We start from the raw sequence: 110087 nt of genomic DNA, 5'->3' as shown, positions 1-110087 counted from the left end.
CGGGCTTAGGCAGTTGTCCAGCTCGGGGTGCAGTCGTCTGGTGTCGGCGTCGACGGCCTCGTCCAGAAAGGCGCGGATCGGCTCACCGAGCGGCACGGTGTCGAGCAAGCTGCGCCGATGAGCCACGTCGGTGGCCACCAGCGAGAGGTCGGCGACGTGGCGCAGGTTGGCCGGGCACGGGTTGGGCTCCCACACGTCGGCCGAGATCTCCCACGGCTCGGGGTCCTCGTCCTGCGGTTCGATGTGCCACCACAGCCGCCGATGGCTCAGCGACAGTTCGATCGACAACGGGTTGGCTGGCAGATCCGGGATCATGGCGGCCCCCTGTTGCGTCGGCATACCGAACCAGTTTCGCACAAATATGAAACTACAGTTTCAATTTTGTGTCATCGCGTCGAGGGTGTCTTGTCCGGAGAGCTGGGGTACCTGGACGTGTGCCGGGAGCGATTGACACACTGCGGGTACAGGTGAAGGCCCCGCGTGCACCGCACCTCGCACGGCGCACGCGGGGCCGTTCTCGGCCGTGGGCTGACTTCAGGCTGGCTGGCACCGTAGGTCGTACAACCGCCAGGCATCGTTGAGCATGAGCAGGGAGGCTGCGGCAGCAGCACCGACGTCCACGGCTGTGGTGGTGGCCTTACCGAAGAGGGTGCCGTCGTCGTGCGCGGTCACCTCGGTGCGCTCCACCTGCATGATCCGCATGGACGGCGTGCCGTGTGCGTGCCCGCTCTGCAGCCGCCACAGCAGCGAGGTTCCGTAGCGGGTGGCCTCATCGCCCTGACCGTTGCCGTGGACGAGCTCGCTGGCCGTCTTGATCACCTGAGTCATGTTCAGGCGCCAGCCGTTCACGGCCTTGGCGTTGAATCCCAGATGCGCGGCGGCTGCCTGCACCTCGCGAAGCTGCCGTTGAAGGCGCTCACGCTCTTCCTCGATGCGCTCCCCCAGTCCGAGCGCTTCTGGCACGTCGACCGTGAGCAGGCCATGGCGTTGTTTGATGTCGTCGCGCACGATCCGCAGCGCGTTCTCCTGTCGCTGCGGGCGCGGTCCTTTGAGGACCCAGATTGCCTGCGCGGCGCCCATCAGCGCCGTGCGCAGCAGCGTGAAGTAGCCCGAGGGAAACAGGGCTCGGCTGGCTTGGAAGGCGACGCGGAAGAGGTCCAGGTGTTCGGTGGCGGTGACGATCGCGGCGTAGGCGACGTGCGAGGCGGGCTGGGGCGGGAACAACTCGTCGTCGCGGGCGAGGCTGCTTCCGGGGACCGGTGTGGAGGGTGCAGATCTGGTCCTCTCCGCCCATTTGGCAATGGTCGGGAGCATGGAGTTCAGCCGCTGCAGCCAATCGGTCTCGTCGTCGGCAGGCTGGGCGCCGGAGTAGTCCACGAGAGCATCCTTTCGGTCAGCCGACAGCGGTAGACACGGCAGCGCAACACCAATGCTCAGGCACGGCCCGCCTTACGCCCTGCACGACCCCATCTGTGCAAAAACGCTCGTTTTTGATAGTCAGGTGCCCCAGAAGCCGCTCGGGGCAGGCTCGACCGGCAGAGGTTCGTCCTCGCCGACATGCCCCCGCTCCTCCGAGCACTGCTTGAAGGGACTGCGGTCTTGGTCGGTGAGGGCGGCCAGGTGGGGGTCGCAGTGGTCGCGCCACCACACGCTCATGCCGGTGGTGCCGTCCAGGCGCAGGGCTTCCCAGGCCCGCCAGAGCGCTTCGAGCCGGTCGATGGCCTCGGGGTGTTGCCACCATTGGGGGCACCAGCGCCAGCCTTTGATGCGGGGGCGTCGGATGATCTGGGCGAACCAGTCGGTGACCCAGGCCTCGACGTCGGGATACACCGGCTGCGGCTGATCCGGTTGTCCCGCGGGTGCACCGCCGCCGCTGGTCGTGGCCGGTGGGGGCGCTGCGCTGCTGGCGGCCTGGCCGTTGCCGCGTGCGGTGAGCGCGGGGGCCAGGGCGTCGTCCCATTCGTCGCTCATGGCGGGTGCCTCGCTTTCCGGGGTGGTGGTCAGGCCGCGGGCGCGGCGGCCGGGGTGCTGGTGCTGCCGGGGTCGTGTTCGGCGAGGCTGGTGCGGATGGCCTCGGCGTGCTGGCCTTGCCACCAGGGCACGGTCTTGGCCAGGAACGCGGGGGCGCCGGAGGCGAGCACCAGCGCCCGGCCTTTGGGCATCGCGGCCAGCAGGTCGACCGGCAGCTTTTGCTTCGGGGTGGGTTGGAAGGAGCGGGAGCGGCGGCCGGAGTGGTCGGTGCTGACGGAGATCTTGTGCATGTCGTACTCGCCGGCGATCTCGGCCATCTTGCGTAGCCAGTCGGCGTCGGCGGAGCCGCCGCCGTAGGTGCGGACGTTGGCCGCGCCCCACAGCTTGGCCATGCCGCCATGTCCCCAGGCTTCGACGCCCTGGTTCCAGGACTGCAGGATCGTCTCGACCACGATGCCGCGGCCGCCGAAGTGGGAGTACAGGTTGGGCAGGTCGCGCCAGCGGCACACGTTGGCGGCCTCGTCCAGGATCGAGGTCAGCGGCGGGTCGATCCGTCCGAGGGGGCGGGTGGCGGCGGCGCGCACGGCGGCGTGGCAGACGTGCTCGGTCAGCGTGGCCACCAGCGGCGCGGCCGAGCCGGGGCCCTCATTACTGAGCAGGTAGAGCGTGTCGGTGGAGGTCACGAAGCGGGCCGGGTCGAACTCGGGGATCCCGCCGCTGCGGGGTGGGGTGACCCAGCGCAGCACGTCGGGGTTGCGCAGGCAGCGCAGCAGTTTCAGCGCGGTGTCGTAGACCCCGGCCTGTTGCTTCTCCGGGGCCTGGAGCACGGATCTGACCTCGACGGCGACCAGGTCGTCGCCGGAGCGTTCGAGGATGCGGAACGGGGTGTCGTCGCTGGCGTCGCCGAGCCAGCGGTAGACGTCGATGAGTGTGCCGCCGTCGCGGGCGGCGGCCAGCAGGCAGGCGGCCAGCAGGGACTCGGCGGAGCCGTCGAAGTAGGCGTCGGTCTTGGCGTCGGCGTCGCGGGTTCCGGCGACGAAGTGCCCGGCCACGACCTCGGCGTCGGAGATGGACTCGATCCGGCGGAACGGGTTGTACCAGAAGCGTTGCGGCTCGCCGGCGACCTGCTGCAGGTCGAACACGAAGTCGTGCCCGCGGCGGCGCCGCGGCCCGCGGGTGGCGTCCGGGAGGTCGCGGCGGTTGGTGGTGGCGATCGCCGGGCCGTCGGCCTCGACCAGCATCGGGATCGTCAACGCGGTGGTCTTGCCAGTGCGCGGGCCCCAGATGTGCACGCCGAGGTCTTCGTGGCTGGCGCGCACCGGCATGTCCCCGACCACGGTGCGGCCGATAAGCCGCCCGTGCTGGGCGGGGTTGCGCGGGTCGATCCTCGAGGACGGCCGCAGCCGCGCCGCCGAGGCCGCGACCCCAGCCGGGGACAGCGCGGGCAGGTCTTTCGGGTGGGCCAGCAGCCGCGCGGCCTGCGCGATGCGCCGCTCCGATTCCGGGCGGCGACGACGGCGCCGCACCAGCACCACCGCGGCGACGGTCACGCCCAGCAGCAGCAGCCCGAGTCCGGCCAGGGCCAGGGTGGCGGGGGTGCCCGGCCACGCGCGCTCGCCGAGGGCGAGCTCGGCGACGTAGCCGAACGGGTTGGGCTGCACCGGGTGGCCGGTGATCGTGTCGCCGAGGCTTCCGGCGCCCCAGACGGCGAGCACGATCAGCAGCACCATCCCGCACACCGCGGCCAGCGCCCAGGACTCCCACGCCCCGGGCGGGCGCTGGGGGTGGCCGCTCATTCCTCGACACCGCCTCCCGCGGCCAGCGCGGCCATCTGCCAGCGCCGGTTGGTGTTGTTGAGGTCGATCTCGGCGTCGGTGAGCACGACCTCGCAGGGGATGCCCGGTTTGCGCCCGGCCTTGATGAGGAACTTGCCCAGCCCGGGCGGGGTGGCGCGCTGCCCGGTGGCGTTGTCCCACGGCGCCGGGTCGGACCAGCGGGTGACGTGGTTCTGTTCCTCGTGCGAGAGGTGCACCAGGCCCTGCAGGTCGGCCAGCTCTTTGCGCGGCAGCCCGGACATCACCGTGACCGCGCACCGCTCGAACAGCCCGCGCGCCTTGGCCCGGTCTTCTGGGGTGGGCAGCGCTTCGAGGTCAGCCAGGGTGTGGGTGCACAGCGCCTTGCCGTAGCCCTCGTTGCGGTCCAGCCGGGTGATGGCATCGACCCGGTCGACCAGGCCTGCGCCGGCGCGCAGCACCCGCCACAGCTCGTCCATGATGACGAAGTAGTTGCGCTGCGGGGCCAGCCCGGCATCGGCCAGCGCTTGGGCCCCGGCCACGGCACCGAACCCGCTGGACCAGGTGGCCAGCAGCGAGGCGGCCTGCAGGGCGGCGTCCCCGGCGACGATGCGGGACAGATCCATGCACACCGCGGGGGCGTCGAGGTCGATCTGCACGCTGGTGGGGTGGGCGAACACCTCGCCCAGCGCACCGTCGAGCAGCCCGACCAGCGACTTGTGCAGCGGGTCGACGGCGTCGCGGTAGCGCTGCTCGTCGCCGCGGTCGAGCACCACGGCGCGGACCTCGCTGGGACCCTCGTCGAGCACCCGGATCAGATCCGCCAGCACCGGCACGCGGTCGCGGTGGCGGGCGGCCAGCACCCGCAGCGCGGCGGAGAGGATGGTGCTCTCGTCGTGGTCGACGGGGCGGTGCGGGCCGCGCACGATCGCGATCAGCGCGGCCACCATGTGCAGCTGACGGCCGTGGATCTCGGCGCGCAGCGCCTCGGCGGCCGCGCCCTGCAGCCGGGCGGCGGCCTGGCCGAGCGCGCCGGTGTCGAGCGGGTTGAGCGTGCCGCGGCCGCGGCCGAGCCGCACCACCTGCCCGCCCAGGGCTTCGACCAGGTCGGCGTAGTCGGGTTTGAGATCGCCCAGCACCAGCGGTTTGACACCGAAGCCGACCAGGCCCAGCAGCAGCCGCCGCAGGAACGTCGATTTGCCCAGGCCGGGCAGGCCCAGCACCCCGACGCCGGGGTTGGAGATCAGGCCGTGCCGGAACCAGGTGATCGGGTCGAAGCACACGGTGGCGCCGGTGATCAGATGCCGCCCGACCGGCACGCCGACCATTGGGGATCCGGCGGCCGCGGAGAACGGCCACAGCCCGCACACCTGCACCGTGGTGCCGCGCCACTCCCGCAGCTGGGGCACGTAGCCGTCGCGGCCGCCGCCGGGGCCGGGGATGCCGCGCGGGCCGGGCGCAGGCCGGGCCGGGGCGCTCACAGCGCCTCCCGCACGCTGGTGGGCACCACGACGTGCTCGGGCAGCACCACCCCAGTGGGCAGGCCCACGGCGAACGCGGCCCGCTGCCCGCCGTAGACCGGGCGCAGCTCCAGCCGCGCGGTGCCTTCCAGGCCGTCCATGATGGTGTCGGCGTCGGCCAGATCCTCGACCGAGTCGACGGTGACGGTGGCGAGCAGGGTGAAGCGGGTGACGCCGGCGCCCTCGGCTTCCTCGCGGGCGGCCTGCTCGGCGGCGCGAATGGTCACCGCGTCCCGGGCGACCTGACGGTGGGAGTTCTGGGTGAAGTGGGCGGTGCGCACGTCGCGGTCGACGATGCGGGCCGCCTCGCCGGGCGCGTGCGGCCGGTACACCAGGGTGACCCGCTTGCGCGGGATCTGCGGGTGCGGCGCGAGCAGCTGCTCCAGCACCCGGGCCAGCACCGTGCCGCGCGGGGCCTGCTCCATCGACCACACCCGCGAGACCCCGGAGTCGTGCCGGTAGGCGTCCCACGCCGCCGCATCAGCCTTCGGCCCGGCGCCATCCCAGGTGATCCCGGTCGACTCGCCCCGGGCACGGTGCTGCTCGACCGGGATCGCCAGCTCGGGGTCGTAGGCGATCTTGACGGTCTCGGCGATCTCCTGCGCGGTCATCGGCCGCACCGCCCCGGCGCCGGTGTTGCGCAGCCCGTCGGCCAGGCCGGGCAGCCGGGCCGCCACATGGTTGATCATCGCCTCGCGGCCGCGTCGGTTCCGGCTGCCGGTGGAGTGGTAGGTCAGCGTCGCCCACGCGGTGACCTGCGCCGAGCCGGCCGGGTAGGTGGTGGTGATGGTGTCGAGCACCCGCTGCGCCAGCTCGGGGGCGTCGTCACTGCGCTGGCTGGACACCGACATGGCCAGCCGGGTGCCCGGATCCGGCGCCGTCTCCACGGTCACCGTCGCGGCGCTGAACCCGGGTTCGTGCGCCAGCTGCGCCAGCCACGCCCCGTACCCGGCGACCCACTGATCGATCTGCTCCCGGTCGACCAGGCTCGCGCCCTCCGGGTCGAGCTTGAGCACGGCGGTGTAGTGCCCGGTCTGCGGGATGACCACGATCCCGGCGGGCAGCCCGAACCCGTCCTGCGTGGCCACGAGCTCCGAGCGGGCCAGCAGCCCGGGCAGCCGGTGCGCGCCGTAGGGCTCGGCCAGCATCCCCGACTGGTAGACGGTCTCCTTTTTCGACTGGGTGCGCCAGAACGCCAACCGCACGAAGATCAACTCCCCGAGTGAGCGGCCGCCGACCTTCACCGCCAGCGGCGCCAGCACGGCCAGCCCGAGCAGGCCGATGACAATCCCGGTGCCCACGCTGACCAAGAACCCGATCACCATCGCCGCCGGGACGGCGATCAGCAGCACCGTGCCCACGGTGCCCAGGCCGTAGATGCCCGGTGAGCGCGGCCGGGTCCAGTTGCCGTAGGTGCGGTAGCGCGGTGTGTCGGTCGCGGTGCTCACCGCCGGTCCTCCCCTCGATCCGCCCCGGTCGGTCCCCCACCGGCCTCACCGCCGTCCCCGGCGGCGTGGCTGGCGGTGTTGCGGGCGGCGCTCACACCGCCCTGCAGGGCCTGCGCGCCCGCCGCGACCCCGGCGCCGACCGGGCCCGCGGCGGCCGCGCCTCGGCCAGCGGCGGCACCGGAGCCTGCGAAGCTCCCTCCTGCCCCGGCGCTCCCAGCGCCGCCGCCGGCTCCCGCAACGGCTGGGCGCCCCACCTGCGCCCCGCCGCCAGCTCCTTGCCCACCGCCGGAGCGTCCGCCGCCCGGCGCGGTGGGCGATCCACTCGGCCCACCCGCGCGGCCACCGCTGGCACCACCGCCGCTGGCGGCGCCGCCGTGCATCGCACGCATCTGCATCGCCCCGGTGGCCACGGCCCCACCGGCTGCGACCGCGCCCCCTGCACCGGCCCCGGCCGCGCCCCCGGCGACGGCGGCGGTGACCGGCACCGCCAGCCGCAGCAGCGCGGGCAGCGCCAGGATCGACAGCGCGATCAGAAACAGCCCGGACAGCACGGTGGTGGGGTTGTCGCCCTTGCCGACCATCGCGAACGCCGTGGCGTAGATGATCGCGGCGGCGGGCTTGTAGGCCAGAAACGCCAGCAGCCAGCCCAGCGTCTTGGTGAACCATTCCTTGCCGCCCTTGGACACCGCCGCGGCCGCCGACAGCGGCAGCATCCCCGCCAGCAGCACCAACATGCCGACCCGCACGATCATCAAAAACATCTGTCCGAGCGCGGAGATGATCCCGAACAGGGCCACGATGAGCACCAGGCCCACCCCGATCGGCTGCAGCGCCCCGAGCGCGAACATCTCGGTCAACCGGGCGCCGAGGTCACCGCCGGAGGCGCGGTCCAGGATCCACTGCGAGAAGCGGTCCCCGGCCACCCCCAGCAGCGCGATGCCGGGCACCCCGGCCCCGGCGTAGAGCACCAGCTGCCACACGCCTTTGGCGGCGTCCTGCCCCGCCTCGAGGTTCTGCTGGATCGCCATCTTCGCCCCGGCGATCAGCAGGCTGACCACCAGCACGAACCCGGTCAGCCAGCCGGTGGAGTTCTGCACGAACGCCACCGGACCGGACGGGTCCTCCAAATTGGGCACGTCCACATTGGTCCAAAACGTCAGCAGCGTCGAGGTCAGCTTGCCCAGCGCCTCGGCGAAGGCCTTGGCCGCCGACTCCAGCACCGAGCCCGCCACAGCCTCCGTGGCACCGCCGACCGCGTCGCAGGCCAGGTTGACCCCGGGCACATCACACAAATCCGGCATCTACATCCCTCCCCAGGCCACATAGCCGGTCAGGTCGGACACCGGCTGCGCGGTGGGGCTGTCCCCGCCGTCGGGCTGCAGCACCAGCTTCCAGTCGCCCTGCGACCACTGCACCGTGATCGTGGTGGCCTGCATCTGCCCGCTGACGAAGCGGGTGACGAACTGGATGGTCGCCGTGTCCGGCGTGTAGTTGACGAACTTGAACCCGGCGTACTGCCCGAACTGGCCCGGCGTCACCTCAGCACCCGACACCTCGGCCCGTGCCTGGGTGAAGGCCTCGCGCCCGGGCCCGGCCACGATCTGCTGCTCCACCACCGACCGCCAGTCCGGGGCGACCAGCTTGCGGATCGGGATCTGCGCGGCCGCCAGCAGCGCCCCGGTCGGGGTGTGCGCGTAGCCGGTGGCGGTGGACCGCCCGGCCTCATACGGGCCCGCCTGCTCCGAGAACGGCAGCGCCACCGTGTGGTAGAGCTGCCAGCGCACGCTCTCCGGCGGCGAGGTCGGCACCGCGGTCGGCCCGACATCGCGCGGACTGGACGCACTCGGCGCCTCACCGCTGGGCGCCGGCGCCGCCGGCGGCTGCGGGCCGGCCTCGGGCTCGTCGCCGCTGGTGAGCACCAGCACCGCCACCAGCAGCACAACGACGAGCACGGCGAACCCGCCCGCGAGCAGGAACCCCGGCCGCGTCCACGGGCTGCGGTTCTCGGTGCGCGGGCCGGTCTGCTCACCGCGTGAGTTGCTGGTCATCAGTCCCCCTGTTCATCGGGCCGGATCGGGTCGAACGCCGATGGTCTAGATCAGGGCACCCGCGATGCCGGAGGACGCGCCGACCAGGATGATGCCCGCCAGCGCCGCGCCGAGCCGCTTGCCGTGCTGGCTCATCTCCCCGTGGTTGAACTCGGTAGCCATCTTCCCGCCGACGAACAGGAGACCGATCACGCACAACGCGCTCACACACCACAGGACCCAGCGGCCCACGGTGAGCAGCTTGCCGCTGCCCGGCGGCGGCTCGCCGCCGCCGAAGTTGGGCGGCTGCGCCAGGTTCGGCAGCTCGCTGAGCAGGTGCACTGTCGCACTCATCCTTGCTGTCCTTTCGTGATCCACGGCGTGGACTGCAGCAGCTCGCCCAGCTGGGCGAGCTGACGCGGTGCGGTGTCGCGGGAAGGCTCCTCGGTGCGCCAGACCTCCACCCACGGCACGAAAAACGTCGCCCGGACGGTGCCGCTGATCCGCTGCCGCAACGCCAACAGCGACCGCGGCAAACGGCCTGGCGCATCGGCGACGATGACCAGCCCCCACAGCGCCAGCGTGCGCGGCACATGCCCCGAGGCCCACTGCCGCACCGCGGCGCTGGCCGCGCTCAACCCGGCGTGGTGCGACCGGCACACCAGCAGCACCCCGGGCGGCCCGCCGAGCTGCGGGTTCGGCCAGGCCGGCCCCGACTCCCAGCCGCCCGGGATCAGCCGCGCCAGCGTCGAGGCCCCCGACCCGCCGTGGCAGCTGACCCACCACCAGCGGGCCTGCGCGTGCGGCGCCGCCGGCGCCGGAGGCCGCGCGTGCACCGGCAGCCGCGCGTGCGGCGGCGGCGGGTCGATCGACTCCGCCGCCGGACGCAACACCGGCCCGCCCTGCGGCCCGACTGGCTGCGACGGCCGCCGGCTCCACAATGAGATCGTGCTCAACCGCTGTTCTCCCCTCACGGCGAACCTGGCCCGGCCCTCCCCCAGGGCCCTCGGCGATGACGAACGCCGCTCGCGCTCCGTCACCCCGCGATTACTGTTCTGATTTCAGCACACTAGCGCCACTGTACTCAAAACGAAACACCCTGTGGCAAAGTCGCTGCTCAGCGCAACGAAGGAGGACGCCATCACCGACGCCACCACCGCCGTCGTCGCCCTGCTCCCCGACGCCGAACCCCTTCTCGACCAGGTCCGCGCCATCGCCCCCGAACTCGTGCGGCCGCTGCCCGCCCACGTCTCCCTGCTCTACCCCGGCCCCGAATTCACGACAGAGGTGGTTGCCGACCTGCGCGCGGTTGCTGCAGAGCTACCGCAGGAGGTCGAGCTGCGCGAGCTGATGCTCGGCGAAGAAGGATTCCTCGGCATCGCCGTACCCGAACTCGACACCCCCATCCGGCAGCTGCGCCGCCGCTACCCACACCTGGTGCCCTACGACGGCCGCTTCGGCGCCGACCCGCCCGCACACCTAACCCTTGCGCTGGGCGCGGACGAGGCCCAGCTGACGCAGGTCCACCAGTTCATCACCAGGGAACTACCGCGCCGCAGCCGTCTGGCCGGGCCTCATCTGCTGCGCCGAACCGAGCAAGGCTGGCAGCCGTTCACTGCTCACTGAACCGAGTGATTCGGCGCCATTCATGCATTGGGAGCGGAAGGGAACCGCCCGCAGGAGGCTCAATACGGCGCCTGCTGGGGTGCGAGAAGCCAGGCATCGGGCTACAGCGGCAGCGAGCCGCTGCCCGTTGTTACCACTCTGCCGCCGCTGAGCTCAGTGAGGTAACCGGTTGGGGCCCGCCACATCGACGACCACGGATACTCCTTGACCGCCTGCACGAAGCGTTTCAACGCTTCGACCTCGTCCTCTCTGCGGGCGAGGTCGCCGCCCGTGATGTCGACCAACAGGACGCACTCGTCAGCTCCGTGGCGTTCGCAGAATTTGATCTCGTGGGCGGCGGCGTAGACGCCGTAGCCGCTGGTGCAGTCGAGCGACATGCGGGCAGCACGGCCGAAGGCGAGAGCTGGCTCTGTGGCGGGAAAGAAGAACCATCGACCGAACCCGACGGCTGCCCCACGCTGGATCACGTGGTCCTCCCGGTGGCACTCGCGCGGGAGGTCGGAACACGCGCTGACCGCGTAGTAATCTGTGTCATCGAGCTTGTTGCGCAAGGTAGAGGCGCCTTTCTCATATCTCTGACACAGGAACTCGCGCGGCACTGTGGTGACTCCTAATCGATCGGGGATCACCACGGTATTTCCGCGGCCTCTGGCGATCGAGCAGCCGCGCGGCGAACCGCGACCCGGACGGTCAATACGGAGAAGCGCAACGAAGCCCAGATCCGCGTCTCCGGGCAAACCGGGCGTAGGCGCTGACGATGGCTGCGCCCGGGTCGTGGGCGACAGAGTCGAATCCATGCTCAAGATGCGAAGGGTGTTCGGCCTCCTCGCGTAAGAGGCCGAACCCCCGCCTCCCGAAGTCGCTCAGCGTGCCAACGTGAGTATCTTCGGAGCCTCATGGGCTGCCTCCACCATGCCCAGTAATGGGCCTGTCCGGGGGTGGTTCCGGACGCACGAGGTGGCCGGACGGACAGCCTGGCGTGCGGTCTGACTAGGGCAAACGGATACACCCGGTAGGGCAGACCTGGCATGCAGCCCCTTTAACACCCCTATTCAAGCGGCTATCAAACCAGGCAGGTTGTGAGCCTAATCACACGTTTTAGTGTCCGGATTGGACAATTTAGGACGCCAGGTCATGACGAAGCATCGCAACTTTGCGGGATGATGGGTGTACCGCTTTTGGGGGATGCCAGTGGGAGTCGCGACCCACGATACGGCTGCTCCGAAGCGGGAACACAAAGATCGCTCAGCGTGCCAAATGTGAGGTACATATGACCCTGCCCGCCCTACTGCCCGTGCTGCCGCGTACCCAGTGTGGCGCATCCCCCGGCTACCACCAGGTGGCCATCCTGCTCATTCTGACGGTGACAACCCTGGCGCTGGTCTGGGCAGATAAGCCTGTCCAGACCGCCGTCGCGGCAGTCATAGCCCTCGCCACGGCGGCAAGGGCTGCGGCGAGACCGTGGCAGCTGCTGGCCCAGGAAGAGGGCCGACCGTGACAGCGCCGGCGAAAGTCAAGCATGCGCCCGAAGCAGCGTCCGCGGCGAGTGGCCTGTCTGCCGCCATCGACGAGCTGCTCGCCCGCTCCGCATACGCTGGGGTGGCCGAGCTTTTCGCCGCACTCCGATTCCGGCGGCTCCCGGCTGAGATCACAGTCCGCGACGCCCTGTTCCCCGAGAACAGGTGTATGCCGTGGACGATCATCGAGGAGCTACTGGACGAGCTGGGTGCCACGCGGGCGGATCGCAAGCGCTGCGAGACCTACTTCCGTACCCTGGAGCGGCACGGTCTCGCGCCCAAGTACTTCATGGTCCCCCGGGGTGCGTCCCCGGACCACCGTGTGGCCTCGGTCGTCAACACGGCGCGCGAGGAGCATGCGCGCGAGGCTCGCCCGAGGGAGCTGCGTGATGTCGCGGACCAAGCGGGTTTCCTCAAGGCCCTCCGTGACCTTCGCAGCGTAGGCCGAGTCAGTCTTCGGGACATCGAAGGCAAAATGCGCGAACAGGACCCGAAACACGCCTGGGGCAAGAGCGCCCTGGGTGACCTGCTGGCTGACCGCACGATGAGCCTGCCGTCGAAGCCCCGGCACATGTACAACCTCATTGCTGTGCTGTGTGCCGAGGCTGGACATTCCAAGGAGAAGGTCAGGGCGTATTTCGCGGTCTACACCGAAGTGCTCAACAGCAGCGGGGAGAGTAGCCCCGAGACGCTCGCTAACAGCACCGAGGTCTCTTCGGTGCCGCGATCACCCCACGGCGACTTCTCATCGAGACGCTGGCGTTCGCTCTTCGGTGAAGCTTCAGCTGTTCTCATCACGGCTCTGGTGGCCACCAACGCTATGTGGGCCGCGCTCGTCGTCATGTTCGTCGTCGGAGTCTTCTAGCAGTGCTGCCTTGGGGAGGAAGACGAGGACCTCTCCAAGGCAGCTGCCGCCGACCGGCTACACGCGCGCCTCTCGGTGGAGACGGGTGTAGGCGCGGGCGATGGGCCGTAGTTGTTCGACTTCGCTCCACACGTCGCCGGGCTGGCTCGCGCCCGCCGGGCCGGTGGGATGCCCGGTGGTGCCGGGTTGGGCGCGCCGGACCGCCTGGGCGATGTGTTCGGGCGGGCCGGGGCTGATGCCGAGGGCGAGCAGGCCGTCGTCGATTTCGACGACGGCGCGCACGAGCCGGTCGCGGGTTGTGGTGGCGCGCAGGTCACGGCGCACGGTAGGGACGCGTTCGACGATTGCCTGGTGCAGCGGGGTGAGGTCGCGGATGGCGCGGCGAGCGGCCAGGTTCAGTCCTGCGGTGGACAGCACCAGGGCGAGCACGCCGGTGAACACCGCCAGGATCGGGGCGGTGACGGTGGCCAGGCACGCGGGCCCGTCGAGCAGGTGGCGGCAGAACGGCTCGGCGGTGTCGGTGGTGACCAGCGAGTTGACGATGAGCGCGGTCTTGCCGATGACGTAGACGGCGAACAGGCCGCAGGCCACGAGCAGGGTGACCATGCCCTTGCGGAGGGGTCCGCGCGCGGGTGGCAGGGCGGCCACGGTGACGCGGGTGGCGTCGGCGACGGCCACGGTGAAGTACACGGTGAAGGTCGCGATGTAGGCGAGCATGGTTGGCTCGGTGCGGTAGAGGTGCCCGAACAGTCCCAGGCCTTGCGGCAGGTCGGGGGTGGCGAAGAAGCACACGACGAGCACCGTTTCGGCGGCCAGCCAGCTGAGGAAGCGGGCGCAGCGGCGGGTGTGTGAGGGCTGCTCGGCGGCGAGGTCGGAGGCGGTGACCAGCAGGCCGTAGGCGGCGGTGAGGGTGAACAGGTTGGACACCAGCCGCCCCAGGCTGGGGTAGAGCTGGGATTCCAGCTGCTGCACGAGCGGGGCGAGGGTGAGCAGCGCGCCACCGAAGGCGACGCCGGCGATGCCGACGCCGCGGGGGCGGCCGTGGCGCAGGGCCTGCAGCAGGCGGGCGGCGCCGAGCAGCAGGGTGGCCGCGCCGACGGTGAGGAACAGCAGGTCGATCATGCTGCGCGGCGGTTAGCCGAAGACCTCCATCGCGCGGCGGGCTCGTCGGGCGGCCTCGTCGGTCGCTGCCGGGTCGATCGCGGGCGGGGTGGTGGCGGCGCTGAGCAGGGCGGTGGCCATCGTTTCGGCCTCCAGCTCTTCCTCATCGGTGGTGGCCCGGCCGAACAGGTGCTCCAGTGCCGCCTCGCCGAGGTCGGGGGCATGGCGGGCGGCCTGTTCCGGGGAGATCAGGCACCGGCCGCGGTGGCCGCAGAGCATGTGGGCGATCTCGTGCAGCGCGACGAAGTCCTGGTGCACCAGGCTGGTGTTGACCGCGTAGATGATCAGATCGCGGTCCGGGCGGGCCCGCCACGCGCCCACCGGCCCGCCCGGGGTGTAGACCATCTCGACGAGGTCGATGGGGCGGCCGCGGTGTTGTTCCAGCCGGTCGACCCAGTTGTCCAGGGACCATGGATAGGGCGCGGGGACGGCGGCGAGCACCGTTCGTGCTCGACGGCGTGCCCTGTTGACGATGCGACGGTGCGATAACACTGCCTGCTCCTCCCCCTGAGTCGCAGTGAGCACCACAAGCCGGGTGCACCACGGTGTCACGGGAAGCATACCCACAGTTACAGCATCGTCACCGCTCAGCGCGGTGATCGCGGCGCCGCCGTGGGCGGGAACCAGCGTCTTGGTGCTCGTGGGTTTCCAGGGCGCGGATCAGGTTGTCGACCGCGGCGCGGCCGGTGTCGGACAACGACACGGCCCGCAGCGCCAGTTCCATCACTTCGGGGTTTTGGGCGAGCGTGGCCTGATCACGGTGCTGCTTGAGGTTGGCGATCTGCTCGCGGATCTGGGCGGCGACCTGGGGGTCGGTGAAGGTTTCCAGCGGGACGCCGAAGAAGGCGGCCAGGCCCTGGGCGTCGCGCAGGGATGGTTTCTGCCGTTTGCCGCTGGCCAGTTCGTAGACGGTGGTCGGCGACATCTTGATGCCGGTCTTGTCCTGCACTCCGCGCGCGATCTCGCGGTAGGAGTACGACTCGCGGTCGGGCGGGTGCATGTCCCTGATCAGCGAGCTCAACACCGAAGCGAAGCTCCAGTCCTCGTCTGCGGTCACCTCTGCTCCTACCTCGCCTGCTCGCGGCGCCCGCCGCATGGCTGCTCAGTGTAGTAATTCCCGCCGAAGTGTTTTGTATGCGATACAGTCTAGCGTACTGTGCTGAAAACAGAACGCCTGCAAATGGGTGTGGTGGGCCTGCGCCACTCGGTCGTGCTCGCTGCACCGACAGCACTACCAGGGGGAATGTGAGATGCCCAGCAGGCTCGGCCGAGGCCGTGCGCCGGTGAGGACTGCCTGGCGATGACCCCGCGCGGGTCGGCGACCGTGGCCGCTGCCGGGAGTGTGCTGTCGGTGGTCGGGCTGGTGCTCGGCCTGGTCATTCTCGGCGGCGGGGACAGCCTCGCGGGCGCGGCACCGCGGCTGCGGGCGGGGACCGTGCCGGCCGAGTACCAGCCGTGGGTGCTCAAGGCCGGGGGCCTGTGTCCGGGCACGGTGGGCCCGGCGGTGATCGCCGCGCAGATCGACGCCGAAAGCGGCTGGGATCCGGCTGCGGTTAGCCCGGCTGGGGCGCAGGGGCTGTCGCAGTTCATGCCCGGCACGTGGCCGCAGTGGTCGGCCGACGACGACGGCAACGGCCGCGTCAGCCCGTTCGACGCCGGGGACGCGATCATGGCGCAGGGCCGCTACATGTGCGCCCTGGCCGACACGGTGCGCGGCTACCTGCAGGCCGGGCAGGTGCAGGGCACGGTGCTGGAGCTGGCGCTGGCCGCCTACAACGCCGGGCCGGGCGCCGTGCGCGCGGCCGGGGGTGTCCCGCACAACGGCGAGACCGAGGTCTATGTCGCCAAGATCCGGCGGCTGATGGCCCAGTACAGCGCCCCGGCCCTGGCCAGCAACGGTGGCCCGTTCGGCACCCGGGTCATCACCGCCGCCCGCGGGCAGCTCGGCAAGCCCTACGTGTGGGGCGGCGGCGACGTCAACGGCCCCACCGGCGGCGGGTTCGACTGCTCCGGGCTGGTGCTCTACGCGGTCTATCAGGCCAGCGGCGGCACGATCAGCCTGCCGCACCTGGCCGATGCGCAGGCCCGGCTGGGCCGGCCGGTGGCCGGGCCCGCGCCGGGCTCCCGCATCAACCTGGCCGCGCTGCGGCCCGGCGACATCATTGCCTTCGCCGATGCGGGCGCGGGCCGCTTCCACCACATCGGCATCTACGTCGGCCACGGGCAGCTGCTGCACGCGCCGCAGACCGGCGACGTCGTCAAGGTCTCCTCGCTGGACACGCCCTACTGGGCGGGCCAGACCTGGCAGGTCCGGAGGTTCGGATGACACCACCCCGCACCCGCACGCTCACCAGCATCACCGTCGCCGCGCTGGCGCTGGCGCTGGCCGCCTGCGGCGGCGACACCAGCCCACCCGGCGGCGGTGCCCCACCGCGCACGGCGGCGGCCCCGACCTCGGCCGCGCCGGCGAGCGGCCCGTCGACGACGCGGCCGCCGCCCGCGCCCGCGCAACCGCCGCCCGCGTCCAGCGCCGACCGTCGCGATCCCAGCTCGGTGACCCGGGTGGCGTTGCTGAACATGCACATGGTCGACACCACCCGCGCCCGCGGGTTCGCCGACGGGCTGCGCCGCGCCGCGACGCTGCTGTCGGCGCGCTACGCCCGCGCGGTGCGCACCGCGCCCACCCCGGTGCCGGACGTGCAGTGGCAGCGCTGGCGCCAGCACCAGGCCTGGCTGCAGGTCACGCTGCGCAGCTCCCCGGAGGACCGCCCGCCGGATACCCGCGAGGCCGCCTACCGGGCCGTGCTGGTGACCTGCACGCCCGTCGGCCGCGACGGCTGGCACGGCCAGACCCAGCAGATCGTCGCCCTGGCCACCCTGACCCGCACCCCGCACGGCTGGGCCGTCGACCGCTTCGATTTCCGGTAACCGCGCACGAAGGAGACCCGATCCATGAGCGAGACCACGATCAGCGCCGAGGCCATGCGCGGCCACATCGCCGCCGGGCGCGCGCTGCCGCTGCTGCCCGACGGCGCGCCCGGACCTGTGCAGTACGCCGGGCGCTGGTGGGCCATCCCCGCCGACGCCCACGACTACCTGCCGGTCACCGACGCCTCGGCGGCCGCGCACCTCGACACCGCCGCGCAGCGCTTGCACCAGGCCCGCCAGGACGCCCGCCCTGGCGCCGAGCGTGACGACGGAGCCCGGCGATGAACCCGCGCGAGTTCGCCGAACGCTGCCTGCTCGGGGTGCTGATGAGCCAGCCCGGCCGGCTCGCCCCGATCAGCCGCTGGCTCGAGGCCGAGGACTTCCATTCGCCGGCGCACGGCACCATCTACGCCCACCTGCGCGCGATGGTCGAGGCCGCCCAGGCCGAGGCGGAACCCGGCCAGGACCCGGCGAGCCTGCCCGGCGTGGATGCCGTGTCGCTGTATGAGCGCATCGCCGCCTCTGGGGAGCTGGGAACCCACGAGCTCTCCGCGCCCCGCCTGCACACCCTGATGGCCACCGCGCCGTCCCCGCAGCAGGCGCGGCCGGAGTCCTACGGCCTGATGGTGCTGGAGGCCTCGATCCGCCGCCGTGTGGCCGAAGGCGGCATGCGGGTCGAACAGTACGTCGAGCAGGCCACCGACGTGGCCGACCTGCTGCGCGCGGTGGACAACGCGCTCGCCGACGTCGACCGCGCCCAGCAGCGCTGGGACTCGGTGACCGGGCTGCCCAACCTCACCCGGGTGCTGGAGGGCGAGTCGGCCTCCGCCCCCGACCAGCCACAGCTGCGGAGCGGGCCGCCGGTGCAGGTGCTGCTGGAGCCGCCCGACGAGCAGCAGGTACAGGCCGCCGAGCAGGCCGTGGTGGCCTCCGTGCTGAGCAACCCACGGCTGCTGGAGCAGCTCTACGAACGGCTGCTGCCGAGCGACTTCGCCGACGAGCGGCTGGCGACCACCTACCGCTCCGCGCTGGAGCTGCACGCCCGCGGCGAGCACATCGACATGGTCACCGTCGCCTGGGAGCAGCAGCGCCACGAGTACGACTACGGGCCCGGCATCACCCCCGAGGAGATGCTCGCGCTGACCGAGCATGCCGCCGGGGATCCGGCCTATCACGCCGACGTGGTGATGCGCGGTGCGGTGACCCGCCTGACCAGGGCCGCCGCCGAGAAGGTGCAGCAAGCCGCGCAGCACCCCGGCCTGCAACCCGGCGACGTCCTGCACACCACCCGCATGGCCTACGCCGCCGTGCGGGACACCGCCGCCCGCATGTACAGCCAGGGCAGCACCCCGGCCCGCCTGGCCGGGCTGTCCTCCCCCGTGCCGCTGGACGCCGCCCTACAGCAGCCCGACGGCAGCCCGCCATCCCCGCGGCGGCTGCGGGCGGTGCCACCCCCCGAACCCGACCGCGGCCGATGACGCCCACACCCACCCGGCAGCAACACCCGGCGACGACGAGGAAGGTGCGCGATGGCGCGGCGACGGCGTGGCCATGACGAGAACCAGCTCAGCCTTGAGGCACTCTGGAACCTGGAGGGAGACCGCGACGATGAACCACTACGGGACGATGGCCAAGCGCCACTGGCAGAGATTCCTGCCGAGCCGCTACCGCCAGATCAGCGATCCGGAGACGTTCTTCACCCAGCTCGGGCAGCAGGTCCAGGAGGAGATCACGCACCGGAGCGAGCAGATCCTGGCCAGCCAGCCCCCGACGAGCGAGTACCTGCGCATGGTGGGCCGCCGCAAGGAAGCCCAGCTCAGCGCGGAGGAAGCGGTGCTGGCCGAGATGGTGCTGCTGCCGGCCGAACCGGGCAGCCCGATGGACGAGGACAGCGGCCAGACCACTCCGACCAGCCACGACCAGCAAACCAACGAGGGCTGGATCCCGCTGACCGAGGACCCGGCGCACCCGGCCTGGCAGCAGATGCGCGAGCTGGACGACACCCGCTAACCCCCTCCCCGGCCCGCGCCGAGCCCACTGTCGGCGGCGCCGCGGCGGCCGCCGGGCCCGAGCAGACGAGAGGCCCGGCCGAGCGCACCCCGCCCGAGTCGCAGCCCGCTCCGATCGACTTCACGGTGAGCGCCCGGGCACGGGCCAACCTGGCCGCGCTGCGCACCCTGCGCACCCTGCAGGCCGAGGACCGCCCCGCCACCGACGCCGAGCGCGAGATCCTCGGCGACTGGTGGGGCTGGGGCGCGGTGCCGCAGATCTTCGACCCCGGCCGCGAGGCACTGGAGGCCGAGCGGGCCGAGCTGCGGGAGCTGCTCAGCGAGTCCGAATGGCGCGCCGCCTCGCGCAGCACCCTCAATGCCCACTACACCGACCCGCGGGTCCGCGAGCCGATGTGGCGGCTGGCCGCCGAACTCGGCTTCGCCGGCGGCGAGGTGCTCGAACCCGGCTGCGGCGCGGGCGGGTTCTTCGACAGCGGCCCGGACGGGCCCCGCTACGTCGGCGTCGAGCTGGACCCGATCACCGCCGACATCGCCCGACGGCGCCACCCCGAAGCGGAGATCCACACCGAGTCGTTCGCCGAGACCCGCCTGCCGGACGGACACTTCGACCTGGTCATCGGCAACGTGCCCTTCGGCAACTATGTGCTGCACGACCCGACCCACAACCCCGGCCGCCACTCGATCCACAACCACTTCCTGCTCAAGAGCCTGCACCTGACCAAACCAGGCGGGCTGATGCTCGCGATCACCAGCCGCTACACCCTCGACTCCACCCGCGACGCGCACCGCCGCGAGCTGGCCGAACTCGGCGACCTCATCGGCGCGATCCGGCTGCCCAACACCGCACACCGCGCGGCGGGCACCCAGGCCGTGACCGACATCGTCGTCTTCCGCCGCCGCAAACCCGGCGAAGCGCCGCGCACCAGCCAGGAGTGGCTGGAGGCCACCACCTTCGACGGCACGAACGTGCCGATCAACCGCTACTTCATCAACCACTCGCGGCAAATCTGCGGCGTGCCCATGCTGACCCACGGCCTGTACCGCGACGACGAGCTGACCGTGAACCCGCCGCTGGGCGGCCACTTCCACGGCGCACTCGAGGCCGCCTGCCGCGCCGTGGCCGAGCACGCCCGCGCCACGAACACCCTGGCCGACACCGGCCCGGTCGAGCAGCAGAAACAGGCGCTGGGCGAGCGGTCCCCGCACCCCGAAGGCCTGATCACCTTCGGCATGGCCGGGCAAGACAGCACCCGCTTCCTGCGCACCGAAAACGGGCGTTTATGCCCGTTCCCGGTGCCCGCCAGCCAACACCGGGAACTGGGCCAGCTGCTGCAGCTGCGCGACGCGGTGCGCCTGCTGCTGCAGGCCGAGGCCGACCCGAACGCCGACGAGCGGCTCATCGCCGACCGGCGCGCGATGCTCAACACCACCTACGACCGCTACGTCGAGCGGTTCGGGCCGCTGAACCGGTTCTCCTGGCGGCGCACCGGCCGCACCGACCCCGAGACCGGGCAGGACAAGCTCGCGCGCATCCGCCCACCGCAGGGCCAGTTCCGCACCGACCCCTACGCCCCGCTGGTCTATGCGCTGGAGGTGTTCAACGACACCACCCAGACCGCGGCCAAGGCCGACATCTTCCGGCAACGGGTCGTGGCCCCGCCGCGGGAGCACACGCGCGCCGACTCCCCCGCCGACGCGCTGGCCATCAGCCTCGACACCCACGGCGAGGTGCGCCTGGACACCATCGCCCGCCTGCTCGACCTGCCCAGCGAGGCCGACGCCGAAGCCCGGCTCGCCGACCTGGTGTTCGCCGACCCGGACCAGGACGGGCGGCTGGAACCGGCACGGGCCTACCTCTCCGGCAACGTGCGCGCCAAGCTCCGCGCCGCCGAGCAGGCCGCCGAAGCCGATCCGGAACGCTACGGCCGCAACGTCAGCGCGCTGCGCGAGGTGCTGCCCGCCGACCTGACCGCCGAGCAGATCCGCCCGCAGATGGGCGCGGTGTGGATCGAGGACCGCTACGTCCAGCAGTTCCTGCAGGAGCTGCTCGACGACGACACCGTGCGCGTCGAGCACGCCGGCTCGACCTGGATCGTGGAAGGCCGCAAGTACACCACCCTGGCCACCAGCCAGTGGGGCACCGAGGCGCGGCCCGCACCCGAGATCGCCGAGGCCGTCCTCGAACAGCGGCCCATCATCGTGCGCGAGACCGTCCCCGGCCCGGACGGCACGGAGCGGCAGGTGGTCAACTACGGCGCCACCGTGGCCGCGCAGGAGAAGGCCGACGAGATGCGGGAGGCCTTCGCCGACTGGCTGTGGAGCGACCCCGACCGCACCCGCACGCTGGTCACCGAATACAACGAGCGATTCAACTCGATCGTCCTGCGCAACTACGACGACGTCGAGCTGTCCCTGCCCGGGCTCGCGGTCGGGTTCGAACCACGCCCCCACCAGGTCGCCGCGGTCGCCCGCATGATCAACGAGCCCGCCGTGGGCCTGTTCCACGAGGTCGGCGCCGGCAAAACCGCCGAGATGGTCATGGGCATCATGGAGCAGCGGCGGCTGGGCCTGGTATCCAAACCGGTCGTCGTGGTGCCCAACAACATGCTTGAGCAGTTCGCCCGCGAATGGCAGCAGCTGTATCCGCAGGCCCGGGTGCTCATGGCCACCAAAGACGACCTCACCCGCGACCGACGCCGCCAGTTCGTGGCCCGCGTGGCCACCGGCGACTGGGACGGCGTGGTGATGACCCGCTCCGCCTTCGAGCGCATCCCCATGTCGCTGGAGGTGCAGCGCGACTACCTGGAGCGAGAGACCGAGGCGCTGCGCGCGCAGCTGGAACGGCTGCAGGACCCGGGCAGTCGGCTGGTCAAACGCATCGAGAAGGCCATCGCCCGCGCCGAAGAACGCATCCAGCGCCAGATGGACTCGGCCAAGGACCCCGGCATCACCTTCGAAGACCTCGGCGTCGACTACGTGGTGGTCGACGAGGCCCACGGCTACAAGAACCTGCGCACCGCCTCCAACATCCCCGGCGCGGCGATCGAGGGCTCCCAGCGCGCCACCGACCTGGACATGAAGCTGGACTACCTGCGCGGCCGCAACCCCGGCGGCCGGGTCGGCACTTTCGCCACCGCCACCCCGATCGCCAACAGCATCACCGAGGCCTACGTGATGCAGCGCTACCTGCGGCCCGACCTGCTGGCCGAGGCCGGGATCCGCGACTTCGACGAGTGGGCCGCCACCTTCGGCAAAACGGTCACCTCCATCGAGCTCTCCCCCGACGGCGGGTCCTTCCGCACCAAGTCGCGGTTCGCGAAATTTCAAAACGTGCCCGAGCTGCTGCAGATGTGGTTCGTCTCGGCCGACATCAAAACCGCCGCCGACCTGCAACTGCCCACCCCGCGCCTGGCGGACCCGGACGGCCGCGACGGCCCGGAAACGATCATGGTAGAGCCCTCACCAGAGCTGGAGCAGTTCATCGGCGAGCTGGCCGCCCGCGCCGAGGAGGTCCGCAGCGGCGGCGTCGACCCCACCCAGGACAACATGCTCACCATCACCGGCGACGGCCGCGCCGCCGCGCTCGACCTCCGCCTCCGCGAGATGAGCGCCAGCACCGCCACCAAGCTCGACGTCGCCGCCGACACCATCGCCGCCATCCACCATCAGCACGCCGACGACGTGTTCGTCCTGCCCGACGGCGCCGAGCACCCCACCCGCGGCTCACTGCAGATCGTGTTCTGCGACCTGGGCACCCCGCACCCCGAGCGGTGGAACGCCTACCACCAGCTCGCCGACGACCTCGCCGCCCGCGGCGTGCCCCGCGACAAGATCGCCTTCATCCACGACGCCACCACCGACCAGGCCAAAGGCCGCCTGTTCGCCGCCTGCCGCAACGGCGACATCGCCGTGCTCATCGGCTCCACCGAGCGCATGGGCGTGGGCACCAACGTGCAAACCCGCGCCGCCGCGCTGCACCACCTCGACTGCCCCTGGCGACCGGCCGACCTGCAACAACGCGAAGGCCGCATCCTGCGCCAGGGCAACCAGCACGAGTCCGTGCGCATCCTGCGCTACATCACCGAGAAAAGCTTCGACGCCTACTCCTGGCAGACCGTGTCCCGCAAAGCCGAGTTCATCGCCCAGATGATGCGCGGCCGGCTCGACGTGCGCGAGCTGGACGACATCGGCGACGCCGCCCTCAACTACAACGAGGTCAAAGCCCTGGCCACCGGCCGCCCCGAAGTCATCGAGCACGCCGAGGCCAAGGCCGAACTCACCCGCCTGGAACGCCTGCAGCGCAGCCACGACCAAACCCAGCACCGCCTGCACAGCCAGATCACCCAGAACCGGCGCCGCATCGACACCCTCACCGGCTGGATCGACACCACCCGCCAGGCCGCCGCACAAGTGCAACCCACCCGCGGGGACGCCTTCGCCCTCACCCTGCGCGACGGCACCCGCCACACCGACCGGCCCGACGCCGGGCAGGCCCTCATCGCCCGCATCACCTCCCTCACCGCCCGCACCCACCGCGACGAGGTCCACGAAGCGCACGCCTTCACCCTCGGCGGCCTACCCCACCACCTGCGCACCGTGCCCAAACTCGGCACCCTGCAGGTCCGCATCCAGGTCGGCGACACCCCCGCCGAGACCGTGCTCGAGCAACACCTCTCCGAGTTCCGCAACCTCAACGCCACCGGACTGGTCAGCCGCCTGGAAAACCGCCTCGCCCAACTGCCCGGCACCATCCACAAGCTGGAGACCGAGCTCGCAGACACCCAACGCCAACTCGCCCAGGCCGAACAGATGCTGGGCGCGCCCTTCCCCCACGCCCAAGCACTCCGCGACGCCCAGCTCACCGTCGCCCACCTCGAAGAGATCCTCGCCGCCGACGAGCACACCGACACCGACACCGACACCGGCGCCGAGCCCGCCACCCCGGCCGCCGACGCACCCGCACCCGACCGCGCACCCGGGCACGAGCCCGAGCCGCCCCACCGCGACGCCGCCACCCCCGCCAGTGGGCCGCCGGAGCCGCCCCGCGCCGAACACAACGCCGAACCGCACCGGGCCACCACCCCGGCCCGCCTGACCCGCCTGTCCTCCCCCGTGCCCGTCAGCCAGGCCCTCACACAGCCGCTGACCAGCCACAACGACCGGGCAGACGTGCGCAACGCAGAAGCAGACGATCGCGAGCGGGGATGTTGAGCGCGTATAAAAGTGCCGGTTATCTCCCGAGCCCATGATGGATCGGGAGATAACCGGCGGATGTGGACCCAGAGCTAGTTACTTGTCGAGGTTGTCAATCCAACTAATAATCCGGCTGTCGCCAACGCTGGAAAACTTCTCGGCATGTGGCGTAACAACGCTGGGTCCTACTTCCTGCGGCAAGCGCTGCGAAGCCAGGGAACCGGTGGTGCAGCACCTCGTGGACACCCGTGTCCGTCGTCTACCTGGCTGCTCGCCTGCAACGCCACCAGGTAGACTACTACAGATGAGCGGGAGTTGGGGGCATCGGTGGCCACGGGCCACGTACACGGCAACGCTGAACCAGGACCGGAACGAGCGGGAGATCGTCGTCCACATCGACGGGGTCACGGACCGTCCGCTGATCTCATACCGGCTGGAGCCGGAGGATGACCCGTGGGGGCACTTGGAGCAGCACGGCTGGAGCATCGTGCACGGCAGCGACAGCGCAGGACAGGACCTCGCCACCGCACCGGTCGAGCCGGGAGACATTCGCCAGATCATCGCGGGACTGACCTGTCGGCGGCTGGCGGCCCAGCACGCCGCGACCGTCGCAGATCTCGCCTGGCGACACATGATCCAGCGCGCAGCTCACGACCATCTTGCGCCGACCAGCGCCATCGCCCGGGAAGGCAACATCAGCGTCGAACGGGTGTATCAGCTCCGCGACGGTCGGCGCTGACGTCCGCGAAGGCGCGCAGGCTGATCGCCCTTGCTTATGCGCGCGACCACGGGAGGGCGCCTCACCCAGACTGGCGCGCGCCCAGCCATTGCCGGGCCTGGGTCAGTCGTCGTGTGATGTGCTGGAGCTGCTGTCGTTTCCGGTCGTGTCGCTGGCTCCTTGGGCAGGCCCACTGGGCACCGTTGGCAGGTTCTGGACGTTGACCGGCCTGTTCGGGCTCGGGTGGCCGCCCTTCTTCTCCAGGCTGTTGTCGTCGGCTGGGCGCTGCTCGTACAGCTTGGCCATTCAGAACTCCTGGACGTCGATGTACTCGATCTCGTCCCATCGGACGAGGAGGCCACGCTCGTGCTCAACGGGCTGCGGCTTCTGTTCCGAGTTTCGCACGAGCTCCCCGGTATTCGGGTTGATCTGGAACGCTACGCTGAGGTACAAGTCGCCTTCCTCAGGGTAGGCGCTGGAATAGGACCGCCGGTTGCTGCTGGTGTCGGACTCCCAGCGGCCCCACAAACCGGCCAGCCACGGACCGGACTTCAGTTTGATCCGCACGATGGCGGTGACGTCACGACTCCACATCAAGTCCCATGCCCGGGGTTCCCGGTTCTGCCCGACGATCCACCGCGCCGCCGTCCTGGTGCGGTGGCCGCACCACTGGCATAAACGGGCCCACCGACCTGGCTCCTCGGTTGAGATCTTCTTGTCTCTGGTTCGTTGCCCGGGTGGTCGACCCAAGCGCGCCAGGATTGTTCCCACCGCGATGGGTACGAACACGTATACCAGCGCGGTGATCTCGAGTGCCCACCATGAAATCTCACCTGTGGCGAGTGCGCCCGGTGCGAAGTATCGCTGATAGAGGAGGTACTCCGGCCCGGACGCCAGCGCGTGGAACACCGCCGATGCCGCGAGGAAGCGCACAAGGCGATCGGCGAGCTTCACCCCGTAACTGCCCAGCGATCGTTCGACGGCGAAGGTATACGACGCGCCGGGAAGCAACGCGAGGAACGCCACCGCCAGTGCTTGGAAAGTCGAGATCACGTGGGGCATCCTGCCGCATGTAGCTGCGCACACCCGCCGGTCCCGTCACCACGGTCGGCGCCGCCCACCAAGCGATCACAACGCTCTCAGGGTAGGCGGATCCCGGCCCAGCGCGCGAATCCGGCGAGCGTGTCGGTGCGGCGTCGGTCCTGCTCGGCCAGGGTGACTACCGTTTCCCGGACTTGCGGGTGGTGGCGGGTTTGCTGTGGCGAGATCCGGCGGGCCTGCAGCAGTGAGGCCAGTGCCCGGTCGCGCTGGCCGTGCAGCTGTTGCCCGCGGGCCAGGTCGATCCAGTGGTGCCCGATCCGCTCGCGGGGCGTCGTGGCCGCGGGCCGGAAGCCTTCGGCGCGCTTGACTGCCTCGGTGCCGTCCCGGCGCTCCACGGCCAGGCCGACGGCCCAGATGCGCACCGAGTCGGTGTCGAAGGCGAGGCGGTAGTGGTCGCTGCCCGCGGTGACGTGCCGGGCGGCGTCGGTGGCTTCGGCGAGGTGGTCATCGCTGGTGGCGGCGTCGCCGGCGCGTGCGGCGGCCAGTCCGGACTTCAGGTGTAGCACGCCGTGCATCGCCACGGCAGGCTCCTGGGCCTGGCGGACCTCGTCGGTGATGCGGTGGCGGGCCTGCTCCAGGAAGTGCAGGCAGCCCTGCCACTCGGCGGCCGCGATCAGCTCACCGGCCCGGTAGAAGTCGGCGGCCGCCATAGCCAGCGGATCGTGGGACTGCTGCGCGGCCCACTCGATGCGGTCGGTGCACAGCGAGGACAGGTCGGCGTGGCCGAGCTTCCAGCACACTTGCCCCGCCGCGGCGTAGGACTCGGCCAGCAACCCATACACCCGCTCACGCTCATACCCACGGTGCTGGTGCGCGGCCGCGCGCAACTCGGACAGCAGCAGTGGCAACTCCGCGCCGAGCGCGTCGAGGGTGGCGGCGTGCCGCAGTCGCGAGGCTTGGGCCACCGCGGCGGCCAAGGTATCGACGTCCCGTGGCGCGGGCCCGTCGGCCGGGGGCAGCCGGTAGGCGGCCAGCTCCCGCCGTAGCGCCGGGATCACCGCGTGCACGCGGTGATCCTCGGCCGTGCTGGGGGCGTAGGGCTGGCCCATCAGCTCCGTGGCCGGGACGCGCAGCGCCCGCGCGGCCGCCGCGACGAATGCGGGTGAGGCGGGGATTCGCCCCTGCTCCACCTTCTTGACCAGGTCCAGGCTCACGTGCGCGCGATCAGCCAGCTGGCGCTGGGTCCACCCGGCCAACTTGCGCGCGACCCGCACGTGGTGGCCGATCGATTCGGCTCGGTCTTCGCTGGTCATGCTGGCTCCCTCAGCCCCGACGTCGGCGCCACCCACCGTACTGAGCTTTCCCCCTTTCTTCCCCCTTCAGCCTCCAGATCGCTCGTAGCGTCCGGACAATGATTCGCCGCGACCGGGAGCTGCTGGCGCACCTGCGCAGCATCAACACCAACCTCGGGCTCGTCGTGCTCGACCTGATGAACAACCTCGACGACGGCACGCTGCCCCAGGACAGGCTCACCGCCATTGCAGACGGCCTCGAGTGCCTTGCCGCCCACATCCGGACCAACGTGGCCGCGATTGACACCGACATTGAAGAGCCTGCTGCGGTACCGCCGACCGCCGTCGACAACGACGAGGTGTACGAGACCGCGCGCGAGCGCCCGGCGGCTGGCCCAGCCGCATGAGCTACGAGATCGACGAGAACCACCCCACCCAGCCGCTGCCGTTGGTCGACATCCCAGAGCCCCGGTGGCCCACCATCGACCTCGACTGCGAGCCTCGGCTGACCTTGCTTCTCCGTGTCCTCGACGGCCTTCGTCACCTCCACTAGGTGCGCTGGCCGTTTCGGGCCTCGTCCGCCCGTGGGTGTGGGGCGCCAGACGACGCTTGTAGTACCGACATTCGGGTTCTGTGCCTCGCCACCTGTTCCGCGATGGCGTCCGCTGCGACAGCGAAAGCGGCACACGTGATAGACCACCGCTGCGACCATTTAGTGCCTCAACCCGGGCAATTGGCCGACTCGCCGAAGCCGAGCTGCCGTTCGCGCTTGTCACGCCGGCAAGGACACGTCCTCGATCTCGATCAGCTTGCGCAGCCTGGTTATTGCCCGGTGCTGGGCGGAGCGCACACCCGGTGCCGAGATGTCCAAGAGCAGGGCAGTATCGCGCGCGTCCAGACCCACGACGATGCGAAGGACGGTGACTTCTCGCTGCAGCTTCGACAGACGGTTGAGCAGCTGCGTCATCTGAGGTGGTGCTTCTGGACCGTTGGGTATTCCGGACAATGCCTGGCTCTGCACCTCGTCGACCGCGGCGAAGGCTCGCTGGTAGACAGACTTGAGGAACAACGCAGGCGGGTCTTCGTAGTCCGGCAATGCCGCAAAGACCTGCACAAAGACTTCTTCCGCGATGCCGTCTGGCGTGCTGAATGGTCTCCCCAACCGCGCCCGGCAGTACCGAAAGAACACGGGGCGCAGGTGCTTGAACATGGCGTCGATGGCGTCCCTGTCGCCGTGCTTGGCTGGTTCGATCAACGGATAGAGCTCGTTGCTGATCTCGCCGCCTGCCCGGCCGGTGAGGTCATGCCGGGCAGCGCGGTTGGCAAGTCTGCGGGCGACGGTCGGTGACGTGCGCTCACGCAGGCTGCGGGCACCCGGGGTGCCGAAGGAGGATCCCTCGATGAGGTCGTCAACCCTGTTCGTTTCGACCACGGTGGAGTCGGTCATTGGTCCGTTCCCTTCCCGATACGTCGCCGGTGACGTATCAGCAGTTGCGCCACGGTGCCGCGCGACACCTCGGTGTCCGTGCTGAGGATCTCCGCGATCTCGTCGTAGGAGTAGCCCAACGCGAGAGCTAGGACGGCGGTCCGCGTGCGAGGGTCCGGCAGCTCGTCCAAGCCGCCCTCGAGCTGGTGCCGCAGGGTCACGATCGTTTCGGGTTGGGGTGCCCGCTGAGCGAGCAGATCGCCCGATGTGGTCTCCAAATCGGTGTGGAGGCCCAGGGCTGAGCACTTCAGCTCGTCCGCGTGATGGTTCCTCCACACCCGGTAGATGCTGGGAAAACTCAGCACGCACGCGCCGATGAAGTAGGTCTTCAGGCTAGCTCCGCCCTCCCAGCTCCAGCCGCCCTTCTTCAGGGCGTCCCTCTTGAAGAGGTTGATGGCTGCGACGACTGTGTCATGGGCCAGATCAATCTGATCGTCATCACGCCATGTCGAAGGACTCGTTCCCACCGGCCAGCCCTTCCTCTTGCATTGGACGAAGATCTCTCCGGTGCGCAGCCAGGCGAGCATCACGGCCACGCCGTACCGGGCCAGCTCTTCGGCGAACCTTTTCCACGCCGGTCCTCCGAAATCCTCGGCAACCAGTTCCTCACGCAGCTCCCGATCGCGAAGCCGTCGCTGCAGCGACTCAGCCCGCCGCCTAACCTCGTCGTCCTCGGCCTCCAACACGCCCAGAAAGTCGACATTCTGAGCATCTATTGGGGTTGTATGTCTCGAGGCGTCGTCGGGCGCGACGTCTACCTGCTGGCTATCGCCAGCCGCGCGCGCCCGAGCCTGCATCAGCCTCTACCTCTCCGAACGGATGGGATGTCCACCCTCGACCCGCGGCGCTCGCTGGCGCGACCCCCACGGCTTCGCACGTAGACGTCCCTTCCTATGTCGGGCAGTCCGGCCGAAGTTACGCGGCAGCGGAAATATCTTTGAATCGTGTTTTTGCAGGTCAGGGCGTCACTCTAGCGCCCACACCCGACATAGCAGTCACACGACACAACCCCGACCCGGCCCCGTCCTTTGGAGAGACTGACCGACCCATGTCCAAGCCATCCCCCACCCCTCCCCCGCTGCTGACCGTCCGTTCCGCGGTGATCTTGCTGCTTGGTGTCGTATGCGGCTTCATCATCGGAGCGCTCACCTATCTCGCCGGCGGCAACACCGCCGCCTCCGTCCTGGCCGGCCTGGGCGCCAGCGGCAGCTCGGTGATGTTTCTACACAAAGCCATCGGGTGATAGCGCCACCGAGCATGCCGCTCTGACCACCCCAGGAGTGGTGGCCCGGAACGACCTCCCCTCATAATTCGAACTGTTGTTTGAGTGCGCTGCTTCCCCCGGCGCACACGCGCAGCGTGTGATGCGGGAGGGATCGTGGCGTTTTCCAGCGGTGGCGGGTCGAGTTGGGCGGAGCTGGAGCGGCGGCTGTCCGGGCGCGAGGCCCCGCCGCCGGATGGCCGGGACAGCCCGGTGTCGCGGGCGGCGCGGGATGGCTATGTGCCGCCGCCGGATCTGTGGGAGCGGCGCGGCGACGACAACCCGGGCCAGCCTCGGGTGCCCTACGCGGAGCTGCACGCGCATTCGAACTTCAGCTTCTTGGACGGGGCCAGCGATCCGGAGGAGCTGGTGGAGGAGGCCGCGCGGCTCGGGTTGGATGCGGTGGCGATCACCGACCATGATGGGTTGTACGGGGTGGTGCGGGCCGCCGAGGCGGCCCGGGAGCTGGGGGTGCGGCTGGTCGTCGGCGCGGAGCTGGGCCTGGATCGGCCCGGCGAGCGGGCGGGTCCGACCGACCCGGGCGGGCAGCATCTGCTGGTGCTGGCCCGCGGCACTGAGGGCTACGCGCGGTTGTGCCGGGTGATCTCGGCGGCGCATCTGCGCGGCGGGGAGAAGGGCCGTCCGGTCTACGACCGCGACGAGGTGGCGACCGAGCTGGCCGGGCATGTGCAGGTGCTGACCGGCTGCCGCCGCGGCGCGGTGCGCCAGGCCCTCGAGGCCGGGGGCCCGGACGCCGCCCGTAGCGCGCTGCGGGAGCTGGTGGCGGTGTTCGGCGGCGAGCATGTGGCGGTGGAGCTGACCAACGAGGGCACGGCGCGGTGCTCGACGCGCAACGACGCGCTGTCCGCGCTCGCTGGGGAGCTGGGCCTGCCGGTGGTGGCGACGACGGCCGCGCACTATCACCGGCCCGAGCGGGCGCCGCTGGGGCAGGTCGTCTCGGCGATCCGGGCCCGCCGGTCGCTGGATGAGATGGAGGGCTGGCTGCGCGCCTCCGGCATGGCGCACCTGCGCTCCGGGACCGAGATGCAGCAGTGGTTTGGTCGCTGGCCGGGTGCGGTGCAGAACGCGGCGCTGCTCGGGGTGCGGCTGGCGCTGGATCTGCAGCTGATCGCCCCGGACCTGCCCCCGGCCGAGGTGCCCGACGGGCACACCCCGCAGAGCTGGCTGCGCCACCTGACCCTCGAGGGCGCGGCCGAGCGTTACGGCCCGCCCGCCAGCAACCCGGATGCCTACGCCCAGCTGGAGCACGAGCTCGCTGTGATCGCCGATCTGGGGTTCGCCGGCTACTTCCTCATCGTCTGGGAGATCGTGGCCTTCTGCCGTCGCTGCGACATCTATGTGCAGGGCCGTGGCTCGGCCGCGAACTCGGCGGTCTGCTACGCGCTGGGGATCACCAACTGCGACCCGGTCGAGTGGCACCTGCTGTTCGAGCGGTTCCTGTCCTCCGAGCGCGACACCTATCCCGACATCGACCTCGACATCGAGGCCGACCGCCGCGAGGAGGTCATCCAGCACGTCTACACCCGCTACGGCCGAACCCGCGCCGCGCAGGTGGCCAACGTGATCACCTACCGGGCCCGCTCGGCGGTGCGCGACGCCGCCCGCGCGCTGGGCCACTCCCCCGGCAGCATCGACGCGCTGGCCAAGCTCGTCGACCCGTGGGGGCCGCCGCTGGACAGCGGCGACGACACCCCCGGCCCCGCCGCGGCAGCACCCAGCGCGGGCGGCGACGGGCAGAGCATCCCGCCGCAGGTGCTCGCGGTGGCCGGCGCGCTGGAGGGTGCGCCCCGGCACCTGGGCATCCACTCCGGCGGCATGGTGCTCTGCGACCGCCCGGTCAGCGAGGTCTGCCCCGTCGAGCACGCCCGCATGGACAACCGCACCGTCCTGCAGTGGGACAAGGACGACTGCGCCGCCGCCGGGCTGGTCAAGATCGACCTGCTCGGGCTCGGGATGCTCTCGGCGATCCACTACACCGTCGACCTCATCGAGCAGGCCCACGGTGTGCGGGTGGATCTGGCGCACCTGCCGCTGGACGACGAGGCGGTGTGGGACATGATCTGCGCCGCCGACACCGTCGGGGTGTTCCAGATCGAGTCCCGCGCGCAGATGGCCACCCTGCCCCGGCTGCGGCCGCGCACGATGTGGGACCTGGCCGTCGAGGTCGCGCTCATCCGCCCGGGCCCGATCCAGGGCGGCGCCGTGCACCCCTACCTGCGTCGCCGCGGCGGGGAGCCCTGGCAGCACCTGCACCCCAACATGGCCAACGCACTCGACCGCACCCTCGGCGTCATTCTGTTCCAGGAGCAGGTCATGCAGCTCGCGATCGACGTCGCCGGCTTCACCGCCGCCGAGGCCGACGCCCTGCGCCGGGCGATGGGCTCGAAACGCTCCGGCCGCAAGATGGCGTTGCTGCGGCAGCGGTTCCTCGACGGCGCCGCCCGCAACGGCCTCGTCGGCCGGGATGCCCAGGTGCTGTTCGGGCAGATGGCCGCGTTCGCCGACTACGGCTTCCCCCAGTCACACGCCCTGTCGTTCGCGCATTTGGTGTTCGCCAGTGCGTTTTTGAAGTGCCACTACCCGGCCGCGTTCTGCGCCGGGCTGCTGCGCGCCCAGCCGATGGGCTTCTACTCCCCGCAGAGCCTGGTCGCCGACGCCCGCCGCCACGGCGTGCGGGTGCGCGGCGTCGACCTCAACTGCTCCGACGTCCACGCCAGTCTCGAACCCGACCCGGACTCGGCCGGCGGGCAGGCCGTGCGGCTCGGCCTGGCCGGTGTCCGCGGCCTGGGCACCCAGCCCGCCACCCGCATCACGACCGCCCGCCAGAGCGGCGGCCCGTTCCGCGACGTCACCGAGCTCGCCGAACGCGTCGAGCTGGACAAACCCCAGCTGGAAGCGCTGGCCACCGCCGGGGCCCTGCCCCATCGCGGTGGCGGCTCGCGGCGGGCGGCGCTGTGGGAGGCCGGGGCCGCCGCCCGGCACCGGGCCGGGATGCTGCCCGGCACCAGCACCGCCACCCCACCACCCGCGCTGCCCGGCATGACCCGCTGGGAACTGCTCGCCGCCGACGTCTGGGCCACCGGCATCTCCCCCGACCAGCACCCCGTCCAACTCCTGCGCGCACACCTCGACCAGCTCGGCGCCCTACCCACCGCCCGGCTACGCGACACCGGCCACGGCACCCGCGTCCTCGTCGGCGGCGCCATCACCCACCGCCAACGCCCACCCACCGCCGGCGGGATCACCTTCCTCAACATCGAAGACGAGAGCGGCATGGCCAACGTCGTGGTCTCAGCCGGCCTGCGGCGACGCCACACCGCCCTGCTGCGCAACGCCAGCGCCCTGCTCGTGCGCGGCATCGTCGAAAACGCCCACGGCGCCACCAACCTCGTCGCCGATCGACTCGAACCCCTGCAGCTCGGCGACCTCGCCAGCCCCTCCCGCGACTACCGGTGAGCGCCACCATCGCCTACGAAACGTCCGCTCTGGCGGGCTGTTCACTCGGGATGCACGCCGTCCACGGGTGCGGCGTAAGCGGTGGCGTGCGCCCGGATCGCCTCATCGGCGCAGCCACACAGTTCGAAGCCGTGGTTGACGGGCTTGCGGCCACACACGACGCACACCTCCCAGCCGCAGTGGTAGCAGGTGAAGCTGTGGCTGTCGACGAGGCTGATGCCGCCGGTGACCAGGTCGACCGATTCGCACCCGCCCTCGGCGCAGCGCCGCGGCTTGCGCGACGCGGCGGCGGCCAGCAACTGCACCTGACGCTCGTACTCGCGCTGCGCGGCGCGGACCCGCCGGGCGGCAACGGTGTAAGGCACCCCGGAAAGGTGCATGTGGAGGCGAATCGCGCGCTGGGCGGCCCGGCTGCGGCGGTGCTGCACAGGAACTCCTCACACGGCATGCCCACGCCCATGCCGCTGGAGACCAGGTCAGCGACGGCTGCGCTGGGTCGGAGACACCTTGTCCACGTCGCCGAGCTGCGTGGGTCCACGCTCGGCTGGGAATCGGGCGGGCGCGCCGCCGCGCACAGCATAGCCACACCGCGGCCCGGCCGCTGCGTCGCCGCGCCGGCGACTGCGCACGCACCGCGGGCCGCGCGGCGAGGTGTTGGTCAGTGCAGCTCGAACAACGGGGCCTGGTCCTGGTCGGGTCCGTCGGGTCCGAGGATGCGTTGACACTTGCGGCACGTGACCCAGTGGGTGGTCGGCAGCAGTTCACCGGCGGCGCCGAGTCCGGACCAGCCTTGCCTGCAGGCGGGGGCGGGCAACGTCAGGCCGTTGATCCAGTCTCGCCAGGTCACGCCATGGACGGTGGCCGAGGTGCCGATGCGCAGGTTCATCCCGGCGAAGAGGCGGTGCTGGGCGGCGGCGAACCGGGGCGGATCGACCCGGTTCACCGGGAACAGCGGGATCGGCTCAGCGCTCACCGGCCCAGTATGCGCCCGAGCACCGACTCTTCCCCCCCAACGCGACGAGGACCAGGCAGGTGAGGGGCTGCATCGCGGCCCCGCGCGAGAGGGGGAGGACAGCGCGGGGCCGCGATGCCGGGCGGCCGGGCAGGGGGCTACCCGGACGCCACGCCGGTGGCCAGTGCGAGACACGCTGCGCAGGGCATACCGCCGAGGCGCGTGAGTACCTCGGCGATGCCAGGGGTGATCACCAGCTCGCCGCACAGCGAGGTGAGCCGGTCAGGCCGGGCTGCGCCGAGCGGGAGCGGGAACAGATGCACTATGCGGTCGGTCTCGCCGGTGATGCGGCCGCTGGGCAGGAGGATGCCGGGGCGCAGCCGGGCGGCCACGAGCCGGGTCGTGCCGTCGGCCGGTGCGCTGGTGCGTGCCGGGTGGGCATCGGTCATGAGCACTCCGACCACGGGGTTTCGTCGCCGTCGTCGGTGTCGGTGCTGAAGAAGCTGTCGATGGCGTCCTCCAGTTCCTGGCCGGTGACGTACTCGACCAGCCGGCCGTAGTGGGGCGCATCGTGCAGTCCTGCCACGTGCACCCCATTCCAGACGGCGAACCCGGCCCGCTCCAGCAGCCGGGCCGCGTGCCGGGCCGCGGATTCGGTCTCGACACGGGTCAAGCCCGGCACCAGCTCAGCCAGATCGGCCGGGCGAACCCGGCGCGCCGCCAGCCGGGCCATCGGGACGAAGCGGCGCAGCGCCGCCGACAGCAACGCCGGGGCCAGGCCGCACCCGCGCCAGGCGTCGGCCAGGTACATGCGGTGTAGCAGCACGGCCGCCGCCGGCCCAGGGGCCAGCCGCTGGTCCAGCTCCTCGACGAGCACGCCGCTGCCGGGCGCGGTGACAGCCTCGGCCAGGAATTCCCGCGCCCACGTGCCTGCCGCGCCTGACGGCAGGTGATGCGCATCCTCGGTCAGCTCGGCCACGGCCAGCTCGATCTCGCCGACGTAGCGCACGTCCGGCGGGCACACCAGGCGACTGTCATTTGCCACGGCGAGCTGCACCGTCCAGCGCACCGGCCAATCCTCGACCTCGCCGATCTGCCACCAGTACGCGTGGTTGACCGTGGTCACCTTGATCGCCGTCGGCTCCCACGGTGGCGTCGCATACATGGCAGACCCTCCAGCTCCCCACGCGGCGGCAGCACCGGTGCGGCGAGCTGCCCCTACTGCCGATTTAAGACGATAGACATAAGGTCTGTCACCTTGTGGTGATCGCCTCTGGCTTGATCCACTTCATGCCGATAGGCATAGCGGGCCATGTCCCGCCACGAGCCGACCCCAGACTCCGACGAGCAGCCCTCGGAGTTCGCTCGTGTGCTGGGGGAACGTCTCCGCGCGGCCCGCCAGGGCAAGCAGCCCAAGCCCTGGAGCCTGGAGCGGCTCGGCCGCCGCGCTCGCGTGCACTGGACCTACATCGGCGAGATCGAGCGTGCCGAGACCAATCCCTCGATCCTTGTCCTGGCCCGCATCGTGCACGCCCTGGAGATGGACCTCGGCGAGATCATGGCGAACCTGCCCGCCCCGCCCCCGGGCAAAGACCCCGACGCCTAAGACACGCCGCCCCGGACGAGGGTACGCCGCCGGGTCTTGCGCCGTTACCGCTCGGCGTGACCGGGAATGGCTGCGCCGCGCCGCTCGGCCTCGGCGTAGTCGCGGTATCTCTGGGCGTGGGCACGTTCGCCCTCGGCGGCCGAGGCCAGCGCGACCGGCAGCCACCCTGGAGCATCCGGTGTCAGCGCGTCCCGGGCCTGCTGGAACAGCTCCGCCAGGGCATCCAGTGCCCGGGCGTAGGTGTCCATCTGGCTGGCCTGCCGCTCGTGCGCAGCGCGGTCGCGGACCGGGGACGGGGACAGGTCGACGTCGTTGAGTGCCGCCGTCGCGAACTTCTTGGCCGCGACGATGCGCTCGGCCAACTGGTCAGGGATCATCATGCCCCCTCAGAGTCGATGCTTATGCCGATCAACCTTATGACGATCGGAATAGCATCGGCGTTGTCCCAGCTCATCCGGTGCGGCGGGGCCCAGGGACGGACACTCACTCGCCGGGTGTGGGCGCCGCCTGCAACCCGAGTACGGATCTCGGGGTAACGGCGGTCGCGGTGTTGTCGACTGACACGGGGACAACCTCGCGGGAGGCCGATCGTGGGCGACATCGACGCGGTGTGGATGTTGCTGCTGGCGTGGCAGGCCGACATCGACAGCGAACCGCTGCCGCCACCGCTCAGCGCACAGACCCTGAACGCTCTGCGGTCACGGCGCGGCCTCGCCGATGGCGGGCAGGCCGGTCAACTCCGCCACGATCGTGCGCGCGGTGGCCAGCCCGGCCTGCTCGCCGACCCGGCCAGCCCGCCCGGCGTCCCACTCGGCCAGGGCGATGCGCAAGAGCGCGGCCCGCGCGGGCACTGCGGCGGCCTCGTCCGGCCACGAGCACAGACTGCGGTCACTGGTCATGAGCTTCACGGTGGCACGGGCGGCACCTGTAGGGCCAGACACCGCCGTTGACCTCGGCCGCCCGTGCGCGCCTGGGCGGGGCTGGCCACGTTCGCGTGAACCCGGGAGCGCCACCTGGCGCGCCCCCGTCGCACGGAACATGGATCCCCTCGTGCCGCTCCCGCCCTACGAGCCGCCCGCCCGCGAGCACACGGTCACACCGCGGCCTCGGCCGCGGCCCGTGCCTGCCCGGGTGAGACGCCCTGCGCCGCCGGTTGCGCCAGGTGAAAATCAGCCGGGTGGATCCTGTCGCGCCGATGCTGGCCACCCTGGGTGAACTGCCCAGCGGATCGGGGTGGGCGTATGAGTTCAAATGGGACGGCGTCCGCGCGATCGTGGCCGTCGACGGCGACACGCTCACGGCGTGGTCGCGCAACCAGCGCACGATCACCGCCACCTACCCCGAGCTGCGACAACTGACCAGCCTGCTGCGGCAGCCCGTCCTGCTGGACGGCGAAATCGTCACCCTCGATGCGGCAGGACGTCCGGATTTCGGCCGACTGCAGGCCCGCATGCACGTCCGCCAGCCCACCGAACGCCTGCTGCGCGACTACCCCGTCGCCTTCTACGCATTCGACCTGCTGCAGGCAGGCGGCCGCAGCCTGCTCGGCGAGCCCTACCACCAGCGGCGGGACCGGCTCGCCGAGCTCAACCTCGACGATCCGCCGCGGGTGCGCACCCCGGATCACTACACCCACGTCGAGGGCCAGGCGCTGCTCGACGTCGCCGCCGAGTACGGCCTCGAAGGCCTGGTCGCGAAGCGGCTGGACTCCCGCTACCAGCCCGGCCGCCGCTCCCGCGACTGGATCAAAACCCCGCTGCGGCTCACCCAGGAGGTCATCATCGGCGGCTGGACACCCGGCGAAGGCCGCCGCGCCGGGTCGCTGGGATCGCTGCTGCTCGGGGTGCACGACGACCAGAACCGGCTGATCTATGCCGGACACGTGGGCACCGGATTCAGCGACCACGCGCTGGCCGACATGCTCCATCGGCTACGACCGCTGCAGCGGCCGACCAGCCCGTTCGACGTCGCGATCCCCCGCGAGTACGCGCGCCGCGCCACCTGGGTCGAGCCGGTGCTGGTCGGCGAGGTCGAGCACCGACAGTGGACCGGCGACGGCAGGCTGCGCCACCCCTCCTGGCGCGGACTCCGTCCGGACCGCGAACCCGGCGAGACACGGCGCGCGTGACCCACTCCCACGCGGGGGTTACCGCTGGTCATGCCAGCACCGAGCGCGAAAACGCCCGGTTTCGCAGGGCAGTGGAAGCGCTGTGAGGACCGCGAGCCGACCGCGAGCAGGACGCAGCCCGGTGGGGTCATCCGCCGGGGCCTGTGCTGCGTTCAAGCCGGTTGCCCGGGGTTCAGCGGCCTTGCCCGGAGCCGGGGGTCGTGGGCGGCACCCAGCGGGTCGGCGTCATCAGCGGTGCGTGCGCGGTCGCCGGGTGTGGTTGCAGCTGCGTCGACCAGCCCGCCGCGGTGGGCTGCCCGCTGGCCTGCCACGTGGCGACGAGGTCGGCCAGACGGTCACACAGACGCGAGGTGACGGCCTCGGCGCCGGCGAGCAGGACGTCGCCAGTCTGTTGCACCCAGGCCGCCGAATCGCCGTCGACCAGCGCGGTGGCCCCGTGCGCGGCGACGAAGTCGCGGTGATCGAGATAGGCCCGGCTGGTGAGGGTGTCGCGGGCGCCGAGAAAGAACGACAGGTCGTTGTATTGGGGCAGCTGCAGGGCGGGTGCTGCGGTGGGCAGGCGGCGCACCTGCAGGGCCGGGATCGCGACGCGGGGGTCGTGCGTGACGAGTTCGGCGGGCCGCAGCGGCCCGGCCGCGGGCATGAAATCGGCCCACAGCACGCAGCGCCCGTTGAGCGGTCCCGCGGGTCCCGCCGGGCGGCGGGCGGCCACGATCGGATGCACACCGGCGTGCGCGAGCGGTGCCAGGATGAGGCCGTCGTCGGTGAGCTGGTCCAGCCAGCCGGTCGGGATACCGGCGATGCCGCAGGTGACGATGATCCGGTCGTAGCGCTCGCTTCCTGGGGTGCCGCGATAGCCGTCGCCGTGCACGACCCGTACCCGATCGTCCAGTCCCAGCTCGGCGAGCGCGGCGGCGGCGCCGGTCGCGGCGACGCGGCCCGCTTCGATGGTGGTGACCTCGGCCCCGGTGATGGTGGTGATCAGCGCGGCGTTGTATCCGGTTCCGGCGCCGATCTCCAGCACGCGCAGGCCCGGCCGCAGCTGCAGCGCTTCCAGCATTCGCGCCATCACGCTCGGCCCGGACGACGACGAGGTCGGGTCGCCGTCGCTGCCGTCATGGGTGAACAGCGCGTTGTTGGCATAGATGACGTCCAGCAGCTGCTCGGGCGGCAGCGTGCCGGGTGTGAGGGTGATGCGGTCGGATCGGTAGTAGAACGAGCGCAGGAATCGGTGCCGCGGCACGGTGGCGAAGGCCTCCTCCACCGTGTCGCTGCGGATCGCGCCGAGCTTGCGCAGCCCGGCCGCGTATGCGCGTAGGCGGTCGCCCAGGTCGGTGGTGTGGTCGGTGAAGGTGCTCATCGTGGCAGCGTCCCCTTTCCGCAGGGTCGGACAGTGATGATGGGGCTGTAGAGCAGGCGCGGGTCGAACGGCTCGCCCACCGGCGTGTCGTCGGCCTCGACCCAGGCGTGCGATGCCGGGGGTGGTGAGACGACGCCGACCCGCCAGGTGAGCGTGTATCCGGCTGCCCGGCAGGCCAGCAGGATGGCGATCGAACGCAGCAGGCACCCGTGGTCGCTGGCGGCGTGCAGCGACACCGTGACCACGGCGGCGCGGGCGCGCACCGCCATGGGCAGCGACGCTGGACGTCCCTCGCGAACGAGCAGCTGCAGCAGCCGCCGTAGCCGGGCTGGCCGGGCGCGGGTGGCCGCCAGCAGCAGTCGGGCGGTGGCCACCGCGGTCAGCGCGCGCAGTCGCTCGCCGCGGCTGAGCGGGACCTGCTGTTCGAGCACGACCGGGGCGCTCATCGCCGCACCAGCCGGCGCCGTGTCAGCTCGCGTAGCAGCCGGTCGAGGTCGTGGCGTGCGGTGTCCTCGGTGACCCCGAAGCGTCCGCGCACCACGGTGACTGCATTGTCGTGGCCGCCGGTGAGCAGCGCGCGCAGCATGAGGGCGGCGGTGGCGTTGAGGTGCACCGTGTGGCCGCGGCGCTCGTCGATGAGCATCACGCCGTCGCTGACCGGTGCGGTGGTCACCGCGCGGCCGAGCCGCAGGGGCTCGTCGGGGCGGCATCGGCGCCGAGATTGCGGTTTCAGCATCGGTCTCCCCAGCTCAGTGGCGGTGGCTGGTGGCCCAGCCAGACTTCCAGTGCGACGAGGTCGGTGACGAACGCGGGCGGCAGCCCATTCGGCCCGAACTCCGCCAGCTGCTCATGCAGCGTGCGGCGCTCGATGAGGCCGAGCTCGACCAGCCGCGAGTCGGCGAGCAGATCGCGCACCTGGTCCTTCTGGCTGCTCCAGCCCCCGGTAGATGTCGGTGTTGTAGTGGCCCTTTGTGCGTCGAGCCAGCAGCCCTTCCCACTCGGGAAAAGCCTGTCGGAGCAGCGGTTTCGGCGTCCACGGGTCGGTGCGGTGATCTGCTCTGGTGGACAGGCACGCGGTGAGCACGTCGTGGTCGAAGAACGGCATCACCGTCGGCACACCGGCCGCGGCCATGGCGTCGGCGTACAGCGCGGCACGGTAGGCCGAGGCGCGGATGCGCGTGAGCGCCGCGTGCACCGCCACGTCGTGATGCAGCGGCGACGGTGCCGCCTCGGCGATCGCCGTCGCGGCCAGCGCGGCTGCCTCGTCGCTGGCCCATTCCGGCAACAGCGGCGGCGCCTCCCACCCCAGCGCCGCGGCTGGCCCGGTGACCTCCCGGCGCAGCCCAGCTCGGGCACCGTCCAGCCAGCGCGCGAAGCTCACGGGCGGGGCCATGGCCGCACGCAGGACGGAGCAGACTCGCAGGCCCCGCAGTGCGGCGAAGCCCCGCAGCTGTCGCCACCCGCGGCGCGGCTGCTGGTGCAGCAGGCCCGGCAGGAACGCCCACGGCGCCAGCAGCACTTCGTCGCCTCCCTGACCGTTGGCATGCAGGGCGACGCCGCGCTCGGCCAGCACGGCGGCGGCATGGCGTTGCCGTGCCGCGCCCGCGGCGAACGAGCACGGCTCGTCCATCCCCGCGACGGCGCGGTCCAGCTCGGCGAACAACGGCGGCGTCTCCCCCACCCCGAGCACACGGTGCTCACCACCCGCAATCTCGTGCGCCACGCGCCGCGCCCAGGCCAGGTCGTCATCGACCGGGGACGCCCCGGCGGTGGTGACCAGCAGCGGAGCGGACTCGGCGGCCAGCAGCGCGATCGCGGCGGAATCGAGGCCGCCGGAGAGCTGCACCGACACCGGCCCTGCGCCGTGGTCGGCTCGCCCGCGCACGGCCCGGGTCAGCGCGTCCCGCAGCAGCTGCGCGCCCTCAGACAGCGAGAGTTGCGGCTCCGGCGGGCCCCACCACGGCCGCACCCGCACCGTGTGGCCCTCGAGTTCGGCCACGCATCCGGCCGGGACCGGGCTGACTCCCACGAACGGTGAGCGGGCCTGGCGCAGCACGCTGGGCATTTCCGGGCTCGCCAGCTTGGCCGCGACCCACGCACGGTCCACCGGGGCGCCGATCAGCCGTCGCAGGATCTCGGCGTGGCTGGCTGCCACCGCCACGCCCCCGGCGACCGCGGTGAACACCCGCCGGAACCCGGCCGCGTCGGCCACCGCACACACCCGGCCGCCCGGCTCGGAGGTCACCACATGGGCGCTGCCGGTCTGGCGTGCCCACTGCTGCACCTCGCACTGGCTTCTCTTGCGCGTCACGCGCAGCTCGGCGGACACGGCCGCGCCGAGCACGGCCACGGCACGCGCGCCGCCGCCGACGATGTGCGGCGGCGGGGCCTGCGCTGCGGTGACCAACCAGGGACGTCCACTCGGATGCCGCGCCGCCACGACCCCCACCGTGGACAGCGCGGCCGCCGCGGGCCCGGCAGCGGCCACATCTGGTAGCGCGCACCACCAGTGGGGACTGCCGAGCCCGCGGCGGTCAGCGTTCGACATCAGCGTGGGTCACTCCCAGTACCCGCCGGCGTCTCCGTCATCGGAGATCGACTTCGAGTACTGCCCCTCGGTCACCGTGCCGAAGTCGCCGACCTCGGTCACCAGCGGCGGCTCGTACGGCGGCACCTGGGCACGCTGGGATTGCTGCATCACTGTTCTCCTCCTCTTGGGACTGCCTCGACCACGACGGACGAGGACTTCCTCACCGGCCCCGGGTGGGCCGGTTGAGCTGGGGTGTCAGCACGGCAGGCCGCGGGGTGTCGCCGCGCCGCGTCGGGTCGGGATGTCCAGGCGTGCCGCACGGCGCAGCAGCCGTTCGGCGAACTCGTTGAGCTGCTGGATGGCCAGGGGCGCCTGCGCGGGCGCGCCAGCGTGGAGCACGCCGGCCTGCTCTCTGAGAGCGGTGACGAGGGTGCGGCACTCGTCGGCGCGCCACAGCCGTTCCTCCACGCTCATCTGGCTCACCTGCGGCCAGGCGAGCGTGTCGAGTTGGTGAGTCATCCCAGCGCACCTCCTGCGCTCAGATGCGCGGCAAGCCCGCCCAGCTGCGGGAGGAGGCCGGGGATCGCGGCCACGCAGCCGAGGGCGACGGCCGGGAACATCACCAGCTGCTCGAACCGCTGGCCGGTGCGAAACCGCAACCAGCGCGGGGGCCGGATCTCATACCAGGTTTCGCCCCGGATCGGCAGGAACGGCCACAGCAACGGGCAGCCGGATTCGGTGAGCGCATCGCCGAGGCAGTGCACGAGGCAGCCCAGCGCGACCGCCAGGCCGAGCCAGCCGGAGGAAGCATCCAGCATGGCGAGCACCGCCTGCCCATCCGGCTGCCCGCGTGACGTCAGCGGCAGCGACAGCCCGGCACCGACGCCGTAGGCGAGCAGCACGGCCGGGCCCAGCCGATCCGCCGCCAGCAGCAGCCCCAACGTCAGCCACGCGGCCACGGCCCACGGCCCCCAGGCGGTGGTCGTGGCGGCGCACAGCCCACCCAGCGCGGCCGCGAACACCAGCGTGTGCGTCAGGTGCCGATGTTGTCCGCCCGGTTCGTCGGCCGGGCCCTTGGTGCGCTCGTAGACCCAGCGCGAGGCGGCCCGCAGCCCACGGGAGAGCCACCCGGTGAGCGGGCCGAGCAGCCGTGTGCCCGACGACGAGGGGTGATCGAGGTCCGGCAGGAGGGCGTAGCCGGCGGTCACCGCGGCGAACGGGCCGAGCGCGGCCCAGCTCGGCCCGGGCTGCTGCGCCGCTTGCGTGTCGAGCCCGATCAGACGACCAACCAGCAGCCCGGCTAACGCCCCGGTCAAGGCATGGGTACGGCCCATCACGGGCGCCTCACCTCCTGCGGCGCGAAGGTGTCCAGCACGCGCCGCAGCTCTGCCGAGCCCGCCATCGCACGCCCGGACAGCTGGTTCTGCAGCTGCTGGCGAACCTGCTGGCGTTGCGGCGCCGATAACCCGCCCCACACGCCGTGCTCCTCGCCGTTGAGCAGCGCGGTCCGCAGGCAATCGCGGATGATCGGACACTGGGCGCAGACCGCGATCGCCTGACGGGCCTCGCGTGCGGTGTCGCCGTCCCACAGGACCGGCCGCGGGTGCGTACGGCACAACACCAGCCGCCCGTCGGCGGTGTAGGCATCGGCCGAGACCCGCGGCTTGAACACGTTGTCCCGCTGCAGCACGGTGCAGGGGTCGGCGTTGGGGTCGTCGATGTCCACCAAGTCCCACTCGTCGGGCGTGTGCCAATGCTCGCGGGCGTGGCGGCGGCGCACGCCCGCCGGGCGTGTGTGCCGCAACTGCTGATAGAGGACGTCCACGACGCGGGCGGTGGACTGGTACACGCGCCGACGGCCCCGGCTGTAGAGGAAATGCACCCCGCTCTTGACGCCCAGCTCGCGGAGCATGACGTCGAGTTCGGCCACGGGGAATCCGAGCGCGCACAGCGCACGCACGCGGCGGACACTGCCCAGGCGGTTGACCCGGTGGTCGATGTCGGGATCCAGATGCCCGCGCCCGGCCGCTTCGAGGCGTTCGTAGCGCCGCGACTTCGCGATCGCGTCTGGACACTCGCACCGGTAATGCAGGCGCGCGCTTCTGGTGCCGTGGCGACGTGCCGGGCAGCCGCCGCGGTCGAGGGACGCCGTGCGCGTCTGCGTCGCAGCGGCCGCGCTCACGCGGCCCCCCGGTGCACCAGGCGGCCGAAGGCCTCCCGGGTCGGGCCGTCCAGCCCGGTGTCCGGGTAGGCCACCAGCCACCGACGGCGGCCGCGCTCGGCCAGCGCGTGGGTGCCACCCGCGGACAGCCGGAACGAGACGAACTGGACGTGTTCGCCGCCGACGATCAGCCGCCCCACCCCGGTCGGGGTCTCGGCCGGGGCCGCGGCGAGGTCGTGGGTGATGGGGCAACTCGAGCGCAGGGCAACGAGCTGGGCGAGGAGCAGGCTGCGCAGCGTCGAGCTGCCCCCGAACGAGGACAGCGTGAGCGCAGGCACGGTGGCCACCACCCCGATGCCCAGCGTGCCGGCCTGGCGCAGCACCGCGGCCCAGCGCTCGCCGTGACCGTCGAAGACGTGGTGGGCGCCTGCGATGAGCACGAGCAGGGCGGGCAGTCCCGCCGCCGGGTAGCTGCTGGCCCGCAGGTCGGCCAGCAGCGCGGCGCGGGCGGCCACGGCCCGCTGCAGGGCGGCGAGCGCGGTCCTGGCGACGTCAGCGACCTCGGCGCCGTCGAGCAGCACGGTGGACTGGTGGGCCAGCGCTGGGTTCGTGAGCCGGGGGCACCCGTTGATGTAGGCGGTGACCAGCGGCATCGTGGCCCGCGCGGTCACCGCGAGCACGGTCGTCAGGTTGCCGACACCGGTGCCGGGGTCGCCGACGATCACCCCGTGCCGCATCCGGCGCGGGGTGGCCAGCGGGTAGCGGGCATGGCCCGCGCCGTCCGGGGTGGGCCCCAGCGCCACACAGCCGGGGTGGTCCTCGTCGGCGTGCAGCGGCCCGCGCAGCAGCGGCGCCGGTACCGCGGGCAGGACTGTGGAGGGCATGCCGGTTCCTTCCGTCGTTGGGTTGGGTGTGTGCGCAGGCCGGGAGCGGCGGTGCTTTCTCAGGGCGTCAGCCGTCCCCGGCGCCGGTGTTTGTGCAGCTCAGTGCGGTGATTCGGTGGCGGGCCCGGCCGGTGCGGCCAGGTATCCTGGGCGCGTGAGCGACACGGAGACCTTTTCCCACGCGGCGCGCCTGGGTGGCCTGCGCCCGGAGGTGATCAACCGGTTCGTCGCCACGCAGGCCGCGGTGCACGTCCTCGGGCCGCCCAACAGCAACAAGGCGCTCCGGCCGCTGGTCCGCGATTTGACCACCTGGCTGCGCAAGGCCAAGGACGAGCCCGACGCCGAGCTGCGACGCCGCGTGCTGCTGATGGTCACCGAGGGACGGCGCGGGCAGGGGTGGCCCGAGAACGAGGTCGCCTCGCGCATCCGCGAGCTGGCCGAGGACGTGTACAACAGCATCGCGTGACCCCGGCGCCTACCGCGCCATGACCGCGCCGCCGCCGACGGCGTGCCTTGCCAGCCGCTCAGCGCGGCAGTAGGGCTCCAGATCGGGTGTGTGTGCACCGGTTTTTCCTTCCTGCGGGTTGGTGTGGGACCGCCGGGCGGCGCGGGCTGCTTTCTCAGGGCGTCTCCCACGCCGCCCGGACGGACAGGTCAGGCCGCCGTGGTGGTGGCCTCGTAGCGCACCGCTGGTCCGCTACCGGTCTTGGTGACCAGCTCCTTGCCGGCCAGCGCGCCGAGCAGCGCACCGACCCGCTGGCGGGTGAGTCCGACGTGCTCGGCGATCGCGCCCGGCTGGGCGTAGCCAGCCCGGACCGCTGCGAGCACGCGTTGCTCGGAGTCGGACAGCTCCGGGCCCGGCGACGGAGTCGATGCCGCCGCCACCGGCGCCACCGGCGCCGAGTTCGGCGCGGCCGCACCATCGGTGCCGCGCGGCTTGGGCACGGTGGGCAGCACCATCCGCGTCGGCTGCGGCGTGGCGCCGCCGTGGCCGGTCACCGCGGTCGTCCCGGCTGCGGAGGCCGCGGCCGGTGCTGTCGGCGTGGCGATGGAGTCGCGGCGGGCCCGGTCCCCGGCAGCGCGGGTGCCGTGGTCCAGGTCGATCTTCGTGGCCTGCTCGTACCAGTCCTCGACCAGCAGCAGCTCCTTCGGAAAGGACTTGCCCTTGGACGCGCCCTTGGCCGCGTCCTCGCGGGTGGGCACCCAGCGGTTCTTGAACGGGGCGTGCCGGGCGGTTTCGCCGAGGGTGTGGCCGTAGCCAGGGATGGCGGGCAGATCGTGCAGGTTGAACTGGCCGTGCGACAGGATCTGGCCCTGGCTGCGCTCGTCGGTGCGCAGCCCGACCGCGTTGCCCGCGCGCAGGCTGCCGCGCAGCACCGACTTTTTGAACGTCTCCAGCGATCCGTCCTGGTCGGCCATGATCACCGCGATGCCGACCTTGCGGGCCTCGCGGGCGAGCTTGGCCCACTTGTCGGCGTTGTCCTTGGTGACCACGACGTGCGCCTCGTCGACGATGACGAGGATGCCGGGATAGTCCGGGGACGGGTTGAACCCGTGGCCGCCGCCGCGGCGGTTGCGTTGCCGGTACTGCTGCATGGCGATCAGCCGACGCAGCGCGTACTCGGCGTCGTCGGCGCCGTAGCGTTCCTGGGCGTGCTCCCACAGTTGGGGGCAGGACATGCCGTCCTGGCCGTCGACGTGGATGACGTAGGTGCAGGCGGTGTACAGCGCGGTCAAGGCGATGACGTCGATGAGCCGCGACTTGCCCGACCCGGTGCCGCCGACGATCAGCCCGCCCCAGATGCTGTTGTCGGTGTACAGCCGCCACACCGCGTCGCCCAGCCCGTCGATGTAGGGGCCGAGCACGATCCGGCCGTCGACGAACTGCGGGCCGTGGAAGTACACGTCCCCGGCGACCGGCGAGGCGGTGACCACGCGGAACCGGGCCAGCGCCGGGTTCTCCTCGACGGGATCGACGGTCAGCTTGGTCTCCGGGTGCCCGAGCCCGCTGGCGATCTTGGACATGTTCGAGCGCACCATGTCCAGGTCGTGCTTGCCCGGGCGCAGCCGCAGCACGTATTCGATGCCGTGCTCGAACGGCTCTCCGCTGACCAGCTGGGATCCGGCCAGCACGCAGCCGCTGCCGCCGAGGTACTCGGCCCAGCGGCGTGGGTAGAGCGCCAGCATCGACTCGTCCACCTCGACCGGCGCCAGCTCGGTCTCGGGTGCGGGTTCGACAGCCTCGGGATGGCGGTTGGCCGCCCACCAGCGGGCGCCGAAGGCGTAATCGCCGGCCAGCGCCAACGCCAGGCTGCCCCAGGTGACCCCGGCGGTCACCGCGATCACCATCCACAGCGAGGTCGCGGTGGTCAGCAGTGCCGACCACAGGGTCCACTCGGCGAGAGCGTGCTCGCGGCGCCGCAGCCACACGTGGCCCACCGCGCCCGCCGTCGCGCAGGCCAGGCCGGTCACCACTGCCGCGACCCCGGCCGCCTGTGCCTGAATCGCCAGCGAGTGCACCACTTGCGCCAGGCCGAGCAGACCGGCCGCGATGTAGTGCGGCATCAGTTGCTTGCGGTTGCGGCGCTCAAGCTCGGCCAGCAGCTTGCGTTCGGAGCGCTGCGCGGCGCGCCGCTGGGCACGGTTGCGGGGCTGGGCAGCGTTCGTGGCGTCGTCTGCGGCGCCGCGGACGGTCTGGTCGACGCTGGCGTCCTCGGGCAGCGCCGCCATCGCCTGCATGGTGGCCTCGGCGAAGCTGGCCGCGGTGCGCTCGATGTGCTGCTGCAGCTCCGGCGTCACGGTCGCCGGGCGACCGCCCTGCCCGCGCGCGGCGGGGCGAGATGCGGTTTTCGGCATGGCGTTGAGTCCCTCCTGGTCTGGCCGGTGTCGGCCACGGCGCCCGCACACCCCCAGCGACGGGGCGAAGGGTGTGCGGGACCGAAACGACACCCGCGCCGGCTACTCGGCGGTGACGAAGGCCTTGTCGCCAGCGTTCGGGGTGACCGAGTAGGCCTCCTGGACACCGCGGTGGCTCTCCAGCTCGGTGGCCAGGCTGTTCGCGGCCGCCGCGGCGGCCTCCAGCTGGGCCAGCGCCGCCTGCAGCTCGGTGATGGCGCCGGTCATCTGCTCCTGCACCGAGCCGACGTCGGTGAGCGGCTGACCGCTCACTCCACCGGCTTCCAGGTCGGCGCGCGCCTGCTCACAGGAGGCGGCGGTCTCATCGCTGCCGGGCAGGATCGCGCTGATCTGGTCGTAGGCGTGGGTGCACTGCGAGGCCATGCCCTGCGCGTAGGCGATCGCAGAATCCAGGCCGGTGATCTCGGGGTTCGTCACGGGAAGCTCCATTCGTGTGACCGTGTTGGGGTTGCGCTTGAACGGGATGACGTTGGTCGGCAGTGATGTGAGTGATGTGTGGGTGTCCTCCTTGGCGTCGGCGTGGGGGTCCGGCTCGTCGTCGACGTCGTCGCCGAAGCCGTGGCCGAAGTGGCGGCGGTATTCCTCGTCGGAGGGCGTCCAGTAGTGCGCCGAGGAGATGCCGCAGTCGGCGTTGTCGCATGCGGTGTCGACCATCGCGGCGCCGTCGCCCTCGTCGGCGTGCAGCGATCCCGGCACCGGTCGTTGCGTGCCGGTACCGCAGGGGCAGGCGCTGGTGGCCTCGCTCGGGATCTGAAACCCGGTGGTCGGGTCTTGCCCGGGCTCCCCCGCCATCGGCTGCCCGGCGGCCACCTCACGGGCGTGCTGGGCCTCGCGGGCGTTCTTCATCTCGCGCACCGCGTCGTAGAACAGCGCCGAGTCCCACTCCCCGTCCGCGCCGGCGATCGCCGAGGCGTAGCTGTCGACCTCGGGGTTGTTCCTGGCGAAGCGGTCGAGCTCGTCGGCGTCGCGCGGACTGCGAGAGTTGTCGCCGGTGTCCGGGGCCGAACCCGCCGTCGGCGTCGGGGCGGGATGCGGCGGCTCGGTGATGCCGCTGCCCGCCGGTCCTTGGCCCGGCTGGGGCACCTGCGCAGAGAACCCGGCCGGTGCCGCGGCACCCGGCTTGGGGCCGAGCTGGCCCGCCGCGGCCCCGCTGGCCGGGGTGGCCTCCCCCGGCGTCGGCACCTCGGCGCTGAACCCGGCCTTGGCGACGCGCTTGGCATCCTGGCGTTCCCAGCGCCGCTGCTGCCGCTGTTGCTTGGCGGCGATCTTGCGAGCCTGCTTCTCCTTGCGGTGCTCGGCCATGAGCTGGCGCTTGTGGTGTGCAGAGTCCCAGGCATCGTCGATCAGGCCGGTCATGTAGCGGCCGAACGACGACTGCGGCACCCGGCCACCGTTGGCCTGCCGCGCCTTCAGCTTCGCCATCCGGTACTCGTGCCGGGGCGGCTGGTGGCCGCGCACACTGGCGCTGACGTCTTCGCTGACGCGCACGATCACGTACGCGAGCAGCAAGCAGAAAAGAAGCACGGGGATCTCACCTCCCCTTTCGGGTCAGAAGAACGGGTGGAAGACGGCCTGGATCACGACGAGCACCAGGACCACGGCCGCCACGACGCGCGAATCGCGGTCGAAAATCCAGTCCAGGTACAAACACAGCGCCCGGAACGGCAGTCGGATCGCCGCCGTGACGCGGGAGACGTTCCGCACGGCCTCGTCCTCGGGCAGATGCTGGCCATGGCGCGCCCACAGCCACGTGCTCTTCAGTGGCGGGCGTCCGTGCTCCCACAGATCCGGCGGTGTCCACTGCTGGCGCGCCTGCGCTGCCCACTGCCGACTGTGCTCGGCCAGCGTCACCGGCGCCGACTGCGCGCCGATCACCGGCTTGTCAGGCTTGGCCGCAGCGGCCGAGTGCTGCTCGGCGTGCTCGGTCACGGCGGGAATCTCGGCGGTGACCTCGGCGCCCGTTTCCGGCGCAACGCTGCTGGTCATCGGCCTTTCCTCTCGTAGCGGGTCAGAAGTTCCTCGGCCGGAGCGATCAGGTCAGCCACTGCGGTGGCGATGATGTCGGTGCGCTGCTCCGGGGTGGCGCACTTGTTCAGCGCGATCCGCAGGTGATCGGCAGCGGCGGCGATCTGGTCGGTGTCGCTGCGGATCCGCTCGACTCGTTCCCAGTAGAGGCGGCGCCACCGCGCCACACGGGCGCTGCGGCTGTCGCGGTGCCCACCCATCAGCCGCTGATCAGATAGCCCAGGCCCTGGCTTCCGAAGTTGGTCACAGCGTCGGCGAAGGTGCCGCCGCCTGCCGCGATCGGGCCAGAGCTGATGATGAACAGCAACGGCAGCATGAACAGGCAGCACATCTCCCACGTGTTCGCCTTCTTGTCCCGCAAGCCATAGGCCACGGCGAGGATGCCGATCACGACCAGAAGCGCTGCGACTAGCGCCGGTCTCGCACCGGTCCAGCCGAACAGTGCACCAAGAAGCTGGGCAAGAAGGCCCGCCAGCCAGCCACCCAGGGAGGTCGACGCCAACGAGCATGCGACCAAGGCGGTGACGAAGGTGACGACGTACCACTTCTTCCACTTCGGCCACTGCTTGTGCAGCAAAATCAGGATCACGCCCGTGAAGATGAGCAACAGCCAGGCCATCGCCAGATCACGTCCTTCCATCATTGGGTTGGGTTGGGTTATTCGTTTGATGGGGCGGGAAGCCGGCGGCCGGGCAGCGGGTGAGGGGGTGTTCCCGCTTCTCAGGAGCCCGGCCGCCGACGACTAGGGAGTCAGCGACCGCCCAGGTAGATCCCGGCGACCCTGCGGGCGGCTGCATGTCCGATGCCGTTGGGCAGCTGCGACCGCAGGCACTTGATCACCTGGGTCACCGAGGGCTCGACCGGGAGTTGGCCGTTGGCGGTGGCCCGGCGCAGCAGCGCCAGGTGCTCGGCCGTGGTCTCGTCATCCCGGAAGATCACGATCGGCGCGTTCTTGGACTGCGCGATCGCCTGCCCGTACAGGTTCGAGGCGAGATGCCAGGCGATGACCGCGGTGACGACCAAGGCGGGCACCAGCAGGTGCGCGAGCAGATCAGTGGACTGCCAGCCGTACCGGATCCCGGACGGAACGACGTTGAGCAGCACCGACGCCAGCGCCAGGCTGCCATCGAACCAGTAGAACCCGCGATTGATCGTGATGCCGCGCTTGCGGGCCGTGAACTGCGCAACCATCGAGATCGCCAGCAGCACCGACGCCAGCGGCTCGACCAGGTAGGCCGTCCACGAGCCGTGCACGCCCACCAGGCCGTCGTGCACGTTCTTCGCCATGTAGGCCACACCGCCCGCGATCAGCACGAACGCGGCCCAGCTGGACGCGACGAGCTTGCGGTAGTCGGCGCCGATCGCCCGCGCCGGATCCAGGATCCGATCCCGCGCCCGCGTGGCCCGCTCGTCCCAGAAGTCCCACCGGCGGTTCCGGCGGGTCCGGCGCACCTCGGCCACACCCGAGCGCTTGCGCTCCTTGCGCTGCTTACCGCGGACATGCTCGGCAACCTTGGTGTCCTTCTTCTCCTCCTCGGGAGAGGGCACCTCGTGCAGCACCGGGTCTTCGCTGAGCTCGACATACTCGCGCGCCAGCTCGTTAGCCGTCCTGCGGTCCGCCACCCGCTGCCGCAGCTGACGCACCACCTCGGACTCCTCCGACTCGGCCGCAGCACGTGGCGTCTCGGCCGCCACCAAGTCCTGCGGACCCGCCTCGACATCGAGCGGCGTCCTCGGCACCGCAGAGTCCTCCACGGTGTGCCCGTTACGGGGCCGCTCGTCGGTTACCGTCACTACTCCTCCTTCGTGTTTGCGCTGCTCACCGGTGTCAGCGCCTCGACGATGTGCTCCCAGACGTCCCGCTCCTCGTCGGCCAGCTCGCGCAACCAAGTGCCGGGCTCGACGTAGCGGCTGGCCAACTCGCGGTCCCGCGCGATGTCCTCCAGCTCGTCGCACAAGGCACGCACCCGCAGACCCATCTCGGTGTCCGCGGTGGCCGTGGACAGGAACCCGGCCAGGACTTCCCGTCCGGTCTGGCGGGCGCTGGTCTTCCTTCCGGCGGCAGCCGGGGCGGCGGTCACCGTGTTCGTCATCGGGAACCACCACCCCGGCGCATCAGCAGCCGGAACGTGACGACCGCAGCCGCCACCACGATCAGCGCACCCGCGAGCTTGACCCCGGAAACCGGGGCCAGCACCGCAACAACCAGCGCCATGCCACCCACCAACGTGGCCAGCAGCGGCGCCCCGATGCCCTCGGCGTCGTCCAGCGGAAACACCTCCGCCGACTGGGCGGCCTCAGCCTGTTCAGGCCGCTCAGCAGGCACATCGACCGCGGTGGGGTCGGTGGTGTAGTCGGTGCTCGTCATGCCCGCACCTCCTGCGGCGCGGCCTCACGACGCGCCATCAGCGCGTTCCGCTCGTCCTCGTCCAGGCCGCCCCAAACGCCCGCGTCCTGCCCGGACTCCAGCGCCCAGGCCAAGCAATCGGCCTCGACCGGGCAGCGCTGGCACACAGCCTTGGCCGCGGCAGCCTGACGAAGAGCCGGGCCGTTCGTGCCGACCGGGAAGAACAACTCCGGGTCCTCCTCACGGCACGCCGCCCGTTCCACCCAGGTCAGATTCCTCATGCCGCACCTCGCACACCCGCACGCTTGTCCGGCGCCAGGCTCCGCAACCGGCGCCGCTGCGCGCGCTGCTCAGCCAGCGAGGGCACAAGATCATCGACATCATCGACCCGCGCGTTCACCCGCACGGCCTTTCGGATGACAGCGGCCGGGACACGGCCACCGTCGCTCGATGCCAGAGGTAGGCTGGACATCGCAGATACCTCCAATCGCTGTGGATCGGTACTTCTGCTCCGGCCCCGCCCTGGTTGCCGCCAGGCGGGGCCACTTCTTTCTCGCTGCGGATCGCTTTCCTTCCTCCCTGTCTGGTTGCCGCCGTGAGCAGGGAGGTTGTGTCAACAAGGCGTAGTTTATGCAGTTCTAAGTGAATAAAGCAAGGGTGTGTCGTCGATGTTCTCCCTCATGCTCCGCTCAGGTGATTCGTCGGTACTCGGCCGCGATGCGCGCGAGTTCTGCGCGAGCCTCGTCCCCGTACGAGACGAAGCCGTTCGAGCGACTGCCAGTGCTGTCGGAGACGTCGGCCCCCACGAGCTCATCCCAGTGGTCTTCGTAGCTCTTGACTACGGCCGGATCGGTGATCAGTGCAGTGGCATCGATGGTGCCGAACATGACGGCACGTGAGTCGTAGATGTCGACAGTGTGCATGACGGGAACGGTCACCGGCGTGGTCCACGGAACCACGCCGAGGTGCACATTTCGGCGTTTCGAGACCTCGATAAGGTGGTCAACCTGAGAGGCCATCACGGCAGCGCCGCCCATGTTCCACCGAAGCGCACCCTCTGTCACGATGAACTCGAACATGCGGTCAGTCTCGAGTAGACGCTGTCGGCTCATCCTGGCGTTGATGGTGAGATCGAGGTCATCCAGCGACAGCGCGTCGCCAAACAGGCTGCGCGTGTACTCCCGAGTCTGGAGCAACCCAGGAACCACAGTTGGAGCGATGCAGCGTATACGGCCCGCGATCTCCTCGATTCGGCCGATGCGCTCCTGGAGCATCCAGCCGCCGCGTTCCAGGACGACACGGGCCGAGATCCGGTCTTCACGCAGCTCGTTCGCCATCTGCATCAGCTCACGCCGCACGTCGGCGGGAGCCTTGTAGACCCGACAGAGGTTCTTGACGTGCTCCGGGGCGGGCGCATACTCGCCTGTCTCAGTGCGGGATACCTTGGACTGGCTAAGCCCGGACTGCTTTGCGGCCTCGGTTTGCGAGAGTCCGGCCTTCTGGCGCAGCTCACGGAGAGTTGCCGACAGCTTGTTGGTCGGCGTCTTCATCGGCCGGCCAGTCATCCGAGACTCGGGTGGCTGGTGGGTTGGGTTCATCGGGGCCTTTCTCAGGCGGCTGAGCGATCCCGGTGGTAGTTCGGGTGTCGGCGCCAGTAGTCGGTGAAATCTTCCCCCGCCGACCAGGCTGCTTGCCTCGCTGCGATATACCGGGGGATCAGCTCGGGCGCGCCAATGCTCGCGCCTCGGAAGGCGCCGTCCGAGTCGTAATGCATTAGCACTAGGTGTTCATCGCCGATCAACCAGAAGTCCTGGTCCGGCACCCGGTCTGGTTTGTCCTGCTCAGCGGTGTCGATGATGCGGATGTGTTCGCCTGCAGCGGCATTAGCGGTGTACGCCCACTCGAACTCGTATCGCAGGTAGTCGTTCAATGGCGATTGGACGAGATGTACGCGGTAGGTGTACAGGCCTTGCGCAACCTCGCTTCGAATGACGTCGGGCCAGGTGCTCGTCGGGCCGGGCAGGCCAGCTAGGTACCGACGAAAGTCCTCATCCTCGTTGGCGGCGCTGTACCACGCGAGGGTTTCCAGGCGAAAGAGCGTCGAGGTGAAGTGCTGTTCGATGTACTCACCGAGCTGTCGCTCATCGAGCATCGGTCACCTCCAGTTCGCGCAGCATGGCGCGCGGAACCTCCACCGCGTTCTCCCCCGTCGGCATGTTCAACTCGGCCAGGACGTCCGGGTCGGTGACTTGGTCACCACTGAGCAGCACGGTTTCGCGATCGGTGAGAAAGAGGCCGCTTCTTGGCGCGGCAGTAGCAAGCTCGGGGAGCAGCGACATCGGGACCTCCACGGTTACCTGTCCCGATGCAAGTGCCTGCTCAGGCGGCACGTCATAGCCTTGGACCACGTAAGTGCCCCGGTCGGTGCTGTTGATGTTCGGGCAGGTCCGGCCACTGCCGCACATGTCCCGCTGTAGGACGATACGCATTTGGTCTCCTCTCGACATGGGCGGAGCAGCCCTTGACATCGCTTGCTTTATTCAGTCTTCTATGCATATAGGACGGAGTCAACCAGGGAGAGCTGCCGCTCGGCTGGGGTACACCCAGCAGCCTTTCCGCTTGCGGAAAGGCCAGCGTTTACGTCAGCTCTCCTGCCAGCCATGACCAGCCACTATGACGACACGCCGGACACTGGCAAAGCCAGATTCTTTGCAAACACCCTGCTACGTTGCCGGTGCTCAACGGAACCCCGAGCAGGGAGGCGTGATGCAGATCGGCGAGTTCAACCGGAACATCTCGGCGCGGTTTGCTGAGGTCGTTGCCAGTGGAGAACCGGCCCTGATCACCCGCCACAAGGACTGCAAACCGTACGTGACGGTTTGCCCACATGACCTGTTCGAGGACCTGTTGGCCGCAGCTGGGAAGAAGGGCCAGCGCGTACTAGCGCGCCACCAGGCCAAAGCTGCGGAGCGGCACCAGACCACTCAAGAGGAGCTGCCCTTGAACGTAAACGTCGCTTAACGACGCAACGCCCCACCCGAGCTGCCAACTCGGTGGGGCGTTGATCGCCGAACTGCATATTCGACTGTTCTGTTCACCCGTCCGACCGGGACTTCTGTAGGAGGGAGCACCCCGGCCGGTAGGTGGGCTCTATTGCGCTCGGAGCTAACCATAGCAAAAGCAGCCCGAGCCGGTACCCCAACGCGCCCAAAAACCCAGCTCGCGTCGGGTGTTGTACCGGCCACATCCGTCCATTTCACGTCTGCTCGACGGTCCAGCGGGCAGGTCGATCGGCGCCTGGTCGCTGTGCTCGCGACGCTGGTGCGGCGAGTGGTCGCCTGCGCACTTAGCGATTCCTTTTCGCATGTTGGCGCTTGGCGGGTGCGTCTGGTGGTGGTGGTGTGACCACTACCGAAACCGCGGCCGTCGCTGTTCGCGCTGCTCAGGGCGGGACTTGCGCAAAGTGCCATCGCGCGCCAGGTCGTCTGCGGGCGCAGCAGACACCCGGCGACGGGTTGGTCTCGGTAACCGAACTAGTCGTGTGCGATCGCTGTTGGCATGCTGCCGGCGGCGAGGATGCCGTCGTCACCACGATCGACGAACACGGCCACCTCACGGTGACCCTGGAGGGATCGCCCGAGTTCGAGCAGCTGGTCGCCGAGGTCGAGCTGTACGACCGGAGGCACCCGGTCGACCGGTGCCTGATCGAGAATGGGGTGCGGTGGGAAACGCTTCGTCACATCGCGGTGCCAGCGCGGTGTGACCTCGTGCGCTGTGTGCTGGAACGCGAAGCCCCTGCTCATACACGGTTGGCGAGCGGTCCGGATGCGTGGTTCGAGGCCGTAGAAGCCCGTGTCGACGAGCAGACTGGCATCGAGTTCAAGTACCGGCCGAAAGTCAGGCGATGGCTGGCTGTGGCGAACGTGTTCCGCTGGTGCGCAGACTGGACTGGCCGTCCGTTGACGTGGGTGTCTCAGGAAGAGATCGCGGCCGCGGTTGGCTGCTCGACGCGGACGGTGGGCCGCGTCGTGCGCTGGCTGCGGTGCCAAGGCTTACTGCACGAGGTGTTGCCCGGTTTCGAGCGGCTGCCTCGCCAAGCTGTGCCAGACGACGAGACGGCCGCTGAGCAGGCCGAACGGGAGGCGCGAGCGGCCGCCGCGGTGGCCGCTGAGGAAGCCGCGATCGCTCGCGCGAGGGGGCAACTCGACGCGGTACGCGGTGGTCTGTTCGGCGAGGCAGCGGTCGCGGCCGCTGAGGAAGCCCTCTCCCCCGCGCACGCGGCCGCGCTGGCGGCCGCGGAGGAGCTCGAGCCGGCTTGGGTGCAGCTCGTGCCGGTGTACGAGCTCCGCGTGCCGATGAGCGAGGCCGAGCGCGCGGAGGAGGCCGCGATTGCCCGTGCGCACACCCAGCTGCGCAGCCCTGGCGAGCAGCTGCTGGAGCACCACTCAGACCACCGCGTGCACGTACGAAATCTCCACCTGTACGCCCGTGTGACCGCTGTATATGCCGGCGGTGGTCACACCGTGCTAGATCCGTACGCCCTGGCGCCCTGGGCGGCCACGAGTCCGCTGTGCCCAGACTGCGGGCCGGTTGTCGGGTATCTACGCCAAGATCCCTTGGGCGCTGACCTGCATCAACACCAATTTGGCTACCCCCCGCAGGTCATATCCAGTAATCAACTGGAGTCCAGAACCGTACAACCTGTGGATAACCGACCGGCTTCGCCGGGCTCTGACCCGGAGCAGCGTCGGCCTGGCGAACAGCGCTCTGATTTCGCCGAGAACGGCCGAACAGGCCCCTCTGAGGGTGATCGGCCCAAGACGCGGCAGAGCGAAGCTGTACGAGCCGCTGAGTGGCTTCTCCGGTCGCGACTGCATCCGATGGTCTGCGATGGCGTCTCGGTGCGATGGCTCGCCGGCATCATCCGCGGCAGCCGACTGCTCGCCGAGTGGCACTGGACCTGGAACGACCTCGCCGACTTGATCCACGGCGTACCCGAACGCCCCCACCTGCCCAGGTACATCCACAACCCCCGCGGCTGGATCAAAGCCCGATTCAAGCGCTCAACCGGCGTCCTGCCCCCCAGCAAACTCAAGATCATCCGCCAGCTTGACAGCGGCGAGCGCGCCCGCCAGGCCGATGGCGCGGCCAAGCGCGCCGCCATCGACCACTGCCCACTGTGCGACGAACACGGCTGGCTCGACACCGGCCCGACCGCCCCCGACGTCAGGTGCAACCACGACCCCGAAACCGGAGGCTGGTGACCCGATCACTGTCAGTACTGGAAAGTAGAAACTGGAAAGCCAGCCGCAACCGCTGCAGGAGGCCCCTACGCGCCTTGCGCGCAGCGCGCGCGAACGTCAAGCCGGAGCGTAGCACGCAGCGTGACGGTCGACGTTCAGACGGGTGAGGGGCTGTGGCCGACGCGGTCCGACTTCGGCACAGCACAAGAAGGGGACGGTTCGCGGCCGAACGAAGGCGGTTACCGAGCTTGCGTGTTGGTCATCTTTTCTGCTTGCGAAAAGGCTTACCGTCTTGCTGACGGATGTGCTGGCTGTAAGGATGCGCGCGTGACCATGACGACGGACGTAACCGTGTGGGATGTGTTGGAACGGCAGCTCCGCGCTGAAACCACCCTGACCTGGAATCCGGACGGGCCGGTAGTGCTGGCCATTGACAGCGAAAAGGGCGGTGTCGGCAAGACCGGACTCGCCGGTGGGTTGATCGCCGTCATGGCCGCCCATGGTCGGCGTGTGCTGGGAATTGATCTCGACCCGCGGGCGACCTTGACCGAGGAACTCGGCGCGGAGAGGGGCGAGTACAGCGTCAACGACCTGCTCTACGAGGACCCGGACGCGGACCCCGATGAACTCCCTGAGTTGTCGGGTCTCGCTGGAGACGCACTGCGCCCTGCTGGTGAGGCGTGGGGTGACAACGTAAGGGTCCTGGCCGCCGAGCGCGCGCTCGCCAATCGCGAGTCTGACAATAGAACGCCCGACCTGGAGCGACGGCTTAAGACCTCGTTGGAGGGTGTAGCCGAGGGATTCGATCTCGTAGTGATCGACTTGCCGCCCCGCGCGGGCGGCAAGCTTGTAGGCGCGGGGCTGATCGCCGCGACACACGTCCTATTCCCTGGGACGCTTACCGCTGACGGGCTGATCGGCGTGCGAGACGCCCTGCGGACCTACAAGTTCGTGAAGCGAAACAACACGACGCTCCGAAACGTAGGGGTGCTGCGCAACATCGTTGATCGCCGCACGAATGTGGCGAAGTACTACGACGACAAGTTCATCGAGGAGTTCGGGGAGGACGTGCTCGACATCGCGGTGGCTCGCCGAGTCATCCGAGAAGAGGCACGAGGTGCCTGCGTGCCGATCACTGCGGCCGGCGACAAACCCGATGCGAAGGTCTTGATCAATGGATACATGCACGTGCTCAACACCGTTGGGAGGGCGGCCTGATGGCGGGACTCATGAACGCTGTGCAGAAGAAGGGCGGCCTGAAGAAGGCGGCCGATGCCACACATGATCCCGCTGACCTGTCCGTCAGCAACCCAGCCGGCGACGATGCTGGCGGAGCCGCCAGCAAAGGTGCTGCTCAGGCCGCAGGCCGGAACGCCAGCGATGGCGCAGTCGTAAACGCCAGTGTTTCCGCAAGCGAAAAGGATGACGCGCCTGGCGGCGGAAACGCAGGCGATGCCGCAAGTGATTCAGCCAGCGTTGGTGCTGGTGGTAGGGATGGCGATAAAGCTTCCGAGGGTGCAGGCGGGAACCCTGGCGGTAATGCAAGCAGTCGCGCTGGCGGGGCCGCTGGCGGGTCCGCTGGCCAGAATGCTGGCGGAGCCGCCAGCAAAGGTGCTGCTCAGGCCGCAGGCCGGAACGCCAGCGATGGCGCAGTCGTAAACGCCAGTGTTTCCGCAAGCGAAAAGGATGACGCGCCTGGCGGCGGAAACGCAGGCGATGCCGCAAGTGATTCAGCCAGCGTTGGTGCTGGTGGTAGGGATGGCGATAAAGCTTCCGAGGGTGCAGGCGGGAACCCTGGCGGTAATGCAAGCAGTCGCGCTGGCGGGGCCGCTGGCGGGTCCGCTGGCCAGAATGCTGGCGGACCCGCCAGCAAAGGTGCTGCTCAGGCCGCAGGCCGGAACGCCAGCGCATCAGCTGCTCGAAAGGCCAGCAGTAAAGCTGGCAAGAAGGCCGGTCGGCGGATTGGGCGTCCTGCAGGCCCTCCCCGAGTACCCCTAACCGTTCGGATTCTGACCGAGCTCGACGAAGCACTGACGCAGGCGGTGGAACAGACAGGTATGTCCCCGCAGTACATCGCTGACGACGCCCTGCGAACGTGGCTGGTCCAGCACGGCTACCTTGAGCGCGCCCGCGCTTCCTAGGCCCGAGCGATGTAGGCAGCGGCCCATCTGAAGCAGAGCCAGCCTTTCCGCAAGCGGAAAGGCTGGCTCCTTTTGGGCAGTGGCCGCCGATGTCGCCCACGTGGAGCAACCTATCCGCGAGGCCTTGTTTATTCAGTTAGCACTGCATAAAGTGAGCGTAGCCGAGATGCCCAGCTCACGGCGGCAACCGGGGCACAGGGCAACGATGTTCTTGATCCACAGCAGTGAGGAGGGCGCAATGCGGATGCCTGAGTCGGCCGTGTGTCAGGCCGCCCACGCCGCCAGGTGCGTGTGTGTCGAAGGCGCTGGCCGATCTTGATGCACACGGGGGTGGTTGAGCGCACCACTGCGTTACTGCCGCTGTATCCGGCGCTGGCTCGCGATGGTCAATGGGGTCGCTGAGCAGCGCGAATGTGTGAGCCCCAGGCGGGGCGTGGACGACGCCCTGAGAAAGCAGATCCTGCGCCCCGCCTGGCTCCAACCCAACCCAATGGGAAGGACCTCCAGTGTCTCATTCGCTTGTGCTTTCCAACGAGCAACGTGCGCACCTGTCGCTCGCCGAGGCGGACACCGCCCGGCTGACCGAGTTGCTGCGCGATGTCCAGCTTGGCGGGCTGAGTGGTCACCAGTGGCAGGTCGCTGCCTGTCTGGCCGCGGCTGCGGCCGACCAGGTGCGACAGGTCGCTGAGCTCGCCGAGGCCGGGGCCGGGGGTACGTGGGCGACCACGGCTCGGCTGCTGCGTGAGTCCGCGGCCCGGTTTGAGTTGTGGGCTGATCTTGCCGACGTCGAGGCCGACATCACCGGGGTGAGCAGCGATGCCGCGCACGGTGCTGCATGACGTGCAGCTGTGGGATGGCCGCTGGACCTGGTGCTACGGCTTCCGTGACGGGCTGCCGGTATGGAGGTGGGGCACGGCTCCGGCTGGGCTGGTGACCAAGTCCCAGCTGTGGGAGCAGCGGCTGCGGCGGCGGCGCGGGCAGGACCCGTCCGGGCTGCTGGTGTGGCGCAAGCGCGGTTGCGGTGAGCAGGTCGCCGAGCTGTTCCGGATCGACCTGGCGCTGCCCGCGCGGCGCATGTCCGCGCGCTAGCGGGCCTCGATTGAGGCGATGGGCCGCGCGCACCGTACCTGCCGCCGATGCGGCGGCGAGTTCCAGACCTACGTGCCGACCAGCACCTGGAAGTGCTGGCCATGCATGAAGGAGACCGGCGACTTCGGCGCTCCGCCCGGTGTCGAGCTCGGTCCGGCGGCGGCTGCGGCCGCCGCGTGATTCCCAACCCAACCCAAGGAAGGACGAACCGCAATGTCCCTGCTCACGCAGCCGCCGGTGGTCCCGGCGGAGACGGAAACCAAGCGCACCCACGAGCTGTCGATCGGCACCGAGGTGGTGCGGCGCGACGGCACCAGCGCCTTCGTCACTGAGGTCGGCGCGGACGCCAAGCGCATCTTCGTGCAGCTGTCCAACGGCGAGGCCAAGCCGTTCCGTCGTGGCCGCCGGTGGCGCGTGGTCGCACGGCTTGCCGGGGGCAGCGTGGCCCTGCTGTCCGCGTCCTGAGTAGCGCTGGAGGGCTGATGTTGCGTACCACCTTTGCCCGCACCGGCAGCGTGCTCGTGCTTGCGGCCGCGGCCGCGGCGGGGTGCCTGATGCACGGCGGCCCTGAGGCCGGCCTGAGCAGCAGGTCTGCGATCGATACGGCTCCGAGCGCGGCGGCCAGGCCCGCTGCGCAGCTGGCCGAGCTGCGGATCGCGCCCCGGGGCAGCCTGGCCGGATATTCGGACGAGGCGTTCCCGCACTGGCGCGAGCAGGGCGACAGCTGTGACACCCGTGAGGTCGTGCTGCGCCGGGACGGCCAGGGCGTGATCACCGACGCGGGTTGTTCGCCGATCTCGGGCCGCTGGTACAGCCCCTACGACGGCGCCACGTGGACGGACGCCTCCGACGTCGACGTCGACCACGTCGTACCGCGGGCCAACGCCTGGGTGTCCGGCGCCGCAGGCTGGGATCGGGCGCGGCGCACAGCGTTCGCGAACGACCTGACCCGCCCTGAGCTGATCGCGGTCACCGACAACGTGAACCAGTCGAAGGGCGACCGGGCACCGGAGGAGTGGAAGCCGCCGCAGACGAGCGCGTGGTGCCGCTACGCCAGCGCCTGGATCGCCGTCAAGCACCACTACCGGCTCACCGTCACCCACGCCGAGCGCGACGCCCTGGCCGCCATGCTCGGCACCTGCGGCAGGCCGGTCCGGTGAGGCCGGGTGGAGGTTGCGGGTGGCTGGTGTTCGCCGAGGACGGCCCGGTGTTCGGCCCGCTCGACCTCGACGATGAGCTGCGCGCACGTCTGGCTGCTGGCGAGGGTGTGGCGTTCCGCATGGGCGAGACCCTGCCCGGCCGCCGCCGGGCGGTCTATGACACCGGCCGCTACCTCGGTGCCCGCGCCGGGCGGCTCGCGCCGCTGCTCGAGCACGGCTTCCCGTGGTCTGGGGCGCTGTGGATCGAGTACGCCGAGACCACAGGCTGGTCTCGCTGTCGCGGGCTGTGGCTGCGCCCGGCGTGGTGGCGGCTGGTGTGGCGCCACCGCAGCTATTGGCCCGCGCGCCGGCGCTACCCGGCGGACGCGCTGCTCAGCAGCGGGTTCCGGGGGTGAGGCGGCGATGCCGATCCGCCCGGAGAACCGCGACCGCTACGGCGGCGACTGGCCACGGTTCAGCGCCTACATCCGGTTCGAGCGCGCGGGTGGCCGCTGCGAGTGCCGCGGCGAATGCGGCCGCCCGCCCGGCCATCTCGCCGCCGATGGACGCTGCCGCAACTGGCACGGCCAACCGGCCTGGGGCGCGGCCGGAACCGGGGAGCAGATACCGCTGGGCGATCTGGCCGAGCCCGGCGTGGGCGAGCTGGTGGTGCTCACCGTCGCTCACCGCAACCACGTGCCCGAGCAGCGCGGCGAGGACGAGGTGTTCGCCGCGTGCCAGGGCTGCCACCTGCACTACGACATCGACCACCATCGCGCGACCCGGCAGCGGATCCGCACCGCCGAGCTGGCCGCGCAGCACTACCCGCTGTTCGACCTCGGAGCCTCGCCGTCTGCGCCGCCGCAACCGGCTCTGAGCAGCGACGACACCACCACAGGAAGGAACGGGGTCACCGGATGAGCATCACCTCACACCCGCGGCCTGCCCCCGCCCAGACGGCAGGGGGCCGTGCTGAGCCGCTGTGCCTGCACGAGTTCGACGACGGCGGACTGTGCGCCCACACCGCCCTGCCCGATACCCGCCGCTGCGCCGCCCACCAGGACGACGGGCAGCCCGACGTCGTGATCGGAGGGGACTGATGAGCGCCACACTCACCGTTCTCACCGGCGCCGCGACCGCCGCCGCGGGCACCTCGGCCGTGGGCTGGTTCGTCACCGCCCGCACCTTGCGCCGCCGCACCGGCGAGCTGGAACACGACGGCCTGACCGGACTGTGGCGCCGCGAGGGATTCGACAAGCACGCCCCGGCCGCCCTGGCCGCGGGAAACGCTATCGCGCTGCTCGACCTCGACGGGTTCAAGCAGATCAACGACACGCACGGGCACCCCGCCGGTGACGAGGTGCTGCGCGCGGTCGCCGAGCGCCTGGTCGCGGAGCTGGGCGACCAGGCGCTGCTCGCGCGGCTCGGCGGCGACGAGTTCGCCGTGATCACCACCCTGGAGTTGCCCACGGTGCACGAACAGCTGCAGCAGCTGGCCACCGCTCTGACGGCGCCGGTCACCGTACCCGGCGCCGGTGAGCTGGCGGTCGGTGTGTCGCTCGGCGTGGCTCGGCTGCGCGACCTGCCCGCCTTCGCCGACACCACCGCCGGCCGCCGCGAGCACTGGCCCAGGGTGCTGGCCGAGGGTCTGGCGGCCGCCGACGCCGCGATGTACGCGGCGAAAGCCCTGCGGCGGGACTGGCAGCTGTTCGACCGCGCCGTCGACCCGCTACGGCCCGCCCAGCGGCTCTGCCGCACCCCGCGCCGCCGCTACCGACAGCACGGCCCGGCCGCGCTGCCGACAGCCACACCACGAGGAGCCTGATCATGCGCAACCACGAGCGCCAGCACCTGCCCGAGCTGCCCGCCGGGTTCTCCACCGAGACCTGCGTCGTGGTCAGCTGCCGCACCTGCCAGGACTTCTACGGCGACGACGAGGAAGGCGGCATCATCCACTTCCGAGGGCTGCACGAGGCCGCCGAGGTCGTCGCCACGGCCGGTTGGTGGGTCACCGTGCAGGGCGTGCAGTCCCGCCACTGCGCCGCGGCCGAGGCCTGCGCGACGCGCGCTGTCGATCCGCCAACCCTGGGCCCCGCGGATCCTGCGGCACGGCAAGGTCGTGGAGAACCGAACCTGGCGCGTCCGCTGGCGCGGGCTGCTCGTAGTCCACGCCGGCCAGCGCTGGCACGAGCGCGGCCGCGCCGTCGCTGCCGAGCTGGGCATCGTGGTCGGCCGTGACGAACCCACCGGCTACCTCGGGGTGGTCGAGCTGATCGGCTGCCACCTCGACCGCGGCTGCTGCCGCCCCTGGGGCGAGCCTGGCGCCTACTACGTCCAGCTGCACGCCCCGCGCCCGTTCCCGACACCGATTCCCGGCCCGGGCCAGCGCGGCCTGTACCGGGCGCTTCCCCCCCGGCCGTCGCCGAGGCCGTCACCGCACACCCAGCACCGTGACCGCACCACCCAGCGAAAGGACCCTGTAGATGCACGCCCTCCGTGTGAGCCTGCTGGCCGGAGCCCTGGCACTGGCCAGCCCCTCGACCTCGTGCGAGATGCCCGCGACCACCGCGCCGCAGCCGCCCGTCAACGACGTCGGCAGCGCCCGCTACACCGACACCGGGACGTGCGAGCCCAACCCGAAACAGCAATGCCCCGGGCTGTACGACGCCCTGCACGACGCGGCCTTCGGCGACTACCCCTACGAGGGCGGCAACGCCTGGACCTGCGGCGAGTGGGGCACGGTCGACCGCGAGCAAGCGATCAAGTTCGCCAAGCGGTGCCCCCCGGTCACGCGCGGCAAGTTGTCCACCTCGGGGAACTGACGACCACGAGACCCCGGCCCATGACACGAGGGGAGTGAGCACGGTGCGCTTCCGCTGGCGCAAAACCCTGCGGTGGGGCCCGATCCGCCTCAACACCCACAACGGCCGCGCGACGTCGTGGTCGTTCACACTCGGGCGCCTGAGCTGGAACAGCCGCACCGGGTGGCATCTGGACACACCCGGCCCTGGCAGTGTCCACATCGGCCACCCCGGCCGCACCCGGCCACGGCGGCGATGAGCCCCCGAGCCAGCCTCGCCGCGCCCCAAAAAGGCCCGTTCGGATGATCCGAGGGGGGAGTGCTCAGCTGGACGCCTCGCCGGTACCCGCCGCGTGGCCGGAGCTGCGTGCGTCGCCGTGGTCGTCGACGTCTCGTCGCGGGGAACGCGGACGGCCCCGCGGCCGCGGTGGCGGCCAGTGCGGGCCCACCGTCGCCAGCGCCTCATCGGGCGCCTGCTCCAGCCAGCGCAGGCACGCACGCAGGTACTCGGACATGGCCTTGCCACGCGCGTCGAGGAGATCCTCGGCCGCGTCGTACTCGCCCGGATCAGGGCGGAACCCGCGCCACTTCTGGGCGTGCCTGCTGCTCATGACGGCCCACCCTACAAAGTGGCTAGCCATTTGTCGAAAGTGGCTAGCCACTTAACCGTCCGATGTGCTACGGTATCGGTGATAAATGGCTAGCCACTTATTAGTGCAGGTGGCGAGGAGGACACGATGAACGACACGGCGGATCGGCTGCGCAAGATCGCCGCCGAGCTGGGGGAGCGGTTCTACGAGCGTGGCGACGTGGTGCGCACCCTGATCACGACCGTGCTGGCCGGCCAACCTCGCTCATGCTGGGCCCGCCCGGTACCGCGAAGTCCGAGCTGGCGCGCGAGCTGACCAGCCGGATCGAGGACGCGCAGTACTGGGAGATCCTGCTGTCGAAGTTCACCGACCCCAAGCGCATGTTCGGCCCGATCGACGTGGCCGCCCTGTCGCAAGGCGAGTACCGGCAGGTCTACGAAGGCCGCGCGACCCAGGCGCACATCGCCTTCATCGACGAGATATTCAAGTGCTCCACCGCAGCGCTGAACGAGACGTTGGCCCTGCTCAACGAGCGCCTGTATCACCCGGAGAACGGCGGCGAGCCGATCCGCTGCCCGCTGCTCGCCGCGATCACCGCCTCGAACGAGCTGCTGTCGGGGGAGGACACGACACCGCCGCGATCTATGACCGGCTGCTGGTACGTATCGAGGTGAACTACCTGTCCGACCCGTCCAACTTCGCCGAGCTGGTGCGCTCCGCGGTGGTCGCCCCGACGCCGCCGGTGCGCACCACGGTCGAGCTGGCCGCGCTCCAGCATGCCGTCGAGGTGGAGGTGCCCGCGATCGGCGTGCCGGACGGCATCGTGGACGCCATCTGTGCGCTGCGCGCCGGGCTGCGCCGCAAGGAGCTGATCGCCTCGGACCGGCGCTGGCGCCAGGCCGTGCGGCTGCTGCAGGCAAGTGCCTACCTCGACGGCCGGACCGAGGTCTGCGACACCGACCTGTCGGTGCTGATTCACGTGCTGTGGGACTCCCCAGCCGAGCGGTCCACCGTCGAGCGCGCCGTGCTGGAGCTGGTCAACCCCGACGCGGGCAAGGCGCTGGATCTGGCCGACGCGATCGAGGAGCTGGAGGCGGCGCTGGACGCCAAGGCCGGTCAGGCCGCCGAGACGCTGTCCGAGTGGGCGATCAAGGAGGCCAATCCCAAGCTCAAGCGCGCGGGCAAGGAGCTGGCGACGATGCGCGCGCAGGCCGAGGCCGCCGGGCGTTCGACGGCCACGCTGGACCGGGTGATCGGCCGCCAGCGCGCGGTCCAGGCGCGGGTGCTTTCCGAGGCCTTGGGCGTCGACGCCAGCGCCCTGGCCGGACAGCTCTGAGCAGGCCTGCTGCGGGAGGAGAGTGAGGCGGCGATGGGCAAGACGGTGAACAAGCTGCGGGAGCTGACCCAGCGGGCCGGGCGGTGGCTGGGGCTGGCCGACACCCCGGCCACACCCACGCACACCAGCGCCGTTGTCTCGGACCGGTTCGACACGATGGCCTGGCGCGAGATCTACGACCAGGCCGGGACACTGCGCGAGCTGGCCGAGGACCTCAACGAGCACTACGACTACACCACCGACCTGCTCGCCGACACCTTCCTGAGCGCCTACAAGGCGGCGCCGCAGCTGCGCGACCGCGCCGAGATGGACCCCTCCCGCGCCGTCAATCACCAGGTCGTGTCGACGATGATGGGCTCCCCGGAGTTTGCTGAGCTGCGCCGCGAGACCGCCGGGGATCCCTACGCCGCGGCGATGGCCGTGCTCTCGCAGGCCGACGGGCTGCGGAGGATGCTGGCGCGGGCCAAGGACGCCCACACCGCCGCCCAGCACGCCGCCGCAGCGCGGCGTGAGGCCGAACAGGCCGCCGACGCCGTCGCAGCCGCGCTGGAGTCCGCCGGCGAGCACGTCGACGACGAGGGCACCGTGCCCGACGAGCAGGCGGCCGCCGTGGCCCAGGCGATCGAGCAGGCGCAGGCCGCCGAGCAGGCGGCCGCTGCCGCCGCCCAGGGCGCCGAGCAGGCCCTCACGGCCGTCCAGGGCGGCCTCCGCGCCGCCGCGCGGCAGGCGATGAGCCAGGCCGCCGACGACGCCCGCGAGGAGGCCGCTCTGATGCGCGCCTGGGGCATCGGGCCGGGCCAGCTGCAGCGCATGGACTTCGACACCCGCGCGCAGCTCGCGCAGCGGCTGCGCGGCGGACGCCTCGGCCAGTTCGCCGAGCTGATCGGCCGGTTCCGGCAGATGGCCACCGGCGAGCGTGCCCGCCGCGTCGAGAACGCCCCCGGCGAGCTGGTCGGCATCACCCTCGGCGACGACCTCGGCCGCGTCATCCCCTCCGAGCTGGCACAGCTCGGGGTGCCCGCCCTGCGCCCGGTGTTCGCCCAGCGCTACGCCGAGGCCCGGCTGATGCTCTACGAGTCGAGGGGCGAGCAGGTCACCGGCCAGGGCGCCATCATCGCCTGCATCGACTGCTCGTCGTCCATGCAGGGCCAGCGCGAAGCCTGGGCCAAGGCCTGCGCCCTGGCCCTGCTGGACCAGGCCCGCCAGGCCACGCGCGACTTCGTCGGCATCCTGTTCAGCAGCGCCGAGCAGGTGCGCACCTTCCGGTTCCCCGCCGCCGGGCCCTACGACATCGCCACCGTCATCGAGTTCGCCGAGCACTTCTTCGGCGGCGGCACCGACTTCGAAGCACCCCTCTCGGCCGCCACCGAGCTGCTGGCCGCCGAGTTCAACGCCGAGGGCCGCGCCCGCGGTGACATCGTCCTGATCACCGACGGGCAGTGCGCCGTGCACGAGGACTGGATGCGTGAGTGGAACGCCGCCAAGCACACCCTCGACTTCCGGAGCTTCGGCATCTCCCTCGGCGACCGCGGCCGTGCCACCACATCCGGCAGCGTCCTGGACGCCCTGTGCGACAACCTGCGCTCCCTCGACGACCTCACCGACACCGAGGCCACCGCCGACCTCTTCCGCGTCATCTGAGCAAGCCAGCCCGCCGGGAAGGAGAACACCGTGCCCACCGCCCGCCTCGGCGGCCGCCAGGTCGAGAGCGCCAGGCGGCCCGCCGAGCGTGGTGGTTCGCGGCCTGGAAAGGCGTCACCGCCGGTCTGCAGCTGGCTGACCAGTGGACGCGACTACGGCGACAGTGTCGTACCCCCGCCCTACCGTGACGAAAACGGCCGTTTTGGCATCGGCCGGGAGTATGCAGAGAGTGCGCAGAGGATGTGAGCAGGCATGACGCAGCCAGCAGCCCCGCTGCCCGACGAGGAGGAGCTCCCCGGCGGGGATGCGGGGTTCGTCGCGACCGGGGATGCCGGGTTCGACGCCTATGCCGAGGCGCTGGAGTCCGGGGAGGTGCCGGTGCTCGGGCACCTGGTGCTGTACTCGATCTTCGATGGGCGGGTGACGCCGGAACTGCTGGAGGAGTGGTTCCGCGAGCTGGGGCTGGATCTGGCGTTTCTGCCGGGCGCGCTGCGGCGGGATGCCGCGTTCGAGAAGGTCACCGGCCCGTCCGGGGTGCGCACGGTCTATCCGCTGGACGACCCGACCGCGGACCCTCGGACGAAGTCGCGCCGCAAGGCCGACGCGATCGACCGGCAGGCCACGCTGATGCTGCGTCACGTCCGCCGCAACCGGCGCGAGATCGTGCGGCACGTCGTGCGCGAGGTGCGCGATGAGCAGGAGACGAAGCTGAGCTATGACAGCAAGCTGGGGGAGGCGGTGTTCCGGTTCGACAGCAGCGGTCAGCGCGCGCCCGGCGACGGCGAGCTGTACGTGGCCCCGGACAACGGGGCGATCGGCCAGCTGCCCGAGGCCGAGCAGGGCGTGGTGCGCGACATGCTGGACGAGATCAAGGTGGCCTACGACCACCGGCGCACCTTCTACAGCGGTGACAAGCTGCGCGGGGTGGTCCGCGAGTACGTCGAAGAGCTCGGCGGGGTCAAGGTCCGCCCGACCGGCGGGGTGTACTTCGTGCACCGGCAGCACGCCAGCACCCTCGCCGCGCTGCGCACCCTGGTCGCCCGGTTCGGGCAAGGCTCCCACTTCGTGCGCATCCCCATCCCGGACCAGGACGAGATGCGGGAAATGGTCGTCACCGCGTTCACCACGCAGGCCCGGGACGAACTGAACCAGCTGGCGGCCGAGATCGCGGCCGCGCAGCGCGACGGCGCCTCCGACCACCTCGTGCAGAAGCTGTACCGCCGTTTCCGCGACGTGCAGAGGGCTACCGCGGAGCACTCGGAGCTGCTGTCCACCTCGCTCGACGACACCAAGGCCGCGCTCGACTTGGTGAAGCTGCAGTTGGGCAGCCTGCTCGCCACCGCCGACGACACCGGCGAGTAGCGCGCGGCTGCGTCCCGTCATCGCTCATGGTCGGCGGCCCCGCGCAGGTTTCGCGCGGGGCCGCCGTCGCATCGGGGCCGGTGGGCCTTGTCCGCTGGTCAGTCGGTGGGGAGGAAGGGGGAGTGGCACAGGCCGCAGAGCACGGGGCCGCGGGCGAGTTCGGTGGGCGCCATGCGCAGGGAGCGGCACTGGCAGCGGGCGGCGACGTAGTTGCGTTCGGCCGTCGGCGGGGGCGCAGGGTAGCGGCGGAGTGCGGCGTCGAGGCGGGTGAGGTGCTCGCGGTATCGCTGCACGGTCGCGGGGGGCAGGGTGTCCCGGGCCCAGCCGCGGGGGCCCCCGCCGGGCTTGGCGGGGTCGTCCTGGTGTGCTTCGAGCCCGACTTCGCGGGCGAGGTCGCGGAAGCGGGTGTTGTGGTAGACGCCGCGACTGCTGGTGACGGCGATGCCGCGTGCCTCGGCGATCCGGTGGGTGGCCTCGTGCAGCAGCGCAGCGAGTGACGCATGAGCGCCGTCGGCGAGCTCGGTGCGGCGCGGATAGCGGGCGGTGAGCCCGCCCCGCAGCCAGCCACCGGGGGTATCCCGCCGGCGGGCTGGCCACGGAGGGGCAGGGGAGACGTCGCGATGCCGCCGGGTGATGGCCTTCCAGAGCTGGCTGAGAGCGTCGGCCAGCTCGGTCTCGACGTCGTTGTCGGACGGGGGCGTGGTGGTGGGCATGGCGCGAGTTCCCGGTGTGTCGTGGTTGTGGTGGGTCAGGGTCGCAGAGGCACGGTTGCCAGGTCTGTCACTCGTCGTGCTGCAGCTGCTCGATCAGGGCGTCGGCGAGTTCGGCGTCGGCGAGATCGGCGGTGAGCGGGTCGGTGAGCAGGCCGAGCAGGTAGTGCTGGGCTGGCTCGCCGTACTGGCCTGCCCGGGTCCGGGTGAGGAACTCCTCGTCGTCGTGCAGGGCCTGGCGGGCGTGGATGAGCTGTGCGGTGTGCATGTCTGCTCCTTCGGTCTGTGTCGGGCTGGTGGGGTGGCCCGCCCTCGGTGGGCGGGCCACCCTGGGTGTGGATCAGGCGGCGAGGGCGTAGGCGGGGCGCGGTGTCTCCCCGGTGATGGCTTCCACCACGGCGGCGATCAGGTCCCGCGCGGCGGGTGGGGTGACCGCGTTTCCGGCGAGCTTGACCTGCTCGCGTTTGGAGCCGAGCAGCACGAAGTCGTCGCGGAAGGCCATCGCTAGCTTGATCTCTGCCGGGGAGAGCATCCGGAAGTAGCAGTCCTCGACCTCGATGGCGCCCTGCAGCAGCGCGTCGCCCTCGACGGTGGTCTGGGTGGGCAGCGGCTGGCTGAGCGGGCGCACGGTGCCGGTGTCGTAGGCGAGCAGGTAGTCCGGGTGCCAGACGAGGGACTGGTGCCCGGTGGTGGTGATGGTGCGGGCGGGTTCGGTCACGGGGGTGGACATCTCCGCGCCACCAGTGTTGTTGCGCATCAGCAGGCCGTGGTGGTTGCCGTTGGCTGCCACGGTGTCCAGCGGTTCCCCGGCGAGTTTGGCCCGTTGTTGTTGCGCAGCGGGATGACGACCACGCCGTCGGACTCGCGGGTGGTGCGGGTGCGCATCGGCCGGTCGGCGACGGTCTGGGCGTCGTCGTTCCAGGTGCCTCCGGCGGGGACCAGCAGCGCGGTCTCGTTGCGGGTGGTCTGCCCGCGCATCGGCAGGATCGCCGGGCGGGCCTGCTTGCCCTCGCGCCCCTCCATCGGCACGGTCAGCGCCTGGGTGCCCAGCTGCGGGGACAGCGGCCGCAGGTACTGCTCGGCGGTGCCTCGGTCGCGGTAGGCGTTGAGGTTGAGCAGCGGGGCCGCTGGTGCGGGGGCCGGGCATTCCGCGCCGAAGTAGCGCCGCACCCCGGCCTCGATGCGGGCCATCGTTTTGGCCTCCAGCGGGCGCAGCCCGAGCGCGGGGCGATCGCCGATGCGGATGCCCGGCATCGACAGGTCGAGCGCGGCCAGCGCGGGCAGCACGTAGGGCATAGCCGGCGGCGGGGCCAAAAGCCCGGCCCGAGGCGGGGACGCGCGAGGGGCGACAGTGCTTCCGCCACCGATGGAGGCTCCAACGGCCCCCAACCGGCCGCTGAGTGAACCCGGTCGCCACGGCCGCTGAGCCGACTCGGCCGCTGCGGGTGTCAAGATATCGGACACCTTGTCAACATGCTGACGTGGCCCTATGGTGATCACATTGCTTCACAAGCTCTCGCGTAAGAGGTACGTCGTGTCGTTACTGGAATCCGACGAGCAGCAAGCGATTCGCGAGTCGATTAGGGCCATTGCCGGGCCTTATGACCATGCTTGGTACGTCGAGCGCGCTCGGAATGGGCAGAAGGTTGACGAGCTCTGGAAGGCCGTGGGCGAAGCAGGTTTCGTCGGAGTCAACCTTCCCGAGGAGTACGGCGGCGGCGGGATGGGCATCGAGGAGCTCGCGATCGTCGCCGAGGAGCTGGCGGCCCTGGGGTCGCCGCTCTTAATGATGATCGTCTCGCCGGCCATATGCGGATCAGTGATCGCTCGATTCGGTTCGACCGCCCAGAAGGACCGCTGGTTGCCGGGTCTGGCCACCGGCGAGATCAAGATGGCCTTCGCGATCACGGAGCCCGACGCCGGGTCGAACAGCCACCTGATCTCCACGACTGGGCGGCGCGACGGTGACGAGTGGGTGCTGAATGGGAAGAAGTACTACTGCTCGGGCGTCGACGAAGCTGACGCGGTGCTCGTGGTGGCCAGGACGTCGATGGACGACTCCAGCGGCCGCGCGAGGCTCTCGCTGTTCATCGTCCCCACGGACAGCCCAGGCCTGAGCATGACGGTGATCCCCGTCGAGGTGGTGGCCCCCGAGAAGCAGTTCACGTTGTACTTCGACGACCTCTGCCTCGGTGAGGACGCCCTGCTGGGCGAGGTGGACAACGGGCTACGCCAGATCTTCTTCGGCCTCAACCCCGAGCGGATCATGAGCGCCGCCACATCGAACGGCATCGGCCGGTTCGCTCTTGAGCGCGGCGCGCGCTACGCCCGCGAGCGTTCGGTGTGGGGCGGCACACCTATTGGCGCCCACCAGGGCATCAGCCATCCGCTGGCTGAGGCTCACATGCATGTGGAGCTGGCCAGGTTGATGACCCGCCAGGCGGCCTGGCTCTACGACCACCAGCACGCGGCCGGCGAGGCGTCGAACATCGCCAAGTTCGCGGCGGCCGATGCTGCGGTCGAGGCACTGGACCGGGCTATCCAGACCCACGGCGGCAATGGCATGGCGACGGAGTACGGGCTCGCAGATGCATGGGGCTTCGCTCGTGTCCTCAAGATCGCGCCGGTCTCTCGGGAGATGGTGCTCAACTTCGTCGCCCAGCATTCGCTCGGGCTGCCACGCAGCTACTGAACCAGTCCGGAGGGATTTTCGATGAGGCCGTACTCAGATGCGCTGACAGCGCAGTACCACGATGCTGGGGTGTGGCAGGACCGCACCTGGAGCTCCTACGTCGCGGAACACGCCGCCAACCGGGGGGATCAGGAAGCGATCGTCGACCAACCTGACAAGCAGCAACTGATGGGCCGTCCGCGCTGGAGATCGTCGACGAGATTCCCAAGGGACCGAGCGGAAAGATCCTCAAGCGGTCGTTGCGCGACCGCTACGACACCCGAGAGATGGGATAGCTGATGCCGGTGCTTACCCCTCAGGTGGACAAGAACTCCGAGGAGTTCGCGCGGAACAGGTCGAGGCTGCTCGAGCGGATCGCCCTGCTGGACGAGCAGCTGGCCGCGGCGCGTGCCGGCGGTGGCGACAAGTACGTCGAACGACACCGGTCCCGCGACAAGATGCCGGTGCGGGAGCGACTCGATCTCCTCCTGGACCGTGGCTCGCCGTTCCTGGAGCTCTCCGCACTGGCGGGCTGGGGGAGCGAGTTCACCGTCGGCGCCAGCGTCGTCACGGGGATTGGGGTCGTCTCGGGCGTCGAGTGCATGATCGTCGGGAACGACCCGACCGTGCGTGGCGGGGCGTCGAACCCCTTCACCTGGAAGAAGATCATCCGTGCCCTCGAGATCGCCCGGCACAACCGGCTGCCGGTGATCAACCTGGTGGAGTCCGGCGGCGCCGACCTGCCTACCCAGGTCGAGGCTTTCGTGCCGGGTGGAGCGTTGTTCCGCGATTTGACGCGCCTGTCGGCCGCCGGTGTCCCGACCGTCGCCATCGTCTTCGGCAACTCCACCGCCGGCGGGGCTTATGTCCCGGGCATGTGTGACTACTCGATCATGGTCAAGGGGCGAGCCAAGGTGTTCCTCGGCGGCCCGCCGCTGGTACGGATGGCGACCGGTGAGGTCTCCACGGACGAGGAGTTGGGCGGCGCGGAGATGCACTCTCGGATCTCGGGGCTCTCTGACTATCTCGCCGTCGACGAACGCGACGCGATCCGGCTGGGGCGGCAGGTGATGGCCAACATCAACTGGCGCAAGCTTGGTCCGGGCCCCGCCCAGCCGGCGCGCCCTCCTCGGTGGGACCCGGAGGACCTCCTGGGTGTCGTCTCGAGCGATCTGCGCGTTCCGTTCCGGCCCCAGGACGTGCTCGCGCACGTCCTCGACGACTCTCGCTTCGACGAGTACAAGCCGACGTATGGAACCAGCCTCGTCACCGGCTGGGGGTACTTGCACGGATTTCCTGTGGGGATGCTGGCCAACGCCAACGGGGTCATCTTCCCGGAGGAGGCCGAGAAGGCTGCGGAGTTCATCCTCCTCGCCAACCAGGTCGACGTGCCGCTGCTGTTCATGCAGAACACGACCGGTTTCATCGTCGGCAAGGTCTACGAACAGGCCGGGATGATCAAGGACGGCGCCAAGATGATCAACGCAGTGGCCAACAGCCGCGTTCCGCACATCACGCTGCTGATGGGCGCTTCCTACGGGGCCGGCAACTACGCCATGTCCGGACGGGCCTACGAGCCCCGTTTCGTCTTCTCCTGGCCGAACTCGAAGACAGCGGTGATGGGACCTCAACAGCTTGCCGGTGTCCTGTCGATCGTCGCCCAGGAAGCTGCGGCCTCGTCCGGTCGGGAGTTCGACGAGGCGGCGGATGCGATCCGGCGGGCCTCGGTGGAGCAGCAGATCGAGCGCGAGTCCGACAGCTTCTTCATGAGCGGACGGCTCTACGACGACGGCGTGATCGATCCCCGCGACACGCGGACGGTGCTTGGGATCGCCCTCTCCGCCGCCCATTCCAACCAGATCGAGGGCACCCGCGGTTTCGGTGTCTTCAGGATGTAAGGCAGTGATGACGCAACAGTTCAGGACCGTCCTCGTCGCCAATCGGGGCGAGATTGCCCGCCGGGTGATCCGCTCTTGCCGCGATGCCGGTCTGCGCACCGTGGCGGTATTCTCCGACGCGGACGAGGATGAAGCATTCGTAACCGAAGCCGACCTGGCGGTGCGGCTGCCGGGCGTAACCGCCACCGACACCTATCTGCGCGCCGACCTGATCATTGACGCGGCTTTGCGCTCCGGTGCAGAGGCGATTCACCCGGGATACGGGTTCTTGTCCGAGAACGCCGACTTCGCGCGGGCAACGCTCGATGCCGGCCTGGTGTTCATCGGTCCTCCCCCCGAGGCGATGGAGCTGATGGGTGACAAGCTCAGGAGCAAGACCCGGATGCAGGAACTCGGCGTACCCGTCCTCCCCGCGATCGAGGTCACCAACCACGGGGCTGAGGAGCTGCGGGAGGCTGCCACCGACATCGGCTTCCCGCTCTTGGTCAAGGCTTCCGCTGGAGGTGGTGGTCGAGGCATGCGCATCGTGCGCGACCTGGAGCAGACCTGGGACGCGGTCTCCTCGGCCCGCCGCGAGGCGCAGTCTGCCTTCGGTGACGAGACGGTCTTCTTGGAGCGCTACCTGGAAGCGCCGCGGCACATCGAGATCCAGGTCTTCGCCGACGCCCACGACCAGGTGGTGGCGCTGTTCGAGCGGGAGTGCTCGATCCAGCGTCGGCACCAAAAGATAGTGGAGGAGTGTCCGTCTTCGGCTGTGAACGACACCTTGCGCAAGCAGCTGAGCGAGGCCGCCGTCACCACGGCTCGGGCTGCGGACTACCGGGGCGCCGGCACGGTCGAGTTCGTCCTGGCCGAGGACGGGTCCTTCTACTTCCTGGAGATGAACACCCGACTCCAGGTCGAGCACCCGGTCACCGAGGCCGTCACCGGCCTTGACCTCGTGCGGCTCCAGCTCGACGTGGCGCAGGGCCTCCCACTGCCGGAGGAGGCGCTGTCTCCGACGATGACCGGGCACGCCATCGAGGTCCGCCTGTACGCCGAGGACCCCGCGAATGGCTTTCTGCCGACGGCAGGCCGGATCTACGACTTCTCCTTCGAGCCGACGGCCGGCCTCCGCGTCGATGCCGGCGTCCGAGCCGGTTCGGTGGTCAGCACGTACTACGACTCGATGTTGGCGAAGGTGGTGGCCCACGCGACGGACCGCACGGCGGCAGCAGGTGTGCTGGCCTCGTCGTTGCGGCGGATGCACGTTGACGGCGTGGTGACCAATCGGCAGCTGCTGGTCGACGTGCTGGAGCACCGCCGGTTCCTGGCCGGCGCCACGCCGACCTCCTTCCTCGACGATCACCCCGACCTGCTGGCCGCTCGAGTGGTGGACGAGCGGCTGCGCCTGCACGCTCTCGTGGCAGCCCTCACCGGTCACGCGCGTGCACCCGAGGAGCATTCGATGCTGCCTGCGGTGCCGGCACGATGGCGCAACAATCCTCCCGTGCGTTCCCAGGACCGCGCTCTCGAGCGGGTGCAGTACGCCGTGCAGGACACAATCGTGGACATCGGGTTCTCTATCGCCGGTCGCGAGGTGACCGCCGAGGTCGACGGTGAACGGGTCGACGCGGTCATCCCTCACCTGTCAGCTGGCGAAGTCGACCTGGAGGTCGCGGGGATCCGGCGGACCTACACCGTGCTGGCCGCAGACGGGGCGGTCCACGTCCACGACGCGGATGGCATGACCACGCTCGGCGAGCTGTCACGCTTCCCGGCACCCGAGGACGAGGGGCATGCCGGGGCCGCGACGGCACCGATGCCCGGCGTGGTCCGCGACGTGCTGGTCAGCCAGGGCAGTGCCGTGTCGGTCGGCGAGCGCCTGGTCGTGCTCGAGGCCATGAAGATGGAGCACACCGTGACCAGCCCCGTTGACGGGACCGTCGCCGAGGTGCTGGTCGCCAGCGGCGACCAGGTGGAGGCGGGTGCGGTCTTGGTCGTGCTCGCGGACGATGCCGACGAGGCACCAGCATGACCGCGCGTACTCGCGTGACCCGGACTGATGAGAACTTCCAGGAGGAACACATGACCCAATCAGACGTTACCGTCCAGGACGGTCGAAAGCTCGCTCTGATCACCGGTTCCTCGAGAGGACTGGGCCGAGCGATCGCAGAGCATCTCGTGCAGTCCGGTCACGACATCGTCGTGAACTACCGACGCAACGCCGACCTGGCCCAGGAGACCGTGCAGAGGCTCGAACAGCTTGGGGCCCGCGCCATCGCGGTCCAGGCTGACCTTGAGAGCACTGATGAGATCGACGCGATGTTCGACCGCGTCGCTGTCCACTTCGGCCGTCTCGACGTCCTGGTCAACAACGCGGCCGCGACGGCGTTCAAGCCGTTGCTGGAGCTCAACGACACCAATGTCCAACGAACTCTCCGCCTGAGCGTCAACGGCTTCGTCCGCTGCGTCCAGCAGGCAGTGCCACTCATGGAGGGACGACCAGGACGCGTGGTCGCCATCAGCGGGGTTGACAGCTGCCACTACATGCCCGGCCACGGTCTGCTGGGTGCTGCGAAGGCTGCCGTGGAGAGCCTGGTGCGCGCCTTCGCGCTCGAGCTGGGTCCCCGAGGCATCACGGTCAACGGCGTGCGTCCGGGTGGTTTCGAGACCGACTCCTCGCGCATCTACGGCGGCTCGCAGTACGAGTTCCTCCGCGAGCGTTTCATCGCTCAGTCGGGGATCAAGGACTTCGGCACCGTGGACGACATGGCAGGGGCCGTGGACTACCTGGTCTCGCCTGAGGCGCGGTACGTCACCGGCCACGTGATCGTCGTCGACGGCGGCCTCACCGCCAACCTGGGCGAGCTCGACGCCATCAACGACGCCACCCGCAACCACCACATGGGAAGAGTCAACTCATGAAGACCGTGCGCATGGGAGCAGGATCCGGCTACTGGGGAGATCTGCTCGAACCCGCCATCGACCTCGCCAAGCGCGGGGAGCTGGATTACCTCGGCTTCGACTTCCTCGCCGAGCTGACCATGTCGCTGCTGCAGCGGGCGAAGCGCAGGGATCCCGGCAAGGGCTACATCCCCGACGTGGTGCCGTGGATGCAGGCGCTGTTGCCCATCACCCACGGCAACGGCACTAAGATGGTGCTCAACGGCGGCGGTACCAACTGTGAGGCCGCAGCCGAGCAGGTCCTGCGCGTGGCTCGGGACGCAGACTTGACGAGGTTGAGGGTCGCCGCGGTCACCGGTGACGACCTGACGTCGCGGATCGATGAGTTCCGTCAGGCTGGGGTGACCCTGGCCAACATGGAGACCGGAGAGCGGTCCATCGACGAGATCGCCGACCGGATCGTGTCGGCGCACGCCTACATCGGGTCCGAGGGGATCGTCGAGGCTTTGGGCGGGGGCGCTGAGGTCGTCATCGGCGGCCGCCTCGCGGACAGCTCGGTCTACGTGGGCCCGCTGATGCACGAGTTCGGCTGGTCGTTCGAGGACGCCGACTGGGACCTCCTGGGGGCGGCGATCACCGTCGCGCACGTGATCGAGTGCGCTGGGATCTGCTGCGGCGGCATGAGCTCGCAGTGGAAGAACGTTCACGAGCCGTGGAACATGGGCTTCCCGATCGCGGACTTCCGACAGGATGGCACCGCCGAGATCTCCAAGCTGCCGGACACCGGTGGCCTGATCAACCAGTGGACGATCAAGGAGCACCTGCTCTACGAGACGCACAACCCCACCGACTACCGGATGCCTGACGGCATCGCGGACCTGACGACGACGCGGTTGGAGGAGACGGGGCCGGATCGGGTGCGCCTGTCGGACATGAGCGGCCGGGAGCGACCGGAGATGCTCAAGGTCCAGATCGGCTACACCGACGGCTGGATCGGCGAGGCGCGGGTCCTGCTGCCCTGGCCGGACACCATGGCCAAGGCCGACCGCTGCGAGGAGATCATCCGTAAGCGCCTGGACATCGTCGGGGTGACGCCTCGCGAGCTTCGATTCGACCGGGTCGGCGTCGACGCCCTGGCCGGCCCGCTGGCGCGGCGACCGCGACGCGACCCCGAGGAGATCGAGCTGCGGGTCACGGCCCGGGTAGCCAGCCGGGAAGAAGCCGCCGCAGTTAACCGCGAGGTCACCCACGTCAGCACGATCGGTCCAGTCGGCACCGCGTTCGGCCCACCGGTGAAGCCGCGCGAGGTCATCGCTCTGTGGCCCACGCTCGTGCCACGCGACATGGTGCCCACCAACGTCCTGTTCGAGGAGATCTGAGTTCATGATGACCACACTCAACGAGCTCGCCTACACCCGATCGGGCGACAAGGGCGACATCTCCAACATCGGGATCATGGCCTTCGGGCCGGCCGAGTACGAGGCACTGCGGACCTGGGTGACCCCGGAACGTCTGCGCTCGTTCTTCGCCGGTGTAGTGCTCGGCCCGATCGAGGTCTACGAGCTCCCCCGGATCCAGTCCTTGCAGGTCGTCCTTCACGACGCCCTCGGTGGAGGAGCCACGCAGACCCTGAGGTTCGACGAGACCGGCAAGTCGATGGCCGCCCTGATGAGCCGGATGGAGATCCCCACCGCTCTGCTCACGAACGGAGTAACCGGATGACGGTGAACGCACCCCCCGAGCCGAACATCGTCGTCGAGGAGGTTGCGCCGGCGCTGTCGGTGGTGTGGCTGAATCGGCCGGCACAGCTGAACGCGCTGTCCTCGACGGTGATGGCCGAGCTCAGTGACGCCATGTCCACCGTTGGGCGGGACTCGAGGGCGGTCGTCCTGAGCGGTCGGGGCAGGGCGTTCTGCGCTGGTGGTGATCTCAAGGAGCTGTACCCCTTGCTCTCCGAGGCCGACGTCGATGGCCGGCGCCTGCAGATGCGCGCCTTCCAGGAGGTCGTGACCGCGATCCGATCCACCCCGTGCCCGGTGGTCGCTGCCGTCAACGGGGTGTGTGCCGGCGCCGGGATCAGCCTGGCCCTTGCCAGTGACGTGGTTATGGCCGGTGCGGACGTCGAGTTCCACCCGACCTTCACCCGGGTCGGCCTGCTCCCGGACCTGGGTTCGCTCCACCTGTGGACCCAGGCCGTGGGACCTCGACGAGCCAAGGAGATGGCCTTCCTGCCCGAACCGATCGGCGCCGAGGACGCGCGTGCTGCCGGGATGGTCAACCGTGTCGTCGCGCCCGGGCAGGCCGTCGAGGCCGCAGTCGAGTTGGCGCACCGGCTGGCCGCCGGGCCCCGCGCGGCGCTGCAGATGGTCAAGGACATCATCAACCGGGAGGACCAGGCCGATCTCGAGGCGTCTATGGTGCTGGAGTCCTACGCGCAGGCGGCGGCCTTCTCCACCGGCGAGGTGGACGAGGGAGTCGCTGCGTTCCTCGAAGGTCGTGCGCCCCGCTTCGGGGCGGCCACCGAGACCGAAGGCACACCGTGAGCCGCGGAGAAGTCGCCCAGACGGCGAAGGCCTACCAGGTTCCCGCGATCGAGCGCAGCATGCTGATCCTGCAGGCGCTGCAGCAGCACGGGCCTCTTGGTCTGGCCGATCTGGTAAGTGAGACGGGTCTGTCACGCAGCACGTGCTATTACCTGGTGCGGACCATGGCGAAGGCGCAGCTGGTCGAGTCTGATGAGGAGACGCGCAAGTACCACTTGGGGATTGGGCTGGTCGAGCTGGGGTCGGCGGCAACCGAGCAACTGGGCTACCTGGGCGTGATCAAGCGCTATATCTTCGATCTGCTCGAGGAGATGGATGCCACGTTCGTCATCTACCGGCGGCTGGACCGTGGACGGGTCGCCATCGTGGACAAGGTCGAGCCCTCGCACCGGCTGCGTGTCACGGTGCCCTTGGGGACCACGCTGCCCATCCAGGGCGGCTCCTTCGGGCGGTGCTTTCTAGCCTACGACCACCCGACTGCGGTGCGGGAGATCCTCAACGCAGGTCTCCAGCGGTACACCGAGCAGAGCATCACCGATGTCGATCGGTTCCTTAGTGAGATCAACGGCGTCCGCGAGCGTGGCTGGGCACTGGACCGAGAGGGGTTTGCTCTTGGGGTGAGCACGGTAGCGGCACCCATGCTGCGCGATGGCCAGCCCCTGTTGGTCGTCGGCGCGGTGGCCATGGCAGCGACGCTGGCCGATGATGCCACCGTTGAGCGTTGGGGGCGACGTCTCCGCGAGATCTGCGACAGCGCCTCCACAGCTCTTCACCGGCACCCCCGCGGTTCCTCGGGCCTCGACGGTGGCGTAGCGCTGGACGAGCGATGACTGCTATCGACCACCCGACGCCGCTGGATGGCGTCCGTGTCATCGACCTCTCGCTGCTGATTCCCGGTCCGTGGGCGACGTCGATGCTGGCGGAGTTGGGCGCGGACGTCTTGCACGTGCAGCCTCCCGGTGGAGACCCGTTGCAGGAGATGATGCCGGGCGCCTACCGCGTTGTCGGGCGGGGCAAGAAGGTCGTCCGACTGGACCTGAAGTCGCAGGAGGGTCGTCGCCGCCTCCTCGACCTGCTCGAGGACAGTGACGTGCTCGTCGAAGGCTTCCGACCCGGAACGCTGCAACGGCTGGGGTTCGACCCGGACACGATGATGACGACCTTTCCCCGGCTGATCGTGTGCTCCCTGAACGGCTACGGCAGCGACGGCACCTACCGCGACCGCCCCGGGCACGACCTGAACTACCTGGCTGCCAGTGGCCTGCTGTCTATGAGCGGCGAGCCGAGCGGGCGACCGTACCCGGGTGGGGGTGTCCCCGTCGCGGACATCGCGGGCAGCCTCTTCGCGACGCAGGGCATCCTCGCGGCGCTGCTGCTGCGCAAGCAGACTGGTGTCGGCTCCCGGCTGGATGTGCCGCTGGCGGCCGCGGCGCTGAAGCTGTCCGAGTCGCGGATGGCCGAGTACGACGACCGGGGCGGACCGGCTAAGGCCGAGCTGATGTCGCGGGGTGCTTATGACGTGTTCCGATGCCGAGACGGGTCCTGGCTGGCCGTGGCCTGCATGGAGGACCGCTTCTGGCACGGCCTCTGTCGGGTGCTGGGTCGCGAGGACTGGCTGGAGCGCGAGGAGTACTCCAGCTACGGCGGCCGCTGCCACCACGCCGAACGACTCAACGGGGACCTGGCCGACGAGTTCGCCCGGGCCGACCGCGACGCCTGGGTGGAGCGTTGCGTGGCCGCGGACCTGCCCGTCAACGCCGTCCTCGACTTCGGTGAGGTCAGCGACGACGAGCACATGCGGCAATGGCTCGACTGGCTGCCGGACGGGGGGCGGTCGGTCCGGCTTCCCTATGCCCTCCGCGCAGCCCGACCCACGATGACCACTCAGGATTCAGGGAGAACAAGATGACGAAGTCACGTGTGGCACTGGTGACCGGTGGTGCGGGTGGTCTGGGCCGCGAGATCGGCCGTCAGCTGGCGGCAGGCGGCCGCCGGGTGGTGTTGGTCGACATCGACGAGGAGGCCGTCAGTACGGCGGCCCGTGAGCTGGCCGCTGACGGCCTCCAGGTGGAGCCGGTCGTCGCCGACGTCACCGACGGAGGTCAGGTGGACGGACTCGTGGCCGAGATCGGCGCGAGTGGCGAAGACGTCGACGTGTTGGTGAACAATGCAGGCTTTCCCATTGATGCTCCGTTGGTGAAGATGACCGACGAGGACTTCCGCCGGGTCGTCGACGTCTGCCTGTTCGGGACTTTCGTGTGCTCCAGAGCCGTCGTTCCGGGCATGATCGAACGTTCCCGGGGGCGCATCGTCAACGTGGCGTCCCGGGCCTATCTCGGCAATCCCGGACAGGCGAACTACGCGGCGGCCAAGGCCGGCGTCGTCGGTCTGACGCGGGCCCTGGCCAAGGAGCTCGGCAAGCGCGGAATCACCGTGAACGCCGTTGCTCCGGGTCTGATCGACACTCCCGCCGTGCAGCGCCACCCGAAGTACGACCTTCTCGTCGAGCTGGCCGAGAAGCACAACTCGGTGCCGCGGCTCGGCCTCCCGCAGGACGTGGCGTCCACGATCGCGTTCCTCGCCTCTGACCAGGCCTCGTTCATCACCGGAGATGTGATCCATGTGTCGGGCGGACGGTACACATGATCGAGCAGACTCGCGGCTGCTTCGACGACCTGGTCGTGGGAACCACGACGAGGTCCCCGCGCCGAACGGTGACCGAGGCCGACGTCGTCGGCTTCGCCGGTATGTCCGGCGACTTCAACGCCCTGCACACCGACGAGGTGGCAGCTTCCGCGACGCCGTTCGGCACCCGGATCGCGCACGGGCTGCTCGGTGCCGCGATCGCCTCGGGCCTGTTCACCCGGACCGCCCTGTCGGCCTCCCTGCAGGAGTCGCTCATCGCACTACTCGGCGTCGACTGCCGCTTTGTCAACCCACTGCGGATCGGCGACACCGTACACGTCGAGGCCGAGATCACCGAGCTGCGCCCGACCAGCGACTCCTCACGTGGAGTCGTGGTCGTCGAGCGCCGGCTCGTCAACCACGAGGGTGCCGTGGTCCAGGTGATCACCACCCCGATGCTCATCCACACCACGCGTCCCGACCAAGGAGACACCCCCACATGACCATGCTGACTAAAGAAGAGCTCGATCTGCAGCGTTCCGTCCGTTCCTTCCTCAAGGCCAAGGTCGCTCCGCTCGTCGCCGAGCACGAGCAGGCCCGGACGTTCCCATGGGAGATCCTGCCCTCGCTGCACGAGTTCGGCTACGTCGGTGGTCTGGTGAGTCCCGACGACGGAGGGGACGACATCAGCTACTCCATGCTCGCCATCTTGATGGAGGAGGCGGGCCGGTGCTGGGGGTCGCTGCGCACCACGCTGAACATCCTCACCATCGTCCCGTACCTGATCTCCGTGGTCGGCACCGAGGAGCAGAGGAACCGCTTCCTGCCCGACCTGCTCTCCGGACGGCGCCGTGCGTGGTTCGGGATGACTGAGCCGGACGCGGGATCCGACGCCGGGGCGCTGCGGACCCGTGCGCGCAAGGAGGGCGACGCCTGGGTGCTGCAGGGTCGCAAGACCTACATCACCAACGCGCTCCACGCCGATGTCGGCATCGTCATGGCCACGGTTGACCCAGAGGCCGGACCCAACGGGATCACAGCCTTCCTCGTCGATGGTAGGGAGTCCGACTACGCCGTCCACGACATCCCGCACATGCCGGTCAGGGGCACGAGCAGTTGTGAGCTCGTGTTCGACGGCACGCGCATCTCCGGGCACAACGTCCTGGGCGAGGTCGGCCGGGGACTGTCGACGGCTATGAAGGCGATCAACGTCGGCCGGCTGAACATGGCCATGGGAGCGGTCGGCCTGAGCCAGGCGGCCCTCGAGGAGTCGATCAAGTTCGCCACCATCCGCGAGCAGTTCGGCCGCCCCCTGGGTGGGTTCCAGCTGGTGCAGGAGATGGTCGTGGAGATCGCCACGCTGACGCAGACCAGCCGTCTCCTGGGCATGCACGCCGCCCGTGCCCTGGACGCGGGGGACTCCGCGCGGCAGGAGTGCTCGATGGCGAAGTACTACTGCGGCGAGTCCGCGAACAAGGCCGCCTCGCTGGCACTGCAGGTGCACGGTGGAGCCGGCCTGATGGAGGAATCACCCGTGGAGCGGATCTTCCGCGACGCTCGCGAAGCGACGATCCCCGAGGGCACCTCGCAGATCCAGATCCTCCAGATGGGCCGTGCCCTGCTGGGCCAGTCGGCCCTGCGATGAACGATCACCAGGAGATAGCTCATGACTGACGCCTACATCCTTGGCACGGTACGCAGCCCCCTGGGCAGACGTGACAGCGCGCTGGCCGACACCCGCCCCGACGAGCTGCTGGCACTGGCCCTTCGCGAGGTGGTCGACCGGCACGCGGTCGATCCTGGTGAGATCGAGGACGTCCTGGTGGGTTGCGTCAACGCCGTCGGCGAGCAGGGGCGCAACGTGGGAAGGATGGCGGTGCTCGCGGCCGGGTTCCCGGAGGAGGTCCCGGCAGTGACGATGAACCGCATGTGCGGTTCGAGTCAGCAGGCACTCAACTTCGCCGCCCAGGCCGTGATGTCTGGCCAGCAGTCGCTCGTGCTCGCAGCCGGTGTGGAATCCATGAGCCGCGTCCCGCTGGGTTCGGACGCCGCCGGGGTAGACCCCTCGCCGGCCGTCACCGAGCGCTACGAGCTGGTGAACCAGGGCCTGGCGGCAGAAATGATCGCGCGCCGCTGGTCGCTCACCCGCGAGGAGCTTGACGAGTTCAGCGTTGAGAGTCATCGTCGAGCCGCTCGCGCCTGGGACACCGGTGTCTTCGTCGAGGAGGTCTTCGGGGTCGTGAGTCGGCCGGCCGAGCACCTGCTGGGCCGCGATGGCGGTCCGGTCGTCCTCGACCGGGACGAGGGCATCCGGCCTGACACGAGCGTCGAGGCGCTCGCCCGACTCCGGCCCGCGTACACCGAGGACGGTCTCATCCACGCGGGGAACTCCAGCCAGATCACCGACGGGGCGTCGGCGGTCCTGATCGGGGACCGTGACGTCGCCGGACGGCTGGGTCTGGAACCCCGGGCGCGGGTCGTGGCCACCCAGGTGGTCGGGGTGGACCCGGTGATGATGCTACACGGAGTCATCGAGGCCACCAGGCGGGTGCTCGATCGTGCGGGGCTGGAGGCCTCCGACATCGACCTGTTCGAGGTCAACGAGGCGTTCGCCAGCGTCGTGCTGGCGTGGCAGCGAGAGCTGCAGGTCTCGCTGGAGCGGGTGAACGTCAATGGCGGGGCGATCGCCCTGGGTCATCCCACCGGCTGCTCCGGAACCCGCCTGATGACGACGTTGGTGCACGAGATGCAGCGGCGAGGTGCGCGCTATGGCCTCCAGGCCATGTGCATCGGATACGGCATGGCGACGGCGACGGTCGTCGAGGCTGTCTGACGAGTACGCGTGGGGGCTTCGTGACATCGCGTCCCTGACAACAATCCGAGGAGAAGCAGTGATGGACTACAGCATCGGTACCCAGATCGCCACCTCGACGGTCGATCAGATCTACGTGCGCGGGCGGAGCCTGGTGGACGACCTCATAGGCTCGGTCGACTTCACCAGCATGGTGTTCTTCCACCTGAGGGGTCGGCTCCCAAGCGAGGGCGAGAAGGCGGTGGTCGACGCCTGCCTGGTCGGGGTGATGGAGCACGGGCTGACCCCAAGCTCGATCGCCGCCCGGCTGATCTACTCCAGCTCGCCGGAGGCGATGCAGGCCGCCGTCGCCGGTGGGCTGCTCGGAGCCGGCAGCGCCTTCCTCGGTGTCATGGAGGAGTCGGCGCAGATGCTGCAGGAGGGCGCGGACCTGGTGCGCCGCGGCGAGACGACGGCCGAGGAGTTCGCCCGCGACCAGCTCTCCGAGCTGCTCGAGGCTGACCGGCCGGTGCCGGGCTTCGGCCACCACATCCATCGTCCGGACGACCCGCGCACGGCCAAGCTCCTGGGGATCGCTGAGGAGCACGGTGTGAACGGCGAGCATGCACAGTTGCTGAGGACGCTGAGTCGGGTCATGGACGAGCTCAAGGGCAAGCATGTCACGGTGAACGCCACGGGTGCCGTGGCAGCGGTCCTGTCCGACATCGGGTTCTCCCACCGGATCGTGCGTGGCTTCGCGCTCATCGGCCGTTGCGCCGGTCTGGTCGGCCACATCTCTGAGGAGCAGGAGCGTCCGCTCGGTCGGGCCTTGTGGGACATGGCCGAGGAGCAGGTTCCCTATCTGGGCGAGGGAGTCTGAGCATGGCTGAGGCACTGCGCTACGAGCGCGACGAGCACGGGATCGGCTGGATCACGATCGACCGCCCGGACGCCGCCAATGCCTTGGATAGCGCCGCGCGCGCCGCTTTATGGGCGTGCTTCCGTCAGTTCCGGGACGATGAGGCTGCCGGCGTCGCGGTGATCACGGGAACCGGGGACAAGGCGTTCTGCGCCGGGGGCGACCTGAAGGAGATGTCCTCGTCCCAGTTGGGTGTTCCCCCGGCGGACTTCCTCCCGCAGCTCAACCGCAACTTCCAGCTCGACAAGCCAGTCATCGCCGCGGTCAACGGCGTCGCGCTCGGGGGCGGTTTCCTCCTCGCCCAGATGGCTGATCTGTGTGTCGCGGCTGACCACGCGACGTTCGCCATCAGCGAGGCTAAGTGGGGCAGAGGAGCACCGTGGGCGGTTCCATTGCCGTGGCTGATCCCGCCCCGTGTCGCCTTGGAGATCCTGATGACCGGGGAGAGGATCTCCGCGGTGCGGGCGTACGAATTGGGGCTGGTCAACAAAGTTGTGCCGGCCCCCGAGCTCTGGGAGACCACAACCGAGCTGGCCTGCACAATCCTCGCAAACGCGCCACTGACCGTGCGTGCTAGCAGACAGATGGTGTACGCGGCCGCCGAGCCCACCCTCGCCTACGGCTTTGCGCAAGCCGAGCGGCTCTTCGAGCCTGTCTATCTCAGCGCGGACGCGCAAGAGGGTCCTCAAGCGTTCCTGGAGAGACGTCCGCCGCGGTGGTCGGGAAAGTAGTGATCGGCAACTAGGAGAAACACATGTATCAAGAAGCACTAGGCCAGACCGTGAACCAGTTCTTCGACTACTCGTGCAGTGAGTGGGGGGACCGAGAGGCTCTCGTCTACCATGCCCCCGACGTCGAGGAGCGCCTCACCTACTTCCAACTCCGGCGCCGGGTTGCGGTCCTGGCCGAGGGCTTGCGGCAAGCAGGGGTTCGCAAGGGCGACCGGGTCGCCTTCCTGCTTGGCGTCACCGCCGACTGGGTAATGGTCTTCTACGCGGCGATGCGTCTGGGGGCCATCGCGGTTCCACTCAACCTCGCCTGGACTCCCCGCGAGATCGAGCAAGGACTGTCGCTCACCGAGGCGACAGTGCTCGTCGCCACGGACTCCTTCCGTGGGCGTAACTATCTCGTCGAGTTGCAGGATCAGTTGCCTGGCCTGACCGCGTGCAGCCCTGGTGACGTCTCCATCGAGGCACTCCCGCAGCTGCGCAGCGTCATCGCCCAGAGCCCCAATGGACAGCGCTATCCGTTCGCCGCCGACCTCGGCGAGATCGCTCGTGGTGGTGAGGGTTATTCTGCGGCAAACTTCGCCGCCCTGAGCGCGGAAGTCGGGCCAGACGACTTCTCGATCATGCTTCTGACGTCCGGCACGACCAGCTTCCCGAAGCCGGTCCTGCACACCCACCAGAGCCTGATGGTGGGGGTAGCCGGGTACGCCGACGGCATCGAGGCAGAGTCCGCGGACAAGATGTTGATCGTGGCGCCGAACTACCACGTCGCTGGCTACCTCACCTTGCTGATGCCGCACCTGCGGGGCGCCGGTGTGCACATCATGGAGTTCTACGACGTGGGCCTTGCACTAGAAGTGATCGAACGTGAGCGGATCTCGATGATGTTCGGATTCGACGTCCATTACCTGATGATGAACCGGCATCCCCACTTCTCTATGCACGACATCTCGAGCGTGACCAAGACCATGATCGGGTCCTCGCCGGGATCCTATGACGAGATCAAAAGCATGGGCATCACTCACCACGGGAACATCTACGGTTCCAGCGAGTATGTCGCATCGCAAGCCTACCTGCCCTACAGGGACCGGCACGACGAGTCAGTCATGCGGCTCTCCCACGGCCGGCCGATGCTCGGCACAGACCTGGTGATCAAGGACCCGGCGACCAACCGTGTCCTCGGACCCGACCAATCGGGCGAGATCTGCTTCAAGGGCCCGGCGCTGTTCTCCGGGTACTACAACATGCCCGAAGAGACAGCGAAGTCGATCGACACTGACGGCTATTTCCACAGCGGAGACTACGGATGGGTCGATCAGCGGGGCTACGTCTACTACCGCGGTCGCTTCAAAGAAACCATCAAGAGTGGCGGGGAAAACGTCAGCGCCCAGGAGGTTGAGCTCTTCCTGCAGATGGAACTGCCGTGGATCCTCAAAGCGATGGTAGTCGCTGTGCCCGACCCCAAGTGGGGGGAAGCAGTCACCGCCGTTGTTCAACTCAAGCCCGGAGCCGAGATTGATGAGGAGGGAATCCGGGAGGCGTGCCGAGGGAAGTTGGCCGGCTACAAGATCCCGAAGAACGTCGTCTTCGTCTCCGACGAGGACTGGGTGGCGACGCCCACCGGCAAGTTCGACCGCAGTGCGATGACCAGGCTTGCGCTGCGCAGAATGGGAATTCAGGAGCCGTCACCATGATCGTCAAGACCGTCGAAGAGGTTCTGGGGTCAAGTCCCTCGGAGTGGTGTAGCGCGGCGTTCTCCTTCCCGGTGCGGTCAGGCTGCTACAGAGGTTGAATGATCAAGGTTATGAACCGCCCCGGCGTGTCCGGAGACTTTCTAGTTTGAGACTCCAGCGGTTGCTGGGGTCTGGTGGTGAGCGTAGTGAGCGGCCTCGGCCTCGAGGGGTGTGAGGTCGTCGCAGTATTCGAGCGGTCGGCGGTGGTTGAACCAGTCGACCCATTCCGCGGTGGCGATCTCGAGGTCGTCGAAGCGCTTCCACGGCCGGCGCGGCTTGACCAGCTCGGTCTTGTAGAGCCCGATGACCGACTCGGCCAGGGCGTTGTCGTAGGATTATCCGGCTAATGATCTTGGTTTCCACCAATTGGCCGGTTAACGTTTCAGGCTTTCGGGGCTATTCGGCGGAGTTGTTCTTCGTGGCGGCGGACTCGGGTGGCGAGGGCGTCGAGCGCGGCGCGGAGGGTGGCGATCTCGTCGGTGAGGCCGGTCAGGGTGCCGCTGGTGGCGGTGCGGTGGCGGTGTTCGTCGATGACCGCGCGGAGCGTGGGGTTGCGGTAGAGGGTGGTGCGGCCGAGTCCGGCGCGGGCGGCGACGGCGGTGAACGTGACCGGCTGGCCGTCACAGTGGAGTTCGGCGCAGGCGCGTTCGACACGGTTGAGCGTGCTCGTGGTGGTCATCCGGCTTCGGCCTTCGTGATCAGGGTGTCGAGTCGAGCGACGAGCCGCTGGTGGCGTTCGGCCTCGGTGATCCAGCCGCGCTGCTCGGCGTCGCGGGCCAGGGCCTCGGCGTCCACGCGCTGGGCGGCGAGGATCGGCAGTGAGCTGGCTTCGGTGTGGAAGCTGGGGCAATGCTCGCAGATGTTGGCGTAGGAGCAGGCGCCCTGGGCGGGTGCGCGCAGGCAGAAGCCCCCGGCCAGCCGGGACTTGAGCAGCGGCGTGTCCTTCCAGTCAGCTCCGCCGGTGATGTCGGCCAACGGCAGGCTGATCGCACCGGACGCTGGGGTGCGGGCCTGTTGTTTGGCCAGATCGAGGGCGCGTTCGTACTCGGCTCGCACGGTGGTGTCGAACAGCCGCCCGTAGCGCAGGCTCATCTCGGCCGAGACGTGGCCGAGCAGCGCCATCAACGCCTGCAACGAGACGCCGGCGTTGACCAGGGCGGTGGCGTAGGTGTGGCGCAGCTGATGCGGGGTGACGTGGTCGAGCCCGGCGGCATGGGCGGCTCGGTCGAGCTCGGCGCGCACGGCTGTTTGCCCGAGTCGTCGGCCGTGGTGGGTGAACAGGAACTGGGCGGGTCGCCGGTAACGGGGGTGCGGCATCGGCCGCCCATGGGAACGGATGGCGATGATGTGGTCGACCAGGCCGAGGATCTCGTCGTCGATCGGGATCATCCGCTCGGCAGCGGCGATGTCTTCATGACGGAGCCCGAGTACTTCCCCTGCCCGGCAACCTGTCTCGTGAAGAACAGCGAAGAAGAGCCGGTCCCGCAGCCGCGTGCAGGCATCAAGGATCGCCTGCATCTCGACGGCAGTGAGGACCCGCGGCAGCTTCTTCGGCACCTTGAGCGAGATGGCCCGCCCGCGATATGGCTTCCCCTTGCTCACGTGATGGAGGAACGGTTTCCACCCGCCTCGCCCGCCGGTCTTCCACGCAGCCAGCAGGTCGCCGACTTCTGCGCCGTTGCGAGCCTGGTGCGCGTAGAACGCGCTGACGGCCGCGAGCTTGCGGTTCACCGTCGCAGCGCCGACATGCGCGGCCGCGGCCGGCAGTACCGCGACCGCACCGGACCGTCCCGCCGGAGGAAGCTGCAGCCAGGCGACGAACTCGCCAACGTCCTCCAGCCGAGCCTCACGCCAATCCAAACCTCGGTGGAACAGGAACTGCCAGTAGTTCTTCAGGTCGTGCGCATACGCCTTGATCGTGTTCGGGGACCGCTCGATGTCGGTCAGGTAGGCCAGATACCGCTCGATCGGCTCGATCGGAGTGTCATCGTCACCCAGGACGGTCCACGACGACTCTCGGGATGCGGGCATCGCCACGCGCTGAACATGCACTTGCTCCTCCAACGTGATCTACGTGCTGGACGAGCAGGAGATAACCATCGCCACCACGCAGCCCGCAGCGCGTCACGAGCGCGTGGTGCACATCAACAACACCCGTCGGGGAGCTTTAGATAACCTTGGCGGACAACGAGATCACCAGATCATCCAGCCCGGTCAGCCGGCGCTGGCCCTTGCCCACCAGTTGCGGCTCGAAACTGCCGTCGCGATCCCGCGGGGTAGCGATCTCCACCGGGCCGGCCTCGGTCAGCACCTTCTTGCCGCGCCGGCCGTTGCGAGAGTTCCCGCCGTTGCGGCCGGCCGGGTCATGCTTGGAATAGCCGAGATGGTCGTCCATCTCGCCTTCCAACGCCGACTCCACCACCTTCTTGGTCAGCATCGCCAGCAGGCCGCCCTCACCGGTCAACTGCAGACCCTCGGCCCGCGCCCGATCCGCCAGCTGCTGCACCAGCTGATCGTCCACTCCATCCGCCATCGCCGGAGCCTTCGCCTCGCCGCCGTTGCCCGTCCCATCAGTCACAGGTGTCTCCTTCACCTCAGGAGTTACACCAACGAAATTACAGTCCCCTTCGACGTACTCCCTGACATGACTCCATCCTTCCCAAAGAACAGAGTCTCCGGACTTACCGGGGCGATTCAGGTTGTCGTTGCTGGTGTGCGGCCGGGAGTGGGTCTTGGTGACGCCGAGGTCGGCAAGCAGGAACGCCACCGGCTTGGACGCCATCGAGGAGCCGTTGTCGGCGTGGACGGTCAGCGTGTCGGGGTCGATACCCTGCTTGGCGATGGTGTCAGCCAACAGCTTCTCCGCCAGCGCCGCCGACTCGCCCTCGGCGATCAGCCACCCGACCACGTACCGGCTGAAGATTCCATGATCACGTAGAGGTAGTAGTAGGTCCACTTCGCTGGCCCGTGCAGCTTGGTGATGTCCCATGACCAGCAGGTATTCGGCTTTGTGGCCACGAGTTCGGGCTTGACGCGCGCGGGGTGGGTGGCCTGGCGGCGCCGTTCGTGCACCTCATCGTGCTCGCGCAGCACGCGGTACATGGTCGACACCGAGGCCAGGTAGGTGCCCTCATCGAGCAGCGCGTGGTACACCGTGGCCGGGGCCTTGTCCACGTACTGGGGACTGTTGAGCACCGCCCGCACCTCGGCCCGCTCCGCCGGCGGCAGCGCCCGCGGCTGCGGCTTGCGCTGGCGTTTCGGCCGGTCGGGCGCAGGGCTCTTGCGGTGGCGGCGGTAATGGCTGGCCTGCGGCCGCCCGGCCGCCGTGCAGGCCTTGCGGGTACCGACCAGAGGCTCGAGTTCGGCGATCGCGTCGTCGATCATGACGTGGGCTCGCTCCCGCTGCTCGGGCTGTCGGTCGCGAGCTGCCCCAACAGCGCGGAGAGCTTTCCCTGCACCTCGATCACCTTCCGAGCCTTCTCCAGCTCCGCGGCCAGGCGCTCGTTCTCCCGGCGGAGCTTCGCGTTCTCCCGATCCCGCGGATCGGCCGCCGGCCGACCGGCCGGCTTGGCCAGCGCCGCCAACGCGCCCTGATCCCGCTGCAGCCGCCACCCCGAGATCAACGACGTATACAGGCCCTCCCGCCGCAACAGGGCACCCTTGCCCGCCTTGTCCAGCTCCTCGTACTCGGCCAGGATCTTCGCCTTATAAGACGCGGAATACCTCCGCGACCGCGCCTTCGCCGGAACCTCCGGATCAGGCACCTGCTCGTTGGTCGAACTCACGTGGGGGTCGGACTCCTCGCTCGCCCTCAGGACAATGTTTCAAGATCTAATCTTGCCTCACTTGATCTTGACACAGAGGGCTGGGCGTACTTCTCCACCACCGGCTCGATCGCCTCCACCACCGGCGCCGGCCAGGGTCCCTTCGGCGGGTTCCCGGCCCGCGCCTTGGCAATCCAACGGGTGTAGCTGCGGCGCGGGATGCCGACCAGCGCGGTGAATCTCTGCCCCTTTTCAGGTCGAAGTAGCTAGTCGAGGCGGTGTAGGTCGCCTCGGTGGAGGGTGATCAGCTTGCTCATCGCTTCTGCGTCACCGTCGCTGATTGCTCTGATCATGCCCTCGTGCACATCAAGCGAGTGCGAGACCCGGGACTCCGCCGGCTCGACGAACGCCGCCCGGATAATTCCGTTTCGGAGCAGGGCGACGACGGTCTCGTAAAGTCCGACAGCCACGGTGACGCCGCTGGCCCGGGCGATGGCCTGGTGCAGGCGCATGTTGGCGTCGAGGTAGCCGCGCGGGTCGTGGCGGTGGCGCCGCATGTCCTCGAGGGCCCAGGACATGGCCCGCGCGTCCTCGGGTGTGGCACGGTGGACGGCGAGCGCGGCGAACGCGTCGTCGAAGAAGGTGCGCGCGGCGAAAAGGTCCCGGGGATCCTTGACAGCGGTCGAGAACCAGACGTCGATGACACCGATTCGGAGCTGGGCCGGTGCGTGAGTGACGAACACTCCACCGGAGGGGCCGGGACGCACGCTGATCAAGCCCCGGTCCCGCAGCAGCCGCAGCGCCTCGTCCATCGCCGACGGGCTCGCGCCGTGGCGGGCGATGAGCTCGGTGCGCAGGCCGAGCCTGGCGCCGGCCTCGAGGCCGTGCTCGGCGACCTCCTCCTGTATCGCCTCGGCGATGCGCTCGGCGCGGGATCCGTGCGCCGGAGGGCCGAGCGAGGTGTCTGTCATCGCGTCCCCTTGTAGCAGCTGGCCGAAACTTGGGAAAACTTGGTAAAGTATAACTCCTGATCTGTCATCAAGCGTGCGATGTACGCTGATCGACCCGCGAAATCCCCTTGAAACCTTCGTGAGGATTTTATAGCTTTGCAGCAGGTTGGCCGCATCGACGCGGAAGGTACGGCGCATGGGTGGCAGTGTTGGTTCCGGTGTCGTCGACTGGCACACCCATGTCGTCGCGCCCGATCTGGGAGCTCCGGATCGGGACGGCGGGGACTACGCGTGGCCTGTGATGGAGCGGCTCGATGACACCCACGCGACGATGTGGGTCGGTCGCCGTCGCTATCGCGAGGTCGACGATCGGTGCTGGTCGGCGACCCGGCGGATCGCCGACATGGATGCCGAGGGGGTGGCGGTCCAGGTCGTCTCCCCGATGCCGGTGACGCTGTGCCACGACGCCCCTCCCGCCGGGGTGGTGGAGTTCGCGCGTGCCCAGAACACGTTCTTCGCCGCGCTGGTGGGCGAGGCACCGGATCGGTTCCGCGCGCTGGGCGCCGTGCCCTTACAGGAGGTGGACGCGGCGGTCGCCGAGCTTCGCCGTTGTGTCCAGGATCTGGGGTTTGTCGGTGTCGAAGTCGGCGCCCGGGTGGGGGCTCTTGAGCTGTCCGACCCGGCGTTCGGCCCGTTCTTCGACGCTGCCGACGAGCTCGGCGCGGTGGTGTTCGTCCACCCCGTGGACGAACACCTTGACCCACGGCTGGCCGCGGCCGGCCTTGCGTTCGGCGTCGGTATGCCCGGTGAGACCGCTGTCGCGGGCGCGGGGCTACTGACGGCCGGGACCCTGGTCGATCGCCCGAACGTGCGGGTCTGCTTGGCCCACGGCGGTGGAGCGCTGCCCATGATCCTGCCGAGGGTCGCGAAGGGCCAGGCCATCGCGGCGCCGGGCCGCAGACCGGCCGCCGACGCCGATACCGTCCTGGAGCGTGCCGGAGTCCTGTGGTGTGACTCGCTGACGTACGACACCACCAGCCTGCGCCTGGTCCTCGACCGGGTGGGCGAGGACCACGTGGTGCTCGGTACCGACTACCCCTTCGCCGCCCGTGAGGTGCCGGTGGGCGCGGTGCTGCGTGGCCTCCATCCGGACCTCAAGGCGTTGATCGGTGTCGTGAACGGTGAAGCCCTGATGACCCTTACTCCCGCCACAGAACTGGAGTCACAATGACGACCACTGCGTCCGAGGTCGGCGTCAGCAAGTACGTTGACGTGCGCGGAGTCCGCACCCATTATCACGACGCGGGCACCGGCGATCCGGTGCTCCTGCTCCACGGGTCGGGACCGGGCGTGTCGGCGTGGGCGAACTGGCGGCTGACCCTGCCGGTGCTGGCCGAGCGGTTTCGGGTATTGGCTGCCGACATCGTCGGGTTCGGGCACACCGAGCGGCCCGCGGATGTCTGCTACTCGCTGCGGACCTGGACCAACCACGTCTGGGGCTTCGCCGACGCGATGGGCCTGGAGCGGTTCTCGGTGATCGGGAATTCCCTGGGCGGGCGGATCGGCCTGGAGATGGCCGCCGATCGCCCCGAGCGGATCGCGCGGATGGTCCTCATGGGCTCGCCCGGCGTCGGCATGACGGCCACCGAGGGGCTCAAGGCGGTGCGGGCGTACGAGCCATCGCACGACAACATGCGCACTCTGCTCAAGTCATGGTTCGCGGTCGATCCCGATCTGATTACCGAGGATCTGGTGCGCGACCGCTACGAGGCCAGCGTCGCCCCCGGCGCGCACGAGGCCTATACCGCGATGTTCAACGATCCACGCCACGCTGGTGGGCAGCTGGGAATCACCGAGGAGCAGGTCCGAGCCACTACCCCGCCTGCGCTGCTGGTGCACGGCCGCGAGGACCGGGTGATCCCAGCCGAGATCTCCTGGACCATGGTCGACCTGCTGCCGAACGCCGACCTGCACGTGTTCGCCCGATGCGGGCACTGGACCCAGATCGAACGCGCTGACGAGTTCAACACCGTGGTCGGGGATTACCTCGCCGCGTAGGGAAGTGATCACATGACACTGCTAAACGACCCGCCCAGCGGGTTGATCACCGGCACCGGATCACGGCTGGTGGCCGAGGAGCCCGAACGGTTTCGGGTACACCGCGACGCAATGACCTCGCCCGCCGTGCTCACCGAGGAACAGCGGAGAATCTTCGACCACAATTGGCTGTACGTCGGGCACGAGTCGGAGATCGAGAACCCGGGCGACTACGTACGGCGCCAGGTCGGCGGACGGCCGCTGTTCATGGTGCGCGGCGCCAAGAGCAATCAGGTCAACGTCTTCCACAACTCCTGCACCCATCGCGGTGCGGTGGTGTGCCGCCGGGACCAGGGAAACGCGAAGGTGTTCCAGTGCTTCTACCACGCCTGGACCTTCGACTCCGAGGGCAAGCTCTCCGGAGTGCCCGACCGGGAGGCCTACGGCAACCTCGACTGGGAAGGCCTGGGCCTCAAGCGGGTCGCGCGGGTTGCGTCCTATCGCGGGTTCGTGTTCTGCTGCTACGACCCGGACGTCGTCGAGCTCGAGACCTACCTCGCCGACGCGAAGGACTACCTCGACCTCGTCGTCGATGCCGCACCGGCGGGCATGGAGATCCTCCGCGGCACCAACGAGTACGGCATCGATGCCAACTGGAAGCTGCTGGTCGAGAACTCGATCGACGGCTACCACGCGGTGTCCACTCACGACACCTACTTCAAGTACCTGGTGGCCCTCGGCACCGACGTGTCCGGCGGGGTGGACGGAGTGGGGCGGTCGCTCGGTAACGGTCACGCGGTCATCGACTACCGCGCGCCATGGGGGCGGCCCATCGCGAAGTGGGAGCCTCTCTTCGGCGATGCCGCCCGGGTCGAGATCGACCGGCTGCGCGCCGAGCTGACCGAACGGTTCGGCGAGGCCCGGGCGCGGTGGATGTGTGAGCACAACCGGAACCTGCTCGTCTACCCGAACCTGATCATCAACGACATCCAGGCCGTCACCGTGCGCACCTTCATGCCGGTCGCGGTCGATCGGATGATCGTCACGGCCTGGGAGCTCGCGCCAAGAAACGAGGAGCCGGACGTGCGGCAACGCCGGTTGGACAGCTTTCTGACCTTCCTCGGGCCGGGTGGGTTCGCCACACCCGACGACGTCGAGGCGCTGGAGTCCTGCCAGCAGGGTTTCGCCAGCGGCGGCGTCGAGTGGAACGACATCTCCCGGGGTATGGCGCGGCCGCCTGCGGCCAACGACGAGGCTCAGATGCGGGCGTTCTGGCGACGCTGGCGTGACGATATGGATCGCGACGATCTCCGGAGCATGCCGTGAGCGCCCCGCCGCAGGAAGTCACGGGCACGGTGACCCGCGCCGAGGTCGAGGACCTGCTTTTCCTCGAGGCGGAGTTGCTCGACAACTGGGACCTCGACACCTGGCTGACCCTCTACACCGAGGACGCCCACTACGTCATCCCCGCTACCGACACCCATGACGGCGACCCTGCCGCGGACCTCGTGCTGATCGACGATGACCGGCTGCGGATGACGGCGCGGGTGGAGCGGCTCAACAGCCGCAAGGCCCACCGGGAGTACCCGCACTCGAACCTCAGGCACCTGGTGAGCAACGTCCGGGTCGGCGCCGTCGACGGCTCGTCGGACGATCCCGAGTTCCCGGTGCGGGCGAACTTTGTGGTCTATCGGGCGCGCAACGGCAAGGACGTGAGCTTCGTCGGGAGCTACGAGTACCGGCTGGTGCAGCGCGACGGGCAGCTGCGCATCCGCTCGAAGCGGGTGATGCTGGACATGACTAGCCTCCGCCCGGCCAACGACGTCGCGATCATCCTGTGATGCCGGAGTCCGGGATGGGAGCACTCGAGGGCCGCGTCGCGGTGGTGACCGGTGGGGCGACCGGCATCGGCCGGGCAATCAGTACCCGGCTCGCCGCCGACGGCGCGAGCGTGGTCGTAGCCGGTCTCGATAAGGCCGAGGTCGACGAGGCGGTCGTGGCCCTTGGTCCCCCTGCCGCCGGCTTCGTCGGCGACCTTGCCCAGCCGGGGGCCGCCGAGGACCTGCACGCTACCGCGAACGACGCCTTCGGCGCTGTCGACGTGCTGGTCAACAATGCTGGCGGTGGCGTCATCCTTCCGACGCTGGAGCACACCGAGGAGACTTTGCAGGCCACGATCAACAACAACCTGTGGACGACGCTGCGCTGTTGTCTGGCGTTCCTGCCGGCGATGCGTCGTCGCGGATATGGGCGGATCGTGAACATCGGCGCGGAGTCGGTGCGTAATGGCCTGACCGACCACGCGATCTACAACGCGGCCAAGGGCGGGGTCCACGCCCTGGCCCGCGGGCTGGCGCGCGAGTTCGCGACCGACGGCATCACCGTCAACGTGGTCGCTCCGTCCTACGTCCGTACCGACGCTCTCGACGCCGCGCTGGCCGCCGGCACTGCTCCCGCTCGGCTTCGGAAGGTCCTCGACGACGCCGTGGCCTGGATCCCGATGAACCGGCCGGCGGAGGTCGACGAGGTCGCCGCGGCGGTCGCCTACCTCGCCCGTGAGGACTCGCGTTTCATCACCGGCCAGGTCCTCGGAGTCAACGGCGGAAGCAGCATGCAGTGACAGCCCGGCTCGACAGCAACGACGTCGCCCGACCCTAACTACTTCGCCCTGAAAAAGTCGGCGCGTTGATCCCGTGGGTTTGGGTGGCGGGAGGGGAGGATGGCCTCGACCCCGCAGCAGATCTGAATCAGCGGCCAGGGCGTCCAGAACGACGGGGCGGCCATTCCTTCCGAGCCACCATACGGCAGACAACGATCAGCCACACCCCATCGCCCTGGGCATCCAGGGCATCCAACCCCAGACAAGATCAACCTTAGGGAAGATAACGATGGCCGAGATTCTCGGAATGGGCATGACCCACTACCCGCCGCTGGCCGGCTGCGACGAGACCATGGCGGGCCTGCTGCGCGGCACACTGCGCGACCCCGACATCCCGCCAGAGGAGAAGGACCCGACGCGGTGGCCGGCCGCGATGCAAGCCGAATGGGGCGACGACGAAGGACGTGCCGCAGCGGCGGTCCACCGGGCGGAACTAGTGAAACACCTCGATCGCTGCCGGCAGGCCCTCGACGAGTTCGCCCCCGATGCCATCGTCGTGTGGGGCGACGACCAGTACGAGAACTTCCGCGAGGAGGTCGTGCCGCCGTTCTGCGTACTGGCCTACGATGACCTCAACGTCCACCCGTTCGAAGTGTTGAACGATCTCGGCATGTCCAACGTCTGGGGCTTGCCGGACGAAATGTCGTTCACGCTGCACGGTAACCGTTCGTGGTCGCGCACGTTGGCCGACCGGCTGATCGCCGACGGCTTCGACGTGGCCTACTCCTACCGCAAGCGCGAAGGTGCGCGTTTCCCGCACTCCATCGCGAACACGCAATTGTTCCTCGACTACCATCACGCCGGGCGGGAACTGACCTACCCGTTCATCCCGATCACGGTGAACTGCTACGGCCAGCACGTGATCGCCCGCCGCGGTGGACTGGCGAAATTTGCCGAAATCTGGCAGGACGAGACCGACCCGGTGGGCCCTTCACCCGCTCGGTGCATGGAACTCGGGCGCGGGGTGGCGCGAGCGCTGGCCGCCGACGACCGCCGCTACGTGTTCATCGCGTCGTCGAGCTGGTCGCACGCCTTCCTCACCGACAAGCTCTGGCACATCCGGCCCGACACCACGGCGGACATGGCGCTTTACGACGCCTTCGTCGCCGGGGACTATGAGCGGTGGCGGCGCACGACCACCGCGGAGATTGTCGATGCCGGCCAGCACGAGATGCTGAACTGGTTCTGCCTGCTCGGCGCGATGGAGGAGCTCGGTGCGTCGCTGAACTGGTCGACGATGGTGACCACGGACGTGTTCAACTCCAACAAGTGCTTCGCGCTGTTCAACCCGGCCTCGGCCGACGGCGCACGCCCTCCCACGGCGAGGAATACCACGGCGGCGGTGTCGGCATGACCGCCCGAACGATCGAGAGTCGGGAAGCGATCCGGCAAGCCACGGAGCGGCTCGACCACGCCGCGCGCACCGCGACGCCCTGTCAACCGGTGCGCGACCTGATCGGCAGCAGCGACGTCGATGCTGCCTACGCGGTCCGCGCCGGATGACGAGCCGCGCCGCCGCGGCCACCGGCGGACGATCTGACCAGGGAGGCCAAGGCGATGCGGTGGAAGATGACCGCTGTCGGGTGTTGATCTCGTGGTCTGACGGGGGTGGCAGCGCCGGCAGGCGCCGCCACCGGAGAGGATCACGATCATGAGTGAGGACACCACTAACGTGTGCTCACCCGGGCACTGGACGCCGAATTGGCACAGCATGTGGGCTATGAGAAGGGCGATCCGGCCAGCTCGTCGCGGCGGGTCTTGGACCAGGCATCGGAGCCGTCGATCAGTTCGGTGAGATGGGCGACGAGGTGCTCGCGGACGGCGGCGTCCTGGCTGGCGGCCTTGGGGTTGTAACAGACCACTCGTTTATCGACGGTTCGCGGTGACCAGCGGAATCCGCAGGTGGCATCTGTCGATAACTCGTGTCGAATATCTATGTCGGCAAACCTGTCCGGCGGGTATTGTCGACACATGCTGATCGGCTACGGGCGGGTGTCGACCGCCGAGCAGAACCCGGCGCACCAGATCGACGCGCTCAGCCGAGCCGGAGTGCAGCGGGAGCACATCTACCTTGACACCGCGTCCGGGGCGAAGGCGTCGCGGCCGAAGCTGGACCTGGTGCTCAAGATGCTGCGTGCCGGGGACTCGCTCGTGGTCACTCGGCTGGACCGGCTCGGCCGGTCGATGCTGCATCTGGTCACCTTGGGCGCGGAGCTGCGCGAGCGCGAGGTCGGGTTGAAGGTGATCGAGCAGGGCATCGACACCGCGACGGCCGAGGGACGGGCGATGTTCGGGATGCTGTCGGTGCTGGCGGAGTTCCAGCGGGAACTGATCGCGGCCAACACCCGCGACGGCCTGGCGTCGGCGCGAGCCCGCGGCCGCACCGGCGGCCGGCGCCCGAAACTCACCGCCGCGCAGGTCGGCCAGGCCCAACGGCTTTACGACGAGGGCGAGCACACTGTCGCCGAGATCGCGGCGTTGTTCGGCGTGCCCCGTTCCACCGTGTACGGGCATCTGGACAAGGCCACTGTCGGCGCCCGCCCGAAGGCGGCGCGGCCGCGCACTCCGGCGGCCGAGGCCAAACCGACGTCGAGTGCGCCACCAGACCGGGCCGATCGGTCGGGTTCGGTGGATGCGGCGAACGGGCGGTGCCCGAGCTGCGGCGCCGATGCTGGCCGCAGTGCGCGGGATCGCTGGCAGCAGCGGCAGGACTTGGCGATCACCTGGCTCTACCCCGACCCGCAGCAGCCCGACACGGTGATCGAACGCCACCACTGCGCGGCCTGCCAGCCGCACGAGCACGTCACCGTGCTGGAGTGCCCGGTCTGTGGGGATGGCCCGCTGCTCGCGGGCGAGCTGGCCGGCCAGACCGCGCCGCCTGTGGAACCGGTGCGGGTGTGGCTGGTCGAGCACGGCTGGCACGAGGACCACAAGCGGGGTCTGGTGTGCGGGGCTCATCCGACACCGGTGTCGGCGAGGAGCCCATGGTGACCGCCCGCACCAGCGTGGCGCCGGCCCGGTTCGTGCGCCGGGTGCGGCTGCCTGCCGAGGCAAGCACCGGCCGGTATCCGTTCACGCTGCCCGTGGTGGCCTGGCTCGCCGACAGCGAGGAGGGCCTGGAGTTGCCGGCCGGGGTGACGTTCCTGGTCGGCGAGAACGGCACCGGCAAATCCACCCTGATCGAGGCGCTGGCGGTCGCGGCCGGGTTCAACCCCGAAGGCGGATCCCAGAACTTCCGGTTCGCCACCCGCGCCAGCGAGTCCTCCCTCGGCGACCAGTTGGTGCTGACGTGGGGCACGGCCAAGCCGCGCACCGGATTCTTCCTGCGCGCGGAGTCCTACTACAACGTGGCCTCCGAGATCGAACGCCTCGACCAGGAGCCGGGGCCGCCACTGCTGCCCGCCTACGGTGGCATCTCCCCGCACGAACGTTCGCACGGTGAGTCCTTTGTGGACTTGGTGACGCATCGGTTCGGGCCGGGCGGGCTGTTCCTGCTGGACGAGCCGGAGGCGGCGTTGTCGGTGCGCGGCTGCATGGCCGTGCTGGCGCGGCTGGCCGAACTGGCCCGGCAGGGTTGCCAGATCGTGGTGGCCACGCACTCACCGATCCTGCTCGCCCTCCCGCACGCGACGATCTACGAGATCGGCGAGGACGGCGCGATCGAGCCGGTGGACTACGACCAGGCGTTGCCGGTGCGTCTGACCCGCGAGTTCCTGGCCGCGCCGGATCGGTTCCTGCGTCATCTACTCGCCGACGACGAGCCCTGACCGCGGTGGTGCGGGGGCCGGGCGATCAGTGGTGGACGCGGAATACCTCCGCGACCGCGCCTTCGCCGGAACCTCCGGATCAGGCACCTGCTCGTTGGTCGAACTCACGTGGGGGTCGGACTCCTCGCTCGCCCTCAGGACAATGTTTCAAGATCTAATCTTGCCTCACTTGATCTTGACACAGAGGGCTTCACCCTGATCACGGTGGTGTCCTGAAGTTCCACGCCGACGTTGACTAGTTGGTGGTACAGCTCGGCCCGGCAGGTCACAACGAACGGCCATGTTCCAGGCCGTGCAGCAAGGTTCAACGCCCCAATCAAGGTTCTGGCGAGGACGAGATCCGCACTGTTCGGATCGAGTTCGTCAAGCCCGTCGAAGATGGGCATGATCCAGCCGTCCGCACACATCTCCAGAAGCCCTCTACGGCCGCAGAGCCAGAAGCCCTCTGCGGCCGCAGCCAGAAGCCCTCTACGGCCGCAGCCGCAGCGCAGCCGCAGCGCAGCCGCAGCGCAGCCGCAGCAGCCGCAGCAGCCGCAGCAGCCGCAGCAAGATAGTAGATAAGGCAGCCTTACGGCTGCCGAGGACTGGCCACGGGTGGTGTGGCGGGGTCACACTGGGTGTGTCGCTGCGCTGTCGGAAGAAGGGGGAGAAGACGATGGCCGGTGTGGGTGATCCGGGGCGGGGGCGTCGGCGTCGCCGCGACGGTGTGCCGCGGCCGCATCGGGTGCGGGTTCGGCTCAGTGACCGTGAGTTGGAGTTGATCGGTGGTCGGGCGGCGGCGTTGGGGTTGACGGTGCCGGCGTATCTGGCGATGCGGGGGCAGGAGGATGTGGTGGCGCCGCAGCGGGGGGCGGCGGTGAGTCCGGCGCAGATGCGGGCGCTGGTGGCGGAGCTGTATGCGCTGAAGCGCATTTTGCGGGGCGCGGGCACGAATCTGAATCAGCTGGCGAAGGTGGCGAACGCGACGGGGGAGGCGCCGTCGGAGGCGTGGCATCACGCCGCCCGGATCGAGCGGACGTTGCCGCGGCTGGATGAGTTTTTGGCCGGGTTGAAGGCGTGGATGCTGCCGTGATCGCGAAGGTCATCTCCGAGCGCGGCACCCGCACTCGTGGGCTGGTCGAGTATCTGTGGGGGCCGGGCGAGGCCAACGAGCACACCGAGCCGCATGTGGTCGCGGCGTGGGATCCGACGTTCGTGCGCGCGGCGAGCGAGCCGGTCTTTGATGCGTTCGAGCGTGGTCTGCTGGCGCGGGAGATGGAGGCGCCGCTGCGGCTGCACCACATCACACCGGGCAAGCACGTGTATCACGTGCCGGTCAGCGTGCACGTCGAGGACGGTGAGCTCAGCGACGAGCAGTGGGCGCAGGTGGCGCAGGAGGCCGCGGAGGCGCTGGGCTTCACTGAGACGGACACGCGCAGCGCGGTGCCGTGGATGGCGATGCGGCACGGGTTGTCCAAGGAGGGCAACGACCACATTCACTTCGTCGCGGTGCTCTATCGCGAAAGCGGTGAGGCCGTCTCGGTGCACCGGGACTTCGCGGTGTGGGAGGAGATCCGCCATGCCGCTGAGGACCGCTGGGGGCTGCGCAAGACGCGCCGCCGGGGCGGTGGTCTTCCGGAGCTCAAGCGGGGCGAGATCGCCCGCGCGGAGCGGGAACAGCGGGCCGAGCCGGCCCGGCAGACGTTGGCGCGCACGGTGCGCGCGGCCGCGACCGCCGCCCGCGATGAGGCCGAGTTCGTGCACCGCGTGCGCCAGGCGGGGCTGCTGATCCGGCCCCGCTGGGAACAGGGCGGGCAGCGCCACGCGACCGGCTACGCGGTCGCGCTCACGCCCGCGGCGGGGGAGCGCCCGATCTGGTACGGCGGCGGCAAACTCGCAGCCGATCTGACCCTCACCAGTTTGCGCGAACGGTGGCCACAGGCCTCGCCGGAGCGGGACGCCGACACACTGCGCGCGTGGCGCCCGGCCGGGTGGCGGCAGCTGCCCACCGGCACCCAGGTGAGCCGGACCCGGTTGCGCGCCGAGGCGTGGCAGCTGGCCGCGGACAAGACCACCGAGGTGCGCACGGCGCTGGCCCGCGTCGACCCGCACGACAGCGCCACCTGGTCGGGGGTGGCGCACGAAGCGGCCGGGGTGCTGGCCGCGCTGGCCGGGCGCGTGGACATCGACCGGCGCGGCGAGTTGCGCCGCGCCGCCGACGCGCTGGCCCGCTCGGCGCAGCCCGAGCGCGGGGTGCGGGCCGTGCGCCGCCCAACGGTCGCGCACGCCCTGGCCGGGGTGGTGCGCACCGCCACCGACGCGCTGCTGGCCGCGCACGGCGGCCCGTACGCGGCGGCCGCGCTGGTCATTCAGATGGGGCGCCTGGCGCAGGCCATCCAGCACGCCCACGCCGCCGCCGGACGCGCCGTGGAGGCGGAACGCAGCGCGCAGGCCGCACGGGAGATGCTCGACTACGTACGGCAGACCCCGCGACCCGAGCCCACGCCCGCTGCCGAGCAGGCCCACGAGCAGGCACCGGGCCGTCCGCGTCCGGCGCCGCGGCCGCTGGGCGAACGGTCGCTGGGCGAACGTGACCGACACAGCAGCACCGGGAAGGAGCCGGGCCGTGACCGAGAACGCTGAGGCCGAACGCCACCTGACCCAGTCGATGAGCGCGGCCCTGTCGGTGGCGCTCAACATTGCCGTGCAGATGCAGTACCTGCGCGCCGACAAGGCCCGGCGGGCGCAGCACGAGAGCGAGCAGCGCCGCCGCGAGGTGGAGCAGCAGCTGGCCGCCGAGCGGGAAACGGCGGCGGTGTCGTGGCGGCGCGTCGACGACCGCGAGTGGGTGGCCACCCGGCCGGCCGAGGTCGCCGAGGCGTGGGCCTCGGCGCGCGCGTGGGAGTCGGTCGACCCTCGCGCGGCGGAGGCCCGCGCGAAGTTCGACACCCTGCTCGGCGCGCTCTACGGCGAGACGCATCCGGCGGTCGACGTCGCCCGGGAGACCGAGGACTACACCGCTCTGGCGGCGTTGCTGCAGCGCGCGGTGGAGATCACCCCGGAGCAGGCCGCGAACCCGCGCGTGTATGAGGTGGTGCCTGAGCACGAGCGGCACGCGTGGCTGGAGCGGCAGGTGTGGGGCCCGGAAGCCGACCCGGACACGCGGGTGGCGGCCTCGGCGCAGCTGGCAGATCTGGAGCGCGGCCTGCCGGTGGCGGTGCTGCGGGAGATGGACACGCAGACCCGGCAGGCCTGGATCGAGCTCGGCGAGCTGGACCCCGAGGAGCGCCGCGCCTGGCGGCACGCATGGCTGCAGCGGCAGGTGTGGGGCCCCGACACGGCCGAGCACCGGCGCAGCGAGAGCGCGGCCGCGCTCGCGGAGCTGGAAAGCGGCGGGCCCGAGCGGCTGGAGCCGGAAGCCTGGCACGCCTGGGTCGCCGAAGTGCGCCAGCGCAACCAGGACCGCACCGCCACCCCGCCGGACACGAGCCCGCCCGTCACCACCGAGCAGACGGCCCAGCGTCAGCGTGACACCACCGTCACCTCCCCAGAGACCACGCCCACGCCGGCGCCGCGAGGGCGCACGGCAGAGCGAGGAGAGAACGAGCACGAGCGGCTGGCCCGCACGGCCGCCACGGTGCGCCAGGTGTGGCCGCAGGAGGTCGCCGAACAGGTCGTCACACGGGAGGCGTTCGGCGCGTTCGCGCACCGACTGCACCAACTCGAGCAGCGAGGCTACGCCATGCGCGACCTGCTCGGCATGATCCCCACTGACCACCTGGTCGGCACCGACCGCTACGGCCAGCCCGTGCGCGACCCGGCCGCGTTCGCCGAATGGCATGTCAAACAACTGGCCACATCGCTGCCCGAGAAGGCCGCAGCCGAGGCCGGAATCGAGCAGCTGGAGCGCTACGTCGCCGCCCACACCCGGCAGCAGACAGACGGTCGCGACAGAGACGAGGGCCACGCCGACATCGCGCACGCGCGCGCCGAGCACGATCAGGCCCACGCCGAGCGCGAGGCAGCCGACCGGGATCGCGACCGCGCCAGCGAGCCGGACGTGCCCGCCCACCAGCGCGGGCCGCTGGAGGCTGCAGCCGACGGCCACGAGCAGCGCGCCAGTGAACATGACGGCGCCGCCGCCGGCCACGAGGCCGTCGCCGAGGACGCGAGCAGCCGCGGCGCCTACGCCGACGGGGCCGAGCCCGCACGCCTGGCCGGGCAAAGCCACCCGCGCACCCTCAACGAAAGCCTCAAGGCCAGCCAGCGGGCGCAGTCCCAACGCCAGGGGCGAACCCCAGCGCACCTGCGGCGCTACCGGCTCGCCACGCCCGAACGCACTCGCTGAACGCCCGCGCCGTTGGTGATCGCACCCGAAGCCGGGCCGCGAGGAACCCAACGGTGACGGGCTGCGTCCGTATGAACGTGATCTGTTACGACGCTGGAGGGGGGCCAGCAGGCGTGCGCCTGCTGGCCAGCGAAGGGACATTCTTCGATGGACAGAACACGACTGCGTCGACGCTGCGTGGAGCTGGTCGACAAGCTTGACCGTGAGGTGGGGTTCCCGGCGCCGTGGGACCTGGACGAGTTCGTCGATCGGCTGGAGCGGCACCGGGGGCGGCCGATCGATCTGATCGAGCTGGACGGCCCGGTCGGCGAGATCACCGGGATGTGGTTGCGCCGGGAGGACCGCGACGTGATCGGCTACCCGGGCAACACCACCACGCACCACCAGGACGTGGTGGTGCTGCACGAGCTGGCGCACATGCTGTTCGAACACGCGGGCCTGTGCGTGTTCTCGGACGCCAGCCGGATCGCGCCGAGTCTGCACCCGGAGGCGTTTGAGCACCTGCTGGGCCGCGCGGACGGCGCCGACGACGAGTTCATGGCCGAGACGGTGGCCACCCTCGCGTTGACCCGCATCTGGCAGGGCGACCGACAGACCCGGCCGGAGGGTGAGTTGGCCCGGCGGGTGACGGAGGCATTCGGGTAATGGCCGCCGCGACGCTGTTCTACGTGGTCGCGTTGGCGGGCGCGGTCGCGGTGGTGGTGCGGGTGGCGCGGCTACGCCGGAGCCCGAACCGCCCCGCCGCGCGCGCCTACATCGCGCTGCTGGCCGCGCTGACGCTGACATTCGCGGTGATGGCCACGCCCACCCAGGCGTGGATCAACCAGCGGGTGCTCGATGGCGGCAAGCTGCTGGGCAACGTCTCGACCCTGGTCGCGGCCTACGCTGTGGTCGCGCTGCATTCCTACACCCGCTGGCCCGCCGAGCAGGCGTGGCCACGGCTGCGCTGGCGCCTGGCCTTGTTGCTGGCCGCGTGCGGCACGCTGGTGGTGACCTTCGCGTTGCCGCACCCGGTGCCGTTGACGGGCAGCTTCGATGGTCTGTACGCGCTGGATCCGTCGCTGGCCGTCTACACCACTGCCTACGCGCTGTTTCTGGGCCTGGCGCTGGCCGACCACGTGCGCCTGTCGCTGGCCTTCGCGCGCGCGGCGCCGCGGTTCCTGCGGGCCGGGCTGCGGCTGCTGGCTGTGGCGGGGGTCGGCGGGCTGCTGTACGCGGCGTCGAAGCTGGCCATCGTGGTGCACCGGCTGGCCACCGGGGCGACGCACCAGCCGGGCAACGACGCTGGGGTCTGCCACGGTGCGTTTTCCTCTCTCGGCTGCACCGTCGCGGTCGGCGGGCCCGGCCTGGTCGGTCTGCTGGCGGTGGCCGGGGTCCTGGCCTGGGCGGCCTCTGCGCGGCTGGAGAACCTCGCGCACTGGACCAGCATCCTGCGCACCTACCGGCGGCTGGAGCCGCTGTGGCAGGCTGTCACCGCCGCGGTGCCCGAGGCGCGCGGCGACCGCGCCACCGCTGCCGAGCTGGCCGAACCTCGCGAGCTGACGTGGCGGCTGGCCCGCCGCTACGTCGAGATCCGGGACGGTCTGCTGCTGCTGAGCCGCTACCGCACCCACCATCCCCAGCCGGGGAAGAGCACCGCGGCCGCCGAGGCCCGTGCGATCCAGGCCGCGATCGAGGCCAAACAGACCGGTCGTCCAGGCCGGGATGGCGCGGCGTCACTGGCCGTGCCATCTGGTCAGCTGGCCGTGGACACTGACACCGCCTGGCTCGAACAGGTCGCGGCCGCGTACACGCGCCTGCCACGCCGCCCGCCCGAGACCCCGGAAGGAACCGCCCCGTGACACGCGTCTACATCGACACCGACGGCGGCCTCGACGACGCGCTCGCCCTGGCGTTCCTGCTGCGCCACCCTGACCCCGAGGTGGCCGCGATCGGCTCCGTGCACGGCAACGTCACCGCCGAGGCTGCCGCCCGCAACAGCCTGCGCCTGCTCGAGCTGCTCGACACCGAGGTTCCGGTCGTGGTCGGTGCCGACCGGCCGCTACAACGCGAGCTGCACCTGCGCCACCCCGACGACCCCGCCGCCGCGATCCTCGGCCCCGCCGAACGGGCCACCCCCGCGACGGGCGCAGCGGCCGAGCGGATCGTGCAGCTCGCCCACGAATCCGGGGAGCCACTGTCGCTGCTTATGATCGGCCCGCTGACCAACCTTGCCCTCGCGCTCCGCCAGGAACCGCACCTGCCCACGCTGGTGGGCACGGTGATCGCCATGGGCGGAGCCTTCCACTGCCAGGGCAACATCACCCCGCACGCCGAAAGCAACATCTGGCACGACCCCGACGCCGCCGCCGAGGTGCTGGCCGCCGGCTTTGCCGACCTGACCTTCGTGGGCCTCGACGTCACCCGCCACGTGCAGCCCACCACCGACTGGCTGCGCGCCCTGGCCGACGACCCACTGCCCTGGGGGCCCTACGCCCACGCCTTGGCCGCCCTGCCAGCCGAGCAACGGCCACCCCTACCACTGCACGACCCCCTCGCCGCGGCCGTGCTGCTCGCCCCCGACATCACCACCCGGCACAGCGGCCACGTCACTGTTGAGCTCACCGACGACGAGCACCGCGGCCACACCTCGCTGCACCCGGATCCGCGCTGCGGGACCCGCGTACATGTCGCGGCAGAGGTCGATGCCACGGCCGCGCTCCAGGTGCTACTCCACGGCCTGAGTTGCTGACCGGCTTTTCTTTGTCACCATCGACTCCGCTTACGCACGAGCGGATAGCCATTGCCGCCAAGCCCGTGTGGGTGGCGGGGCCGGTTGGCCAGGCCGGGTCGTGGTCATCAACGAACTCACAAGGCTGTCGTCGGTGCGAAAACGTGCGTTTACGCTCTCGGTCGGTGTGGAACAACTCCGCAACCTCAAGGCCGTCCAACGCCCGGGGGCGAACCCCAGCACATCTGCGGGGCTACCGGCTCGCAACGCAGTGAGCGCGCCCGCTGAGCGGCGGCGTCGTCGCGCTGGGTGGTATCCACTGACGGGTCGGGGCTTGATCAACGCTTGGGTGCGCTGCTGTGCCATAACCGTGCTTCGGACGGGGCACGCCCTGTGGTGCAGGTGAGAGTGGCTGGGAATCTAGGGACAGATTCCCAGCCACTTTGGCCCAGGGACGCCGCGCCAACGACGAGCCCGGAAATCCTGATGCTCGCCCGGACCGACGGGTGGCTCAGGAGTGCGCCTATTCAGGTTGCGCAGGTAAGAGAATCGCACCTCCAGCCGGACAATCGCTAGGCCAGTCGCTGGTCACTTACTGGACAGATTTTTCTGCTCGTGAAGAGAGGGGTGGACCGTGGTTGAGCAGGGAACACGTACCCGAGTCAGCGGGCGCCGCGATCTGCTGGGACAACAGCCGGACAATGTGAGACTATTAATGGAAGAACCAGCACTGGGGTTGTCAACGCTTCGCGAATTTTGACCCCGTGTGGTCCGTGGGTTCGA

The 110087-nt window shown here is 69.9% G+C and carries 120 protein-coding genes and 4 pseudogenes (1 of these 124 running past the window's edge); 63 read left to right on the top strand and 61 right to left on the bottom strand.

Annotation, left to right across the window (positions count from 1 at the left end; genetic code table 11):
* The 10 genes from BAY60_RS00635 to BAY60_RS00590 all read right to left on the bottom strand — a co-directional run.
* On the bottom strand, positions 1 to 339 hold the 5' portion of the coding sequence (locus BAY60_RS00635) for a hypothetical protein (protein WP_112278857.1). Its footprint begins 336 nt before the window's first position; 339 of the gene's 675 nt are visible here — the first part of the coding sequence; the start codon lies at positions 337 to 339; the stop codon falls past the left edge of the window.
* 195 nt (positions 340 to 534) lie between these two features.
* On the bottom strand, positions 535 to 1377 hold the full coding sequence (locus BAY60_RS00630) for a hypothetical protein (RefSeq protein ID WP_112278856.1): 843 nt from the start codon (positions 1375 to 1377) through the stop codon (positions 535 to 537).
* Positions 1378 to 1497: 120 nt separating this feature from the next.
* On the bottom strand, positions 1498 to 1971 hold the full coding sequence (locus tag BAY60_RS00625; RefSeq protein ID WP_112278855.1) for a DUF4913 domain-containing protein: 474 nt from the start codon (positions 1969 to 1971) through the stop codon (positions 1498 to 1500).
* A gap of 29 nt (positions 1972 to 2000) precedes the next feature.
* Positions 2001 to 3767 carry a type IV secretory system conjugative DNA transfer family protein gene (locus BAY60_RS00620; RefSeq protein ID WP_146770961.1) on the bottom strand — a complete coding sequence of 589 codons (1767 nt, stop codon included), beginning with the start codon at positions 3765 to 3767 and terminating at the stop codon, positions 2001 to 2003.
* Positions 3764 to 5245, bottom strand: a complete 1482-nt coding sequence (locus BAY60_RS00615; protein ID WP_112278853.1) for an ATP/GTP-binding protein — start codon at positions 5243 to 5245, stop codon at positions 3764 to 3766. Before BAY60_RS00615 ends, BAY60_RS00620 begins: the two co-directional genes overlap by 4 nt.
* Entirely contained in the window at positions 5242 to 6732 is a 1491-nt protein-coding gene (locus tag BAY60_RS00610) for an SCO6880 family protein (RefSeq protein WP_112278852.1), read from the bottom strand. Before BAY60_RS00610 ends, BAY60_RS00615 begins: the two co-directional genes overlap by 4 nt.
* On the bottom strand, positions 6729 to 8033 hold the full coding sequence (locus BAY60_RS38280) for a hypothetical protein (RefSeq protein WP_146770960.1): 1305 nt from the start codon (positions 8031 to 8033) through the stop codon (positions 6729 to 6731). The genes BAY60_RS00610 and BAY60_RS38280 overlap by 4 nt, the downstream gene beginning before the upstream one ends.
* Positions 8034 to 8780 carry a DUF8175 domain-containg protein gene (locus BAY60_RS00600; protein WP_112278850.1) on the bottom strand — a complete coding sequence of 249 codons (747 nt, stop codon included), beginning with the start codon at positions 8778 to 8780 and terminating at the stop codon, positions 8034 to 8036.
* A gap of 45 nt (positions 8781 to 8825) precedes the next feature.
* Positions 8826 to 9113: a conjugal transfer protein TrbC gene (locus BAY60_RS00595; protein WP_146770959.1), complete on the bottom strand. Its 288-nt coding sequence runs from the start codon at positions 9111 to 9113 to the stop codon at positions 8826 to 8828.
* Entirely contained in the window at positions 9110 to 9715 is a 606-nt protein-coding gene (locus BAY60_RS00590) for a DUF6668 family protein (RefSeq protein ID WP_146770958.1), read from the bottom strand. The genes BAY60_RS00595 and BAY60_RS00590 overlap by 4 nt, the downstream gene beginning before the upstream one ends.
* Positions 9716 to 9860: 145 nt before the next feature.
* Between BAY60_RS00590 and BAY60_RS00585 the strand changes: the two genes are divergently transcribed.
* Positions 9861 to 10385, top strand: coding sequence for a 2'-5' RNA ligase family protein (locus tag BAY60_RS00585; RefSeq protein ID WP_112278847.1), 525 nt, complete (start codon positions 9861 to 9863; stop codon positions 10383 to 10385).
* Positions 10386 to 10486: 101 nt separating this feature from the next.
* On the opposite strand, the gene BAY60_RS00580 is transcribed toward BAY60_RS00585, so the two are convergent.
* Positions 10487 to 10984 carry a hypothetical protein gene (locus BAY60_RS00580; RefSeq protein ID WP_112278846.1) on the bottom strand — a complete coding sequence of 166 codons (498 nt, stop codon included), beginning with the start codon at positions 10982 to 10984 and terminating at the stop codon, positions 10487 to 10489.
* Between the two features lie 895 nt (positions 10985 to 11879).
* Between BAY60_RS00580 and BAY60_RS00570 the strand changes: the two genes are divergently transcribed.
* Positions 11880 to 12767, top strand: a complete 888-nt coding sequence (locus BAY60_RS00570) for a hypothetical protein (protein WP_112278844.1) — start codon at positions 11880 to 11882, stop codon at positions 12765 to 12767.
* 57 nt (positions 12768 to 12824) lie between these two features.
* Here BAY60_RS00570 and BAY60_RS00565 read toward each other — a convergent pair whose 3' ends face one another.
* The 3 genes from BAY60_RS00565 to BAY60_RS00555 all read right to left on the bottom strand — a co-directional run bounded on the left by BAY60_RS00565 (position 12825) and on the right by BAY60_RS00555 (position 14985).
* A complete protein-coding gene (locus BAY60_RS00565) occupies positions 12825 to 13889 on the bottom strand; it encodes a DUF6545 domain-containing protein (protein ID WP_112278843.1) in 1065 nt (354 codons plus the stop codon).
* A gap of 12 nt (positions 13890 to 13901) precedes the next feature.
* On the bottom strand, positions 13902 to 14420 hold the full coding sequence (locus BAY60_RS00560) for an ImmA/IrrE family metallo-endopeptidase (protein WP_245992228.1): 519 nt from the start codon (positions 14418 to 14420) through the stop codon (positions 13902 to 13904).
* Between the two features lie 88 nt (positions 14421 to 14508).
* Positions 14509 to 14985 (bottom strand): helix-turn-helix domain-containing protein, encoded by a 477-nt coding sequence (locus tag BAY60_RS00555; protein WP_112278841.1) that lies wholly within the window; start codon positions 14983 to 14985, stop codon positions 14509 to 14511.
* 243 nt (positions 14986 to 15228) lie between these two features.
* On the opposite strand from BAY60_RS00555, the gene BAY60_RS00550 reads away from it, so the two are divergent.
* The 7 genes from BAY60_RS00550 to BAY60_RS00520 all read left to right on the top strand — a co-directional run bounded on the left by BAY60_RS00550 (position 15229) and on the right by BAY60_RS00520 (position 24800).
* On the top strand, positions 15229 to 16254 hold the full coding sequence (locus BAY60_RS00550; RefSeq protein ID WP_112278840.1) for a C40 family peptidase: 1026 nt from the start codon (positions 15229 to 15231) through the stop codon (positions 16252 to 16254).
* Positions 16251 to 16856 carry a hypothetical protein gene (locus tag BAY60_RS38275; protein ID WP_112278839.1) on the top strand — a complete coding sequence of 202 codons (606 nt, stop codon included), beginning with the start codon at positions 16251 to 16253 and terminating at the stop codon, positions 16854 to 16856. The genes BAY60_RS00550 and BAY60_RS38275 overlap by 4 nt, the downstream gene beginning before the upstream one ends.
* 24 nt (positions 16857 to 16880) lie before the next feature.
* The gene (locus BAY60_RS00540; protein WP_112278838.1) at positions 16881 to 17141 is read left to right on the top strand and encodes a hypothetical protein; all 261 of its coding nucleotides are present in this window, start codon (positions 16881 to 16883) and stop codon (positions 17139 to 17141) included.
* On the top strand, positions 17138 to 18334 hold the full coding sequence (locus BAY60_RS00535) for a DnaB-like helicase N-terminal domain-containing protein (RefSeq protein WP_112278837.1): 1197 nt from the start codon (positions 17138 to 17140) through the stop codon (positions 18332 to 18334). Before BAY60_RS00540 ends, BAY60_RS00535 begins: the two co-directional genes overlap by 4 nt.
* 130 nt (positions 18335 to 18464) lie before the next feature.
* Complete coding sequence (locus BAY60_RS00530) at positions 18465 to 18866, top strand: hypothetical protein (RefSeq protein ID WP_112278836.1); 402 nt, start codon at positions 18465 to 18467, stop codon at positions 18864 to 18866.
* A gap of 125 nt (positions 18867 to 18991) precedes the next feature.
* The gene (locus tag BAY60_RS00525) at positions 18992 to 24079 is read left to right on the top strand and encodes a helicase-related protein (protein WP_112278835.1); all 5088 of its coding nucleotides are present in this window, start codon (positions 18992 to 18994) and stop codon (positions 24077 to 24079) included.
* A gap of 286 nt (positions 24080 to 24365) precedes the next feature.
* Positions 24366 to 24800, top strand: a complete 435-nt coding sequence (locus tag BAY60_RS00520) for a TRAPPC13 family protein (protein WP_112278834.1) — start codon at positions 24366 to 24368, stop codon at positions 24798 to 24800.
* A gap of 102 nt (positions 24801 to 24902) precedes the next feature.
* Here the strand turns inward: BAY60_RS00520 and BAY60_RS00515 are convergent, their stop codons facing one another.
* The 3 genes from BAY60_RS00515 to BAY60_RS00505 all read right to left on the bottom strand — a co-directional run bounded on the left by BAY60_RS00515 (position 24903) and on the right by BAY60_RS00505 (position 27133).
* On the bottom strand, positions 24903 to 25085 hold the full coding sequence (locus BAY60_RS00515; RefSeq protein ID WP_112278833.1) for a hypothetical protein: 183 nt from the start codon (positions 25083 to 25085) through the stop codon (positions 24903 to 24905).
* Positions 25086 to 25832, bottom strand: coding sequence for a DUF6338 family protein (locus BAY60_RS00510; protein ID WP_112278832.1), 747 nt, complete (start codon positions 25830 to 25832; stop codon positions 25086 to 25088).
* Positions 25833 to 25918: 86 nt separating this feature from the next.
* The gene (locus BAY60_RS00505; RefSeq protein WP_112278831.1) at positions 25919 to 27133 is read right to left on the bottom strand and encodes a helix-turn-helix domain-containing protein; all 1215 of its coding nucleotides are present in this window, start codon (positions 27131 to 27133) and stop codon (positions 25919 to 25921) included.
* 98 nt (positions 27134 to 27231) lie between these two features.
* On the opposite strand from BAY60_RS00505, the gene BAY60_RS00500 reads away from it, so the two are divergent.
* Complete coding sequence (locus BAY60_RS00500) at positions 27232 to 27519, top strand: hypothetical protein (RefSeq protein WP_112278830.1); 288 nt, start codon at positions 27232 to 27234, stop codon at positions 27517 to 27519.
* 365 nt (positions 27520 to 27884) lie between these two features.
* On the opposite strand, the gene BAY60_RS00495 is transcribed toward BAY60_RS00500, so the two are convergent.
* Entirely contained in the window at positions 27885 to 28559 is a 675-nt protein-coding gene (locus BAY60_RS00495) for a sigma factor-like helix-turn-helix DNA-binding protein (protein WP_112278829.1), read from the bottom strand.
* Positions 28556 to 29395 (bottom strand): RNA polymerase sigma factor, encoded by an 840-nt coding sequence (locus BAY60_RS00490; RefSeq protein ID WP_112278828.1) that lies wholly within the window; start codon positions 29393 to 29395, stop codon positions 28556 to 28558. The genes BAY60_RS00495 and BAY60_RS00490 overlap by 4 nt, the downstream gene beginning before the upstream one ends.
* Positions 29396 to 29697: 302 nt before the next feature.
* On the opposite strand from BAY60_RS00490, the gene BAY60_RS00485 reads away from it, so the two are divergent.
* A complete protein-coding gene (locus BAY60_RS00485) occupies positions 29698 to 29841 on the top strand; it encodes a hypothetical protein (protein WP_211787788.1) in 144 nt (47 codons plus the stop codon).
* A 135-nt stretch (positions 29842 to 29976) separates the two neighbouring features.
* Complete coding sequence (locus tag BAY60_RS00480; RefSeq protein ID WP_425466432.1) at positions 29977 to 33336, top strand: error-prone DNA polymerase; 3360 nt, start codon at positions 29977 to 29979, stop codon at positions 33334 to 33336.
* 41 nt (positions 33337 to 33377) lie between these two features.
* Here BAY60_RS00480 and BAY60_RS00475 read toward each other — a convergent pair whose 3' ends face one another.
* The 4 genes from BAY60_RS00475 to BAY60_RS00460 form a co-directional block, all read right to left on the bottom strand.
* The gene (locus BAY60_RS00475; RefSeq protein WP_112278826.1) at positions 33378 to 33764 is read right to left on the bottom strand and encodes a hypothetical protein; all 387 of its coding nucleotides are present in this window, start codon (positions 33762 to 33764) and stop codon (positions 33378 to 33380) included.
* A gap of 230 nt (positions 33765 to 33994) precedes the next feature.
* The gene (locus BAY60_RS00470; protein WP_245992226.1) at positions 33995 to 34309 is read right to left on the bottom strand and encodes a hypothetical protein; all 315 of its coding nucleotides are present in this window, start codon (positions 34307 to 34309) and stop codon (positions 33995 to 33997) included.
* A 137-nt stretch (positions 34310 to 34446) separates the two neighbouring features.
* Complete coding sequence (locus BAY60_RS00465; RefSeq protein WP_245992224.1) at positions 34447 to 34737, bottom strand: hypothetical protein; 291 nt, start codon at positions 34735 to 34737, stop codon at positions 34447 to 34449.
* Positions 34734 to 35453 carry a hypothetical protein gene (locus tag BAY60_RS00460; protein ID WP_112278825.1) on the bottom strand — a complete coding sequence of 240 codons (720 nt, stop codon included), beginning with the start codon at positions 35451 to 35453 and terminating at the stop codon, positions 34734 to 34736. The genes BAY60_RS00465 and BAY60_RS00460 overlap by 4 nt, the downstream gene beginning before the upstream one ends.
* Before the next feature lie 147 nt (positions 35454 to 35600).
* Here BAY60_RS00460 and BAY60_RS00455 point away from each other — a divergent pair, with 147 nt between their 5' ends.
* Positions 35601 to 35894, top strand: a complete 294-nt coding sequence (locus tag BAY60_RS00455) for a helix-turn-helix domain-containing protein (RefSeq protein ID WP_112278824.1) — start codon at positions 35601 to 35603, stop codon at positions 35892 to 35894.
* A gap of 44 nt (positions 35895 to 35938) precedes the next feature.
* Here BAY60_RS00455 and BAY60_RS00450 read toward each other — a convergent pair whose 3' ends face one another.
* Positions 35939 to 36274 carry a hypothetical protein gene (locus BAY60_RS00450; protein WP_112278823.1) on the bottom strand — a complete coding sequence of 112 codons (336 nt, stop codon included), beginning with the start codon at positions 36272 to 36274 and terminating at the stop codon, positions 35939 to 35941.
* Positions 36275 to 36592: 318 nt separating this feature from the next.
* Positions 36593 to 36793, bottom strand: a complete 201-nt coding sequence (locus BAY60_RS00445; RefSeq protein WP_146770957.1) for a hypothetical protein — start codon at positions 36791 to 36793, stop codon at positions 36593 to 36595.
* A 296-nt stretch (positions 36794 to 37089) separates the two neighbouring features.
* Here BAY60_RS00445 and ligD point away from each other — a divergent pair, with 296 nt between their 5' ends.
* Positions 37090 to 38022: a non-homologous end-joining DNA ligase gene (gene ligD, locus BAY60_RS00440; RefSeq protein WP_112278885.1), complete on the top strand. Its 933-nt coding sequence runs from the start codon at positions 37090 to 37092 to the stop codon at positions 38020 to 38022.
* Between the two features lie 172 nt (positions 38023 to 38194).
* Here ligD and BAY60_RS00435 read toward each other — a convergent pair whose 3' ends face one another.
* From BAY60_RS00435 to BAY60_RS00390, 10 genes are all read right to left on the bottom strand, one after another.
* A complete protein-coding gene (locus BAY60_RS00435; RefSeq protein ID WP_112278821.1) occupies positions 38195 to 39382 on the bottom strand; it encodes a protein-L-isoaspartate O-methyltransferase family protein in 1188 nt (395 codons plus the stop codon).
* Positions 39379 to 39828, bottom strand: coding sequence for a lasso peptide biosynthesis B2 protein (locus BAY60_RS00430; RefSeq protein WP_112278820.1), 450 nt, complete (start codon positions 39826 to 39828; stop codon positions 39379 to 39381). The genes BAY60_RS00435 and BAY60_RS00430 overlap by 4 nt, the downstream gene beginning before the upstream one ends.
* Positions 39825 to 40118 (bottom strand): PqqD family peptide modification chaperone, encoded by a 294-nt coding sequence (locus tag BAY60_RS00425; RefSeq protein ID WP_112278819.1) that lies wholly within the window; start codon positions 40116 to 40118, stop codon positions 39825 to 39827. Before BAY60_RS00425 ends, BAY60_RS00430 begins: the two co-directional genes overlap by 4 nt.
* Positions 40112 to 40297: a hypothetical protein gene (locus tag BAY60_RS00420; RefSeq protein WP_112278818.1), complete on the bottom strand. Its 186-nt coding sequence runs from the start codon at positions 40295 to 40297 to the stop codon at positions 40112 to 40114. The genes BAY60_RS00425 and BAY60_RS00420 overlap by 7 nt, the downstream gene beginning before the upstream one ends.
* Entirely contained in the window at positions 40230 to 41930 is a 1701-nt protein-coding gene (locus BAY60_RS00415; protein ID WP_112278817.1) for an asparagine synthase-related protein, read from the bottom strand. Before BAY60_RS00415 ends, BAY60_RS00420 begins: the two co-directional genes overlap by 68 nt.
* A 9-nt stretch (positions 41931 to 41939) precedes the next feature.
* The gene (locus BAY60_RS00410; RefSeq protein ID WP_112278816.1) at positions 41940 to 42080 is read right to left on the bottom strand and encodes a lasso RiPP family leader peptide-containing protein; all 141 of its coding nucleotides are present in this window, start codon (positions 42078 to 42080) and stop codon (positions 41940 to 41942) included.
* An 87-nt stretch (positions 42081 to 42167) separates the two neighbouring features.
* Positions 42168 to 42431: a hypothetical protein gene (locus BAY60_RS00405; RefSeq protein WP_112278815.1), complete on the bottom strand. Its 264-nt coding sequence runs from the start codon at positions 42429 to 42431 to the stop codon at positions 42168 to 42170.
* Positions 42428 to 43246 (bottom strand): metal-dependent hydrolase, encoded by an 819-nt coding sequence (locus BAY60_RS00400; RefSeq protein ID WP_342769736.1) that lies wholly within the window; start codon positions 43244 to 43246, stop codon positions 42428 to 42430. The genes BAY60_RS00405 and BAY60_RS00400 overlap by 4 nt, the downstream gene beginning before the upstream one ends.
* Positions 43246 to 44094, bottom strand: coding sequence for a WhiB family transcriptional regulator (locus BAY60_RS00395; RefSeq protein WP_112278813.1), 849 nt, complete (start codon positions 44092 to 44094; stop codon positions 43246 to 43248). Before BAY60_RS00395 ends, BAY60_RS00400 begins: the two co-directional genes overlap by 1 nt.
* Positions 44091 to 44957 (bottom strand): hypothetical protein, encoded by an 867-nt coding sequence (locus tag BAY60_RS00390; protein WP_112278812.1) that lies wholly within the window; start codon positions 44955 to 44957, stop codon positions 44091 to 44093. The genes BAY60_RS00395 and BAY60_RS00390 overlap by 4 nt, the downstream gene beginning before the upstream one ends.
* Positions 44958 to 45111: 154 nt before the next feature.
* Between BAY60_RS00390 and BAY60_RS00385 the strand changes: the two genes are divergently transcribed.
* Positions 45112 to 45423, top strand: a complete 312-nt coding sequence (locus tag BAY60_RS00385) for a hypothetical protein (RefSeq protein ID WP_112278811.1) — start codon at positions 45112 to 45114, stop codon at positions 45421 to 45423.
* Between the two features lie 188 nt (positions 45424 to 45611).
* Here the strand turns inward: BAY60_RS00385 and BAY60_RS00380 are convergent, their stop codons facing one another.
* From BAY60_RS00380 to BAY60_RS37750, 12 genes are all read right to left on the bottom strand, one after another.
* Complete coding sequence (locus tag BAY60_RS00380; RefSeq protein ID WP_146770956.1) at positions 45612 to 47813, bottom strand: hypothetical protein; 2202 nt, start codon at positions 47811 to 47813, stop codon at positions 45612 to 45614.
* A gap of 102 nt (positions 47814 to 47915) precedes the next feature.
* Complete coding sequence (locus BAY60_RS00375) at positions 47916 to 49397, bottom strand: hypothetical protein (RefSeq protein ID WP_112278809.1); 1482 nt, start codon at positions 49395 to 49397, stop codon at positions 47916 to 47918.
* 24 nt (positions 49398 to 49421) lie between these two features.
* Positions 49422 to 49859: a hypothetical protein gene (locus BAY60_RS00370; RefSeq protein ID WP_112278808.1), complete on the bottom strand. Its 438-nt coding sequence runs from the start codon at positions 49857 to 49859 to the stop codon at positions 49422 to 49424.
* Entirely contained in the window at positions 49856 to 50098 is a 243-nt protein-coding gene (locus tag BAY60_RS00365) for a hypothetical protein (protein WP_112278807.1), read from the bottom strand. Before BAY60_RS00365 ends, BAY60_RS00370 begins: the two co-directional genes overlap by 4 nt.
* Positions 50098 to 50517 (bottom strand): hypothetical protein, encoded by a 420-nt coding sequence (locus tag BAY60_RS00360; protein WP_112278806.1) that lies wholly within the window; start codon positions 50515 to 50517, stop codon positions 50098 to 50100. The genes BAY60_RS00365 and BAY60_RS00360 overlap by 1 nt, the downstream gene beginning before the upstream one ends.
* Positions 50518 to 50648: 131 nt before the next feature.
* Complete coding sequence (locus tag BAY60_RS00355; protein WP_112278805.1) at positions 50649 to 51692, bottom strand: hypothetical protein; 1044 nt, start codon at positions 51690 to 51692, stop codon at positions 50649 to 50651.
* Positions 51692 to 51991: a hypothetical protein gene (locus tag BAY60_RS00350; protein WP_112278804.1), complete on the bottom strand. Its 300-nt coding sequence runs from the start codon at positions 51989 to 51991 to the stop codon at positions 51692 to 51694. Before BAY60_RS00350 ends, BAY60_RS00355 begins: the two co-directional genes overlap by 1 nt.
* The gene (locus tag BAY60_RS00345) at positions 51988 to 52266 is read right to left on the bottom strand and encodes a hypothetical protein (protein WP_112278803.1); all 279 of its coding nucleotides are present in this window, start codon (positions 52264 to 52266) and stop codon (positions 51988 to 51990) included. Before BAY60_RS00345 ends, BAY60_RS00350 begins: the two co-directional genes overlap by 4 nt.
* Complete coding sequence (locus BAY60_RS00340) at positions 52263 to 52517, bottom strand: WhiB family transcriptional regulator (protein WP_112278884.1); 255 nt, start codon at positions 52515 to 52517, stop codon at positions 52263 to 52265. The genes BAY60_RS00345 and BAY60_RS00340 overlap by 4 nt, the downstream gene beginning before the upstream one ends.
* A gap of 417 nt (positions 52518 to 52934) precedes the next feature.
* Positions 52935 to 53795 (bottom strand): helix-turn-helix domain-containing protein, encoded by an 861-nt coding sequence (locus tag BAY60_RS00335; protein ID WP_112278883.1) that lies wholly within the window; start codon positions 53793 to 53795, stop codon positions 52935 to 52937.
* A 59-nt stretch (positions 53796 to 53854) separates the two neighbouring features.
* Positions 53855 to 54397 (bottom strand): DUF6879 family protein, encoded by a 543-nt coding sequence (locus BAY60_RS00330; RefSeq protein ID WP_112278802.1) that lies wholly within the window; start codon positions 54395 to 54397, stop codon positions 53855 to 53857.
* Positions 54387 to 54734: a hypothetical protein gene (locus BAY60_RS37750; protein ID WP_211787789.1), complete on the bottom strand. Its 348-nt coding sequence runs from the start codon at positions 54732 to 54734 to the stop codon at positions 54387 to 54389. The genes BAY60_RS00330 and BAY60_RS37750 overlap by 11 nt, the downstream gene beginning before the upstream one ends.
* Positions 54735 to 55011: 277 nt before the next feature.
* Between BAY60_RS37750 and BAY60_RS00320 the strand changes: the two genes are divergently transcribed.
* The 14 genes from BAY60_RS00320 to BAY60_RS00235 all read left to right on the top strand — a co-directional run bounded on the left by BAY60_RS00320 (position 55012) and on the right by BAY60_RS00235 (position 64679).
* The gene (locus BAY60_RS00320; protein WP_112278801.1) at positions 55012 to 55266 is read left to right on the top strand and encodes a hypothetical protein; all 255 of its coding nucleotides are present in this window, start codon (positions 55012 to 55014) and stop codon (positions 55264 to 55266) included.
* Positions 55267 to 55646: 380 nt separating this feature from the next.
* Positions 55647 to 57509, top strand: coding sequence for a hypothetical protein (locus BAY60_RS36680; RefSeq protein WP_146770955.1), 1863 nt, complete (start codon positions 55647 to 55649; stop codon positions 57507 to 57509).
* A gap of 312 nt (positions 57510 to 57821) precedes the next feature.
* Entirely contained in the window at positions 57822 to 58706 is an 885-nt protein-coding gene (locus tag BAY60_RS00295; RefSeq protein ID WP_245992238.1) for a ParA family protein, read from the top strand.
* Between the two features lie 204 nt (positions 58707 to 58910).
* The gene (locus BAY60_RS00290) at positions 58911 to 59147 is read left to right on the top strand and encodes a hypothetical protein (RefSeq protein WP_112278795.1); all 237 of its coding nucleotides are present in this window, start codon (positions 58911 to 58913) and stop codon (positions 59145 to 59147) included.
* Between the two features lie 1003 nt (positions 59148 to 60150).
* Positions 60151 to 60468, top strand: a complete 318-nt coding sequence (locus BAY60_RS00280) for a hypothetical protein (protein WP_112278793.1) — start codon at positions 60151 to 60153, stop codon at positions 60466 to 60468.
* Complete coding sequence (locus BAY60_RS00275) at positions 60446 to 60718, top strand: hypothetical protein (RefSeq protein ID WP_112278792.1); 273 nt, start codon at positions 60446 to 60448, stop codon at positions 60716 to 60718. The genes BAY60_RS00280 and BAY60_RS00275 overlap by 23 nt, the downstream gene beginning before the upstream one ends.
* Before the next feature lie 213 nt (positions 60719 to 60931).
* The gene (locus BAY60_RS00270; RefSeq protein ID WP_112278791.1) at positions 60932 to 61183 is read left to right on the top strand and encodes a hypothetical protein; all 252 of its coding nucleotides are present in this window, start codon (positions 60932 to 60934) and stop codon (positions 61181 to 61183) included.
* Between the two features lie 17 nt (positions 61184 to 61200).
* A complete protein-coding gene (locus tag BAY60_RS00265; protein WP_249043300.1) occupies positions 61201 to 61878 on the top strand; it encodes an HNH endonuclease family protein in 678 nt (225 codons plus the stop codon).
* Between the two features lie 26 nt (positions 61879 to 61904).
* Entirely contained in the window at positions 61905 to 62273 is a 369-nt protein-coding gene (locus BAY60_RS00260; RefSeq protein ID WP_112278790.1) for a hypothetical protein, read from the top strand.
* A 7-nt stretch (positions 62274 to 62280) separates the two neighbouring features.
* Positions 62281 to 62778, top strand: coding sequence for a hypothetical protein (locus tag BAY60_RS00255; protein WP_211787790.1), 498 nt, complete (start codon positions 62281 to 62283; stop codon positions 62776 to 62778).
* Entirely contained in the window at positions 62775 to 62957 is a 183-nt protein-coding gene (locus BAY60_RS00250; RefSeq protein WP_112278789.1) for a hypothetical protein, read from the top strand. The genes BAY60_RS00255 and BAY60_RS00250 overlap by 4 nt, the downstream gene beginning before the upstream one ends.
* The gene (locus BAY60_RS00245) at positions 62957 to 63682 is read left to right on the top strand and encodes a GGDEF domain-containing protein (protein ID WP_112278788.1); all 726 of its coding nucleotides are present in this window, start codon (positions 62957 to 62959) and stop codon (positions 63680 to 63682) included. Before BAY60_RS00250 ends, BAY60_RS00245 begins: the two co-directional genes overlap by 1 nt.
* Before the next feature lie 2 nt (positions 63683 to 63684).
* Positions 63685 to 64095, top strand: coding sequence for a hypothetical protein (locus BAY60_RS00240; protein ID WP_112278787.1), 411 nt, complete (start codon positions 63685 to 63687; stop codon positions 64093 to 64095).
* Positions 64096 to 64340: 245 nt separating this feature from the next.
* Positions 64341 to 64679 (top strand): hypothetical protein, encoded by a 339-nt coding sequence (locus BAY60_RS00235; protein WP_112278786.1) that lies wholly within the window; start codon positions 64341 to 64343, stop codon positions 64677 to 64679.
* 301 nt (positions 64680 to 64980) lie between these two features.
* Here BAY60_RS00235 and BAY60_RS00225 read toward each other — a convergent pair whose 3' ends face one another.
* Positions 64981 to 65268, bottom strand: a complete 288-nt coding sequence (locus BAY60_RS00225) for a hypothetical protein (protein ID WP_211330153.1) — start codon at positions 65266 to 65268, stop codon at positions 64981 to 64983.
* 126 nt (positions 65269 to 65394) lie between these two features.
* Between BAY60_RS00225 and BAY60_RS00220 the strand changes: the two are divergent.
* The 3 genes and pseudogenes from BAY60_RS00220 to BAY60_RS00210 all read left to right on the top strand — a co-directional run bounded on the left by BAY60_RS00220 (position 65395) and on the right by BAY60_RS00210 (position 69586).
* A pseudogene (locus tag BAY60_RS00220) lies at positions 65395 to 66583 on the top strand (AAA family ATPase).
* Between the two features lie 33 nt (positions 66584 to 66616).
* Positions 66617 to 68224, top strand: a complete 1608-nt coding sequence (locus tag BAY60_RS00215) for a VWA domain-containing protein (protein WP_112278784.1) — start codon at positions 66617 to 66619, stop codon at positions 68222 to 68224.
* Positions 68225 to 68476: 252 nt separating this feature from the next.
* Positions 68477 to 69586 (top strand): DUF6744 family protein, encoded by a 1110-nt coding sequence (locus BAY60_RS00210; protein WP_211787794.1) that lies wholly within the window; start codon positions 68477 to 68479, stop codon positions 69584 to 69586.
* 98 nt (positions 69587 to 69684) lie between these two features.
* Here the strand turns inward: BAY60_RS00210 and BAY60_RS00205 are convergent, their stop codons facing one another.
* From BAY60_RS00205 to BAY60_RS36950, 4 genes are all read right to left on the bottom strand, one after another.
* Positions 69685 to 70299, bottom strand: coding sequence for a hypothetical protein (locus BAY60_RS00205; protein WP_112278783.1), 615 nt, complete (start codon positions 70297 to 70299; stop codon positions 69685 to 69687).
* A gap of 67 nt (positions 70300 to 70366) precedes the next feature.
* Positions 70367 to 70564, bottom strand: coding sequence for a hypothetical protein (locus tag BAY60_RS00200; protein WP_112278782.1), 198 nt, complete (start codon positions 70562 to 70564; stop codon positions 70367 to 70369).
* A gap of 72 nt (positions 70565 to 70636) precedes the next feature.
* A complete protein-coding gene (locus tag BAY60_RS36955) occupies positions 70637 to 71086 on the bottom strand; it encodes a DNA cytosine methyltransferase (protein WP_170160284.1) in 450 nt (149 codons plus the stop codon).
* Positions 71053 to 71592: a hypothetical protein gene (locus BAY60_RS36950; protein ID WP_170160283.1), complete on the bottom strand. Its 540-nt coding sequence runs from the start codon at positions 71590 to 71592 to the stop codon at positions 71053 to 71055. Before BAY60_RS36950 ends, BAY60_RS36955 begins: the two co-directional genes overlap by 34 nt.
* Positions 71593 to 71830: 238 nt before the next feature.
* Here BAY60_RS36950 and BAY60_RS00190 point away from each other — a divergent pair, with 238 nt between their 5' ends.
* The 16 genes from BAY60_RS00190 (at position 71831) to BAY60_RS00115 (ending at position 89051) form a co-directional block, all read left to right on the top strand.
* Entirely contained in the window at positions 71831 to 72988 is a 1158-nt protein-coding gene (locus BAY60_RS00190) for an acyl-CoA dehydrogenase family protein (RefSeq protein ID WP_112278879.1), read from the top strand.
* Between the two features lie 278 nt (positions 72989 to 73266).
* Positions 73267 to 74865 (top strand): acyl-CoA carboxylase subunit beta, encoded by a 1599-nt coding sequence (locus BAY60_RS00185; protein WP_112278781.1) that lies wholly within the window; start codon positions 73267 to 73269, stop codon positions 74863 to 74865.
* A 7-nt stretch (positions 74866 to 74872) separates the two neighbouring features.
* Positions 74873 to 76882: an ATP-binding protein gene (locus BAY60_RS00180; protein WP_211787795.1), complete on the top strand. Its 2010-nt coding sequence runs from the start codon at positions 74873 to 74875 to the stop codon at positions 76880 to 76882.
* A complete protein-coding gene (locus BAY60_RS00175) occupies positions 76879 to 77772 on the top strand; it encodes an SDR family oxidoreductase (RefSeq protein ID WP_112278779.1) in 894 nt (297 codons plus the stop codon). Before BAY60_RS00180 ends, BAY60_RS00175 begins: the two co-directional genes overlap by 4 nt.
* Positions 77769 to 79130 (top strand): acyclic terpene utilization AtuA family protein, encoded by a 1362-nt coding sequence (locus BAY60_RS00170; protein WP_112278778.1) that lies wholly within the window; start codon positions 77769 to 77771, stop codon positions 79128 to 79130. The genes BAY60_RS00175 and BAY60_RS00170 overlap by 4 nt, the downstream gene beginning before the upstream one ends.
* A 4-nt stretch (positions 79131 to 79134) precedes the next feature.
* Positions 79135 to 79473, top strand: a complete 339-nt coding sequence (locus BAY60_RS00165; protein WP_112278777.1) for an AtuA-related protein — start codon at positions 79135 to 79137, stop codon at positions 79471 to 79473.
* Positions 79470 to 80294, top strand: coding sequence for an enoyl-CoA hydratase/isomerase family protein (locus BAY60_RS00160; RefSeq protein WP_112278776.1), 825 nt, complete (start codon positions 79470 to 79472; stop codon positions 80292 to 80294). The genes BAY60_RS00165 and BAY60_RS00160 overlap by 4 nt, the downstream gene beginning before the upstream one ends.
* Positions 80291 to 81124 (top strand): IclR family transcriptional regulator, encoded by an 834-nt coding sequence (locus tag BAY60_RS00155; protein ID WP_112278775.1) that lies wholly within the window; start codon positions 80291 to 80293, stop codon positions 81122 to 81124. The genes BAY60_RS00160 and BAY60_RS00155 overlap by 4 nt, the downstream gene beginning before the upstream one ends.
* On the top strand, positions 81121 to 82203 hold the full coding sequence (locus tag BAY60_RS00150; RefSeq protein WP_112278774.1) for a CaiB/BaiF CoA transferase family protein: 1083 nt from the start codon (positions 81121 to 81123) through the stop codon (positions 82201 to 82203). The genes BAY60_RS00155 and BAY60_RS00150 overlap by 4 nt, the downstream gene beginning before the upstream one ends.
* The gene (locus BAY60_RS00145) at positions 82200 to 82940 is read left to right on the top strand and encodes an SDR family oxidoreductase (protein ID WP_112278773.1); all 741 of its coding nucleotides are present in this window, start codon (positions 82200 to 82202) and stop codon (positions 82938 to 82940) included. The genes BAY60_RS00150 and BAY60_RS00145 overlap by 4 nt, the downstream gene beginning before the upstream one ends.
* On the top strand, positions 82937 to 83422 hold the full coding sequence (locus BAY60_RS00140; RefSeq protein ID WP_112278772.1) for a MaoC/PaaZ C-terminal domain-containing protein: 486 nt from the start codon (positions 82937 to 82939) through the stop codon (positions 83420 to 83422). Before BAY60_RS00145 ends, BAY60_RS00140 begins: the two co-directional genes overlap by 4 nt.
* Complete coding sequence (locus tag BAY60_RS00135; protein ID WP_112278771.1) at positions 83419 to 84564, top strand: acyl-CoA dehydrogenase family protein; 1146 nt, start codon at positions 83419 to 83421, stop codon at positions 84562 to 84564. Before BAY60_RS00140 ends, BAY60_RS00135 begins: the two co-directional genes overlap by 4 nt.
* 21 nt (positions 84565 to 84585) lie before the next feature.
* Positions 84586 to 85752 (top strand): thiolase family protein, encoded by a 1167-nt coding sequence (locus BAY60_RS00130; protein WP_112278770.1) that lies wholly within the window; start codon positions 84586 to 84588, stop codon positions 85750 to 85752.
* A 61-nt stretch (positions 85753 to 85813) separates the two neighbouring features.
* Positions 85814 to 86590 carry a citryl-CoA lyase gene (locus tag BAY60_RS00125; RefSeq protein ID WP_211787796.1) on the top strand — a complete coding sequence of 259 codons (777 nt, stop codon included), beginning with the start codon at positions 85814 to 85816 and terminating at the stop codon, positions 86588 to 86590.
* 2 nt (positions 86591 to 86592) lie between these two features.
* Positions 86593 to 87360: an enoyl-CoA hydratase-related protein gene (locus BAY60_RS00120; protein ID WP_112278768.1), complete on the top strand. Its 768-nt coding sequence runs from the start codon at positions 86593 to 86595 to the stop codon at positions 87358 to 87360.
* Positions 87361 to 87383: 23 nt separating this feature from the next.
* The gene (locus BAY60_RS00115) at positions 87384 to 89051 is read left to right on the top strand and encodes a class I adenylate-forming enzyme family protein (RefSeq protein WP_112278767.1); all 1668 of its coding nucleotides are present in this window, start codon (positions 87384 to 87386) and stop codon (positions 89049 to 89051) included.
* A gap of 140 nt (positions 89052 to 89191) precedes the next feature.
* Here BAY60_RS00115 and BAY60_RS00110 read toward each other — a convergent pair.
* The 7 genes and pseudogenes from BAY60_RS00110 to BAY60_RS00080 all read right to left on the bottom strand — a co-directional run.
* A pseudogene (locus tag BAY60_RS00110) lies at positions 89192 to 89425 on the bottom strand (integrase core domain-containing protein); the annotation flags it as partial.
* A 47-nt stretch (positions 89426 to 89472) separates the two neighbouring features.
* Positions 89473 to 89769 carry a DUF6262 family protein gene (locus BAY60_RS00105; RefSeq protein ID WP_112278766.1) on the bottom strand — a complete coding sequence of 99 codons (297 nt, stop codon included), beginning with the start codon at positions 89767 to 89769 and terminating at the stop codon, positions 89473 to 89475.
* Positions 89766 to 91121: a tyrosine-type recombinase/integrase gene (locus BAY60_RS37745; RefSeq protein WP_112278877.1), complete on the bottom strand. Its 1356-nt coding sequence runs from the start codon at positions 91119 to 91121 to the stop codon at positions 89766 to 89768. The genes BAY60_RS00105 and BAY60_RS37745 overlap by 4 nt, the downstream gene beginning before the upstream one ends.
* A 145-nt stretch (positions 91122 to 91266) precedes the next feature.
* Positions 91267 to 91623, bottom strand: a pseudogene (locus tag BAY60_RS37735) (transposase); the annotation flags it as partial.
* Between the two features lie 165 nt (positions 91624 to 91788).
* A pseudogene (locus BAY60_RS36675) lies at positions 91789 to 92474 on the bottom strand (transposase); the annotation flags it as partial.
* Positions 92471 to 92875, bottom strand: a complete 405-nt coding sequence (locus BAY60_RS00090; RefSeq protein WP_211787784.1) for a hypothetical protein — start codon at positions 92873 to 92875, stop codon at positions 92471 to 92473. The pseudogene BAY60_RS36675 and the gene BAY60_RS00090, both read right to left, overlap by 4 nt.
* A 245-nt stretch (positions 92876 to 93120) precedes the next feature.
* Entirely contained in the window at positions 93121 to 93825 is a 705-nt protein-coding gene (locus BAY60_RS00080; RefSeq protein ID WP_112278764.1) for a FadR/GntR family transcriptional regulator, read from the bottom strand.
* A 175-nt stretch (positions 93826 to 94000) separates the two neighbouring features.
* Between BAY60_RS00080 and BAY60_RS00075 the strand changes: the two genes are divergently transcribed.
* The 7 genes from BAY60_RS00075 (at position 94001) to BAY60_RS00045 (ending at position 100003) form a co-directional block, all read left to right on the top strand.
* Positions 94001 to 95035: an amidohydrolase family protein gene (locus BAY60_RS00075; RefSeq protein WP_112278763.1), complete on the top strand. Its 1035-nt coding sequence runs from the start codon at positions 94001 to 94003 to the stop codon at positions 95033 to 95035.
* A complete protein-coding gene (locus BAY60_RS00070) occupies positions 95032 to 95862 on the top strand; it encodes an alpha/beta fold hydrolase (RefSeq protein WP_112278762.1) in 831 nt (276 codons plus the stop codon). Before BAY60_RS00075 ends, BAY60_RS00070 begins: the two co-directional genes overlap by 4 nt.
* A gap of 12 nt (positions 95863 to 95874) precedes the next feature.
* Positions 95875 to 97167 (top strand): aromatic ring-hydroxylating oxygenase subunit alpha, encoded by a 1293-nt coding sequence (locus tag BAY60_RS00065; protein WP_112278761.1) that lies wholly within the window; start codon positions 95875 to 95877, stop codon positions 97165 to 97167.
* Positions 97164 to 97682, top strand: a complete 519-nt coding sequence (locus tag BAY60_RS00060) for an aromatic-ring-hydroxylating dioxygenase subunit beta (protein ID WP_112278760.1) — start codon at positions 97164 to 97166, stop codon at positions 97680 to 97682. The genes BAY60_RS00065 and BAY60_RS00060 overlap by 4 nt, the downstream gene beginning before the upstream one ends.
* 14 nt (positions 97683 to 97696) lie before the next feature.
* Complete coding sequence (locus tag BAY60_RS00055) at positions 97697 to 98461, top strand: SDR family NAD(P)-dependent oxidoreductase (RefSeq protein WP_112278759.1); 765 nt, start codon at positions 97697 to 97699, stop codon at positions 98459 to 98461.
* A 268-nt stretch (positions 98462 to 98729) separates the two neighbouring features.
* The gene (locus BAY60_RS00050; protein WP_112278758.1) at positions 98730 to 99854 is read left to right on the top strand and encodes a DODA-type extradiol aromatic ring-opening family dioxygenase; all 1125 of its coding nucleotides are present in this window, start codon (positions 98730 to 98732) and stop codon (positions 99852 to 99854) included.
* A complete protein-coding gene (locus BAY60_RS00045; protein ID WP_211330154.1) occupies positions 99851 to 100003 on the top strand; it encodes a hypothetical protein in 153 nt (50 codons plus the stop codon). The genes BAY60_RS00050 and BAY60_RS00045 overlap by 4 nt, the downstream gene beginning before the upstream one ends.
* 215 nt (positions 100004 to 100218) lie before the next feature.
* Here the strand turns inward: BAY60_RS00045 and BAY60_RS36945 are convergent, their stop codons facing one another.
* Positions 100219 to 100362 carry a hypothetical protein gene (locus BAY60_RS36945; RefSeq protein ID WP_170160281.1) on the bottom strand — a complete coding sequence of 48 codons (144 nt, stop codon included), beginning with the start codon at positions 100360 to 100362 and terminating at the stop codon, positions 100219 to 100221.
* 109 nt (positions 100363 to 100471) lie between these two features.
* On the opposite strand from BAY60_RS36945, the gene BAY60_RS00040 reads away from it, so the two are divergent.
* Positions 100472 to 101491 (top strand): recombinase family protein, encoded by a 1020-nt coding sequence (locus tag BAY60_RS00040; protein WP_112278757.1) that lies wholly within the window; start codon positions 100472 to 100474, stop codon positions 101489 to 101491.
* A complete protein-coding gene (locus BAY60_RS00035; RefSeq protein ID WP_112278875.1) occupies positions 101485 to 102267 on the top strand; it encodes an AAA family ATPase in 783 nt (260 codons plus the stop codon). Before BAY60_RS00040 ends, BAY60_RS00035 begins: the two co-directional genes overlap by 7 nt.
* A 134-nt stretch (positions 102268 to 102401) precedes the next feature.
* Here BAY60_RS00035 and BAY60_RS36670 read toward each other — a convergent pair whose 3' ends face one another.
* The gene (locus BAY60_RS36670) at positions 102402 to 102653 is read right to left on the bottom strand and encodes a hypothetical protein (protein WP_146770952.1); all 252 of its coding nucleotides are present in this window, start codon (positions 102651 to 102653) and stop codon (positions 102402 to 102404) included.
* Positions 102654 to 102922: 269 nt separating this feature from the next.
* Between BAY60_RS36670 and BAY60_RS00030 the strand changes: the two genes are divergently transcribed.
* The 6 genes from BAY60_RS00030 (at position 102923) to BAY60_RS00005 (ending at position 109325) form a co-directional block, all read left to right on the top strand.
* A complete protein-coding gene (locus tag BAY60_RS00030; protein ID WP_146770951.1) occupies positions 102923 to 103339 on the top strand; it encodes a plasmid mobilization protein in 417 nt (138 codons plus the stop codon).
* Positions 103324 to 104889 carry a relaxase/mobilization nuclease domain-containing protein gene (locus BAY60_RS00025; RefSeq protein ID WP_170160280.1) on the top strand — a complete coding sequence of 522 codons (1566 nt, stop codon included), beginning with the start codon at positions 103324 to 103326 and terminating at the stop codon, positions 104887 to 104889. The genes BAY60_RS00030 and BAY60_RS00025 overlap by 16 nt, the downstream gene beginning before the upstream one ends.
* Complete coding sequence (locus tag BAY60_RS00020) at positions 104873 to 106594, top strand: hypothetical protein (protein ID WP_112278754.1); 1722 nt, start codon at positions 104873 to 104875, stop codon at positions 106592 to 106594. The genes BAY60_RS00025 and BAY60_RS00020 overlap by 17 nt, the downstream gene beginning before the upstream one ends.
* Positions 106595 to 106741: 147 nt before the next feature.
* Positions 106742 to 107239, top strand: a complete 498-nt coding sequence (locus BAY60_RS00015) for a hypothetical protein (RefSeq protein ID WP_146770950.1) — start codon at positions 106742 to 106744, stop codon at positions 107237 to 107239.
* The gene (locus BAY60_RS00010; protein ID WP_112278752.1) at positions 107239 to 108435 is read left to right on the top strand and encodes an MAB_1171c family putative transporter; all 1197 of its coding nucleotides are present in this window, start codon (positions 107239 to 107241) and stop codon (positions 108433 to 108435) included. Before BAY60_RS00015 ends, BAY60_RS00010 begins: the two co-directional genes overlap by 1 nt.
* A complete protein-coding gene (locus BAY60_RS00005) occupies positions 108432 to 109325 on the top strand; it encodes a nucleoside hydrolase (RefSeq protein ID WP_170160279.1) in 894 nt (297 codons plus the stop codon). Before BAY60_RS00010 ends, BAY60_RS00005 begins: the two co-directional genes overlap by 4 nt.
* The last annotated feature ends 762 nt before the right edge of the window (positions 109326 to 110087 follow it).

It is taken from the genome of Prauserella muralis, assembly GCF_003202285.1.
Taxonomy (GTDB): domain Bacteria; phylum Actinomycetota; class Actinomycetes; order Mycobacteriales; family Pseudonocardiaceae; genus Prauserella_B; species Prauserella_B muralis.
The sequence above is the reverse complement of the archived record's forward strand: the minus strand, read 5'-3'. Positions and strand labels throughout refer to the sequence as shown.

Excerpts from the sequence above, each read along its gene's own strand:
- BAY60_RS00625 (WP_112278855.1), bottom strand. The coding sequence starts at position 1,971 with ATGAGCGACGAATGGGACGACGCCCTGGCCCCCGCGCTCACCGCACGC.
- BAY60_RS00620 (WP_146770961.1), bottom strand. The coding sequence starts at position 3,767 with ATGAGCGGCCACCCCCAGCGCCCGCCCGGGGCGTGGGAGTCCTGGGCG.
- BAY60_RS38280 (WP_146770960.1), bottom strand. The coding sequence starts at position 8,033 with ATGCCGGATTTGTGTGATGTGCCCGGGGTCAACCTGGCCTGCGACGCG.
- BAY60_RS00600 (WP_112278850.1), bottom strand. The coding sequence starts at position 8,780 with ATGACCAGCAACTCACGCGGTGAGCAGACCGGCCCGCGCACCGAGAAC.
- BAY60_RS00595 (WP_146770959.1), bottom strand. The coding sequence starts at position 9,113 with ATGAGTGCGACAGTGCACCTGCTCAGCGAGCTGCCGAACCTGGCGCAG.
- BAY60_RS00565 (WP_112278843.1), bottom strand. The coding sequence starts at position 13,889 with ATGATCGACCTGCTGTTCCTCACCGTCGGCGCGGCCACCCTGCTGCTC.
- BAY60_RS00550 (WP_112278840.1), top strand. The coding sequence starts at position 15,229 with ATGACCCCGCGCGGGTCGGCGACCGTGGCCGCTGCCGGGAGTGTGCTG.
- BAY60_RS38275 (WP_112278839.1), top strand. The coding sequence starts at position 16,251 with ATGACACCACCCCGCACCCGCACGCTCACCAGCATCACCGTCGCCGCG.
- BAY60_RS00540 (WP_112278838.1), top strand. The coding sequence starts at position 16,881 with ATGAGCGAGACCACGATCAGCGCCGAGGCCATGCGCGGCCACATCGCC.
- BAY60_RS00535 (WP_112278837.1), top strand. The coding sequence starts at position 17,138 with ATGAACCCGCGCGAGTTCGCCGAACGCTGCCTGCTCGGGGTGCTGATG.
- BAY60_RS00530 (WP_112278836.1), top strand. The coding sequence starts at position 18,465 with ATGAACCACTACGGGACGATGGCCAAGCGCCACTGGCAGAGATTCCTG.
- BAY60_RS00520 (WP_112278834.1), top strand. The coding sequence starts at position 24,366 with ATGAGCGGGAGTTGGGGGCATCGGTGGCCACGGGCCACGTACACGGCA.
- BAY60_RS00515 (WP_112278833.1), bottom strand. The coding sequence starts at position 25,085 with ATGGCCAAGCTGTACGAGCAGCGCCCAGCCGACGACAACAGCCTGGAG.
- BAY60_RS00505 (WP_112278831.1), bottom strand. The coding sequence starts at position 27,133 with ATGACCAGCGAAGACCGAGCCGAATCGATCGGCCACCACGTGCGGGTC.
- BAY60_RS00500 (WP_112278830.1), top strand. The coding sequence starts at position 27,232 with ATGATTCGCCGCGACCGGGAGCTGCTGGCGCACCTGCGCAGCATCAAC.
- BAY60_RS00495 (WP_112278829.1), bottom strand. The coding sequence starts at position 28,559 with ATGACCGACTCCACCGTGGTCGAAACGAACAGGGTTGACGACCTCATC.
- BAY60_RS00490 (WP_112278828.1), bottom strand. The coding sequence starts at position 29,395 with ATGCAGGCTCGGGCGCGCGCGGCTGGCGATAGCCAGCAGGTAGACGTC.
- BAY60_RS00465 (WP_245992224.1), bottom strand. The coding sequence starts at position 34,737 with ATGACCGATGCCCACCCGGCACGCACCAGCGCACCGGCCGACGGCACG.
- BAY60_RS00460 (WP_112278825.1), bottom strand. The coding sequence starts at position 35,453 with ATGTATGCGACGCCACCGTGGGAGCCGACGGCGATCAAGGTGACCACG.
- BAY60_RS00455 (WP_112278824.1), top strand. The coding sequence starts at position 35,601 with ATGTCCCGCCACGAGCCGACCCCAGACTCCGACGAGCAGCCCTCGGAG.
- BAY60_RS00450 (WP_112278823.1), bottom strand. The coding sequence starts at position 36,274 with ATGATGATCCCTGACCAGTTGGCCGAGCGCATCGTCGCGGCCAAGAAG.
- BAY60_RS00445 (WP_146770957.1), bottom strand. The coding sequence starts at position 36,793 with ATGACCAGTGACCGCAGTCTGTGCTCGTGGCCGGACGAGGCCGCCGCA.
- ligD (WP_112278885.1), top strand. The coding sequence starts at position 37,090 with ATGCTGGCCACCCTGGGTGAACTGCCCAGCGGATCGGGGTGGGCGTAT.
- BAY60_RS00435 (WP_112278821.1), bottom strand. The coding sequence starts at position 39,382 with ATGAGCACCTTCACCGACCACACCACCGACCTGGGCGACCGCCTACGC.
- BAY60_RS00430 (WP_112278820.1), bottom strand. The coding sequence starts at position 39,828 with ATGAGCGCCCCGGTCGTGCTCGAACAGCAGGTCCCGCTCAGCCGCGGC.
- BAY60_RS00425 (WP_112278819.1), bottom strand. The coding sequence starts at position 40,118 with ATGCTGAAACCGCAATCTCGGCGCCGATGCCGCCCCGACGAGCCCCTG.
- BAY60_RS00415 (WP_112278817.1), bottom strand. The coding sequence starts at position 41,930 with ATGTCGAACGCTGACCGCCGCGGGCTCGGCAGTCCCCACTGGTGGTGC.
- BAY60_RS00410 (WP_112278816.1), bottom strand. The coding sequence starts at position 42,080 with ATGCAGCAATCCCAGCGTGCCCAGGTGCCGCCGTACGAGCCGCCGCTG.
- BAY60_RS00405 (WP_112278815.1), bottom strand. The coding sequence starts at position 42,431 with ATGACTCACCAACTCGACACGCTCGCCTGGCCGCAGGTGAGCCAGATG.
- BAY60_RS00400 (WP_342769736.1), bottom strand. The coding sequence starts at position 43,246 with ATGGGCCGTACCCATGCCTTGACCGGGGCGTTAGCCGGGCTGCTGGTT.
- BAY60_RS00390 (WP_112278812.1), bottom strand. The coding sequence starts at position 44,957 with ATGCCCTCCACAGTCCTGCCCGCGGTACCGGCGCCGCTGCTGCGCGGG.
- BAY60_RS00380 (WP_146770956.1), bottom strand. The coding sequence starts at position 47,813 with ATGCCGAAAACCGCATCTCGCCCCGCCGCGCGCGGGCAGGGCGGTCGC.
- BAY60_RS00370 (WP_112278808.1), bottom strand. The coding sequence starts at position 49,859 with ATGACCAGCAGCGTTGCGCCGGAAACGGGCGCCGAGGTCACCGCCGAG.
- BAY60_RS00365 (WP_112278807.1), bottom strand. The coding sequence starts at position 50,098 with ATGGGTGGGCACCGCGACAGCCGCAGCGCCCGTGTGGCGCGGTGGCGC.
- BAY60_RS00360 (WP_112278806.1), bottom strand. The coding sequence starts at position 50,517 with ATGGCCTGGCTGTTGCTCATCTTCACGGGCGTGATCCTGATTTTGCTG.
- BAY60_RS00350 (WP_112278804.1), bottom strand. The coding sequence starts at position 51,991 with ATGACGAACACGGTGACCGCCGCCCCGGCTGCCGCCGGAAGGAAGACC.
- BAY60_RS00345 (WP_112278803.1), bottom strand. The coding sequence starts at position 52,266 with ATGACGAGCACCGACTACACCACCGACCCCACCGCGGTCGATGTGCCT.
- BAY60_RS00335 (WP_112278883.1), bottom strand. The coding sequence starts at position 53,795 with ATGAAGACGCCGACCAACAAGCTGTCGGCAACTCTCCGTGAGCTGCGC.
- BAY60_RS00330 (WP_112278802.1), bottom strand. The coding sequence starts at position 54,397 with ATGCTCGATGAGCGACAGCTCGGTGAGTACATCGAACAGCACTTCACC.
- BAY60_RS37750 (WP_211787789.1), bottom strand. The coding sequence starts at position 54,734 with ATGCGTATCGTCCTACAGCGGGACATGTGCGGCAGTGGCCGGACCTGC.
- BAY60_RS00320 (WP_112278801.1), top strand. The coding sequence starts at position 55,012 with ATGCAGATCGGCGAGTTCAACCGGAACATCTCGGCGCGGTTTGCTGAG.
- BAY60_RS00295 (WP_245992238.1), top strand. The coding sequence starts at position 57,822 with ATGACGACGGACGTAACCGTGTGGGATGTGTTGGAACGGCAGCTCCGC.
- BAY60_RS00290 (WP_112278795.1), top strand. The coding sequence starts at position 58,911 with ATGACGCGCCTGGCGGCGGAAACGCAGGCGATGCCGCAAGTGATTCAG.
- BAY60_RS00275 (WP_112278792.1), top strand. The coding sequence starts at position 60,446 with ATGCCGCGCACGGTGCTGCATGACGTGCAGCTGTGGGATGGCCGCTGG.
- BAY60_RS00270 (WP_112278791.1), top strand. The coding sequence starts at position 60,932 with ATGTCCCTGCTCACGCAGCCGCCGGTGGTCCCGGCGGAGACGGAAACC.
- BAY60_RS00265 (WP_249043300.1), top strand. The coding sequence starts at position 61,201 with ATGTTGCGTACCACCTTTGCCCGCACCGGCAGCGTGCTCGTGCTTGCG.
- BAY60_RS00255 (WP_211787790.1), top strand. The coding sequence starts at position 62,281 with ATGCCGATCCGCCCGGAGAACCGCGACCGCTACGGCGGCGACTGGCCA.
- BAY60_RS00250 (WP_112278789.1), top strand. The coding sequence starts at position 62,775 with ATGAGCATCACCTCACACCCGCGGCCTGCCCCCGCCCAGACGGCAGGG.
- BAY60_RS00245 (WP_112278788.1), top strand. The coding sequence starts at position 62,957 with ATGAGCGCCACACTCACCGTTCTCACCGGCGCCGCGACCGCCGCCGCG.
- BAY60_RS00240 (WP_112278787.1), top strand. The coding sequence starts at position 63,685 with ATGCGCAACCACGAGCGCCAGCACCTGCCCGAGCTGCCCGCCGGGTTC.
- BAY60_RS00235 (WP_112278786.1), top strand. The coding sequence starts at position 64,341 with ATGCACGCCCTCCGTGTGAGCCTGCTGGCCGGAGCCCTGGCACTGGCC.
- BAY60_RS00225 (WP_211330153.1), bottom strand. The coding sequence starts at position 65,268 with ATGAGCAGCAGGCACGCCCAGAAGTGGCGCGGGTTCCGCCCTGATCCG.
- BAY60_RS00215 (WP_112278784.1), top strand. The coding sequence starts at position 66,617 with ATGGGCAAGACGGTGAACAAGCTGCGGGAGCTGACCCAGCGGGCCGGG.
- BAY60_RS00210 (WP_211787794.1), top strand. The coding sequence starts at position 68,477 with ATGACGCAGCCAGCAGCCCCGCTGCCCGACGAGGAGGAGCTCCCCGGC.
- BAY60_RS00205 (WP_112278783.1), bottom strand. The coding sequence starts at position 70,299 with ATGCCCACCACCACGCCCCCGTCCGACAACGACGTCGAGACCGAGCTG.
- BAY60_RS00200 (WP_112278782.1), bottom strand. The coding sequence starts at position 70,564 with ATGCACACCGCACAGCTCATCCACGCCCGCCAGGCCCTGCACGACGAC.
- BAY60_RS36950 (WP_170160283.1), bottom strand. The coding sequence starts at position 71,592 with ATGCCCTACGTGCTGCCCGCGCTGGCCGCGCTCGACCTGTCGATGCCG.
- BAY60_RS00185 (WP_112278781.1), top strand. The coding sequence starts at position 73,267 with ATGCCGGTGCTTACCCCTCAGGTGGACAAGAACTCCGAGGAGTTCGCG.
- BAY60_RS00180 (WP_211787795.1), top strand. The coding sequence starts at position 74,873 with ATGACGCAACAGTTCAGGACCGTCCTCGTCGCCAATCGGGGCGAGATT.
- BAY60_RS00175 (WP_112278779.1), top strand. The coding sequence starts at position 76,879 with ATGACCGCGCGTACTCGCGTGACCCGGACTGATGAGAACTTCCAGGAG.
- BAY60_RS00170 (WP_112278778.1), top strand. The coding sequence starts at position 77,769 with ATGAAGACCGTGCGCATGGGAGCAGGATCCGGCTACTGGGGAGATCTG.
- BAY60_RS00165 (WP_112278777.1), top strand. The coding sequence starts at position 79,135 with ATGATGACCACACTCAACGAGCTCGCCTACACCCGATCGGGCGACAAG.
- BAY60_RS00160 (WP_112278776.1), top strand. The coding sequence starts at position 79,470 with ATGACGGTGAACGCACCCCCCGAGCCGAACATCGTCGTCGAGGAGGTT.
- BAY60_RS00150 (WP_112278774.1), top strand. The coding sequence starts at position 81,121 with ATGACTGCTATCGACCACCCGACGCCGCTGGATGGCGTCCGTGTCATC.
- BAY60_RS00145 (WP_112278773.1), top strand. The coding sequence starts at position 82,200 with ATGACGAAGTCACGTGTGGCACTGGTGACCGGTGGTGCGGGTGGTCTG.
- BAY60_RS00140 (WP_112278772.1), top strand. The coding sequence starts at position 82,937 with ATGATCGAGCAGACTCGCGGCTGCTTCGACGACCTGGTCGTGGGAACC.
- BAY60_RS00135 (WP_112278771.1), top strand. The coding sequence starts at position 83,419 with ATGACCATGCTGACTAAAGAAGAGCTCGATCTGCAGCGTTCCGTCCGT.
- BAY60_RS00130 (WP_112278770.1), top strand. The coding sequence starts at position 84,586 with ATGACTGACGCCTACATCCTTGGCACGGTACGCAGCCCCCTGGGCAGA.
- BAY60_RS00125 (WP_211787796.1), top strand. The coding sequence starts at position 85,814 with ATGGACTACAGCATCGGTACCCAGATCGCCACCTCGACGGTCGATCAG.
- BAY60_RS00120 (WP_112278768.1), top strand. The coding sequence starts at position 86,593 with ATGGCTGAGGCACTGCGCTACGAGCGCGACGAGCACGGGATCGGCTGG.
- BAY60_RS00115 (WP_112278767.1), top strand. The coding sequence starts at position 87,384 with ATGTATCAAGAAGCACTAGGCCAGACCGTGAACCAGTTCTTCGACTAC.
- BAY60_RS00105 (WP_112278766.1), bottom strand. The coding sequence starts at position 89,769 with ATGACCACCACGAGCACGCTCAACCGTGTCGAACGCGCCTGCGCCGAA.
- BAY60_RS37745 (WP_112278877.1), bottom strand. The coding sequence starts at position 91,121 with ATGCCCGCATCCCGAGAGTCGTCGTGGACCGTCCTGGGTGACGATGAC.
- BAY60_RS00080 (WP_112278764.1), bottom strand. The coding sequence starts at position 93,825 with ATGACAGACACCTCGCTCGGCCCTCCGGCGCACGGATCCCGCGCCGAG.
- BAY60_RS00075 (WP_112278763.1), top strand. The coding sequence starts at position 94,001 with ATGGGTGGCAGTGTTGGTTCCGGTGTCGTCGACTGGCACACCCATGTC.
- BAY60_RS00070 (WP_112278762.1), top strand. The coding sequence starts at position 95,032 with ATGACGACCACTGCGTCCGAGGTCGGCGTCAGCAAGTACGTTGACGTG.
- BAY60_RS00065 (WP_112278761.1), top strand. The coding sequence starts at position 95,875 with ATGACACTGCTAAACGACCCGCCCAGCGGGTTGATCACCGGCACCGGA.
- BAY60_RS00055 (WP_112278759.1), top strand. The coding sequence starts at position 97,697 with ATGGGAGCACTCGAGGGCCGCGTCGCGGTGGTGACCGGTGGGGCGACC.
- BAY60_RS00050 (WP_112278758.1), top strand. The coding sequence starts at position 98,730 with ATGGCCGAGATTCTCGGAATGGGCATGACCCACTACCCGCCGCTGGCC.
- BAY60_RS00045 (WP_211330154.1), top strand. The coding sequence starts at position 99,851 with ATGACCGCCCGAACGATCGAGAGTCGGGAAGCGATCCGGCAAGCCACG.
- BAY60_RS00040 (WP_112278757.1), top strand. The coding sequence starts at position 100,472 with ATGCTGATCGGCTACGGGCGGGTGTCGACCGCCGAGCAGAACCCGGCG.
- BAY60_RS00035 (WP_112278875.1), top strand. The coding sequence starts at position 101,485 with ATGGTGACCGCCCGCACCAGCGTGGCGCCGGCCCGGTTCGTGCGCCGG.
- BAY60_RS36670 (WP_146770952.1), bottom strand. The coding sequence starts at position 102,653 with ATGCCCATCTTCGACGGGCTTGACGAACTCGATCCGAACAGTGCGGAT.
- BAY60_RS00030 (WP_146770951.1), top strand. The coding sequence starts at position 102,923 with ATGGCCGGTGTGGGTGATCCGGGGCGGGGGCGTCGGCGTCGCCGCGAC.
- BAY60_RS00015 (WP_146770950.1), top strand. The coding sequence starts at position 106,742 with ATGGACAGAACACGACTGCGTCGACGCTGCGTGGAGCTGGTCGACAAG.
- BAY60_RS00010 (WP_112278752.1), top strand. The coding sequence starts at position 107,239 with ATGGCCGCCGCGACGCTGTTCTACGTGGTCGCGTTGGCGGGCGCGGTC.